122 protein-coding genes and 1 tRNA gene (2 of these 123 only partly in view) are annotated in these 110509 nt (G+C 73.5%); 51 read left to right on the top strand and 72 right to left on the bottom strand.

Features of this window, described 5'->3' with window-relative positions; genetic code table 11:
* Positions 1-451 carry the 3' portion of a glycosyltransferase family 2 protein gene (locus L3X23_RS31890; protein ID WP_237197010.1) on the top strand. The gene continues 734 nt to the left of window position 1, outside the view, so the window shows 451 of its 1185 coding nt (coding positions 735-1185); its start codon lies off the left edge, out of view; it ends in the stop codon at positions 449-451.
* 28 nt (positions 452-479) lie between these two features.
* The gene (locus L3X23_RS31885; protein WP_237198174.1) at positions 480-1133 is read left to right on the top strand and encodes a response regulator transcription factor; all 654 of its coding nucleotides are present in this window, start codon (positions 480-482) and stop codon (positions 1131-1133) included.
* A 21-nt stretch (positions 1134-1154) separates the two neighbouring features.
* On the opposite strand, the gene L3X23_RS31880 is transcribed toward L3X23_RS31885, so the two are convergent.
* From L3X23_RS31880 to L3X23_RS31870, 3 genes are all read right to left on the bottom strand, one after another.
* Entirely contained in the window at positions 1155-1475 is a 321-nt protein-coding gene (locus L3X23_RS31880) for a hypothetical protein (protein WP_237197008.1), read from the bottom strand.
* Entirely contained in the window at positions 1472-2011 is a 540-nt protein-coding gene (locus tag L3X23_RS31875; protein ID WP_237197005.1) for a dihydrofolate reductase family protein, read from the bottom strand. Before L3X23_RS31875 ends, L3X23_RS31880 begins: the two co-directional genes overlap by 4 nt.
* A 156-nt stretch (positions 2012-2167) precedes the next feature.
* Complete coding sequence (locus L3X23_RS31870; protein WP_237197003.1) at positions 2168-3814, bottom strand: serine protease; 1647 nt, start codon at positions 3812-3814, stop codon at positions 2168-2170.
* A gap of 208 nt (positions 3815-4022) precedes the next feature.
* On the opposite strand from L3X23_RS31870, the gene L3X23_RS31865 reads away from it, so the two are divergent.
* Positions 4023-4424 (top strand): response regulator transcription factor, encoded by a 402-nt coding sequence (locus L3X23_RS31865; protein ID WP_237197001.1) that lies wholly within the window; start codon positions 4023-4025, stop codon positions 4422-4424.
* A 50-nt stretch (positions 4425-4474) separates the two neighbouring features.
* On the opposite strand, the gene L3X23_RS31860 is transcribed toward L3X23_RS31865, so the two are convergent.
* From L3X23_RS31860 to L3X23_RS31840, 5 genes are all read right to left on the bottom strand, one after another.
* Positions 4475-6847, bottom strand: coding sequence for an FtsX-like permease family protein (locus tag L3X23_RS31860; RefSeq protein ID WP_237196999.1), 2373 nt, complete (start codon positions 6845-6847; stop codon positions 4475-4477).
* Entirely contained in the window at positions 6844-9198 is a 2355-nt protein-coding gene (locus L3X23_RS31855) for an FtsX-like permease family protein (RefSeq protein WP_237196997.1), read from the bottom strand. The genes L3X23_RS31860 and L3X23_RS31855 overlap by 4 nt, the downstream gene beginning before the upstream one ends.
* Complete coding sequence (locus L3X23_RS31850; protein ID WP_237196995.1) at positions 9195-10850, bottom strand: ATP-binding protein; 1656 nt, start codon at positions 10848-10850, stop codon at positions 9195-9197. The genes L3X23_RS31855 and L3X23_RS31850 overlap by 4 nt, the downstream gene beginning before the upstream one ends.
* On the bottom strand, positions 10847-11602 hold the full coding sequence (locus L3X23_RS31845; RefSeq protein ID WP_093087141.1) for an ABC transporter ATP-binding protein: 756 nt from the start codon (positions 11600-11602) through the stop codon (positions 10847-10849). Before L3X23_RS31845 ends, L3X23_RS31850 begins: the two co-directional genes overlap by 4 nt.
* A gap of 139 nt (positions 11603-11741) precedes the next feature.
* A complete protein-coding gene (locus L3X23_RS31840; RefSeq protein ID WP_237196993.1) occupies positions 11742-11975 on the bottom strand; it encodes a DUF2795 domain-containing protein in 234 nt (77 codons plus the stop codon).
* Positions 11976-12155: 180 nt separating this feature from the next.
* On the opposite strand from L3X23_RS31840, the gene L3X23_RS31835 reads away from it, so the two are divergent.
* Positions 12156-12530, top strand: a complete 375-nt coding sequence (locus tag L3X23_RS31835) for an STAS domain-containing protein (protein WP_093087135.1) — start codon at positions 12156-12158, stop codon at positions 12528-12530.
* A gap of 32 nt (positions 12531-12562) precedes the next feature.
* Here L3X23_RS31835 and L3X23_RS31830 read toward each other — a convergent pair whose 3' ends face one another.
* Entirely contained in the window at positions 12563-13621 is a 1059-nt protein-coding gene (locus tag L3X23_RS31830) for a PLP-dependent cysteine synthase family protein (RefSeq protein WP_237196991.1), read from the bottom strand.
* A 73-nt stretch (positions 13622-13694) separates the two neighbouring features.
* Here L3X23_RS31830 and L3X23_RS31825 point away from each other — a divergent pair, with 73 nt between their 5' ends.
* The 8 genes from L3X23_RS31825 to L3X23_RS31790 all read left to right on the top strand — a co-directional run bounded on the left by L3X23_RS31825 (position 13695) and on the right by L3X23_RS31790 (position 20758).
* Positions 13695-14537 carry a hypothetical protein gene (locus tag L3X23_RS31825; RefSeq protein WP_237196989.1) on the top strand — a complete coding sequence of 281 codons (843 nt, stop codon included), beginning with the start codon at positions 13695-13697 and terminating at the stop codon, positions 14535-14537.
* A gap of 181 nt (positions 14538-14718) precedes the next feature.
* Positions 14719-15972 (top strand): urea ABC transporter substrate-binding protein, encoded by a 1254-nt coding sequence (urtA, locus tag L3X23_RS31820; protein ID WP_237196986.1) that lies wholly within the window; start codon positions 14719-14721, stop codon positions 15970-15972.
* Between the two features lie 104 nt (positions 15973-16076).
* Positions 16077-16961, top strand: coding sequence for an urea ABC transporter permease subunit UrtB (gene urtB / locus L3X23_RS31815; protein ID WP_093087123.1), 885 nt, complete (start codon positions 16077-16079; stop codon positions 16959-16961).
* A 34-nt stretch (positions 16962-16995) separates the two neighbouring features.
* Entirely contained in the window at positions 16996-18114 is a 1119-nt protein-coding gene (urtC, locus tag L3X23_RS31810; RefSeq protein ID WP_237196984.1) for an urea ABC transporter permease subunit UrtC, read from the top strand.
* A gap of 111 nt (positions 18115-18225) precedes the next feature.
* The gene (gene urtD, locus L3X23_RS31805) at positions 18226-19002 is read left to right on the top strand and encodes an urea ABC transporter ATP-binding protein UrtD (RefSeq protein ID WP_237196982.1); all 777 of its coding nucleotides are present in this window, start codon (positions 18226-18228) and stop codon (positions 19000-19002) included.
* A 10-nt stretch (positions 19003-19012) separates the two neighbouring features.
* On the top strand, positions 19013-19696 hold the full coding sequence (gene urtE, locus L3X23_RS31800; RefSeq protein WP_237198173.1) for an urea ABC transporter ATP-binding subunit UrtE: 684 nt from the start codon (positions 19013-19015) through the stop codon (positions 19694-19696).
* A 131-nt stretch (positions 19697-19827) separates the two neighbouring features.
* Positions 19828-20211 carry an STAS domain-containing protein gene (locus tag L3X23_RS31795; RefSeq protein WP_237196980.1) on the top strand — a complete coding sequence of 128 codons (384 nt, stop codon included), beginning with the start codon at positions 19828-19830 and terminating at the stop codon, positions 20209-20211.
* 241 nt (positions 20212-20452) lie between these two features.
* On the top strand, positions 20453-20758 hold the full coding sequence (locus L3X23_RS31790) for a WhiB family transcriptional regulator (protein ID WP_308116964.1): 306 nt from the start codon (positions 20453-20455) through the stop codon (positions 20756-20758).
* A gap of 86 nt (positions 20759-20844) precedes the next feature.
* On the opposite strand, the gene L3X23_RS31785 is transcribed toward L3X23_RS31790, so the two are convergent.
* The gene (locus tag L3X23_RS31785) at positions 20845-21426 is read right to left on the bottom strand and encodes a hypothetical protein (protein ID WP_237196978.1); all 582 of its coding nucleotides are present in this window, start codon (positions 21424-21426) and stop codon (positions 20845-20847) included.
* Positions 21427-21997: 571 nt separating this feature from the next.
* Between L3X23_RS31785 and L3X23_RS31780 the strand changes: the two genes are divergently transcribed.
* The 4 genes from L3X23_RS31780 to L3X23_RS31765 all read left to right on the top strand — a co-directional run bounded on the left by L3X23_RS31780 (position 21998) and on the right by L3X23_RS31765 (position 24903).
* The gene (locus L3X23_RS31780; protein ID WP_237196976.1) at positions 21998-22390 is read left to right on the top strand and encodes an STAS domain-containing protein; all 393 of its coding nucleotides are present in this window, start codon (positions 21998-22000) and stop codon (positions 22388-22390) included.
* Positions 22391-22453: 63 nt separating this feature from the next.
* Positions 22454-22873 carry an ATP-binding protein gene (locus L3X23_RS31775; RefSeq protein WP_237196974.1) on the top strand — a complete coding sequence of 140 codons (420 nt, stop codon included), beginning with the start codon at positions 22454-22456 and terminating at the stop codon, positions 22871-22873.
* Positions 22870-23649, top strand: coding sequence for a SigB/SigF/SigG family RNA polymerase sigma factor (locus L3X23_RS31770; protein ID WP_237196972.1), 780 nt, complete (start codon positions 22870-22872; stop codon positions 23647-23649). The genes L3X23_RS31775 and L3X23_RS31770 overlap by 4 nt, the downstream gene beginning before the upstream one ends.
* Positions 23650-23697: 48 nt before the next feature.
* Positions 23698-24903, top strand: a complete 1206-nt coding sequence (locus tag L3X23_RS31765) for an NAD(P)/FAD-dependent oxidoreductase (protein ID WP_237196969.1) — start codon at positions 23698-23700, stop codon at positions 24901-24903.
* Here L3X23_RS31765 and L3X23_RS31760 read toward each other — a convergent pair.
* Positions 24900-25121 carry a DUF3618 domain-containing protein gene (locus tag L3X23_RS31760; RefSeq protein ID WP_093087094.1) on the bottom strand — a complete coding sequence of 74 codons (222 nt, stop codon included), beginning with the start codon at positions 25119-25121 and terminating at the stop codon, positions 24900-24902. The two genes, L3X23_RS31765 and L3X23_RS31760, sit on opposite strands and share 4 nt — an antisense overlap.
* 111 nt (positions 25122-25232) lie before the next feature.
* Here L3X23_RS31760 and bcp point away from each other — a divergent pair, with 111 nt between their 5' ends.
* On the top strand, positions 25233-25700 hold the full coding sequence (gene bcp / locus L3X23_RS31755) for a thioredoxin-dependent thiol peroxidase (RefSeq protein WP_237196967.1): 468 nt from the start codon (positions 25233-25235) through the stop codon (positions 25698-25700).
* Positions 25701-25897: 197 nt separating this feature from the next.
* Positions 25898-25971 (top strand) — tRNA-Leu (locus L3X23_RS31750).
* A gap of 30 nt (positions 25972-26001) precedes the next feature.
* Here L3X23_RS31750 and L3X23_RS31745 read toward each other — a convergent pair.
* Positions 26002-26676, bottom strand: coding sequence for a TVP38/TMEM64 family protein (locus L3X23_RS31745; RefSeq protein ID WP_237196965.1), 675 nt, complete (start codon positions 26674-26676; stop codon positions 26002-26004).
* Positions 26677-26750: 74 nt separating this feature from the next.
* Here L3X23_RS31745 and pcaC point away from each other — a divergent pair, with 74 nt between their 5' ends.
* On the top strand, positions 26751-27149 hold the full coding sequence (gene pcaC / locus L3X23_RS31740; RefSeq protein WP_093087085.1) for a 4-carboxymuconolactone decarboxylase: 399 nt from the start codon (positions 26751-26753) through the stop codon (positions 27147-27149).
* Between the two features lie 40 nt (positions 27150-27189).
* On the opposite strand, the gene rdgB is transcribed toward pcaC, so the two are convergent.
* From rdgB to L3X23_RS31705, 7 genes are read right to left on the bottom strand one after another with little or no spacing between them, the layout of a single operon-like run.
* Positions 27190-27762 carry an RdgB/HAM1 family non-canonical purine NTP pyrophosphatase gene (rdgB, locus tag L3X23_RS31735; RefSeq protein ID WP_237196963.1) on the bottom strand — a complete coding sequence of 191 codons (573 nt, stop codon included), beginning with the start codon at positions 27760-27762 and terminating at the stop codon, positions 27190-27192.
* Positions 27759-28478 (bottom strand): ribonuclease PH, encoded by a 720-nt coding sequence (gene rph, locus L3X23_RS31730; protein ID WP_093087079.1) that lies wholly within the window; start codon positions 28476-28478, stop codon positions 27759-27761. The genes rdgB and rph overlap by 4 nt, the downstream gene beginning before the upstream one ends.
* Positions 28479-28482: 4 nt before the next feature.
* Positions 28483-29250 carry an MBL fold metallo-hydrolase gene (locus L3X23_RS31725; protein WP_237196962.1) on the bottom strand — a complete coding sequence of 256 codons (768 nt, stop codon included), beginning with the start codon at positions 29248-29250 and terminating at the stop codon, positions 28483-28485.
* A gap of 10 nt (positions 29251-29260) precedes the next feature.
* The gene (locus L3X23_RS31720) at positions 29261-29668 is read right to left on the bottom strand and encodes a hypothetical protein (RefSeq protein ID WP_093087073.1); all 408 of its coding nucleotides are present in this window, start codon (positions 29666-29668) and stop codon (positions 29261-29263) included.
* Entirely contained in the window at positions 29661-30026 is a 366-nt protein-coding gene (locus L3X23_RS31715) for a hypothetical protein (protein WP_237196960.1), read from the bottom strand. The genes L3X23_RS31720 and L3X23_RS31715 overlap by 8 nt, the downstream gene beginning before the upstream one ends.
* Before the next feature lie 9 nt (positions 30027-30035).
* The gene (gene murI / locus L3X23_RS31710) at positions 30036-30848 is read right to left on the bottom strand and encodes a glutamate racemase (RefSeq protein WP_237196957.1); all 813 of its coding nucleotides are present in this window, start codon (positions 30846-30848) and stop codon (positions 30036-30038) included.
* 8 nt (positions 30849-30856) lie between these two features.
* The gene (locus tag L3X23_RS31705) at positions 30857-31477 is read right to left on the bottom strand and encodes a rhomboid family intramembrane serine protease (RefSeq protein ID WP_237196956.1); all 621 of its coding nucleotides are present in this window, start codon (positions 31475-31477) and stop codon (positions 30857-30859) included.
* A gap of 88 nt (positions 31478-31565) precedes the next feature.
* Between L3X23_RS31705 and L3X23_RS31700 the strand changes: the two genes are divergently transcribed.
* On the top strand, positions 31566-33017 hold the full coding sequence (locus L3X23_RS31700; protein WP_237196954.1) for an MFS transporter: 1452 nt from the start codon (positions 31566-31568) through the stop codon (positions 33015-33017).
* 30 nt (positions 33018-33047) lie between these two features.
* Here L3X23_RS31700 and L3X23_RS31695 read toward each other — a convergent pair whose 3' ends face one another.
* The 10 genes from L3X23_RS31695 to clpS form a co-directional block, all read right to left on the bottom strand.
* A complete protein-coding gene (locus tag L3X23_RS31695) occupies positions 33048-33998 on the bottom strand; it encodes a PLP-dependent cysteine synthase family protein (protein ID WP_093087062.1) in 951 nt (316 codons plus the stop codon).
* Positions 33999-34053: 55 nt separating this feature from the next.
* Positions 34054-34332 carry a MoaD/ThiS family protein gene (locus L3X23_RS31690; RefSeq protein ID WP_093087059.1) on the bottom strand — a complete coding sequence of 93 codons (279 nt, stop codon included), beginning with the start codon at positions 34330-34332 and terminating at the stop codon, positions 34054-34056.
* Between the two features lie 50 nt (positions 34333-34382).
* Complete coding sequence (locus tag L3X23_RS31685) at positions 34383-34853, bottom strand: Mov34/MPN/PAD-1 family protein (RefSeq protein ID WP_093087056.1); 471 nt, start codon at positions 34851-34853, stop codon at positions 34383-34385.
* Positions 34854-34904: 51 nt separating this feature from the next.
* Positions 34905-36209 carry a hypothetical protein gene (locus tag L3X23_RS31680; protein ID WP_237196952.1) on the bottom strand — a complete coding sequence of 435 codons (1305 nt, stop codon included), beginning with the start codon at positions 36207-36209 and terminating at the stop codon, positions 34905-34907.
* Positions 36210-36265: 56 nt separating this feature from the next.
* Positions 36266-36763 carry a DUF3558 family protein gene (locus tag L3X23_RS31675; protein ID WP_237196950.1) on the bottom strand — a complete coding sequence of 166 codons (498 nt, stop codon included), beginning with the start codon at positions 36761-36763 and terminating at the stop codon, positions 36266-36268.
* Between the two features lie 20 nt (positions 36764-36783).
* A complete protein-coding gene (locus tag L3X23_RS31670) occupies positions 36784-37146 on the bottom strand; it encodes a hypothetical protein (protein WP_237196948.1) in 363 nt (120 codons plus the stop codon).
* Between the two features lie 159 nt (positions 37147-37305).
* On the bottom strand, positions 37306-37866 hold the full coding sequence (locus tag L3X23_RS36725; RefSeq protein WP_374204953.1) for a DUF3558 family protein: 561 nt from the start codon (positions 37864-37866) through the stop codon (positions 37306-37308).
* The gene (locus L3X23_RS31665) at positions 37863-38225 is read right to left on the bottom strand and encodes a hypothetical protein (RefSeq protein ID WP_237196947.1); all 363 of its coding nucleotides are present in this window, start codon (positions 38223-38225) and stop codon (positions 37863-37865) included. The genes L3X23_RS36725 and L3X23_RS31665 overlap by 4 nt, the downstream gene beginning before the upstream one ends.
* Before the next feature lie 67 nt (positions 38226-38292).
* Positions 38293-38844 (bottom strand): DUF2017 domain-containing protein, encoded by a 552-nt coding sequence (locus L3X23_RS31660; RefSeq protein WP_237196945.1) that lies wholly within the window; start codon positions 38842-38844, stop codon positions 38293-38295.
* Positions 38841-39137, bottom strand: a complete 297-nt coding sequence (clpS, locus tag L3X23_RS31655) for an ATP-dependent Clp protease adapter ClpS (protein WP_093087037.1) — start codon at positions 39135-39137, stop codon at positions 38841-38843. Before clpS ends, L3X23_RS31660 begins: the two co-directional genes overlap by 4 nt.
* Before the next feature lie 55 nt (positions 39138-39192).
* Between clpS and L3X23_RS31650 the strand changes: the two genes are divergently transcribed.
* Entirely contained in the window at positions 39193-40482 is a 1290-nt protein-coding gene (locus tag L3X23_RS31650) for a nicotinate phosphoribosyltransferase (protein ID WP_237196943.1), read from the top strand.
* Positions 40479-41030, top strand: coding sequence for an isochorismatase family protein (locus L3X23_RS31645; RefSeq protein ID WP_305080988.1), 552 nt, complete (start codon positions 40479-40481; stop codon positions 41028-41030). Before L3X23_RS31650 ends, L3X23_RS31645 begins: the two co-directional genes overlap by 4 nt.
* A 46-nt stretch (positions 41031-41076) precedes the next feature.
* Here the strand turns inward: L3X23_RS31645 and ald are convergent, their stop codons facing one another.
* Positions 41077-42195, bottom strand: coding sequence for an alanine dehydrogenase (gene ald / locus L3X23_RS31640; protein WP_237196939.1), 1119 nt, complete (start codon positions 42193-42195; stop codon positions 41077-41079).
* 166 nt (positions 42196-42361) lie between these two features.
* Between ald and L3X23_RS31635 the strand changes: the two genes are divergently transcribed.
* A complete protein-coding gene (locus tag L3X23_RS31635) occupies positions 42362-42820 on the top strand; it encodes an Lrp/AsnC family transcriptional regulator (protein WP_237196937.1) in 459 nt (152 codons plus the stop codon).
* Here L3X23_RS31635 and L3X23_RS31630 read toward each other — a convergent pair.
* A complete protein-coding gene (locus L3X23_RS31630) occupies positions 42774-43697 on the bottom strand; it encodes a cation diffusion facilitator family transporter (RefSeq protein ID WP_237196935.1) in 924 nt (307 codons plus the stop codon). The two genes, L3X23_RS31635 and L3X23_RS31630, sit on opposite strands and share 47 nt — an antisense overlap.
* Positions 43698-43741: 44 nt before the next feature.
* Positions 43742-44890 carry a CdaR family transcriptional regulator gene (locus L3X23_RS36415; protein ID WP_237196933.1) on the bottom strand — a complete coding sequence of 383 codons (1149 nt, stop codon included), beginning with the start codon at positions 44888-44890 and terminating at the stop codon, positions 43742-43744.
* A gap of 120 nt (positions 44891-45010) precedes the next feature.
* On the opposite strand from L3X23_RS36415, the gene L3X23_RS31620 reads away from it, so the two are divergent.
* From L3X23_RS31620 to L3X23_RS31605, 4 genes are read left to right on the top strand one after another with little or no spacing between them, the layout of a single operon-like run.
* Positions 45011-46327 carry an MFS transporter gene (locus tag L3X23_RS31620; protein ID WP_237196931.1) on the top strand — a complete coding sequence of 439 codons (1317 nt, stop codon included), beginning with the start codon at positions 45011-45013 and terminating at the stop codon, positions 46325-46327.
* On the top strand, positions 46324-47886 hold the full coding sequence (locus L3X23_RS31615; protein WP_237196929.1) for a class I adenylate-forming enzyme family protein: 1563 nt from the start codon (positions 46324-46326) through the stop codon (positions 47884-47886). The genes L3X23_RS31620 and L3X23_RS31615 overlap by 4 nt, the downstream gene beginning before the upstream one ends.
* Positions 47886-48218, top strand: coding sequence for a Zn-ribbon domain-containing OB-fold protein (locus tag L3X23_RS31610; protein ID WP_237196927.1), 333 nt, complete (start codon positions 47886-47888; stop codon positions 48216-48218). The genes L3X23_RS31615 and L3X23_RS31610 overlap by 1 nt, the downstream gene beginning before the upstream one ends.
* Complete coding sequence (locus tag L3X23_RS31605) at positions 48209-49342, top strand: thiolase family protein (RefSeq protein ID WP_237196925.1); 1134 nt, start codon at positions 48209-48211, stop codon at positions 49340-49342. Before L3X23_RS31610 ends, L3X23_RS31605 begins: the two co-directional genes overlap by 10 nt.
* Before the next feature lie 40 nt (positions 49343-49382).
* On the opposite strand, the gene manA is transcribed toward L3X23_RS31605, so the two are convergent.
* From manA to L3X23_RS31580, 5 genes are all read right to left on the bottom strand, one after another.
* Positions 49383-50585, bottom strand: a complete 1203-nt coding sequence (manA, locus tag L3X23_RS31600) for a mannose-6-phosphate isomerase, class I (protein ID WP_237196923.1) — start codon at positions 50583-50585, stop codon at positions 49383-49385.
* Positions 50586-50596: 11 nt separating this feature from the next.
* Positions 50597-51682 (bottom strand): SIS domain-containing protein, encoded by a 1086-nt coding sequence (locus L3X23_RS31595; protein WP_237196922.1) that lies wholly within the window; start codon positions 51680-51682, stop codon positions 50597-50599.
* A 5-nt stretch (positions 51683-51687) separates the two neighbouring features.
* Positions 51688-51879 carry a Trm112 family protein gene (locus tag L3X23_RS31590; protein ID WP_237196920.1) on the bottom strand — a complete coding sequence of 64 codons (192 nt, stop codon included), beginning with the start codon at positions 51877-51879 and terminating at the stop codon, positions 51688-51690.
* A 92-nt stretch (positions 51880-51971) separates the two neighbouring features.
* Positions 51972-53333: a phosphomannomutase/phosphoglucomutase gene (locus tag L3X23_RS31585; RefSeq protein WP_237196918.1), complete on the bottom strand. Its 1362-nt coding sequence runs from the start codon at positions 53331-53333 to the stop codon at positions 51972-51974.
* Between the two features lie 39 nt (positions 53334-53372).
* Positions 53373-53750: a DUF3499 domain-containing protein gene (locus L3X23_RS31580; protein ID WP_093087018.1), complete on the bottom strand. Its 378-nt coding sequence runs from the start codon at positions 53748-53750 to the stop codon at positions 53373-53375.
* 90 nt (positions 53751-53840) lie between these two features.
* On the opposite strand from L3X23_RS31580, the gene L3X23_RS31575 reads away from it, so the two are divergent.
* On the top strand, positions 53841-54332 hold the full coding sequence (locus tag L3X23_RS31575) for a metallopeptidase family protein (RefSeq protein ID WP_237196916.1): 492 nt from the start codon (positions 53841-53843) through the stop codon (positions 54330-54332).
* Positions 54333-54400: 68 nt separating this feature from the next.
* Here the strand turns inward: L3X23_RS31575 and L3X23_RS31570 are convergent, their stop codons facing one another.
* Complete coding sequence (locus L3X23_RS31570) at positions 54401-54673, bottom strand: WhiB family transcriptional regulator (protein WP_374205014.1); 273 nt, start codon at positions 54671-54673, stop codon at positions 54401-54403.
* 246 nt (positions 54674-54919) lie between these two features.
* Between L3X23_RS31570 and L3X23_RS31565 the strand changes: the two genes are divergently transcribed.
* Entirely contained in the window at positions 54920-55699 is a 780-nt protein-coding gene (locus tag L3X23_RS31565) for a site-2 protease family protein (protein ID WP_374204952.1), read from the top strand.
* Between the two features lie 43 nt (positions 55700-55742).
* Here L3X23_RS31565 and L3X23_RS31560 read toward each other — a convergent pair whose 3' ends face one another.
* The 8 genes from L3X23_RS31560 to L3X23_RS31525 form a co-directional block, all read right to left on the bottom strand.
* A complete protein-coding gene (locus L3X23_RS31560; protein ID WP_237196913.1) occupies positions 55743-56285 on the bottom strand; it encodes an NUDIX hydrolase in 543 nt (180 codons plus the stop codon).
* Positions 56279-57625, bottom strand: coding sequence for a coenzyme F420-0:L-glutamate ligase (locus tag L3X23_RS31555; protein WP_237196911.1), 1347 nt, complete (start codon positions 57623-57625; stop codon positions 56279-56281). The genes L3X23_RS31560 and L3X23_RS31555 overlap by 7 nt, the downstream gene beginning before the upstream one ends.
* A complete protein-coding gene (gene cofD / locus L3X23_RS31550) occupies positions 57622-58605 on the bottom strand; it encodes a 2-phospho-L-lactate transferase (RefSeq protein ID WP_237196909.1) in 984 nt (327 codons plus the stop codon). Before cofD ends, L3X23_RS31555 begins: the two co-directional genes overlap by 4 nt.
* A 4-nt stretch (positions 58606-58609) precedes the next feature.
* A complete protein-coding gene (locus L3X23_RS31545) occupies positions 58610-59089 on the bottom strand; it encodes a glutathione peroxidase (RefSeq protein WP_237196907.1) in 480 nt (159 codons plus the stop codon).
* 10 nt (positions 59090-59099) lie between these two features.
* Entirely contained in the window at positions 59100-60002 is a 903-nt protein-coding gene (locus L3X23_RS31540) for a DNA-3-methyladenine glycosylase (protein ID WP_237196906.1), read from the bottom strand.
* Positions 60003-60066: 64 nt separating this feature from the next.
* On the bottom strand, positions 60067-61137 hold the full coding sequence (locus L3X23_RS31535) for a sugar phosphate nucleotidyltransferase (protein ID WP_237198171.1): 1071 nt from the start codon (positions 61135-61137) through the stop codon (positions 60067-60069).
* An 18-nt stretch (positions 61138-61155) separates the two neighbouring features.
* Positions 61156-62043: a glycosyltransferase family 2 protein gene (locus L3X23_RS31530; RefSeq protein WP_093086996.1), complete on the bottom strand. Its 888-nt coding sequence runs from the start codon at positions 62041-62043 to the stop codon at positions 61156-61158.
* A gap of 81 nt (positions 62044-62124) precedes the next feature.
* On the bottom strand, positions 62125-63111 hold the full coding sequence (locus L3X23_RS31525; RefSeq protein ID WP_237196904.1) for a lipopolysaccharide assembly protein LapB: 987 nt from the start codon (positions 63109-63111) through the stop codon (positions 62125-62127).
* A gap of 220 nt (positions 63112-63331) precedes the next feature.
* On the opposite strand from L3X23_RS31525, the gene L3X23_RS31520 reads away from it, so the two are divergent.
* The 3 genes from L3X23_RS31520 (at position 63332) to ilvA (ending at position 67134) form a co-directional block, all read left to right on the top strand.
* Positions 63332-65080, top strand: coding sequence for an LCP family protein (locus L3X23_RS31520; RefSeq protein ID WP_237196902.1), 1749 nt, complete (start codon positions 63332-63334; stop codon positions 65078-65080).
* Positions 65081-65104: 24 nt separating this feature from the next.
* Complete coding sequence (locus L3X23_RS31515; protein WP_237196900.1) at positions 65105-65821, top strand: TIGR03089 family protein; 717 nt, start codon at positions 65105-65107, stop codon at positions 65819-65821.
* 77 nt (positions 65822-65898) lie between these two features.
* Positions 65899-67134: a threonine ammonia-lyase IlvA gene (ilvA, locus tag L3X23_RS31510; protein WP_237198170.1), complete on the top strand. Its 1236-nt coding sequence runs from the start codon at positions 65899-65901 to the stop codon at positions 67132-67134.
* A gap of 53 nt (positions 67135-67187) precedes the next feature.
* Here ilvA and L3X23_RS31505 read toward each other — a convergent pair whose 3' ends face one another.
* Positions 67188-68345 (bottom strand): acyl-CoA dehydrogenase, encoded by a 1158-nt coding sequence (locus L3X23_RS31505; protein WP_237196898.1) that lies wholly within the window; start codon positions 68343-68345, stop codon positions 67188-67190.
* 87 nt (positions 68346-68432) lie between these two features.
* Here L3X23_RS31505 and L3X23_RS31500 point away from each other — a divergent pair, with 87 nt between their 5' ends.
* Entirely contained in the window at positions 68433-69149 is a 717-nt protein-coding gene (locus L3X23_RS31500) for a TetR family transcriptional regulator (protein WP_237196896.1), read from the top strand.
* A 295-nt stretch (positions 69150-69444) separates the two neighbouring features.
* Here the strand turns inward: L3X23_RS31500 and purE are convergent, their stop codons facing one another.
* Positions 69445-69960, bottom strand: coding sequence for a 5-(carboxyamino)imidazole ribonucleotide mutase (purE, locus tag L3X23_RS31495; RefSeq protein ID WP_237196894.1), 516 nt, complete (start codon positions 69958-69960; stop codon positions 69445-69447).
* Complete coding sequence (locus L3X23_RS31490; protein WP_237196892.1) at positions 69957-71165, bottom strand: 5-(carboxyamino)imidazole ribonucleotide synthase; 1209 nt, start codon at positions 71163-71165, stop codon at positions 69957-69959. Before L3X23_RS31490 ends, purE begins: the two co-directional genes overlap by 4 nt.
* An 84-nt stretch (positions 71166-71249) precedes the next feature.
* Here L3X23_RS31490 and L3X23_RS31485 point away from each other — a divergent pair, with 84 nt between their 5' ends.
* Complete coding sequence (locus L3X23_RS31485; protein WP_237196890.1) at positions 71250-71762, top strand: GtrA family protein; 513 nt, start codon at positions 71250-71252, stop codon at positions 71760-71762.
* On the opposite strand, the gene L3X23_RS31480 is transcribed toward L3X23_RS31485, so the two are convergent.
* Both L3X23_RS31480 and L3X23_RS31475 read right to left on the bottom strand, forming a co-directional pair.
* Positions 71759-72694 carry an alpha/beta fold hydrolase gene (locus L3X23_RS31480; RefSeq protein WP_237196888.1) on the bottom strand — a complete coding sequence of 312 codons (936 nt, stop codon included), beginning with the start codon at positions 72692-72694 and terminating at the stop codon, positions 71759-71761. The two genes, L3X23_RS31485 and L3X23_RS31480, sit on opposite strands and share 4 nt — an antisense overlap.
* A gap of 31 nt (positions 72695-72725) precedes the next feature.
* Positions 72726-73640 (bottom strand): LysR family transcriptional regulator, encoded by a 915-nt coding sequence (locus L3X23_RS31475; protein WP_237196886.1) that lies wholly within the window; start codon positions 73638-73640, stop codon positions 72726-72728.
* A gap of 139 nt (positions 73641-73779) precedes the next feature.
* Between L3X23_RS31475 and L3X23_RS31470 the strand changes: the two genes are divergently transcribed.
* Together L3X23_RS31470 and L3X23_RS31465 are read left to right on the top strand one after the other, a co-directional pair.
* Entirely contained in the window at positions 73780-74274 is a 495-nt protein-coding gene (locus L3X23_RS31470; protein ID WP_237196884.1) for a flavin reductase family protein, read from the top strand.
* A 29-nt stretch (positions 74275-74303) separates the two neighbouring features.
* Positions 74304-75839, top strand: coding sequence for a 4-hydroxyphenylacetate 3-hydroxylase N-terminal domain-containing protein (locus L3X23_RS31465; protein ID WP_237196881.1), 1536 nt, complete (start codon positions 74304-74306; stop codon positions 75837-75839).
* 312 nt (positions 75840-76151) lie between these two features.
* Here L3X23_RS31465 and L3X23_RS31460 read toward each other — a convergent pair whose 3' ends face one another.
* Together L3X23_RS31460 and L3X23_RS31455 are read right to left on the bottom strand one after the other, a co-directional pair.
* Positions 76152-77423: an ATP-binding protein gene (locus L3X23_RS31460; RefSeq protein ID WP_237196879.1), complete on the bottom strand. Its 1272-nt coding sequence runs from the start codon at positions 77421-77423 to the stop codon at positions 76152-76154.
* The gene (locus L3X23_RS31455; RefSeq protein ID WP_237196877.1) at positions 77420-78076 is read right to left on the bottom strand and encodes a response regulator transcription factor; all 657 of its coding nucleotides are present in this window, start codon (positions 78074-78076) and stop codon (positions 77420-77422) included. Before L3X23_RS31455 ends, L3X23_RS31460 begins: the two co-directional genes overlap by 4 nt.
* A gap of 42 nt (positions 78077-78118) precedes the next feature.
* Here L3X23_RS31455 and hisN point away from each other — a divergent pair, with 42 nt between their 5' ends.
* Together hisN and L3X23_RS31445 are read left to right on the top strand one after the other, a co-directional pair.
* A complete protein-coding gene (gene hisN / locus L3X23_RS31450; protein ID WP_237196874.1) occupies positions 78119-78931 on the top strand; it encodes a histidinol-phosphatase in 813 nt (270 codons plus the stop codon).
* Positions 78928-79389: a MaoC family dehydratase gene (locus L3X23_RS31445; RefSeq protein ID WP_237196872.1), complete on the top strand. Its 462-nt coding sequence runs from the start codon at positions 78928-78930 to the stop codon at positions 79387-79389. Before hisN ends, L3X23_RS31445 begins: the two co-directional genes overlap by 4 nt.
* Here L3X23_RS31445 and L3X23_RS31440 read toward each other — a convergent pair.
* From L3X23_RS31440 to L3X23_RS31430, 3 genes are all read right to left on the bottom strand, one after another.
* Positions 79386-80321: a hydroxymethylglutaryl-CoA lyase gene (locus tag L3X23_RS31440; protein WP_237196870.1), complete on the bottom strand. Its 936-nt coding sequence runs from the start codon at positions 80319-80321 to the stop codon at positions 79386-79388. The two genes, L3X23_RS31445 and L3X23_RS31440, sit on opposite strands and share 4 nt — an antisense overlap.
* Positions 80314-80799, bottom strand: a complete 486-nt coding sequence (locus L3X23_RS31435) for a PH domain-containing protein (protein ID WP_237196868.1) — start codon at positions 80797-80799, stop codon at positions 80314-80316. Before L3X23_RS31435 ends, L3X23_RS31440 begins: the two co-directional genes overlap by 8 nt.
* Positions 80800-80880: 81 nt before the next feature.
* The gene (locus L3X23_RS31430) at positions 80881-81705 is read right to left on the bottom strand and encodes a biotin--[acetyl-CoA-carboxylase] ligase (protein ID WP_237196867.1); all 825 of its coding nucleotides are present in this window, start codon (positions 81703-81705) and stop codon (positions 80881-80883) included.
* 184 nt (positions 81706-81889) lie between these two features.
* Here L3X23_RS31430 and L3X23_RS31425 point away from each other — a divergent pair, with 184 nt between their 5' ends.
* Both L3X23_RS31425 and L3X23_RS31420 read left to right on the top strand, forming a co-directional pair.
* The gene (locus L3X23_RS31425; protein ID WP_237196865.1) at positions 81890-83527 is read left to right on the top strand and encodes an acyl-CoA carboxylase subunit beta; all 1638 of its coding nucleotides are present in this window, start codon (positions 81890-81892) and stop codon (positions 83525-83527) included.
* The gene (locus L3X23_RS31420) at positions 83524-83763 is read left to right on the top strand and encodes an acyl-CoA carboxylase subunit epsilon (protein ID WP_237196863.1); all 240 of its coding nucleotides are present in this window, start codon (positions 83524-83526) and stop codon (positions 83761-83763) included. The genes L3X23_RS31425 and L3X23_RS31420 overlap by 4 nt, the downstream gene beginning before the upstream one ends.
* Positions 83764-83933: 170 nt before the next feature.
* Here the strand turns inward: L3X23_RS31420 and L3X23_RS31415 are convergent, their stop codons facing one another.
* The 10 genes from L3X23_RS31415 to L3X23_RS31370 all read right to left on the bottom strand — a co-directional run bounded on the left by L3X23_RS31415 (position 83934) and on the right by L3X23_RS31370 (position 94686).
* A complete protein-coding gene (locus L3X23_RS31415) occupies positions 83934-84500 on the bottom strand; it encodes an ATP/GTP-binding protein (protein ID WP_237196860.1) in 567 nt (188 codons plus the stop codon).
* Positions 84484-84816, bottom strand: a complete 333-nt coding sequence (locus tag L3X23_RS31410) for a DUF742 domain-containing protein (RefSeq protein WP_237196858.1) — start codon at positions 84814-84816, stop codon at positions 84484-84486. The genes L3X23_RS31415 and L3X23_RS31410 overlap by 17 nt, the downstream gene beginning before the upstream one ends.
* 42 nt (positions 84817-84858) lie before the next feature.
* Positions 84859-85260 carry a roadblock/LC7 domain-containing protein gene (locus L3X23_RS31405; RefSeq protein WP_237196856.1) on the bottom strand — a complete coding sequence of 134 codons (402 nt, stop codon included), beginning with the start codon at positions 85258-85260 and terminating at the stop codon, positions 84859-84861.
* The gene (locus tag L3X23_RS31400; protein WP_237196853.1) at positions 85257-87584 is read right to left on the bottom strand and encodes an ATP-binding protein; all 2328 of its coding nucleotides are present in this window, start codon (positions 87582-87584) and stop codon (positions 85257-85259) included. Before L3X23_RS31400 ends, L3X23_RS31405 begins: the two co-directional genes overlap by 4 nt.
* A 327-nt stretch (positions 87585-87911) precedes the next feature.
* A complete protein-coding gene (locus tag L3X23_RS31395; protein WP_237196851.1) occupies positions 87912-89126 on the bottom strand; it encodes a VWA domain-containing protein in 1215 nt (404 codons plus the stop codon).
* Entirely contained in the window at positions 89119-90015 is an 897-nt protein-coding gene (locus tag L3X23_RS31390; protein WP_374204950.1) for an AAA family ATPase, read from the bottom strand. Before L3X23_RS31390 ends, L3X23_RS31395 begins: the two co-directional genes overlap by 8 nt.
* A complete protein-coding gene (locus tag L3X23_RS31385) occupies positions 90012-90905 on the bottom strand; it encodes an XdhC family protein (protein WP_237196849.1) in 894 nt (297 codons plus the stop codon). Before L3X23_RS31385 ends, L3X23_RS31390 begins: the two co-directional genes overlap by 4 nt.
* A 13-nt stretch (positions 90906-90918) precedes the next feature.
* Positions 90919-93312 carry an aerobic carbon-monoxide dehydrogenase large subunit gene (locus L3X23_RS31380; RefSeq protein WP_237196847.1) on the bottom strand — a complete coding sequence of 798 codons (2394 nt, stop codon included), beginning with the start codon at positions 93310-93312 and terminating at the stop codon, positions 90919-90921.
* The gene (locus tag L3X23_RS31375; RefSeq protein ID WP_237196846.1) at positions 93309-93797 is read right to left on the bottom strand and encodes a (2Fe-2S)-binding protein; all 489 of its coding nucleotides are present in this window, start codon (positions 93795-93797) and stop codon (positions 93309-93311) included. Before L3X23_RS31375 ends, L3X23_RS31380 begins: the two co-directional genes overlap by 4 nt.
* Before the next feature lies 1 nt (position 93798).
* The gene (locus tag L3X23_RS31370) at positions 93799-94686 is read right to left on the bottom strand and encodes a xanthine dehydrogenase family protein subunit M (protein WP_237196844.1); all 888 of its coding nucleotides are present in this window, start codon (positions 94684-94686) and stop codon (positions 93799-93801) included.
* A gap of 139 nt (positions 94687-94825) precedes the next feature.
* Here L3X23_RS31370 and L3X23_RS31365 point away from each other — a divergent pair, with 139 nt between their 5' ends.
* Positions 94826-95770, top strand: a complete 945-nt coding sequence (locus tag L3X23_RS31365) for a LysR family transcriptional regulator (RefSeq protein ID WP_237196843.1) — start codon at positions 94826-94828, stop codon at positions 95768-95770.
* A gap of 14 nt (positions 95771-95784) precedes the next feature.
* Here L3X23_RS31365 and L3X23_RS31360 read toward each other — a convergent pair whose 3' ends face one another.
* Together L3X23_RS31360 and L3X23_RS31355 are read right to left on the bottom strand one after the other, a co-directional pair.
* Positions 95785-96903 (bottom strand): nitric oxide synthase oxygenase, encoded by a 1119-nt coding sequence (locus L3X23_RS31360; RefSeq protein ID WP_308116991.1) that lies wholly within the window; start codon positions 96901-96903, stop codon positions 95785-95787.
* Between the two features lie 247 nt (positions 96904-97150).
* Entirely contained in the window at positions 97151-97648 is a 498-nt protein-coding gene (locus L3X23_RS31355) for a globin domain-containing protein (protein WP_237198167.1), read from the bottom strand.
* A 357-nt stretch (positions 97649-98005) separates the two neighbouring features.
* Between L3X23_RS31355 and L3X23_RS31350 the strand changes: the two genes are divergently transcribed.
* From L3X23_RS31350 to L3X23_RS31315, 8 genes are all read left to right on the top strand, one after another.
* Positions 98006-98623, top strand: coding sequence for a nucleoside triphosphate pyrophosphatase (locus L3X23_RS31350; protein ID WP_237196840.1), 618 nt, complete (start codon positions 98006-98008; stop codon positions 98621-98623).
* Between the two features lie 47 nt (positions 98624-98670).
* Complete coding sequence (locus L3X23_RS31345) at positions 98671-99558, top strand: sulfurtransferase (RefSeq protein WP_237196838.1); 888 nt, start codon at positions 98671-98673, stop codon at positions 99556-99558.
* Positions 99555-99992 (top strand): SufE family protein, encoded by a 438-nt coding sequence (locus L3X23_RS31340; RefSeq protein WP_237196836.1) that lies wholly within the window; start codon positions 99555-99557, stop codon positions 99990-99992. The genes L3X23_RS31345 and L3X23_RS31340 overlap by 4 nt, the downstream gene beginning before the upstream one ends.
* 113 nt (positions 99993-100105) lie before the next feature.
* Positions 100106-101038, top strand: coding sequence for a TIGR04222 domain-containing membrane protein (locus L3X23_RS31335; RefSeq protein ID WP_237196834.1), 933 nt, complete (start codon positions 100106-100108; stop codon positions 101036-101038).
* A gap of 19 nt (positions 101039-101057) precedes the next feature.
* Positions 101058-102119, top strand: a complete 1062-nt coding sequence (locus L3X23_RS31330) for a DUF692 domain-containing protein (RefSeq protein ID WP_308116963.1) — start codon at positions 101058-101060, stop codon at positions 102117-102119.
* On the top strand, positions 102116-102496 hold the full coding sequence (locus L3X23_RS31325; protein ID WP_237196832.1) for a hypothetical protein: 381 nt from the start codon (positions 102116-102118) through the stop codon (positions 102494-102496). The genes L3X23_RS31330 and L3X23_RS31325 overlap by 4 nt, the downstream gene beginning before the upstream one ends.
* A gap of 156 nt (positions 102497-102652) precedes the next feature.
* Positions 102653-104422, top strand: a complete 1770-nt coding sequence (locus L3X23_RS31320) for a biotin carboxylase N-terminal domain-containing protein (protein ID WP_237196830.1) — start codon at positions 102653-102655, stop codon at positions 104420-104422.
* 221 nt (positions 104423-104643) lie between these two features.
* Positions 104644-105105 carry a hypothetical protein gene (locus tag L3X23_RS31315; RefSeq protein ID WP_237196828.1) on the top strand — a complete coding sequence of 154 codons (462 nt, stop codon included), beginning with the start codon at positions 104644-104646 and terminating at the stop codon, positions 105103-105105.
* Between the two features lie 85 nt (positions 105106-105190).
* On the opposite strand, the gene L3X23_RS31310 is transcribed toward L3X23_RS31315, so the two are convergent.
* Both L3X23_RS31310 and L3X23_RS31305 read right to left on the bottom strand, forming a co-directional pair.
* The gene (locus L3X23_RS31310; RefSeq protein WP_237196826.1) at positions 105191-105520 is read right to left on the bottom strand and encodes a hypothetical protein; all 330 of its coding nucleotides are present in this window, start codon (positions 105518-105520) and stop codon (positions 105191-105193) included.
* Positions 105521-105611: 91 nt separating this feature from the next.
* Positions 105612-107015 carry an NAD(P)H-quinone dehydrogenase gene (locus tag L3X23_RS31305; protein ID WP_237196824.1) on the bottom strand — a complete coding sequence of 468 codons (1404 nt, stop codon included), beginning with the start codon at positions 107013-107015 and terminating at the stop codon, positions 105612-105614.
* 86 nt (positions 107016-107101) lie between these two features.
* On the opposite strand from L3X23_RS31305, the gene L3X23_RS31300 reads away from it, so the two are divergent.
* Complete coding sequence (locus L3X23_RS31300) at positions 107102-107551, top strand: gamma-glutamylcyclotransferase (RefSeq protein ID WP_093077510.1); 450 nt, start codon at positions 107102-107104, stop codon at positions 107549-107551.
* Positions 107552-107616: 65 nt separating this feature from the next.
* Here the strand turns inward: L3X23_RS31300 and L3X23_RS31295 are convergent, their stop codons facing one another.
* The gene (locus L3X23_RS31295) at positions 107617-108348 is read right to left on the bottom strand and encodes an endonuclease domain-containing protein (RefSeq protein WP_237196822.1); all 732 of its coding nucleotides are present in this window, start codon (positions 108346-108348) and stop codon (positions 107617-107619) included.
* 133 nt (positions 108349-108481) lie between these two features.
* Positions 108482-109723, bottom strand: a complete 1242-nt coding sequence (locus tag L3X23_RS31290; RefSeq protein ID WP_237196819.1) for an amidohydrolase — start codon at positions 109721-109723, stop codon at positions 108482-108484.
* 330 nt (positions 109724-110053) lie between these two features.
* On the opposite strand from L3X23_RS31290, the gene L3X23_RS31285 reads away from it, so the two are divergent.
* Positions 110054-110509: the beginning of a serine/threonine-protein kinase gene (locus L3X23_RS31285; protein WP_237196817.1), read on the top strand. 1188 nt of this gene lie beyond the right edge of the window; the window shows 456 of its 1644 coding nt (coding positions 1-456); it begins with the start codon at positions 110054-110056; its stop codon lies off the right edge, out of view.

The following is a 110509-nucleotide window of genomic DNA, read 5'->3' as shown; positions in this document are numbered from 1 at the left end:
GCGGGCGGACGTCGCGCGGGCGGTCGGCGGCTTCGACGAGGCGTTGGGCCCCGGCGGGGACGACGCCGAGTTCCTCGTCCGGTTGGTCCTCGGCGGCCACGTCGTGGCGCACGAACCCGCCGCCTGGGTCCGCCACCACCACGCCACCGACGGCGAACAGGTCCGCGCCCTGGCCGAGGCCCGCGCGGCCGGCCTCGCCGGGGTGGTCACGAAGGTGCTGCTCAGCGCCCCCGGGCGGGCCGCGCTGCTGCGCCGGGTGCCCGGAGCGCTGCGCAGCACCCTCCCGCTGGAGATGCCGCGCACCGCGCTGGTGAGCGGGCCGCTGCGCTACCTGTGGGCCCGCGGGCGCGCCCGCCGCTCCGGCGGGCGGGTGCCGCCGCTGGCGGTGCCGGTCGGGGGGCGGCATCCCGAACCCGCAACGGTGTGGCCAGCACACCTCCCCGGCGCGTGATCGCCCACCTACGATCGGCCGCGTGACGATCCGAGTGGTCCTCGCCGAGGACAACGCCCTGCTCCGGCACGGGCTCGTACGGCTGATCGACGGCACCGACGGGCTCTCGCTCGTCGGTTCCGCCGCCGACCTCCCCGCCCTGCACGCGCTGATCACCGAACACGACCCGGACGTCGTCGTCACCGACATCCGGATGCCCCCGACGAACACCGACGAGGGCATCTCGGTGGCCGCGGACCTGCGCACACGGAAGCCGCAGACCGGCGTGATCCTGCTGTCCCAGTACGCGGAGGCGCAGTACGCGCTGACCCTGCTGGCCGACGGCACCGCCCGGCGCGGCTACCTGCTCAAGGAGCGGGTGGCGGACGGTGACGAGCTCGCCGAGGCGGTCCGCCGCGTCGCCGAGGGCGGCTCGGTCATCGACCCGACGGTCATCGAGGGCCTGGTCGCCGCCCAGCGCGCCAAGCCGAGCGAGCTCGACGCCCTCACCCCCCGCGAGCTGGAGGTCCTGGGCGAGATGGCCCAGGGCAAGTCGAACGCGAGCATCGCGGGCGCGCTGGTGCTGAGCGAGCGGGCGATCGAGAAGCACACCAACTCGATCTTCTCCAAGCTCGGGCTCTCCGAGGAGAAGGACCTCAACCGCCGCGTCTCCGCGGTGCTGGTCTACCTGCAGAACGCCTGAGGTCGGGCCGCGGGGGCGCGCCTACCCGAACCGGACGTCGACCCGCACCTGCCGCCCGTCCCGCACCGCCACACCGTGCCCCGGGCGCTCCGCTCCGGCCACGCGGACCCACAGCGGCGCCCCCTCACCGGTGAAGTTGCGCCACCACGTCTTGCGGTCCGGCAGCTCCACCCGGATCACCCCGCCGTCGCCCTCGGGGAGGAACGCGACGGGCAGGCGGACCTCGCGCCCCGAGCGACGCCCGACGTAGCCGATCTCGGTCATCGGCCCGAGCCTGCCCGACCGGGCGAGCGGGGAGACGACGGTGTTGACGAGGCGGGCGGCCCGCTGCAGGAGGTTCATCGACTCCCAGCGTAGGTGGACAGCACGACCCGACCGTCGAGCACGCGGGACTCGCGCAGCGTGAGCCCGAGCCTGCCCGCGCCGGAGAGCACGGCGTGGTCGCCGCCGAGGACGACCGGGTGGACCGCGATCCGGAGCTCGTCGAGCAGCCCGGCGGCCGCCACCGCACCCGCGAGCCCACCGCCGCCCATCAGCAGCAGCCTGCCGTCCAGCGCGGCGATCTCGTCGACCGAGCGCACGAGCTCCGCGCCCTCGGCCTTCTCCAGGGTCCGTGAGGCCACGACCTTCCGCGCGGCCCGCCAGATCGGCGCGTACCGCACGGTGTGCGGGTGGTCGGACTGCTCGTCGGCGGTCGGCCAGTACCCGGCCATCATCTCCCAGACCGCGCGGCCGTAGAGCAGCGTCGTGTCCTCGGTCTGCAGGCTGAAGGACAGCTCCGAGTAGTCCTCCCCGACCTGGGCCCAGTCGAACTCGCCCGCCGGTCCGCAGATGCGGCCGTCGAGCGAGACGTTGACGAAGTGGACGATGTGGCGCATCGGATGCTCCTTCACGAAAGACGGTGTCACCTGCCGGTCGGAGCCCCCGACGCGTTCTCGACATCCGTGCCCGGAAATCTGCCGCAACGACCTCAGCCACGCCGGACCGGGGTCCGGGCGTGGCTGAGGTTCGTCTCGGCGGTCGGGCCGCGGCGGTCAGGCCTGGCGGGTGCCGCAGGTGGAGCAGAACACCGCGCCGGGGGCGACGGTGGTGCCGCAGGTGCCGCACTCGATCGAGGTGGTCGGGACGGAGACCACGGTGGTGGCGCCCTCCTCGGCGGCGGTGGCGGGGACCGACGAGCCGTTCACCGTGGGGGCCGGACGCTGCGCGGCGACGATGTCCGCGGGCGTCACGATCCGGGTCTGCGCCTCGGAGTCCACACCGGACGTGCTCGGCGCGGCGGGGCGGGCGGGCATCGGCTGCGGACCCCACACCGGGGCGGCCGGGCGCTGCGGGAGGTTCGGGCCCTGGGCGCCGGGGGTCCAGGCGGCGTAGCCGTCGGTGGGCCGCGGGGCGGGCAGGGCCGGGGTCACGACCTGCGCGGCGCCACCCTTGCGGCGACGCAGGACCAGCAGCAGCGCGATCCCGCCGACGATCACCGCGGCACCGCCGCCGACGACCGTCCAGAACACCCACGGGGTCATGCCGAGGATCTCGTCACCGGACTGCGGCTGGTCGGCGGGCGCCGCCGTGACCGCGTCGCCGAAGCGCTCCTTGGCCTTCGCGGCCTCGGTCTTGAACTGCTTGGCCTGGGCGTGGTCCGGGTCGACCAGCAGCAGCCGGTCGAAGGCCGCGATCGCGTCGGAGTAGTGGCCGGTGTAGTAGTCGTTGAGGGCCTCGCGGTAGAGGGTGTCGTTGGGGCCCAGCTGGTTCTGCACGCCGTTGCGGGACATGAGCTCGGTGAGCCCGGTCGCCGGGGCGATGAAGTTGAAGGCCTGGTCGCCCTGCACGTAGGCGCTGTTGATGCCGATCACGTCGCCCTCGAGGTCGACGGTCGGGCCGCCGCTCATCCCGGGCGACAGCGACGCGCTGGTCTCGTAGAAGGGCACCGAGCCGATCGTGCGGGTCGTGCTGACCTGACCGTCCTTGTTGGACGGCTCCAGGGTCACGTCGGTGACGGCGTCGGCGCTGGCCGGGTAGCCGATCGACAGGACCGGGGTGCCGATCGCCGCCGAGGTGCCCTTGTCGACGTCCACCGACGGCAGGTCGGTCGACTCGATCTTCAGCAGGGCGACGTCTCCCTGGGAGTTCGGCCGGAAGTCGACCAGGCGGGCCGGGACCGAGGTGCCGTCCGTGGAGCTGCCGGTGCCGGAGCCGATCACCGCGGCGTACTGGACGTCCACGGGCGAGCCCTTGGCCTGTCCCTCGACCGACCAGTTCGCCATGCCGTACTCGATCACGTCGTTCAGCGGGAGGCTCGGGTCGCGGCTCACCAGGTCCTGGGCCACGGTGGTGACGAAGTCCCGCCGGATGCCCTCGGGGGTGGTGGTGTCGACGCAGTGGCCGGCGGTCGCGATGTAGCCGTTGGGGTTCACGCCGAAGCCCGTGCAGGTGCCGGTGAGCGTGATCGGCTGGCCCTGGTTGAAGTAGAGACCGTCGGTGTCGCCCACGTAGGCGGTGTAGGTGGAGGTCAGGTAGACGATCGCCGGGCGGACCTCGGCGGCGGCCTTCTCGGTGGCCGAGGCCTGCTGGGGTGAGCCTGCGGGCGGCGACTCCTGGGCCGACGCGGTGCCCGCGGCGGCGAGCGTGACGGTCGCGGCGGCGGCGAGGGCGGCGGCGGCGCGGGCGAAGGTGCCGGTCATGGCTGATGTCCTCTCTGGTGGGCGATCCGGCCGGATCGGCCCGTCGCTGACAGGGAGAACTCTGCTCCGCCGGGCAGGCCCGGACGAGGTCGTCACCTCCTCGATCGTGGGTGGGGCCAGCACCACCTCCGGGCACGCGGTGGGCCCATCGAGGCGCACGGGGTCGTGTCCTCGGCGGCGCGGGCGCGCAGGCGGCAGACTGTCCGGCATGGAGCGACAGGGAGCATCCGCGACGGGCCCCGGGCCGGTGCGCGTGCTGGTCGTCGACGACCAGCGCCCCTTCCGCACCGCCGCCGCGGCGGTGATCGCGCGGATGCCGGGCTGGGAGGTCGCGGGCGTCGCGGAGACCGGGGAGGACGCCGTCGCGGTGGCCGAGGACCTGCGCCCGGACCTGGTGCTGATGGACTACAACCTCCCCGGCATCGACGGCGCGCAGGCCGCGGCCAGGGTCCGCGAGGTCGCCCCGCGGGCCGCCACGGTCCTGTGCAGCACCTACCGCGCCGAGGACCTGCGGATCGACCCCGCGACGATCGCGGGCTACCTGCACAAGGAGGAGCTCGGGGCGCCGGTCCTGCGCGCCCTCTGGGCGCGGATCCACCCCGCCGCCTGAGCCCCGGCGTCCGACTCGCGTGATCGGGGTGTCCGACTCGCGGTCGGAGGTCAGGCCGTGTGGAGGGATCTCGCGACGGGGGTGCGGGCGAGGCGGAGGGCCGGGAGGGCGCCGAAGATCGCCGCGCCCGCCAGGACGGCGGGGACGATCAGGATGATGGGCCAGACCGGCACGGCGACGTCCGGGGCCACGCCGGTCTCGCTGGCCACCTGCCACCACAGCACCCGGCCCGCCCCGAGCCCGAGCAGCACCCCGCCGACCACGCCGGGCAGCACGGTCGTGCCGGCCAGGACGCCGAGGGCGGCCCGGACCTGACCGGGGGTCGCGCCGAGGACCGCCAGCACGGCCGCGTCCCGGGTGTGTCTGCGCACCGCGCCGACCAGGGTGTGCACCAGCCCCGCGACCGCGACCGCGGCCAGCACCAGGGCCAGGATCTCCGGCAGCCGCAGCAGGCCCGCGAGGGTGTCGATCTCCGGGGGCATGCCGGGCAGGTGCACCTCCAGGCGGTCGGCGATGTCCGCGTAGACCGACGCCGCCTGCCCCGGCTCGGCGACCAGGTGCGCGGACGCGAGCGGCTGCCGGAACAGCTGCCCCAGCTGGTCCGGGGTGACCAGGAGGCCCTCGCCGAGCGGGGCCCCGCGCTCGGGCTGGGGCACCACCACCCCCGTCACGACGAGCCGGGCGGGGACCCCGTCGGAGGACAGGACGTCCACGGTGTCGCCGATCCCCTTCTCCTCGCGCGCCGCCACCCGCGCGCCGAGCGCGACCTGGCCGGGGCCGGTCGGCAGCGTGCCGCTGACCAGCGAGATCGGGACGTCACCCTTGATCGCGACGTGCGCGTAGGCGTCGACCTGGCGCGAGCGGGACGGGTCGAGCGTGACCCGGCCGGTCTCCACCTCGGCCAGCGCCGCGACCCGGCTGTCCGCGGCGAGGGCGCGCATCTCGGAGTCCCGGGCGTCCGCGATGGTGAGATCGGAGGTGAAGCCGTAGCGGGCGGGGGTGTCGACCAGCCGCTGCAGGCTCGCGCCGAGCATCGTCGACGCCACGATCCCCGCCACGGTCACCGCGATGCCCGCGCCCGCCGCGAGGGTCGGCAGGCCGGAGGCGCCGCCCGGCAGCGCCCGCCCGCGCAGCGCCAACCGCAGCCCGACGAACAGCGCGGGCCAGCGCACCGCCCACCGGACCGACCGGTGTCGGGTCAACACCGGGAGCGTCGCGACCCCGCGGCCCGCCCACGCCGCGGTGGCCGCCGCGGCGGCGAGGAACACCAGCACGACGGCGGGCACGCCGAGCAGCACGACCGGCCAGTCCGCCCGGAACCCGCCCTCCGGCTCGAACCGGGCCTGGCTGCCGATCGGTTCCAGCAGGCCCGCGGCGAGCGTGATCCCGCCCGCGACGGCGGCCGCGGGCAGGGCGCCCGCCAGCGCCGCGAGCACGCGCGCCCCGGCCCGCTCCGCGGCGGTGAGCCCCAGCGCGTTCTCCACCCGCTGGTCCGCGCCGCCGCGCAGGTGGTGGCGCATCAGCCCCTGGCCGAGGACCACCGTCCCGCCGAGCGCCACGACCAGGGCGAACCCCCACAGGCCCAGGCGCAGCACCCGTTCCGAGGCGGCGACCGCCGGGTCGGTCTCGGTGGTCGGGAACACCGGCACCTCGGGCACGTAGTTGCCGACGAGCAGCGGCCGCGGGTGCCCCACGTAGGACGCGGCGAGCGCCGCGACGAAGTCGTCACGCAGCTGCGCGTCCGCGACGGGGTCCCCGGTGTAGGCGAGCCGGGCGAACCCGGACCGACCGCCCGCCGCCCCCGCGTTCTGCGCGGCGAAGGCCGGCGTGGACATGCTGTCCCCCAGCGGCCCCGTCCAGCTCGGCATCCGGCCGATGCCGACGACCGTCATCCGCCGGGTGGCGCCCTCCGGCGTGCCGAAGCCGACGTCGAACCGGGCGACCTGGCGCAGCGTCAGCATGCGCAGGGTGATCCGGTCGCCGACGCGCAGGCCCGCGGCCGCGGCCAGCGGCTCGCCGACCAGCAGCTCGTCGGCCGCCTCCACCCGCGGCGCCCGCCCGGCGACGATCACCGGGTCGACCAGGTCGTCCGGCCGCTCGGGGCCCGCGACGACGGCCGTGTACTGCAGGGTGGGGCCCTCGATCTGGGCGATCCAGGCGTACGCCGTCCAGCTCTCCTCGACGCCGGGCAGCCCGGCGAACCCGGCCGTGACCTCGGGCAGGTCCGCCGGCAGGTAGGCGCGGGCGTCGTCGAGCCCGGTGTCCTGGACGAGCCGCGAGTAGGCGCTGGCGGTCCGGTCGCCGACGACGGTCGCCCCAAGCAGCAGTCCGCCGACGACCCCGGCGAGCAGGCCCAGCACCAGCAGCGCCCGCCCGCCCGCGCGCAGCTCGGCCCGGGCGACGGCCAGGATCCCCGGGTTCACCACGCCCCCAGCGACGCGGTGGCGGGCAGCCTGCGCAATCGCAGGGCCGGGATCGTGGTCACCAGCACCGCCCCGAGCGGGACGGCGGCCACGACCACCGCGAGGGCCCCGACCGGCACCGCGATGTCGCCGCCCACCCCGACCGCCGTGGCGACCTCCCACCAGAACAGCCGCGCGACCCCGACGCCCAGCGGCACCCCGAGCAGCACCGCGGGCACGGCCGTGGCCACCGCGAGCACGGCCAGCGTGGTGCGGACCTGGCCGGGCGTCGCCCCGAGGACGGTGAACACGGCCATCTCGCGGGCCAGCCTGCGCGCCCCGACGAGCAGCGAGTGCACCATCCCGGTGCCCGCCACGACGACGAGGACCAGGGTGAGGATGCCGGGCAGCCGGGTGAGGTCGGCGAGGTTGCGGACGGCGTCGGGCGTCGCGGTGGGGCTCAGCTCGAGCTCCGCGGCCAGCTCGGCGGCCAGCCCCGCACCCGCGCCGGGCACCGCGAAGACGTGCGCGGTGAGCAGCGGGAGCGCGCGCGGCACGGCCACGGCCGCGAGCCCGTCGGGGGTCGCGAGCAGGTCCTGGCCCAGCTCGCCGTAGTCCTCGCGCGCGACCACCACCGCCCCGACGACGGTCATCGCCCGCGGCGTGCCGTCGGGCGCGACGAGCGGCAGGACGTCGCCGACGGCGAGCTGGCGCTGGGCGGCGAGCCGCGGGTTGACCGCGATCTCGTCCGGCGCGGTGGGCAGCCTGCCGGACACCAGCTCGACCGGCGGTGTCCCCTTGCGCACCGTCTGGGCGGCGATCCCGAGCATCCCGCCGTCCGGCTCCCTCGCGTAGCTGGTCTCCGCGAGCGCGAGGGACTGCACCCGCGGATCGTCGACGAGCCGGGCGACGTCCGGTTCCCGGGCGTCGACCAGCACGGCGTCCGCGCCGCCCGCCCACCGCCGCGGCTCCTCGACGAGCCGGTCCAGGCTCGCCCCGACGGTGACCGTCGCGACGATCCCGGCGACGGCGGCCGTCGCGGCGAGGACCGTCACCGCGGGGGGCAGCCCGCGCCGCCCGCCGGAGCCCGCCAGCCTGCTGCCCAGCAGCAGCGCGGGCCAGCGCCGCACCAGCGACCGCCGCGGCGCCGGGCCCGGTTCCTCCGCGGCGGACGCCCGCCACGTGAGCGCCGCGGTCAGCACCGCGACCAGCACGAACGTCGCCGTCAGCGCGGGCCCGCCCACCGCCGCGAGCGCCCACTGCGGGCGGAACCCGGGCGCGGGCTCGAACCGGGCCTGGCTGCCCAGCGGTTCGAGGGTGCCCGCGGCGATCACCACGCCCGCGGCGAGCACCCCGGAGACGACGGCGGCGGGGAGCGCCGCCAGGGCGCGCGCACCCAGGCTCTGCCCCAGCGTCATGCCCAGGGCGGCCTCCACCGACCGGGCCGGGCGCGCCGCGGCGCCGGTGCGCAACAGCCCGAGCCCGAGCACCTGGACCGCGCCCAGGCCGACGACCAGCGCGAACAGCCCGATCCCGACGAGGAGGGCCCGCTCGGCGGCGACGACCGCGTGGTCGGGGGTGGCCCGGGGGGTCTCGAGCGCGGGGGCGAGATAGTCGGACACGACCGAGGGGTGGCGGGCCACGGCCGCGGTGAAGGCCTCGGTGAACCGGGCGGCGGCGTCGGGGGTGTCGTCGAAGCGGACGTAGACGGCGTGCCCGATGCCGGTCCCGGCGTGCGCGGCGGCGAAGCCCGGCCCGCCGACGACGTCCGGCAGCGCGTTGCCCCAGCTCGGCATCCGCGCCACCCCGACCACCCGCAGGGTGGTCCGCGGCCCGGCCGCGGTGAACCCCACGGCGAAGTCCGCCACGTTGTCCAGGGTCAGCATCGTCACCGGCAGCACCGCCCCGAGCGAGACGCCCGTCTCGGCCGAGCGCTCGCTCACGACGACCTCGTCCGGCGCCGCGGGGTCCGGCTCCCGACCGGCCACGAGCACCGGGGCGACCAGGTCCCCGGGGGGCGTCCCGGCGATCACCGAGGAGAACCGGACGGGCGAGCCGTCGACCTGCACGATCCACGCCTCGGGCGTCCACGCCGCGGCGGCGCCCGGCATCGTCGGGACCTCCGCCACGACCTCGGGCACATCGGCGGGGACGATCGTCCGGGCGTCGTCGAGGTGGACGGCCTCGACGAGCCGGGTGTACGCCGTCGCGGTGCGCTCGGCGACCGCGCCCGCCGCCGGGACCAGACCGCCGACCAGGCCGAACACCACGCCGAGGGCCAGCAGGGCCCACCAGCGCTCGCGCAGTACGGCGCGCGCGACGAGGATCGGGCCGCCCGAGGAGAGGCGCCCCCGGCCCTCGCGGGTCCTCATCCCGCCGCGGCGGGGGCGGGGGCGGGTGCCGGGACGCGCCCGGTCAACACGGTGCCCTCGCCCGGCGTCGAGGTGAGGTCGATGGTGCCGCCGATCGCGCCGAGGCGGTCCGCCATGTTCTGCAGCCCGCCGCCGCCCGCGACCCGGGCCGGGTCGAAGCCGGGGCCGTCGTCGGCGACCCGGACGACCAGCCGGTCGGCCTCCGTGCGCAGGGTGATCGTGACGGTGGAGCCGGGGGCGTGCTTCGCCGCGTTCTGCAGGGCCTCGAGGCAGCAGAAGTAGACCGCCGCCTCGGCCTGCTCGGGCAGCCTGCCCACGTCCCCCGCGTCGACGTGCACCGTCAGCGGGCTGCGCTTGGCCGCGGCGCGCAGGGCGTCGCCGAGCCCGGCGTCCCGCAGCAGCGGCGGGTAGATGCCGTGGGCGAGGTCGCGCAGCGCCTGGATGGAGTCCCGGACGCCGCGGTCCAGCTCGTCGAGCAGCTCGGTCGTGCCGGCTCCCGCCCCGCCCCCGTCCGGTCCGTCGAGCCCGTCCCGGACCAGCCGCAGCCCCACCGCGAGGGCCACGAGGTGCTGTTGGGCCCCGTCGTGCAGGTCCCGCTCGATCCGCCGCCGGGTGGCGTCCGACGCCGCGACCAGCCGCGTGCGGGAGGCCTGCAGGTCGGCGTTGGTGCGGCGCAGGTCGGCCAGGGTGGCCTGCAGCGCCTCGTCGAGCGCGCGGTTGCGCAGCACGATCGCCAGCCTGCGCACGACCTCGGCCAGGGCCCGCTCGTCCGCCTCGCCGAAGGGGTCCGCGTCCGCGTCCCGCTCGATCACGACGAGCGCGAGGACCTCCCCGCCGTGCACGGCGGGGGCGAGCCGCAGCTGGCCTCGGCGCGCGGGCCCGTCCTCCTCGATCAGGTGCGGCAGCCACAGCTCCAGCCAGCCCGGCCCGGCGACGCCGGTGCGTTGCAGCGTGGCCAGCTCGCCCGCGTCCAGCGGCGCGGGGTCGGGGCCCTCGTCCGCCGTCGCCGGCACCACCAGCGTGCGGGCGAGCGTGCCGTCCGCGCGGTCCGCCCAGATCTGCACGCGGGCGAGCCGCCAGTCCCGGCGCATGGTCTCGGCGAGCTGGCGGAGCAGGTCGTCGACCGGGGTGCCGCGGCCCGCGCGCTCGGCGAAGTCCGCCAGCAGCTCGTCCGGCGACCGGCGCACGCCCTGCAGCGCCGACCGGGTGGCCCGCGCGGCGCGCCTGCCCAGCGGGCCGGCCAGCACCGCGACCACCAGCATCGCGACGAGGGCGGGGTCCAGCAGCGCCCGTTCCGCGCCCAGCGGCAGCCTGCCGAAGACCAGCAGCAGGACCAGCAGACCGGTGCAGACCGCGACCGACAGGCCACCGAACTCCGAGGCCCCGACCAGCACCGCCGTGCTCGCCCGCCGCGCCGCGGCGCTGAAGGTCAGCACCACGCCGACCGCGAACACCACGCCCGCGATCGCGGCCGTGACCCACCAGGCGGGGCCGCCGCCGAGGAGCCCGACGACCACGCCGGGCGCGATCACGCCCGCCGCGCCGATCAGGCCCGACAGCAGCAGGGACAGCCGGGCGCGGCGGCCGGTGCCGGGGCCGACCCGGCGGTGGGTGCGAAAGCCCGCGCCCGCGGGGAGCGGCGGCTCGGTCACGGCCGCGCCCACGGACCGCTCGCGGCCCGCAGCTCCGCCGGGACCTCGATGGAGCCCGAGGTCACCTCGCCGTCGAGCAGGATCCGGCCGTCCCGCATCCGGACCAGCCGCTGGGCGCCGTCCGCGACCTCGCGGCTGTGGGTGACCATGAGGATCGTCTGGCCGAGGGCGTGCAGGCGGCGGAACAGGTCCAGCACCTCCGCGGCGCCGTCGGAGTCCAGGGCGCCGGTGGGCTCGTCCGCCAGCAGCAGCGTGGGCCGGTTGGCCAGCGCCCGGGCGATCGCGACCCGCTGGCGCTGTCCGCCGGACAGGGCCGCAGGCAGCTCCCGGGCCTTGTCCAGCAGCCCCAGCTGGTCCAGCAGGTCTCGCGCCCGGGCCGTCGCCTCCTGCGGCCTGGCCCCGGCCACGAGCGCGGCCAGCGCCACGTTCTCCAGCGCGGACATGTGCTCGATCAGGTGGAAGAACTGGAACACCAGCCCCACGCTGCGGCGGCGCAGCCGGGCGAGCCGCTGCGGGGCGAGGTCCTCGATCCGGGTGCCGTCCAGCGCGATCGTGCCCTCGTCCGGCCGGTCGAGGCCCGCGAGCAGGTGCAGCAGCGTGGACTTCCCGCACCCCGAGGGCCCCATGAGCGCCACGAACTCACCCGCGCGCACGGTCAGGTCGACACCGCGCAGCGCACGCACCGGGGCGGTGCCCGCCTCGTAGGTCTTCCGCAGACCCCGGACGACGAGTGCGGGATCTCGCACCGACATCGGCTCTGTCACCGGCTCACCCTAGGGAGTCAGGCCGGTGCGCCGGGAGGCTTGCGTGCTGTTCAGCGCGAAGACACCGGCTGGTACACCGGTCGAGGTGGTACTGGCACCACCCTCCTCGCGAGCACGCCGCCCGGTGTTACCGCGCCTGGGGCACCGGCCTGCGAGCGGGGAGCAGCCCCAGGGCCTGGCACACCGCGGCCAGGTCGCCGTACGTGCCCGGTGGCAGCGACCACAGCTGCGCCCGGGAGACGGCGTCCGCGCCGTAGTGGTCGGCGTGGGCGACGAGCTGCCACTTGGCGGCCGGATAGGTCAGGCCCGCGAGCACGTGGCCGAGCCGAAGGACGTCGGTGCGCTGAGTCCGTCGGTACACGGGATCCTCCTGACGACCCCGTCTCCGTCGACGGGAATGCGACGGGGTGCCCCAGGTCACACGCACCCAAACCTGCCGTGTTGTGTGGTCGCAGCGGCCACCCGTAGGGTTGCCGTGCGGTTGAGGCGACAGTCCGCACGGCAGGCGAAGAGCGGAAGATGTCGAGGAGCACGGTGCAGCATGAGTGAGACACCCGCCGACGAGGGTGGCGTCGAGATCAGCGATGTCGTCCGGTTCGAGCAGGCGGGGGACGGTTCCTCGCTGGTCGCCCACGTGCGGGGCGAGATCGACACCCTGACCGCTCCCCTGCTGCGCACGGAGCTGGACGCGCGGCTGCCCGCGGCCCCGCTGGTCGTCCTGGACCTGTCGGGCGTCACGTTCCTCGGGTCCGCCGGGCTGGCCGTGCTGGTCGCCGCCAAGGACCAGGTGGACCGCAGCGGCCACAGCCTGAAGCTGGTGTGCGGCTCCCGGATCGTCACCCGCGCCCTGCAGGCCACCGGCCTGCTCGGCCTGTTCGACGTGGCGGACGGGGTCACCGAGGCCCTCAGCAGCTAGTTCCCCGTCCCCCGACGTTCCTGGACGGGGCGCTAGAACACGCCGTCGGCGTAGAAGCGCTCGATCCTCTCCGTGTGCGGGGCGAGGTCGAGGCCCTGGGCGGCGACCCAGCCGTCGTCGTAGTAGCTGTGGCGGTACCGCTCGCCGCCGTCGCACAGCAGGGTGACGACGCTCCCCCGGACCCCCTCGGCCCGCATCCGCGCGACCAGGGTGTAGACGCCCCAGAGGTTCGTGCCCGTCGAGCCGCCCGCGAACCGGCCGGTGCGGGCGTGCAGGTGGCGGACGGCGGCGATGCTCGCCGCGTCCGGCACGGGCAGCATCAGGTCGATGACACCGGGGACGAAGCTGGGCTCGATCCGCGGCCGTCCGATCCCCTCGATCCGGCCCGGCAGGCCCGTGACGTGGTCCGGGTCGCGGCTCGCCCACCCGGGGAGGAACGCCGAGTTCTCCGGGTCGACGACGGCGAGCCGGGTGGGCAGCCGCCGGTACCGCAGGTACCGCCCGATCGTGGCCGAGGTGCCGCCGGTGCCCGCCCCGACCACGATCCACTCGGGCACCGGGTGCCGCTCCTGCGCCAGCTGCGCGATGATCGACTCGGCGATGTTGTTGTTGCCCCGCCAGTCCGTGGCCCGCTCGGCGTGGGTGAACTGGTCCAGGTAGTGCCCGCCGGTCTCCGCCGCGAGCCGTTCGGCCTGGGCGTAGACCTCACCGCCGTGCTCCACGAAGTGGCACCGACCGCCGTAGCGCTCGATCAGCGCGACCTTGTTCGGGCTCGTCGAGCGGGGCATCACGGCGACGAACGGCACGCCGATCAGTTGGGCGAAGTAGGCCTCGGACACCGCCGTCGAGCCCGAGCTGGCCTCGACGACCGTCGTGTCCGGCCCGATCCAGCCGCTGACGAGGGCGTGCAGGAACAGCGACCGGGCCAGCCGGTGCTTGAGGCTGCCGGTCGGGTGTACCGACTCGTCCTTGAGATAGACGTCGATCCCCCAGTCGGCGGGCATCGGCAGCACGTGGAGATGGGTGTCCGCCGAGCGGTTCGCATCCGCCTCGACCCGCCGTACGGCCTCGTCCACCCACTCGCGGTCCACTCGCCGACGATACGGGGTGCGCTGACGCACCCCGGGTGGTGTTCGCGCAACCGGCCCGTCACACTCGGGAGTCGTGGCCACCGATCCCCCCGCCGAGCAGTCCGGCGCCTTCGAGGTCGTCCGGCGCGGCTACGCCCGCGACCAGGTCGACGCGCTGGTCCGTGAGCTGGAGCGGCGCGCCCAGGTGGCGGAGAACGGCCGTCGGATGGCCGAGCAGCACGCCGCCGCCATGGCCGAGGACCTCCGGGTCCTGCGCGCGGGCACCGCCGCCGAGGGCCTGCCCGTGGCCCCGCAGAGCTTCGGGTTCCGCGCCGAGAAGGTCGTCCGGCTCGCCGAGCGGGAGGCCGCCGAGCTGCGGGCCGCCGCGCAGCGAGACGTCGACGCGATCCTCGAGGCGGGCATGCGCGAGGTCGCCGAGCTCCGGGCCGCCGCCACCCGCGAGGCCGCCGACCTGATGGAACGCGCGCACGCGGACGCCGCCGCCGCCCGTGCGGACGCGGACGCCGAGCGCGCCGCCGCGGCCGCGGGCCGGGCCGAGCACGCCGCGGTCCGGGCCCAGGTCGAGCGCAGCGGCGCCGAGCTGCGCGCCCTGCGGGCGGCCGTCCGCACCGAGCTCGCCCGCGTGCACGACCTTCTCGGCGCGCAGCTGAAGGGGCTCGCGGAGCCCCTCGCCGGGCCGTCCGGGGCGCCGACCGACGCCCCGCGCGACGAGGCGGCCGCCGACGCGCCGGACGAGCAGGCCGAGACCGGCGTCCTCCCCGTCGCGCCCCGCGCGGAGGGCGAGACCACGCGCCCCGTCTGGACCGCCACCCCCGGCACCGCCGACCTCTTCGACACCCCGCCCCGCCCCGCCCCGCGGGTCCCGGAGCCCCGCGCCGAGTCGAGTGACAACCGCCACTCCCTGCGGTCCGGATGATCCGATAACGCGTTGACGTCCCGGAGTAGTGCACTAGGCCGTATGGGCGTTTCGTTCACTTCATCGTCATTCGCGTGACACGCATCAGTCGATCTTCACCCGTGCGGCCCAGCGCTGGGCAACGGCGAGGCAACCGCGGCGCTACGCCGTCCGAAACACCCCATTCGTAGCGTCCCGCCCCATGAGCTCACAGCGCGCGCGGCGGTCCCTGCTGACCGCCGCGTTCCTCTCCCTCGGCCTCGCCTTGACAGCCTGCGGATCCCGGGTCGACGACGCGGGGGGCGGGGCCGCCGCCGAGTCCTGCGTGGACACCAGCGGCGACAGCGTGAAGATCGGCTTCCTGAACTCCCGTTCGGGGACGATGGCGATCAGCGAGAACACGGTCTACGACAGCCTGAAGATGGCCGCCGACCAGATCAACGCGAGCGGTGGCGTGCTGGGCAAGCAGCTGAGCGTGGTCGCCGAGGACGGTGCCTCGGAGCCCACGATCTTCGCCGAGAAGGCCACGAAGCTGATCCAGAGCGACTGCGTGGCGGCGGTCTTCGGCGGGTGGACCTCGTCCAGCCGCAAGGCGATGCTGCCGGTGTTCGAGTCGAACGACGCGCTGCTGTTCTACCCGGTCCAGTACGAGGGCCTGGAGTCGTCGAAGAACATCTTCTACACCGGCGCCACGACCAACCAGCAGATCGTCCCGGCCCTGGACTACCTCAAGGAGCAGGGCGTGACCAGCCTGTTCCTGGTGGGCTCGGACTACGTCTTCCCGCAGACCGCCAACAAGATCATCAAGGCGTACGCGGCGGCCAACGGCATCGAGATCAAGGGTGAGGAGTACGCCCCGCTCGGCCACACCGACTTCTCGACGATCGTCGCGAAGGTCCGGGACGCCGGTGCCGGCGCGGTCTTCAACACGCTCAACGGCGACTCGAACGTCGCGTTCTTCAAGGAGTACCGCAACCTCGGCCTGACCCCGCAGACCATGCCGGTGCTGTCGGTGTCGATCGCCGAGGAGGAGGTCGGCGGCATCGGCGTCGACAACATCGTCGGCCAGCCCGTGGCGTGGAACTACTACCAGACCATCGACTCCCCCGAGAACAAGAAGTTCGTGGAGGAGTTCAAGACCACCTACGGCGCCACGAAGGTCACCTCGGACCCGATGGAGGCGGCGTACACCTCGCTGTTCCTCTGGAAGGGCATGGTGGAGAAGGCCAACTCCTTCGCGGTGCCGGACGTGCAGGCCGCGGCGGGCGGCGTCAGCTTCGACGCCCCCGAGGGCAAGGTCACGGTGAACGGCGACAACCACCACATCGCCAAGACCGCGCTCATCGGCAAGATCGGCCCCGACGGCCTGATCTACACCGAGTGGTCCAGCGGCGCCCCGATCGAGCCGGACCCCTACCTCAAGACGTACCCCTGGGCGAGCTCGCTCTCCGGCTGATCGCACCCCCGAAAGCGCATTGTGGCTCCACACTGCGCTTTCGGGGCCTCTCCCGGGTGCATTGTGGCTCCACGATGCGGGCCCCGGGCGGAAGGACCTCCCCTGTGGACATCCTCGTCACCCAGGTCTTCAACGGGCTCTCCGTCGGCTCGATCCTGCTGCTCGCCGCGCTCGGCCTCGCCCTGACCTTCGGGCAGATGGGCGTGATCAACATGGCGCACGGCGAGTTCATGATGGCCGGCGCCTACACCGCCTACGTGTGCCAGCAGGTGCTCGGCGACGCCGGGTTGTCCCTGCTGGTCTCGCTCCCCGTCAGCTTCGTCGTCGGCGGCCTGCTCGGGGTGCTCCTCGAGGTCACGCTGCTGCGCCGGATGTACCACCGGCCGCTGGACACGCTGCTGGTCACCTGGGGTGTCTCGCTGATCCTGCAGCAGCTCGCCCGCGACCTGTTCGGCACCGCGGGCGTCGACGTCCCGGCGCCGGGGTGGCTGTCCGGGCCGGTGGAGATCCTCGGGTTCTCCTTCCCGCGCTCGCGGCTGTTCATCCTGGTCCTGGCCATCGTCGCGGTCGTGGCCGTGACCCTGCTGCTGAAGCTGACCCCGCTGGGCCGCCGGATCCGCGCCACCGTGCAGAACCGCCAGCTCGCCGAGTCCGCGGGCATCTCCACCCGCCGCACGGACATGCTGACCTTCTTCCTCGGCTCCGGGCTGGCGGGCGTCGCCGGGGTGGCGCTCACGCTGATGGGCTCCATCTCGTCCAACCTCGGGACGAGCTACATCGTGGACGCCTTCCTCGTCGTGATCATCGGCGGCATCGGGCAGATCAAGGGCGCCGTGATCGCGGCCTTCGTGCTCGGCGTCGCGCAGTCCTGGATCGAGTACTCCACGTCCGCGTCCATCGCCAAGGTCATCGTGTTCGCCCTGGTCGTGGCGTTCCTCCAGTTCCGCCCGCAGGGGATCTTCCAGGTCCGGACGAGGAGCCTCGTGTGACCGCCGACGTCCTTCTTCCCGCGGAGGCGGCATCATGACAGCGCTGCTGCGCAGCCGGTACGCCGTCGGGATCGGGTTCCTGGTCGCGGCCGTCCTGCTGTTCGCCGTCGCCCCCGCCCTGCTCACCACGTTCCGGCTGGGTCTGCTCGGCAAGTACCTCTGCTACGCGATGGTCGCGGTCGGGATCGGGCTCGCCTGGGGCCGCGGCGGCATGCTGACCCTGGGCCAGGGCGTGTTCTTCGGCATCGGCGCCTACCTCATGGCGATGCACCTCAAGCTCGCCGACGCGGGGCCCGGCGGCGTCCCGGACTTCATGGCGCTGATCTCGTCGGACGGCGTGCCGGGCTGGTGGGAGCCCTTCCGCTCCGGCGCGGTCACGATCGTCGCGATCCTCGTGCTGCCGACGCTGCTCGCCACGCTGCTCGGTCTCGCCACCTTCCGGCGGCGGGTCCGGGGGGCCTACTTCGCGATCCTGTCCCAGGCCCTCGCGGCGGCCTTCGCGATCCTGCTCATCGGCAACCCGACCGCGACCGGCGGCTCCACCGGCCTCAACAACTTCAAGGGCTTCTTCGGGTTCTCGCTGCGGGACCCGGCGAACCGGCAGATGCTCTACTTCATCGCCGCGGGCGTGCTGCTGCTCATGGTGTTCGTGGCGTGGCGGCTCATGGTCAGCCGCTTCGGGGAGCTGCTCGTCGCCTGTCGGGACGCCGAGGAGCGGGTCCGATTCCTCGGCTACGACCCGGCGACGATCAAGACCGTCGCGTTCGCCGTGGCGGGGATGATGGCGGGCATCGGCGGGGCGCTGTTCGTGCCCATCGTCGGGATCGTCTCGCCCAACGACGTGGGCGTCGTCCCGTCCATCGGCCTGCTGATCGGCGTCGCCATCGGCGGGCGGACCACGCTCGCCGGGCCGGTGCTCGGCGCCGTCGCCGTGGCCTGGGCCGAGACCACCCTCTCCGAGCAGTTCCCCTCCGGCTGGACCTACGCCCAGGGGCTGCTGTTCATGCTGGTCGTCGCGTTCCTGCCGGGCGGTCTGGCCTCGCTGGTCTCGTGGCGGCGCCGCCGCTCGGACAGCGCCGACCCGCCTGCCGGGGAGGATCCGGAGCCTGCGCCCGCCGAGGTCCTCACTCCCGCGGAAGGGCGGACGACGTGAAACCCCGCCGACCCACTCACTCCCGCGGAGGCGGCGTGAACCCCGCCGACGCACTCGGTCCCGCGGAGGCGGCGTGAACCCCGCCGACGCACTCGGTCCCGCGGAGGCGGCGTGAACAAGGACTACCTGGAGCTGTCCGGGCTGACGGTGAGCTTCGACGGGTTCGTGGCCGTCGACGGCGTGGACCTCACCGTGCTGCAGGGCGACCTCCGCTTCCTGATCGGCCCCAACGGCGCGGGCAAGACCACCCTGATCGACGCCGTGTCCGGGCTGGTCTCGGCCACCGGGCGCGCCGAGTTCGCGGGCGAGGACCTGCTCGGCCGCAAGGTGCACCAGATCGCCCGCAGGGGCGTGGGACGCACGTTCCAGACCGCGACGGTGTTCGAGGAGCTCAGCGTGCTGCAGAACCTCGACATCGCGGCGGGGGCGGGCCGCTCGCCGTGGACGTTGCTGCGGAAACGGTCGGGGGTCCCGGAGGCCGTCACCGAGGCGATGGAGACCGTGGGGCTGGCGGACCTGCGGGACACCAAGGCGGGCATCCTCGCGCACGGCCAGAAGCAGTGGCTGGAGATCGGCATGCTGCTGGTGCAGGACGCCCGGCTGCTCATGCTCGACGAGCCGGTCGCCGGGATGAGCGCCGAGGAGAAGGACGAGACCGGCAGGCTGCTGCAGCGGATCTGTGTGGACCGCACGGTGGTCGTCGTCGAGCACGACATGGACTTCATGCGGTCCTTCGCCAAGTCGGTGACGGTGCTGCACGCCGGGAAGGTGCTCTCCGAGGGCACGGTCGCCGAGGTGCAGGCCGACCCGAAGGTGCAGGAGGTGTACCTCGGCCCCGGCCACCACTCCGCCGAGGAGGCCGCGATCGTGCTCGGGGAAGGGGTCTGACGTGCTCGTCATGGAGGAGGTCGACGTCGCCTACGGGCGGACCGTCGTCTGTCACGGGGTGTCCCTGGAGGTCCCGGCCGACGGCGTCGCCGCGGTCATGGGGCACAACGGGGCGGGCAAGACCACGCTGCTGCGCGCCGCGGTGGGGCTGTTGCCGGTCAAGCGCGGCCGGATCCTGCTCGACGGCGAGGACGTGACCGGGCTGCCCCCCAACCAGCGGGTGAAGCGGGGCCTGGCCTACGTGCCCCAGGGCCAGCAGTCCTTCGGCCAGATGACGACCGCCGAGAACCTGCAGGTGGTCGCGGACGGCCGCCGGCGCGGCGCGGCACTGATCGACGAGGCGCTCGACCTGTTCCCGGCGTTGAAGGAGCTGTCGGGTCGCCGGGCGGGCCTGCTGTCCGGGGGGCAGCGCCAGCAGCTCGCCATCGCCAGGGCGCTGATCACCGAGCCGCGGCTGCTGATCCTCGACGAGCCCACCGAGGGGATCCAGCCCTCCGTCGTCGCCGAGATCGAACGGACGATCCTGGAGCTGACCCGGCGCGGCGGGCTGTCGGTGCTGCTCGTGGAGCAGCACGTGGGCTTCGCCCTGGACGCCGCGGGCCGCTACTACGTGCTGGCCTCCGGCCGGGTCAGCGCCGAGGGATCCGGCGGGGCGACGGCGGCGGTGGACGTGCGATCGGCCATGGCCATCTGACGGGCCATCTGACGGGCCATCTGACGGGCCATCTGACGGGGCGAGCCGAGGCGCGAGCCGACGGGGCGAGCCGGGCGGGCCCTCCGCGCCAGGAGTGGCAGTGTCCGCCTGCTGCCCTTACCGTTCCGGCAATGCAGCACACGCACGACACCACCCCGGTGCAGCCCTCCGAGTCCGACGATCAGATCACCGTCGCGACCCGGGACGCGGGTGCGGGGCGGGTGGTGCTCGAGATCGGCGGCGAGGTCGACATGCTCACCTCGCCGCAGCTGCGCACGGCCGCGTTGGCGGCGTTGGCGGACGACCCCCGGGTCGTGGTGCTCGCGCTCGACTCGGTGTCGTTTCTCGGCACGAGCGGGCTGGCGGTCCTCATCGAGGTGCGCGAGGCGGCCCAGCAGGCCGGTGTCGACCTGCGGCTGGCGTGCACGGGCCGACGGGTGCTGCGGCCCTTGTCGATCGCGGGGCTGATCCCGATGTTCGACGTCCGGGACACCGTCGAGGACGCCCTCGCCTGATGTGATGTAGCTCACTATCCCACTGTTTCGACATGCGATCCCAGCGGGTTCGCGAGACTCTGACTGTGGGTCCTGACCTGCGACGATGGAGAATCGTCACCCGTCTGCACGGTCCGTCCGCTCCCGTCGACCCCACCGCTCCCCCGCGCCGCCGCGTTTGATCGCGAAAGCCTCGGGGAAAGCCGCGGCAGATCGCCCGACTCCCCGTCGGGCCTGCCGAGTGGAAGCGAAGGTGAGTCGAGTGAGCGATGTGTCCCGCCTCCCTGGCCCCATGGATCACGCCTGGCAGTGGCAGCGGCTCGGGGCCTGCCGGGGGATGGACAGCGCCGTGTTCTTCCACCCGGACGGTGAGCGCAACCCCTCCCGAGCCCGCCGCACCGCCCAGGCGAAGGCCGTGTGCGGGCGCTGTCCGGTGATGGACATGTGCCGCGAGTTCGCCCTGGAGACCCGCGAGCCGTTCGGCGTGTGGGGCGGCCTGGGCGAGTCCGAGCGCCGCGCCCTGCTGGAGCGCCGCGACCACCACCGGCAGGCGCCGGTCGCCATCTGACCTGCTCCCGTGGCGTCGGGGGCCAGGGGAGACGAGACGAAGGGGCGACGCCGCATCGCGGCGTCGCCCCTTCGGTCTGTCCAGAGTCAGTCGACGACGCTGAGCTCCAGGCTCTTGTAGCGCAGCATGGGCACCCCGTACGCCCGGCCGATCCGCTGCGCCGCGGCCACCACGGCGGACCGCTCGGGGTCGCCGGGCGCGGGCGCCGGGGAGACGCAGTAGACGCCCGGCTCGGGATCGAAGCCGACCAGCTCGGACAGGGCCGCGACCAACACGTCCGCCGCGTCGGCGCCGAGCCGGCCGGGCAGCCCCAGCCGGTGCACGCGCAGGTCCGGCAGGTCGAGCGCCGCGACGGCCGCGGCCACCCCGTCGTCCTCGTCGTCCTCGTCGAAGCCGGGGTAGTCCTCGTCCTCGTCGAGATCGTCCGGATCCACCCAGACGGCCTCCGGGGACACGAGCGGACCGGGCACCTCCGCGGGCGAGGGCGCGTCGTCCCGGGCGATCAGCAGGTCGACCCGCCCGCTCTCGCCGATGATCCGGGCCAGGTCGGACTCGGGGCGCAGCAGCTCCATCGGGCTCACGGCGACCGCCACCAGCCTGCGCCGGGGCGCGGGCACGGGCTCGGCCCGCCGTTGCACGAGCCGGCCGAGTCCTTCGACCTCCGGCACCGCGACCATCCCGCCCCCACTCCGGCACGGCCTCGTTGCCGCCCCGTCTCACAACCCGACCACTTCCTGGTCGGTGACAACGTCATCGTTTCCTGTCCGCGTCCACGTATGCGCGATTCCACGACGAATGGCCCCCGACCGTCCGTGAACGGGCCGCGCCGACGGCCGGCCGGTTCCCCCGTTCGGGCGCAGAGGTAGTCCGGGGAGGACGAACGGCGAACCGGACGTCCCGGACGTCGCCGTCGAACCCTCCCGGACGCCCGGTGCCCCGGACGAGTGATCGGCGTCGCAGACCTGTCGGGCCCACACGGGCCCGCGACCCCGCGCCACGACCGGCCGGCGCATCCGGACTGCCGTCCGACGGCGGACGGCCCAACCGGTACCCGCCGTCCGGACGCGTGGCCCCGGGAGGCGAACGCGCCGGGCACACCGGTAGCGTGCCCCGCGATCGGTTGAGACCTCAGCCGACCGGCTACTCGCGCGTCTCGAGAACCACTCGACCTCCGGTCCGTCCGGCCGCGGCAGCGCTTTCGACGAGCTGGCTTTCGACGAGCTGGAGGTGAGGTCCGCCGTGTCCGTTCCGCAGGATTCGACCCGCCCCGGCACGCTCGTCACCCGGCAGGAGCGCCACTCCTCCGGCGCCGCCGTGGTGTGGGTGAGCGGTGAGATCGACACGCTCACCGCGCCCGCGCTGGACGAGGCGCTCACCGCGCTCCTGGCCGCGGACCCCACGGACGGGGTCGTCGGGGTGGAGCTGAGCGGCGTCGGGTTCCTCGCCTCCAGCGGGCTGGCCGTGCTGATCCGCGCCGCGCACCAGGCCCGGGCCCAGGGGCGCGACCTGCACCTCGTGGCCGGGGGACGCGCCGTCGCCCGCCCGCTGCAGGTGACCGGGTCGGACCGGCTCTTCACCCTGCACGACGACCTGTCGACGCTGCCGGGCGGCGCGTCGTCACAGGTGGATTGATTTCGACGACGCTCGGGTAGCACGATGACGACGAGGGCCCCCGACAGCAGGGAGAGAGAGCGAGTGTCCGCAGTGGAGCCCACTGGCACCCCGGGCGGTGGTGGGTCGGTGGTCGAGGTCCGCACGAGCGCCACGGCCGCCCTGATCCCGACCATCCGCGCCGTCGCGTCCGACCTGGCCGCGCGCGCGGACTTCGACCTCGACGCCATCTCGGACCTCCGCATGGCCGTGGACGAGGCCTGCGCCACCCTGGTGGACGTCGCGTCGCCCGGCTCCGCGCTGCAGTGTTCGTTCACCGTGCACGGCAACGTGATCGAGGTCGAGGCCCGGGTCGACACCGCCGGACCGGAGTCCACGGTCTCCACGGACACGTTCGGCTGGCGCGTGCTCCAGACGTTGGCGGACGAGGTCGAGCTGCGCACGGACGGCGGGCGCTCGGTCGGCATCCTCCTCAACAAGCGCGCCGACCCGACGCCCCGGTGAGTGCGGCCGACTCCGAGTACGGGCACCTCACTCCGCTCCTGTCGGAGTACTCGGGGCTCGCGGCGGAGGACCCGCGCCGCGAACGGCTGCGGGACCAGCTCGTCACCGGGTTCCTGCCCATCGCGCAGCACATCGCGCGGCGCTTCGCCCACCGCGGCGAGCCGCTCGACGATCTCGTCCAGGTGGCCACGGTCGGGCTGATCAACGCCGTCGACCGGTTCTCCCCGGACAAGGGCTCGGACTTCTTCTCCTTCGCCGTGCCGACGATCTCCGGCGAGGTGCGCAGGCACTTCCGCGACCAGGGCTGGTCGATGCGGGTCCCGCGGCGGCTCAAGGACATGCACGTGTCGATCAACTCGGCCGTGTCGGAGCTGTCCCAGCAGCTGGGCCGCGCCCCCAAGCCCACCGAGATCGCCGAGCGGCTCGACGTGCCCGTGGCCGACGTCCTGGAGGGCCTGGAGGCCTCGGAGGCCTACCGCAGCTCGTCGCTGGACGAGATGCTGTCGTCCGAACAGGGCAGCGCCACGGTGGGCGAGCTCGTCGGCGAGGCGGACGCCGAGCTGGACCGGGTGGACTACCGGCAGGCGCTGCGGCCGGTGCTGGCCGAGCTCGCCGAACGCGAGCGCACGATCGTCATGCTGCGGTTCTTCGGCAACATGACCCAGACGCAGATCGCGGAGCAGGTCGGCATCTCCCAGATGCACGTCTCCCGGCTCCTCACGCAGACGCTGGGCAGGCTGCGGTCCAGGCTTGATCCGGACACCCGCACCGGGTAGTCCTGTGGCGTCGGTGAGAATGCACCCGCCGACGAAGAGGAGTGGACGTTGAGCGGTGGACCTCAGCACGTGCTGGTCGTGGGAGCGGGGCTCGGCGGGATCCGCACCGTCGAGCAGCTCCGCCAGGCCGGCTACGAGGGTCGGATCAGCCTGGTCGGCGCCGAGCCGCACCCGCCGTACGACCGCCCGCCGCTGTCCAAGCAGCTGCTGGCGGGCGAGTGGGAACCCGAGCGGGTCTCCCTCAAGGACGACGCCGCGCTCGAGGACCTCGGCGTCCGGCTCTACCTGGGCCTGCCCGCCGTGGCGCTGCGGCCCGGCGAGGTCGAGCTCGCCGACGGGTCGGTGCTCGCGGCCGAGGCGATCGTGCTGGCCACCGGGGTGGTGGCGCGCCGGCTGCCGGGTCAGCCCGACTCCGTGCACACCCTGCGCACCCTGGACGACGCGCTGGCACTGCGCGCCGAGCTCGAGACGGCGCAGTCGCTCGTCGTGGTCGGCGCCGGGTTCATCGGCGCCGAGGTGGCCAGCACCGCGGCGGCCAAGGGCGTCGCCGTCACGGTGCTCGAGGCGGCCCCGGTCCCGCTGGCGCGCGGCCTCGGCGAGGAGGTCGGCGGGCTCGCCGGCCGGTTGATCACCGAGGGTGGGGTCGAGCTGCGGCTCGGGGCGCGGATCACCGGCTTCGCCGACGGCGGCGTGGAGCTCGCGGACGGGACCCGGGTGGCCGCGGACGTCGTGGTCGTCGGGATCGGCGGGGTGCCGGACCTGGAGTGGCTGGCCGACACCGGCCTCGACCTGTCCGACGGCGTGCCGTGCGACGCCCGGGGCCGGGTCGTCGGGCTCGACGGCGTGTGGGCGCTCGGCGACGCCGCCGCCTGGGAGGGCCCCGACGGCGCCCGGCACCGCCACGAGCACTGGACGTCCACGTCGGACCAGGCGACGGTCGTCGCACGGTCCATCACCGGGACCGAGGCGCCGCCCGAGACCGTGCCCTACGTCTGGTCCGACCAGTTCGGGCTCAAGATCCAGGTCATCGGGGAGCCCGCGGCCGCCGACGCGGTGGAGCAGCTGCTCGGCGAAGGTCTGGACGGCGGCCCGATCAAGGGCACCGTCATCGGCTACTTCGCCGACGACCGGCTCGTGGCGGTGGCGGGGTTCGGCGCGGCCCGGTACGTGGTGCGCTACCGGGCGCTGCTGCAGGAGAAGGCCTCCCGCGAGGCGGCCCGGGACCTGGCCGCCTCGTTCGCGAAGAAGTCCTAGGAGAACAGCTTCTTGAGCACGGCGGCGGCGAGGATGACGCCGACGCCGATCAGCGCGTAGCGGATCTTCGGGTCGTCGAGCTTGGCCTGGACCTGCTGCTTCCCGGAGTCCACGAACCGCTTCGGGTTCGCCCGGTCGGTGAGCGCGTCCAGGCTGGCGGCGAGCGCGTCCCGGGTCTTCTCGATCTCCTGCTGGATGTTCTCGGGGTCGCGGGCCACGACTCGCTCCTGTTCCCTCGGCGAACTGCTTGGGGCACACCGTAGACGAGGCCGGTCTCCCGGGCGCGGCGGGTGCGGCGGGTCCGACGGCGGATCTGACAGGATCGGGTGATGAGCACACGCCTCGCCGTGGGCGACCCGGCCCCGGACCTCACCCTGCCCGACGCCGACGGGAAGCCGGTCTCGCTCGCCGACTACCGCGGCCGCAAGGTGATCGTCTACTTCTACCCGGCCGCCTCCACCCCGGGCTGCACCAAGCAGGCCTGCGACTTCCGGGACAACCTCGCGGAGCTCAACGGCGAGGGTGTCGAGGTCCTGGGCGTCTCCCCCGACAAGCCCGCCAAGCTCGCGAAGTTCCGGGACGCCGAGGGGCTCACCTTCCCCCTGCTCTCCGACCCGGAGAAGACGACCCTGCAGGCCTGGGGCGCCTTCGGCGAGAAGACGATGTACGGCAAGACCGTCACCGGCGTCCTGCGCTCGACCTTCCTCGTCGACGAGGACGGGAAGATCGCCGCCGCGATGTACAACGTCCGCGCCACCGGCCACGTCGCCAAGCTCCGCAAGGACCTCAAGCTCTGAGGGCCCGGGGTGGGCACGTTTCGTGCGCTCAGTGCTGCATGATCACCGTTTCCGTGCACTCAGCGCGCTCCGGACGACGGTGACGGCACACTTTCGCGGATCTTGAGTGCCTCACGGCCGCCGTACCCGGGTGCCGGACCGCTCCGTATGCTGAGTGCGCCGTCGACGACGGGGGCCGCTTCCCCCCGTACGGCGCAGCCGGCGTAGCCCAATTGGCCGAGGCACACGGTTTAGGTCCGTGACAGTGCGGGTTCGAATCCCGCCGCCGGCACTCGGCCCGTCGTGACGGCGGGCCCGCAGGTCACTGCGGGGTCGCCGCCTCCGCAGACTCCTCCTCCGGGACGGGTCTGCGGGCGGCGACGACGATCCCCGTCAGGCCGATCAGCCCGCACACCACGGACGCGACGATCGTGGCCGTGGAGGGCCGGCCCGTCACCGCGTCGCCGAGCACCACGATCGCCACGGTGCCCGGCACGATCCCGACCACCGTGCCGACGAGGTAGGGCCAGAAGCGCACCGAGGACAGCCCGCACACGTAGTTCAGGGCGAAGAACGGCACGGCCGGGACCAGCCGCATCGAGGTCACCGCCAGCACGCCGTGGTGGTCCAGCCTGCGCCGCGCCCAGCGGACCGCCGACCCCCGCACGTACCGCTCGACCAACCCCCGACCCGTCACCCGCACCAGGCCGTAGGCCAGCACGGCGGCGAGGGTCGTCGCGACGATCGTCACGGTCAGGCCGAGGGCGGAGCCGAACAGGGCGCCCGCCGCGATGGTGAACACCGTGCGCGGGACGGGGGTGACGCAGACGAGCGTCTGGAGCCCGAGGAAGAGCAGCGGCGCCCACATCCCGGCCTCGCCGGTGATGCGGCGCAGGTCCGAGACCTTCGGGACGCCGTAGACGTGCACGACCAGCAGCCCCGCCCCGACGAGGACGACGAGTCCGCCGAGGGCCGCCGCGACCCGCCACCACCTCACGTGGAACCACGGTACCGACCCGGGGCGCGCACCCGTCCCCCGGGAGCAGGCCCTGCGGCGTCTAGGGTGCCGCCGTGAGTACCGACAAGCGCGATCTCGACCTGGACCCCGCAGGCCTGGCTGTCCGCCGCGAGGTGTTGGGCGCCGCCCACGTCGACGCCTCCCTGGAACGGGCCGACGAGATCACCGGCGAGTTCCAGGAGATGATCACCCGGTACGCGTGGGGCGGGATCTGGACCCGACCCGGCCTCGACCGGCGGATGCGCAGCGCGGTCACCCTGACCGCACTCGTCGCGCACGGCCACCTCGCCGAGCTGGAGCTGCACCTGCGCGCCGCGCTGCGCAACGGGCTGTCCCGCGAGGAGATCGTCGAGGTGCTGCTGCAGAGCGCGATCTACTGCGGGGTCCCCGCGGCCAACAGCGCCTTCGCCGTGGCCAAGCGCGTGCTCGCCGAGCCCGACCCCACCGACTGACCTCGTGAGCGGCGATCGTCGCCATGGCGACGATCGCCGCTCACAGGTACGGGAGCAGGGCGCGGAAGGCGAGGCCGCGGTGGCTGGCCGCGTCCTTCTCGGCCGGGCTGAGCTCGGCGCTGGTGCGGGTCTCCCCGTCCGGGACGAAGATCGGGTCGTAGCCGAAGCCGTTGGTCCCGCGCGGTTCCCGGATGATCCGGCCGCGCCACTCGCCGTGCACGACCGTCTCCCGCCCGCCGGGCAGGACGAGGGCCGCGGCGCAGATGAACGCGCCGCCCCGGCGTTCGTCGGGCACGTCGCCGAGCTGGCCCAGCAGCAGGTTCAGGTTCGCGAGGTCGTCTCCGTGCTTGCCCGACCATCGGGCCGACAGGACACCCGGCATGCCGTTGAGGGCGTCCACCGCCAGGCCGGAGTCGTCCGCGACGGACGGCAGCCCGGTCGCCGCGGCGGCGTCCCGGGCCTTGGCCAGGGCGTTCTCCGCGAAGGTCGCGCCGGTCTCGGGGGCCTCGGGGAACTCGGGGACGTCGGCCAGGCCGACGACCTCCAGCCCGGTGAGCAGCCTGCGGAACTCGACGAGCTTGCCCGCGTTCCGGGTGGCCAGCAGGATCGTCACGCCAGCGCCTCCCGCTGCAGCCGGGTCAGCTCCTCGATGCCCGCCAGCGCGGAGTCGAGCATCGCGTCGAGGGTGGCGCGGGTGTAGGTCGCGCCCTCCCCGGTCCCCTGCACCTCGACGAGCGTGCCGGTGTCCGTCGCGACGACGTTCATGTCGACCTCGGCCCGCGAGTCCTCCTCGTAGGGCAGGTCGAGGCGCACCCGCCCGTCGACGACCCCGACGCTGACCGCCGCGATCTGGCAGGACAGCGGCTTCGGGTCCGCCAGCGCGTTGCGGGCGCCCAGCCAGCTCACCGCGTCGGCGAGGGCCACGTAGGCCCCGGTGATCGCGGCGGTGCGGGTGCCGCCGTCCGCCTGCAGGACGTCGCAGTCCAGGGCGATCGTGTTCTCGCCCAACGCCTTCAGGTCGATGCACGCCCGCAGCGACCGGCCGATGAGCCGGGAGATCTCGTGGGTGCGGCCACCGACCCGGCCCTTGACCGACTCCCGGTCGGAGCGGGTGTTCGTGGCGCTGGGGAGCATCGCGTACTCGGCGGTGAGCCAGCCGAGCCCGGAACCCTTGCGCCAGCGGGGCACGCCCTCGGTCACGCTGGCGGCGCACAGCACCTTCGTGTCCCCGAACTCGACCAGCACGGACCCTGCCGGGTGCTTCTGGAAACCACGGGTGAGGCGCACGGGGCGCAGCTGGTCGTCGGTCCTGCCGTCGGCTCGCGTCACCCGGTCAGTTTCGCAGGACGGCGTACTCGCCGTCCGCGCGGACCAGTTCCACCGGTCCGTCGAACGCGCCCTTGGCCTCGGCGAGCACCGCCTGCGCGTCGATCCACGCCGGGACGTGGGTGATCAGGAGCGTGCCGACGCCGGCGGCCGAGGCGTGCTCCCCCGCCTGCCTGCCGGAGAGGTGGACCCCGCTCGGCATGTCGGGCGTGTGCGGCCAGGAGGCCTCGCACAGGAAGACGTCCGCGCCCCGGGCCAGCTCGACGAGCCCCTCGCACGGCCCGGTGTCGCCGCTGTAGACCAGGCTCCGCCCCCCGTGCTCGACGCGCAGGGCGTACGCCTCGCACGGATGGTCGACCGCGGCGGTGCGCAGCACCACGTCGCCGACGGCGGTCCGTGGCACGTGGGTGTGGAACGTGTAGACCCCCGCGAACTCGCCGGACCCGCGCTGCGCGGCGCCGGGGGCGTACTGGGCCGCGAACCGGTCCTCCGCCTCGGCCGGGCCGTAGACCGGCAGCGGGACCGCGGGCGGGGCCGCGGGGTGGTAGCGCCGCCACACCGACAGGGCCGAGAAGTCCGCGCAGTGGTCCGGGTGCAGGTGGCTGAACACCACGGCGTCGAGCGCGAAGGGGTCGACGAACCGTTGCAGCGCACCGAACGTGCCGTTGCCGAGGTCGAGCACGAGGCGGGTGTCCCCCGCCTCGACGAGGTAGCCGGAGGCGGGCGAGGCCGGCCCCGGCCCGCTGCCGGAGCACCCCAGCACCACGAGCTTCATGGTCAGGAGGCTAACCCGGGCGTCCGGTCCGCCGCAGCCACCACAGTCCGATGAACGGAAGCACCAGCGGGATGAACCCGTAGCCGCGGCCGTAGACCGACCACACGGTGTCGTCGGGGAAGTCCCCGGCGTCGAACACCGTCAGCGTGCCCACCACGAGCACTCCGACCAGCTCGAACGCCACCGCCGCCCAGGCCAGCCGCCGGTGCCACGGCCTGCGGCCTGCGAGCCCGATCGTCGCGAGGATGTAGACGACGCCCGCGGCCAGCGACAGCACGTACGCCAGCGGCGCCTCGGAGAACCGGCCGACGATCTGCACCAGGGCGCGGGCCGTGGCGGACAGCGCGAAGATCGCGTAGACGGCGACGAGGACCCGGCCGGGTCCACTCGACGTCGGGCGGGGTCCGGGCTCAGACACCGGCCACCCACAGCCCGTGGAGCCGCCACACCGCGACGGCGGTGCCGACCGCCCCGACCGCGATCACCGTGCCGCCCCACCTCGTGGGCTCGGCCGTGGCGAACTGCAGCGCGATCGGCATGACGCACACGCTGACCAGCAGGTAGATCAGGAACGTGGTCTGCTCCGGCAGCGTGACCCCGCCGAAGAACACCCGGCCCGCGGCGATCAGCGCCTGGACCACCAGGACCGCCTCGAACGCCCCGACCGCCCAGCGGTGGGTCTTGTCCGGCGCCCTGCCCCGCACCGTGGCGACGATCCCGTGGACCGCCACCACCGCCGCCGCGACGTACGCGACGATCTCCAGCCAGCCGAACACGCTGCGACGCTACCGGAGCACCCGCTCGCCCAGCGCCTCGACCCGGCCGATCTCGGGGCCGAGGAACCGGCGGCCCAGCCTGCGGAAAGGTTCCGGGTCCCCGGTCGCGAGGAACTCGTGCGGCCCCAGGACGGGGTCGGTGGGTTCGCGGGCGAGATCCTCGGCCATCAGGGTGCGGACGACGTCCTTCGCCGTCTCGTCCGCGCTGGAGACCAGGGTGACGTCCGGGCCCAGCACGATCTGCAGCACGCCCGCGAGCAGCGGGTAGTGCGTGCAGCCGAGCACCACGGTGTCCACCTCGGCCTGCTGCAGCGGCGCGAGGTAGCTCTGGGCCAGGCCCAGCACCTGCCTGCCGCTGGTCATGCCGCGTTCCACGAAGTCCACGAACCGCGGACAGGCCACCGCGGTGATCTCGACGTCCCGCGCCGCGGCGAAGGCGTCCTGGTAGGCCCCCGACGCGATGGTGGCGCTCGTGCCGATCACCCCGATGCGGCCGGTGCGGGTGGCGGCCACCGCGCGCCGGACGGCGGGGCGGAGGACCTCGATGACGGGCACCGGGTAGCGCTCCCGGGCATCCGCCAGACAGGCCGCCGCCGCCGTGTTGCAGGCGATGACCAGCAGCTTCACCCCGCGCTCGACGAGATCGTCCCCGACCGCGAGGGCGTGCCTGCGGATGTCGGCGATCTTCAGCGGGCCGTACGGGCCGTTCGCGGTGTCGCCGACGTAGACGATCCGCTCGGTGGGGAGCTGGTCGATCACCGCGCGCGCGACGGTGAGCCCGCCGACGCCGGAGTCGAAGATGCCGATCGGCGCGTCCTTCACGGCCCTCCTCAGATCGCGGTTCTCCGGTCCGCCTTGGCCACCAGCCAGGCGGCGAGGATCCCGAACACGGCACCGAACAGGTGCGCCTGCCACGAGATCCCCGGGGTGCCGGGGAGCACGCCGAACAGCATGCCACCCTCGAGCACCAGCAGGACGAGCCCCAGCAGGATCTGCTTGCCCGACCGGGCGAAGAAGCCGCGGACCAGCAGGAACAGCAGCCAGCCGAAGATCACCCCCGACATGCCGATGGTGGAGACGAAGCTCGGTGCCGTCAGCCAGACCATGACCCCGCTGCCGATCCAGATCAGCGCCGTGACGCCGACCCACTGCCGCAGCCCGCCCGCCATCGCGAGCCATCCGAAGACCAGGAAGGGCAGCGTGTTCGCGATGAGGTGCGGCCACCCGCCGTGCAGGAGCGGGGCCCAGACGATGCCCCACAGCCCGTCGAGGTTGCGGGCGATGATGCCGTCGTTGTCGAGGCCCTCGCCCGTGGCCTGGTCGAACAGCTCCAGGGCGTAGAGCGCGCCCGTGAACACCAGCATGATCACCGCGGCGCGCAGCGGGTGCGGCGGGATGATCCGCGAGAGGCTGCGGGGCGGGGTGGGCGCGGGGACCTGCGGCAAGGTCATGCCTTCGAATGTAGCGGGATCCGGTGTCACCCAGCCGTGAAAGCCCTGAGAACCGAAACCGTCGGACCGCGTCGGCAGAATGATCCGTATGTCCACCCCCGCCCCGCACCCCGGCCGCTGGGCCGCGCTGTTCGTGATCGCGCTCGCCCAGCTGATGGTGGTGCTGGACGCGACGATCGTGAACATCGCGCTCCCCCAGGCCCAGGCCCACCTCGGTATCTCCGACGCCGACCGCCAGTGGGTGGTCACCGCCTACACGCTGGCGTTCGGCGGGTTGCTGCTGCTCGGCGGGCGGATCGCGGACTTCTGGGGGCGCAAGCGCACCTTCGTGGTGGGGGCGCTGGGGTTCGCCCTCGCCTCCGGTCTCGGCGGGCTCGCGCAGGACGCGCTCACCCTGTTCGCCGCCCGCGGCCTCCAGGGTGTCTTCGGCGCGCTCCTGGCCCCGGCCGGGCTGGCGCTGCTCACAGTGCTGTTCACCGAGCCCGGCGAGCGGGCGAAGGCGTTCAGCGTGTTCGGCGCGGTCGCGGGCGGCGGGTCGGCGGTCGGACTGGTGCTCGGCGGGGTGCTCACCGAGTACGCCGACTGGCGGTGGTGCCTGCTGGTCAACATCCCGATCTCGGTGGTCGCGGTGGCGCTGGCGCTGGTGTTCGTGCCGGAGAGCCGCGCGCAGGGGGACACCCGGTACGACGTGCCGGGTGCGGTCACGGTGACCCTCGGCCTGGTCGCGCTGGTCTACGGCTTCACCCGGGCGTCGGAGGACGGTTGGTCCGCGCCGTGGGCGCTGGGCAGCTTCGGCGCGGCCGTGGTGCTGCTGGTGGCGTTCGTGGTGATCGAGCAGCGGTCCTCGCACCCGCTGGTACCGCTGGCGCTGCTCGTGCAGCGCGACCGCGGCGGGGCCTACCTCTTCTCGACGCTCGTGGGGGCCGGCCTGCTCGGCGCGTTCCTGTTCCTGACCTTCTACTTCCAGATCGTGCTGGGGTACACGCCGCTGCAGGCGGGGCTGGCGTCCCTGCCGGTCACCGGGGGTGTGCTCGTCGCGGCGGGCGTCGCCTCCCAGCTGATGCCGCGGATCGGGCCGAAGCCGCTGATGGTCACGGGCGGGCTCGTCGCGGCGGCGGGGATGATCCTGCTGACCCTGATCACGCCGGACAGCTCGTTCCTGACGTTGCTCCTGCCCGCCCAGCTGGTGCTCGGCCTCGGGCTCGGGCTCTCGTTCGTCCCGCTGGCGAGCCTCGCGCTGGTCGGGGTCGGCAACCAGGACGCCGGGGCGGCCTCCGCGGTGCTCAACGCCACCCAGCAGGTCGGCGCCTCGCTCGGCACGGCCCTGTTGAACACGATCGCGACCACCGCCGCGGCGAGCCGGCTCGCGGAGCACCCGATCACCGACCCGTCGCAGATGGCCGAGGTGGCGGTGTACAGCTACGTCGTCGCCTTCGCCTGGGCCGCCGCCCTGCTCCTGATCGGCACCGCGCTGATCATGGTCCTGGTCCGCGCGGGCACGCGGGAGGTCACCACCCCGCAGGTCGCCCACCTGGGCTGACCGCCGCGGTGATCACCAGGCGCTGAGGGCTCAGGCCCAGAGGTGGCCCTCGATGCCTTCGGCCGCGTCGTCCAGCGCGCCGCTGTAGGCGCCGGTGGAGAGGTACTTCCAGCCGCCGTCGCACACCACGATCACGATGTCCGCGGACTCGTGGGAGCCTGCGGCCTTCTCAGCGACGGCGAGGGCGGCGTGCAGGATCCCGCCGGTGGAGATGCCGGCGAAGATCCCCTCCTTCTCCACCAGCTCACGGGTGCGACGCAGCGCGTCGTAGCTGCCGACGGAGTAGCGGCCGGTCAGCACGCTGGGGTCGTAGAGCTCCGGGACGAAGCCCTCGTCGAGGTTCCGCAGGCCGTACACCAGCTCGCCGTAGCGCGGCTCGGCGGCGATGATCTGCACGTCCGGCTTCTGTTCGCGCAGGTAGCGGCCGGTGCCGACCAGCGTGCCGGTGGTGCCCAGGCCCGCCACGAAGTGCGTGATCTCGGGGCAGTCCCGCAGGATCTCGGGCCCGGTGGTGCGGTAGTGCGCGTCCGCGTTCGCCGGGTTGCCGTACTGGTAGAGCATCACCCAGTCGGGGTGCTCGGCGGCCAGCTCCTTGGCCATGGCGACGGCCTGGTTGGAGCCGCCGGCCGCAGGCGAGGAGATGATCTGCGCGCCGTACATGGACAGCAGCTGGCGACGCTCCTCGGAGGTGTTCTCCGGCATCACACAGACGATCCGGTAGCCCTTGAGCTTCGCGGCCATGGCGAGCGAGATGCCGGTGTTGCCCGAGGTCGGCTCCAGGATGGTGCAGCCCGGTGTGAGCAGCCCGTCCGCCTCGGCCTTCTCGATCATGGCCAGGGCGGGCCGGTCCTTGATCGAGCCGGTCGGGTTGCGGTCCTCGAGCTTCGCCCACAGGCGGACGTTCTCCGCCGGGGACAGCGACGGGAGCCCGACGAGTGGGGTGTCCCCCACCGCCTGCAGCAGGGAGTCGTAGCGCGCCATCGCTCCTCCAGGGCGGCCTGGGCGGCGGGGATCACCCGCCGCCGGTGCCGTCAGCTCAGCGCATGCCGCCGGCGACGGCCGGCAGGATGGTCAGGGTCGAGGTCTCCTTGACCGGAGCCTCCAGGCCGCCGGCGAAGCGCACGTCCTCGTCGTCCACGTAGATGTTGACGAAGCGGTGGAGCTTGCCGTCCTTGAGCAGCCGGTCCTTCAGGCCGCTGTGGCGCGACTCGAGGTCCTCGATCACCTCGGCGACGGTGCTGCCCTTCGCCTCGACGGCCTTCTCGCCCCCGGTGTGGGTGCGGAGGATGGTCGGGATGGAGACGGTGACGGCCATGGTTCTTCGGTACTCCTGATCGTGTCGAGACGTGCGGTGGCGAGGGCGGGTCAGCCGAGGTCGGGGACGTCGTCCGCGCCCGTGTGCGCGAACATATAAGTCTCCACGACCTGAACTTCTTCCTCGGTCACCACACCGTCGACGATCCGGAACGACCGGAACTCGTGGCCCGTGTGGTTCGTCTCCGCCGAGTCGCGGGTGGAGACCAGCACGTAGTGCGCCTCGGGCTCGGAGGCGTAGGAGATGTCGGTGCGCGACGGGTACGCCTCGGTCGCGGTGTGCGAGTGGTAGATCACCACGGGCACCTCGTCGTTGGCGTTCATCTGCTTGTACAGCTGGAACAGGTCACCCGAGTCGAACTCGTAGAAGGTGGGCGACCGCGCCGCATTCAGCATCGGGATGAAGCGCTCCGGCCGGTCCGACCCCTCCGGGCCCGCGACGACGCCGCACGCCTCGTCCGGGTGGTCCCGGCGGGCATGCGCGACGATCTCGTCGAGGAGATCCCTCCGGATGACCAGCACGCGTCCAGCCTACGTAACACCCCCGACAAGAGCACACACCCCCGGCGAGACTCACACGTCCCGGCGGCCGAGCACCGGCGGACAGTGGTCCGGCACGTCCGCCGCCCACGCCCCCTCCGGGTCCTCCTCGACCAACCAGCCGGGCCGCCCCCGGCTCTCCCCCGGCCGCGCCCCGGCCCCCGCACCGGGGACCAACGGCAGGTGGGACGACGACGTCGACCGCGGGGTCGGCCGCGCCTCCTCCGCCCCGAGCACCCCGGCCCGCTCCCCGACCGCACCCCGCGGGGCCGGTTCGAGCACGCCGCGCCCCGGGATGCCGCGACCCGCGCCCTCCGCGACCCCGCCGCCCGCCCGGCCGACCCCCACCCCGTTCGTCCCACGCCCCCCGACGGTTCCCGCCCCGCGCCCGCCCGGCTCGCCGCCGGTCCCCGGCCGACCTCGTCCGGTCCACCCGGTGGCCCCGGCTCCCGACGGGCCGCGCCCGAGGCCTGTGGATCCGATCGGGCCGGGACCCGAGGCCGAGCCGGCCCGCCCTCCGGGGCCGGCGGCGCCGGGAGCACCGGGACCGCGTCCCGCCTGCGCCCCCGACGGGGCCGTACCGAGCCCCGTCGATCCGAGCCCGTCGACGCGCGGGCCGCCGGACGATCCCCCCGATCCGCCGCCGGAAGCGCCGGGCTGCGCGCCCCCGACGGCACCGGCCTGCGACGGAGCGACCTCGGGAGCCCGTGCCCCGCTGTCGACCGGGGTGACCGGCACGCCCGTCACCTGGGCGGGGGCGAGCGGCACCGACCCCGCCCCGACCGACCCGGCCTGCGGGAACTGCGGCGCCGGGCCGAGATCCACCGGTTCCCCGTTCGGGGGCTGGATGCCGACCGGGGTGAAGGGCTCGAAGGCCTGCACCAGGTTCTGGTTCGACGCGTTCTCGTAGCGTCGCGCCACCGACGCCGCCTGGTCACGGTGTCGCCGACCGAGTTCCGCGGCGGTGCGGGCCGTCGACGGGGTGGCGGCAGGCTCGACGGCCTCCATGCCGGTGCGGGCGAGTTCGTAGTGCTCGGCCTGCTCCCGCAGGGCCCGCACGGCGCTCGGGAAGGTGAGCGCGCCGAGGCGGCCCGGTTCGCCGAGCACGCGCAGGAAGCTGCGGGTCCGCTCGGCGGTGTCGCCCTGGTGGGCCTCGGCATAGGCCCGCTCGATGCTCGCCATCTCGCCGTTGAGCGCGTCGAGCCTGCGCCCGACGTCCTCCAGCGCGTCCGCCGCGACCCGGATCGATCCGGCCCCCGCCCCCGCGACGACGGGCTCACGAATGTCCTTCAACGACATCGACTCGAACGGCGTACTGGTCCCCTCATACCTGGCCATACGCGGACGATCCCCCACCCGACGACGAGCCGGGCGCGAACCCGCGAAGTCGTTCGCTATCGCGAACGCGCCGCGAGCGCGTCGATCACGGCCCCCGCGAAAGCACCCGCCCTCTCGCACGGGCGCGGCGACTCGGGCGACCGCGAGCCCGACTGGGCCGAGATCACCTGGTCCTCGCCGACGGCGACATAGACCGTGCAAATAGTTGCGTCGACGCCTCCTTCGCGGACGGCCCTGTAGCCGTCGATTTCAAACCTTTCAGATCCGCCTATCGAGTCTGCAGCAGCATAGATTCGCTCTATGTTGTAGTCGACGTTGATAAGCAGACTTAAGGAATCGGCACCGTCAGCTGACTGCCAGTCGCATCGCGACGCCAGCTCGTTCGATGCATCAGTGGCCGTACCAGGCTCAACTCTGGCCGCCTTGAGTGCACTCGGGTCGACAACGTTGCACGCCACAAGACCCCGAGCGTCAAGGGGTGGCGCGACCGACTTGTCCACGACAGGTTCGGGCGAACCGCCGGAGCAAGCACTCAGCCAGAAGAGTCCGAACACCAGAAGCAGGCCACGCGCGCTCACAAACGTGCCGCGTTCCGTCGGTCAGCCTCGACGAAATCTGCGATTTGCTGCCGCAAGGCATCTATTCCCGCCACAACATCGTCGTGCCACGATCGCAGGTAGGCGCGGCTAGCGAAAATCATTCGGTCCGACTGCGCTGCAGCGTTGCGACTTACCGGGTCATGCCCGGGGGGAACCACCTGAATCATCGCGAGCCGCTCGACCTCGCTTCGCAACTCGTCCGCGACAGCCTCCAACCTCCCCACCACCTCCCGCGCCCGCTCCACGTCGATCGCGAGAGCACGACCCGTGAGCACCGGGGCATACCCCTCCTGCGCGTGGTCCAGCAGGCGGGCATAGCCCACGTTCGGCGCGGTCATACGCCCGATGATCTCAGCGGCCCACCCAACGGGGAAGCAAAATCCCCACACCGTTCACGATCGCGAATCAGAGCAGGGGCAGCCGAGCCCGGACCTGCAGGCACCCCGTGCCTGGCCAGGCATGCCTCATCACCTGCCGACAGCGAAAGAAGGCGTCCGCTACCGCGAACGCGCCGCAAGGGCGTCGAGCGCTGCGAGGGCAGCCAGCTCGGCGCGATCACACGCTGCGAGAGCTGGGCTTTCGGCACGCGAACTGACTTCCGTGGAGAAGACTTGAGTCGATGCGATAGCGACGTATGTAGTACAGATGGATGAGTCGATCGCACCCTCACGAACCGACGGAAATCCGCGGAGCTCTCCCGCCACGTAGTCGGGAACAACACCGACCGACGCATCCATGACCTCTACCGGCATGCCCAGGTTCAGCACGAACTCCAGAGTCTCCGCGTGATCACTTGAGCGCCATAGACATCCCGTTGCAGATGCACTCGAGGTGTCGGTTGCCGAGCCCGGCTCCATGCCTGCGTGCTGAAGTGCCGCAGGAGCAAGGAGATCACAGGCGGCCACGCCGTGAGCGTCGAGCGGATCGGAGACCTGTCGCGACGGAGCCGGAGTCGTGTCAGCCGGCGAGGCGCTTCTCTGCTCACCCACTGGGGAACATGCAGTGATTGTGGCGAGGAGAACAGCGAACAACAGAAGACGTCTGACCAGCACGATCATGGTCGAGCGGCGTTTCCGCGGTCCGCGGCGGCATAGTCGTCGACCTGCTGCTTGAGCGCCCGTATCGATGTCACGATGTCCTGGTGCCACGCGCTCAGATAAGAGCGGCCTGCCGTGACCATTCGAGCGCTCTGCATAGCAGCATTGCGGCTGACGTCGTCGTTGGCCGGTGGTTCGATTCGCACCGCCGAGAGCTGACGGTGCAGCTCCCCGACCTCGTCCGCCACCGCCTCCAACCTCCCCACCACCTCCCGCGCCCGCTCCACGTCGATCGCCAGAGCACGGCCGGTCAGGACCGGGGCATACCCCTCCTGCGCGTGGTCCAGCAGGCGGGCGTAGCCGACGTTCGGCGCGGTCATGCAGCCGATGATCTCAGCGGCTCACCGAACGGGGAAGGAAAAGGCCCACACCGTTCGCGATCGCGAATCAGAGCAGGGACAGCCGGGCCTGGACCAGTGAGTCCTGCACGAAGGTGAGCCAGTGGTAGACGCCCAGGTGCGGGCCACGGGGGTCGTCGTCCGGGAAGGAGTCGGGGGTCTCCTCGGAGACGTCGAGGGCCGTGCCCAACGCCAGCCGGACGTCGTTGAGGGCGGCGAGCCAGACGTCCGCCTCCTCGACCGACAGCTCCACCCGCCCGCCCCGCGGCGGCAGCCCGCGCAGCACGGTGGTGGCCGCGTCCCGCTTGGCCTCGATCAACGACGGCTCGTGCAGCGAGCGCAGGCCGGCGGCGAGGTCCGCGTCCTCCATCGTGAAGTCCGGCAGCAGGCGGGCGAGGACCCGGTCCTCGGGGCGCTTCGACGGCCCGGTGCGCATGCCGGTGAGCTCGGCCAGCTCGTCCGCGGGGGACTCGGCCTCGCGCCCGTCGAGCATCTGGACGACCTCGCCGACCAGTCCGCGCAGGACGGACGCCTCCTGCTCCTCCATGGTGGCGACGAGCCGCACGCGCGCGCCCCGCCCGGCCTTCTTCCAGCCGTTCACGTGCGCTGCATGGTCGCCCAGAGCCCCGCGGCGTGGAGCTTGGCGACGTCGGTCTCGATCTTGTCCTTGTCCCCGGCGGAGACGGCGGCCTTGCCCTTGTGATGCACGTCGAGCATCAGCGCGGTGGCCTTGGGCTCCGGGTACCCGAACACCTTCTGCAGCACGTAGGTGACGTACGACATGAGGTTCACCGGGTCGTTCCACACGACCGCCTGCCACGGCGTGTCACCGGCGACGTCCTCGTCCAGGTCGGGGTCCACCTGGGTGGTGGGCGAGCTCAGCGGCGCGGACATGTCTCCATGGTGACACGCTGCCCCATCCGCCCAGAACGCCGCATAGGCTCGCGACATGAGCGGCAACGGGAGCACCGCGCTCCTCACCGACATGTACGAGCTGACCATGGTCGCGGCAGCGCTCGCGGACGGCACCGCGGACCGCCGGTGCACCTTCGAGCTCTTCGCCCGCAGGCTGCCCGACGGGCGTCGGTACGGCGTCGTCGCCGGGACCGGCCGGGTACTGGAGTCTTTGCAGGACTTCCGCTTCGGGGACGCGGAGCTGGCCAGTCTCGAGGGCAGGCTCGACGAGCGCATGCTGAAGTGGCTCTCCGGCTACCGGTTCTCCGGAGACATCGACGGCTACCCCGAGGGCGAGCTCTACTTCCCCGGCTCCCCGATCCTGACCGTCACCGGCACGTTCGCCGACGCGTGCGTCCTGGAGACGCTCTTCCTGAGCATCCTCAACCACGACAGCGCCATCGCGAGCGCGGCCGCGCGGATGGTCACCGCCGCGGGTGGCCGACCCATCATCGAGATGGGCAGCCGCCGCACCCACGAGGAGGCGGCCGTCGCGAGCGCCCGCGCGGCCTACCTGGCGGGCTTCGCGACGACGTCGAACCTCGAGGCCGCCCGCCGCTACGGCGTCCCGGCCGCGGGCACCGCCGCGCACGCGTGGGTCCTCCTGCACGACGACGAGCTGGGCGCCTTCCGGGCCCAGGTCGAGGCCCTGGGCACGGACACGACGCTGCTCGTCGACACCTACGACATCCACCGCGGCATCGAGCTGGCCGTCGAGGCGGCGGGCCCGGAGCTGGGCGCGATCCGGATCGACTCCGGCGACCTGGGGGTGATGGCCCACCAGGCCCGCGAGCAGCTGGACTCCCTCGGTGCGACGAACACGCGGATCGTCCTGTCCGGCGACCTGGACGAGTACGCGATCGCGAGCCTGCGGGCCGAGCCGGTGGACTCCTACGGCGTGGGCACGAGCGTGGTCACCGGGTCCGGCGCCCCGACGGCGGGGATGGTCTACAAGCTCGTCGAGGTGGACGGGCGCCCGGTCGCGAAGCGGTCGTCGAGCAAGGAGTCCCGCGGCGGGCGCAAGTCGGCGCTGCGCAGGCACAAGCCCACCGGGACCGCCGTCGAGGAGGTCGTGCACCCGGTGACGATCGCGCCGCAGGTCGGCCCGCACGACCGGGTGCTCCCGATCCCGCTGGTCCGCAGCGGTGACGTCGTCCCGGACGTCCCGACGCTGGCCCAGGGTCGCGAGCGGCTGCGCCAGGCGCTGGTGTCGGTGCCGTGGGAGGGACTCAAGCTCTCCCGTGGGGAGCCTGCGATCCCGACCGTCTTCCCGACGGAGGCCTGATGCGCGCGTTGATCGTCGTCGACGTGCAGAACGACTTCTGCGAGGGCGGCTCGCTCGCCGTCGCGGGCGGCGCCGCGGTGGCCGCCGCCGTGTCGGAGCAGGCACGCAGCGGCGAGTACGCCGCCGTCGTCGCGACCCGGGACTTCCACATCGACCCGGGCGACCACTTCAGCGAGACCCCGGACTTCGTCCACAGCTGGCCGGTGCACTGCGTCGCGGACACGCCGGGGGCGAGCTTCCACCCGGCGCTGGACGTCGCGCGCATCGAGGCGGTGTTCGACAAGGGGCAGTTCACCGCGGCGTACTCCGGGTTCCAGGGCGCCGAGCCCGGGCACGTCGCGCTGCGGGAGTGGCTGCACCACAAGGGGATCGACGCCGTGGACGTCGTCGGCATCGCCACGGACTACTGCGTGCGCGCCACCGCGCTCGACGCCCTCGGCGCAGGCCTGCGCACCCGGCTCCTGCCGGACCTGTGCGCGGGAGTGGCCCCCGAGTCCACCGCACGCACGCTCAAGGAGATGCGCGAGGTCGGCGTCATCCTGGCCTGACCCGTGCGCGGCGATCGTCGCCATGGCGACGATCGCCGCGCACGGGTCAGGCGGTCAGGACGGACTCGACGGTCCGGGACTCCAGGCCGTGCGCGGCGGCGACCTCGGCGTTCGTCAGCACGCCCGCCCAGGTGTTGAGCCCGCCCGCCAGGGCCGGGTCGTCCCGCAGGGCCTGCTTCCACCCCTTGTCCGCCAACGCGATCGCGTACGGGAGCGTGACCGCGGCCAGCGCGTGGGTGGAGGTGTGCGGGACGGCGCCGGGCATGTTCGCGACGCAGTAGAAGACCGTCTCGTGCACCCGGAACGTGGGCTCGGCGTGCGTGGTGGGGCGGGTGTCGGCGAAGCAGCCGCCCTGGTCCACCGCGATGTCGACGAGCACCGCGCCGGGCTTCATCCGCGCGACGAGCTCGTTCGACACCAGGGTCGGGGCCTTCGCCCCGGGCACGAGCACGGCGCCGATGACGAGGTCCGCGTCGAGCACCGCCTTCTCGATGGCGTACGCGGTGGAGTGCACGGTCTCGACGCGGCCCTGGTACTGCGCGTCGATCCGGCGCAGGGCGTCGACGTTGAGGTCCAGCACGGTGACCCGGGCGCCCATCCCGACGGCGATCTGCACGGCGTGCGAGCCGGAGACCCCGGCCCCGAGGACGACGACGTGCGCGCGCGGCGCCCCGGGGACGCCGCCCATCAGCACGCCGCGGCCGCCCTGCGCGCTCATCAGGTGGTAGGCGCCGACCTGCGGGGCGAGCCGCCCGGCGACCTCGCTCATCGGGGCGAGCAGCGGGAGGCGGCCGTCGGCGGTGCGCACGGTCTCGTAGGCGACCGCGGTGGTGCCCGCGGCCAGCAGCGCATCGGTGCAGGCGCGGGAGGCGGCCAGGTGCAGGTAGGTGAACAGGGTCAGGTCGGGGCGCAGGCGGTGATACTCGGACTCGACCGGCTCCTTGACCTTGAGCAGCAGCTCGGCGGCGTCCCAGACCTCGTCCGCACTCGCGCGCAGCTCCGCGCCCGCGGCCTTGAACTCGTCGTCGGTGATCGAGGAACCCAGGCCCGCGCCCTGCTCGACGACGACCTCGTGACCGCGTCGGGTCAGCTCGTGCACGCCCGCGGGGGTCAGGGCCACCCGGAACTCGTTGTCCTTGACCTCTGCCGGTACGCCGATCCGCATGCCCAGTCCTTCCCGATCCGCCGGTGTCGGACACCAGTATCGAAGAAACGTCGCCAGAGCGGGAACTGAACGGTGGAAGATTCTGTAACCTCGTGGCATGTCGGAAGAATCGTCAGCGAGTGCGGCTCGGCGGGGTGCCTCACCGAACGATGTGCGGCTCGACCCGGTGGACCGCGCGATCCTGCGCGAGCTGGAGCTCGACGCACGCATCCCCAACAACGCGCTGGCCGAGCGGGTCGGGGTGGCCCCCTCGACGTGCCTGACCCGGGTCCGGTCGCTGCGCGAGCGCGGCGTGATCCGCGGCTTCCACGCGGACGTCGACCCGGCCGCGACCGGACGGCCGTTGCAGGCCATGGTGTCGGTCCGACTGCAGGCCGCGGCCCGACGGCGGATGCGCGAGTTCGAGGACGTCCTGACCCGGCTGCCCGAGGTGCGCGCCTGCTGGTTCCTCGCAGGCGTCGACGACTACCTGCTGAACGTGGCCGCGGCGGACTCGGCGGCGCTGCGGGACTTCGTGGTGGCGCTGAACTCCCGTGAGGAGGTCGCCAACACCCAGACGAGCCTGATCTTCGAGCAGGTCAGGAGGCGACCCGCGAACGATCCAGGTCCGGCTCGAGGTAGATGACCCGGGCCTCGGGCACGGCACCGCGGACCCGGGCCTCGGCCTCGTCGATCGCCGCGGCGACGGCGTCGACCGGCAGGCCCGACGTGAACCCGAGCTTCGCCGCCACCATCAGCTCCTCGGGGCCCAGGTAGAGGGTCTTGATGTGGATGACCCGCTCCACCGCGACGCCCGCCTCGAGCTCCCGGACGATCGTCGAGAGCAGCGGGGCGGCGGCGCCCTCGCCGATCAGCAGGCTCTTCATCTCGACGATCAGGATGATCGCGATGACACCGAGCAGGGTGCCGATGCAGAGCGTGCCGACGGCGTCCCAGACCGGGTCGCCCGTCAGCACGGTCAGGCCGACGCCCGCCAGCGCGAACACCAGACCGACCAGGGCGCCGGTGTCCTCCAGCAGCACCACGGGCAGCTCGGGCACCTTCGCCTGCCGGATGAACTGCCACCACGTCAGATCGCCCTTGAGCGGCGTCGACTCGCGCATCGCCGTGCGGAACGAGTAGCCCTCCAGGCACACCGCGACCAGCAGGATGATCACGGCGACCAGCGGCGAGGTCAGCGGCTCGGGCTCCTCCAGCTTGTGGATGCCCTCGTAGATCGCGAAGACCGAGCCGAGGGTGAAGAGCAACAACGCGACGACGAACGAGTAGAAGTACCGGTCCCGGCCGTAGCCGAAGGGGTGCTCCGGGTTGGCCCGGCGCCGGGCGGTCCGCCCGCCGAGCAGCAGCAGCCCCTGGTTGGCGGTGTCCGCCACCGAGTGCACCGCCTCCGCGAGCATGGACGACGACCCGGTGACCAGGTACCCGATGAACTTCGCCAGCGCGATGCCCGCGTTCGCCCCCAGAGCCGCGAGAATCGCGCGGGTCCCACCACCAGCCGACACGGCTCCCCCGTTCCGCCACGCACCGTTTCGTGATCGAACGCAGCCTAGCCCGGGTTGTCGAACTCCAACGCCCACCACACCTCGGCGAGCGTCTCGGTGTCGGTCAGGTCCGCCCCGGTGATCTCGACGAACCGCTCGACCCGGTACCGCACGGTGTTGGGGTGGACCGTCAGCACGCGGGCCGTCTCCGCGACGGACCGCCGGTGGGCGAGATGGACCCGCAGCGTGCGGAGCACGTCCCGTCCCATCCGGGTGCGCTGCAGCGGCCGGATGTAGCGCGCGCAGAGATGCTCACCTACATCCCGACGGTCGTACACGGCCAGCCGCAGACCCAGGGACGCGCGATCGACGATCCCGCGCCTGCCGGCCCGCAGTCCTCCGGCGAGCAGCTCCCCGGCGGCGCCGTAGACGTCGTGCAAGTCGGCGGGCACCCCGGGGCCGTCGACGGCGACGAGCCCGCCGCAGGGGAGGTCCGCGGGCGGCGGCGCACTCAGCACACCGACCACCTCGTCGTCCACCGGACCGAGCAGTGGGTCCGGGACGCCCGCCGTGCGAGCTGCCGCGAGCAGTTGCCGGGACAGCGGTCCACCCTCCTCGGGCCCGACACGCGCCCGCACCACCCAGTACCGGCCCGACCGCCGCAGCCCGTAGCCGAGCACGTCGTCGTCCGCCGAGGCGGGCGGCGGGAGCGTCCCCAGCAGGAGCGCCGTCAGGAAGGACACCCGCCTGCTCTCCTCGGCTCGAACCTGGTCCAGCTCGGCGCTGTGGTAGCCGGTCAGCATCGTCGTCGCAGTCTCGTCGGCGGACTGCCAGAGCCACTGCAGGCCGGTCACCAGGGCCTCGACGCCGACGCCCTCGGCCCGCCCCGTCTCGACGACGGCGTCCCGCAGCACCCCGTAGACCTCCCGGAACAGCGTGGTCATCGCCTCGGCGGGGATGCCCTGCCGGGCCCGCCTGCGACCGGTGGCGAACTCGTCCTCGGTCACCCGCTCCTGCGGTCGCGGATCACCACGCAGGACGGCGACCGCCCGCGAGACGTTGCGCCGCCCGGACGCCCGCAGGTCCTCCTCGTCGATCACGGCGTACGACGGGTGCTCCTGAGCCCGCGCCCATTGCCGGGACACGATCTCCTCGGCGCGGGCCGCCATGGCGGCCGCGATGGCTTGCAGCTCGGCGGCGACCTCGGCAGGCACACCTTTTGGCTCCAGCTCCAAACGAAGCGCCTCCTTGTTAGTCCGATCACCATACATTTCGTAGCCGAGCGCGAATACCGTCCGGACCACTACCGAACCAATGAAGGTGGGGAGTCCCGGATGTCAGTGACCTCGGATCCGTCGCCCGGTGCGGCGGCGACACCGCGCCGCGCCATCGTGGCCTCGGCGATCGGCAACGCCGTGGAGTGGTACGACTTCGCCGTCTACGGCTTCGTCGCCGTCTACCTCGGTTCGCTGTTCTTCCCGACCGGCGATCCCGCCACCGAGCTGCTGGCGGGTTTCGCGGTGTTCGGCCTGACGTTCTTCGTCCGACCGCTCGGCGGGCTGGTGCTCGGCCCGATCGCGGACCGACTCGGCCGCCGCGGCGTGCTGATCTTCGCCCTCACCATGATGGCGGCCGCGACGACCCTGATCGGTGTCCTGCCCACGTACGCCACCATCGGCATCGCGGCGCCGATCCTGCTGGTGTTGCTCCGCTCGTTGCAGGGCTTCTCGGCCGGCGGCGAGTACGGCAGCGTGACCAGCTACGTACTCGAACACGCCGGTCCGGCCCGCCGCGGGTATGCGATGTCTTGGATCATGTTCGCCTGCGTGGTCGGGTTCGTGCTCGGCGCGGTCGTCGCGACCGGGCTGGGCGCGGTCCTCGGCACCGAGGCGATGGCCGCCTGGGGCTGGCGGGTCCCGTTCCTGATCGCCGGGCCGCTCGGCCTGATCGGGCTCTACATCCGGCTCCGGCTGCAGGAGTCGCCGGAGTTCGCCGCGATCGCCGAGCGCGCCGAGACCACCCGCGCGCCGCTGAAGGACGTCTTCCGGTACCGCCGCAGCCTGGCCGCCGCGCTCCTGATCGGCGCCTTCCACTCGGCGGCCTTCTACACCGTGATGACGTTCCTGCCCTCCTTCGTCGGCAGGACGGTCGGCCGGGGTGCCACGGTCGCGTTCTGGGCCTCGCTGGCCGTGGGCGCCGCGACGATGGCGGTGATGCCGTACCTGGGCGGGCTCAGTGACCGGATCGGGCGCAGACCGATCCTGGTGGGCGCGGCCATCGGGTTCGCGGTGCTGTCGGTCCCGCTGCTGATCGCCGTCCGAGACGCCCCGACCGGCCTGGCCGTGGCCGCCCAAGCGGTGTTCGGCCTGCTCCTGGGGGTGTTGATCTCCACGACGCTGGTCGCGATGACCGAGATCTTCCCGACGGCGGTCCGCTCGACGGCTGCAGCCGTGGGCTACAACGTCTCCGCCGCGGTGTTCGGCGGGACCGCCCCGTTCATCGCCACCCTGCTCGTCGGGCTCACCGGGACCGTCATCGCGCCCGGCTACTATCTCATCGCGACGGCGCTGCTCGGGCTCGTCGGAGCCCTGATCCTGCCTGCCCCGGCGGCGGCCGTCGTCCTCGGGCAGGACCGGGTGGCGAGCCGATGAGCGCGATCTCGGCCGCAGCCGAGGCGGGCGCGGTGGAGACCCTGTGGCCTGCCCTGCGCCGGAGTCTGTGGCTGCACCGGACGAGCCCCGCGCTGCGCTGGGCGGACGCGACCTGGACCTACGACGACCTCGCCGCCGCCGTCGCGGACCGAGCCCGCGCGCTGACGGCGGCCGGGGTCGGGCGCGGCGACCGGGTCGTGCTGGTCGTCGCCAACGGCCCCGGCTATCTCGTCACCGATCTCGCGCTGCTCGCCGTCGGCGCGGTGAAGGTGCCGGTCAGCGCGATGCTGTCGGCCCCCGAGGTCGCCGCGATCGCCGACCGGGTCCGCCCGGCGGCCGCCGCGGTGTCCGGGGACACGGCGCCCCTGCTCGCGGACCTGCCCGACCTGCCTCGGCTCGTCGTCGACCACGAGCGGGCGCCGGCCGCACCGGACGCACACGCAGCGCTGGCCCGTCATCCCGGAGCGACGCCGGACGAGCCCGCGGCGATCTACTTCTCCAGTGGGACGACGGGTGCGCCGAAGGGCATCGTGCATTCCGGCCGCGGGCTGCTGGCCAACCTGTGGTCCCACGTCGTCGAGGCCGGGATCGGGGCGACCGACGTCCTGCTGCTGACCTCCCCGATGGCCCATGCCGCCGGTCTGTTCGCGCAGGTGGGGCTGCTGCGCGGGGCATGCGTGCGGATCGAGGCCGGGTTCGACCCGGCCCGCTTCCGCGATCGGGTCGAGGGCGATGGCGTCACCTGGACCTTCGCCGTCCCCACCATGATCAACCGGTTGTTGGACCTGGCCGAGGAGCAGGACTGGACTCCCACGACGCTGCGCACGGTGCAGTACGGGGCCGCCCCGATCTCCCCCACACTGCTGCGTCGAGCGCTCGGCCGTTTCGGCCCGGTGCTGCAGCAGCTCTACGCCCAGACCGAGTGCCCGAACTACGCGACCGTGCTGTCCAAGGCCGACCACGTCGCCGCCCTGGCGGACGAGACCCTGCTCGGGTCCGCGGGCAGGCCGGCACTGATGTGCGAGGTGACCGTCCGCGGGGACGACGGCGCGGCACTGCCGCCGGGCGTGACCGGCGAGGTCTGCCTGCGCTCCCCGTACACGATGACCGGCTACTGGGAGGACCCGCAGGGCTATCGGGACCGCTTCCACGGGCGGTGGTTGCGCACCGGGGACGTCGGCTACCTCAGCGCCGCCGGCTATCTGTACCTCGTCGACCGGAGGAACGACATGATCGTGAGTGGCGGGATGAACGTGCACTCCATCGAGGTGGAGCAGGCCGTGCAGGCGGTACCGGGGGTGCGGGCCGCGGCCGTGATCGGGACGCCGCACCCGGACTGGGGCGAGGCGGTGCACGCCGTCGTCGTACCCGATGCGGACACCGACCCGGAGGCGTTGCCCGCACGGGTGCTCGCCGAGGTCCGGCAGCGGCTGGCGGGTTACAAGCGGCCGAAGACCGTGGAGCTCGTGGCGGATCTGCCCGTGACCCGTTACGGCAAGGTCGACAAGAAGGCGCTGCGCGCCCCCCACTGGGCCGGCTCCACGCGGGCGATCCACTGATGGCCGCCGCCTACGGGGTGCGCCTCATCGAGGACGCCGTCGAGGGGTCCTCCTGCCCGCGCTGCGGATACGCGTGCGCACCGGCGATCCCGCGGTGTCCGGCCTGCGGCGGCACCGCCGTGGCCGCCCGCTTCGACCCCACCGGCCGAGTCTGGTCGGCGACCGACGTCGCGCTCAGCGTCGCCGCATTCGGTCCCGGGACGCTGAGCTACGTGGACCTGGACGGCGGCCCGCGGGTGCTCGTCCGCGGCACCCGCCCACCCGCGGCGCCGGGCACCCGGGTGCGGCTCGTCGCGTCCGAGTCCGGGATGGAGGTCGAACCGTGCAGGTAGCGCTCCAGGGGGCGGGCATGGCCCGCTTCGGCAAACAGCCCGAACGCCGCGCGGAGGACCTCGCAGCCGAGGCCGTCATGCAGGCGTTGGAGCGAGCGGGCGTCGAGCCCGCCGACGTCGGCGCGGTCTACGTCGGGACCGCCCTCGGCGCCGTCGGCGTCGGCCCGCGGATCGCGCGGGCGAGCGGTCTCACCGGCGGGCCTGCCCTCTCCCTCGAGGCCGCCTGCGCGAGCGGGACGGTCGCCGCGCACCACGCGCTCGGCGCGGTGGCCCGCGGCGAGCATCGCTACACCGTCGCGCTGGGTATCGAGATGCTGTCGTCGCGGTTCCGCGGAGCGCTCGTTCCCGAGCCCACGGACGCGGACGGGGCCGTCGGGCTGCCGCTTCCGGGCCTGTACGCCTTGCAGGCGCACTGGTACGCCGCACGGTACGAGGTCGACCTCGACCGTCTCGCACTGGTCTCGGTGAAGAACCGGGCCGCGGGAGCGCTCAACCCGCGCGCCGTGCAGCGCACCACCACGACCGTCGAGGAGGTGCTGGCCAGCAGGCCGATCGCCGACCCGCTGACGTTCCTGCAGTGCTGCCCGATGGTGGACGGCGCGGCGGCCGCCGTGTTCGGCCCCGCCTCCGGACGCCCGGACGAGGTCGTGGTCGCCGCCTCCGTCGTCGAGGGTGGGCGGGCCTGGCCGGACCCGCGCGAGGACCGGCCGTGGGGGTGGGCCTGCGTCCGCCGGGCGGCCCAGGCGGCCGAGCGGATGCTCGGCGAGCCGCTTTCGACGGGATCGCTGTTCGAGGTGCACGACGCGTTCACGGTCGGCGAGGTGCTCACCGTCGAGGCACTCGGGCTGGTCGGGGAGGGCACGGCGCTCGACGCCCTCGCCGACGGTGTCTTCGACCGGGACGGCGCGATCCCGGTGAACCCGAGCGGTGGGCTGCTGGCCCGCGGACACCCACTCGGCGCCACCGGGGTCGCCCAGCTCACCGAGAGCTGGCTGCAGCTGCGCGGCGAAGCGGAGGCGATCCAGGTCCCGAATGCCCGGCGCGCGGTCGTCGAGACAATGGGCGGCGGGGCGAGCGGCCTGGACGGCAACTGCGCGGCTGTGATCGTCCTGGATCGCGTGTGATCGGTGCCCGGGTGGCGCTCCGCCACCCGGGCCGCACGCGTCAGAGCGCGTCGCCCGCCAGGTAGAGCTGCGTGCCCGGCTCCGCGCTCTCGATCTCCACGCCGTGCTCGGCCGCGCCGAGGAACAGGGCACGCCCCTTGGTGAGCCCCAGCACCGCGTCCCCCGAGCGCACGCAGGCCTTGCCCGCCGTGCAGAGGAGGATCCGCGGGCCGCCCGCGGGGACCGGCAGCCGCGCCGTCAGTCCGTCGGCGCCGTGCCAGGCGCGCAGCAGGAACTCCTCGGCCGGGGTGTCGTAGCGCAGCCACTCCCCGTCCGGGGTGCCGGCGTGGATGGGCGGCGGGCCCGCGGTGAAGTCCAGGACCCGCAACAGCTCCGGGACGTCGACGTGTTTGCTGGTCAGCCCGCCGCGCAGCACGTTGTCGGAGTTCGCCATCAGCTCGACGCCCGCGCCCTGCAGGTAGGCGTGCAGGTTCCCGGCGGGCAGGTAGGCGGCCTGCCCCGGCTGCAGCACGACCCGGTTGAGCAGCAGGGCGGCGAGCACACCGGCGTCGCCGGGGTAGCGCTCGGAGAGCTCCAGGGCGGTGCGGGCTTCGAGCGCCCAGCCGTCCGCCGCCCCGGCGAGGCGGACCGCGGCCTTCTGCAGGGCGGGGACCAGCTCGTCGAGCATCCCCTGCGGCAGGGTGATCCAGGTGGTGAAGAGCGCGCGCAGCCCGTCGGCGTCCGGCTGGGCGGCGAGCAGGTCGACGTGGGCGGCGAGCTCGGGCACGTCGAGCGCCCGTAGCAGGCCGAGCGTCTCCACCGGGTCCCGGAAGCCGACGAGGGCGTGGAACTCGGTGAGCGCGCAGATCAGCTCGGGCTTGTGGTTGGGGTCCTTGTAGTTGCGGTGCGACGCGTCGAGCGGGATGCCCGCGGCGTTCTCCCGCGCGAAGCCCTCCTTCGCCTGGCCGAGGCTCGGGTGGGCCTGCAGGCTCAGCGGCTCGTCGGCCGCGAGGACCTTGAGCAGGAACGGCAGGGTGCCCGACCAGCGCGCCGCGCGCTCGGTCCCGAGGTGGGTCTCGGGGTCGGCGGCGAGCAGCTCGAGCAGGCTGGCGCCGTGGGCGAGCCGCGACGGATCGCCCGGGTGGGCCCCCAGCCACATCTCGGCCTGCGGGTGCGGGCTCGGGACGGGTTCGCCCAGCAGCTCGGCGATGACCGTGCGCGAGCCCCACGCGTACGGCCGCACCGGGTTCTCCAGAGACTCCAACGGACTTCCCCTCAGGCGGGCTCGATCGTGCGGGTCGCCAGACCCAGGTAGACAGCGGCCGCGTCGAGTCGCGAGGCGAGCACGGCGGCGCGCAGCAGCCCCGCGTCCCGGGTGCCCCGGGCGATCTCGTCGACGGGATGGTGCAGGTCGGCGGGCCAGCCGCGGCCGGTGCGGCGCACGGCGACCTGGCCCGGGTCGTCCTCGCCGGTGGCGAGCAGGACCAGGCGTACCGGCGGCGCGTCCGGGCCCGGGTCGTCGAACGGGTCCCGGAAGACGTCCGTGCCCTGCTCGGCGAGGTCGACGGCCCGGCGCAGCCCGGTCGCGGTCGCGGCCTGGGCGATGTCGGCGGAGTAGGCGACGACACCGGCGTGCGTGGCCAGCGCGGTGGCCCCGTGTCCGGCGACGGCGGTCGCGGCGGGGTCGGTCCCCCACAGCAGCGGGGTGTGCTCGGCGATCCGCAGGGCCAGGGACTTCGCCGGGTTCATGAACGGCTCGTGGCCGGGTTGGTTGCGCTCGGCCTCGGCGTCGAGCGCGTCGGCCAGGGAGTCGAGGTGTGCGTCCAGGCCGCCCGGCCACAGCTGCAGCGCGGACGCCACGGACAGCCCGACGGCGAGGGCGCGCGGCAGGTCCAGACCCGGGGGCACCGGGATCCGCGGCTCGACGAACCGCGCGCGGCCCGCCCCCGCGCTGGCGACCGGGCCCTCGGCGGGCGCGGAGAGGACGACCTCGGCGCCGCGCGACACGGCGCGGGCCACGGACTCGGCGAGCTCGGTGTCGGTGGGGTCGGCCGACTGGGCCAGCACGACGTCGAGCGGGCCGACCCAGGACGGCACCACGTCGGTGAGTACGAAGGGCACCGGGCTCTGCGCGCCGAGCAGGGCCCCCAGCAGCTCCCCCGCCGCACCCGAGGCGCCCGGCCTGCGCAGCACCACCAGGGCGCGCGGTCGGTGCCCCGCCAGGTCCGCCAGCCCCGCGTCGGCGGCGGACTGCGCCGCCGAGCGGACCTGCGCGCCGGCCGTGGCGACCGCGCGCAGCACGCCCGCTCCGTCGGCGGTGGCCAGCGCGGCGGGGTCGGCGAGGAGGGTGTCGTCGAGCACCGGGATCACCCGGTGGATTCGTCGGCCGTGCCTGCAGGCTGCGCCTCCGACAGCAGCAGCACCGGGATGCCGTCCACGATCGGATAGCGACGCGCGCACACCGTACACACCAGCTCGGCCGCCTCCTGGCGGAGCGGAGCGTGATCCTCTGCGGGGCAGGCCAGGATCTCCATCAGCCGGTCGTCGAGCGCGTGCATGCTTCTCCTCACGTGACCTGTCCACAATGCTGCCAGGGCAGGCGGCAGAGCGCCGGGTCCGTACGGGTACTGAGCGGGCGGGTCGAGTGTCCTCAGGCGCGGACGATCGCCAGGACCTCGTCCCGCAGGGCCGCGACGGCGGCGGGGTCGGCCGCCTCCACGTTCAGCCGCAGCAGCGGCTCGGTGTTCGAGGCACGCAGGTTGAACCAGGCCCCGTCCGGCTGGAAGACGGTCAGCCCGTCGAGCCCGTCGAACGTGACGCCGGGGCGCGCGCCCCAGACCTCCTTGACCGCCGCGACCCGGTCCGCCTGGTCCGCGACCGTCGAGTTGATCTCGCCGCTGGCCGAGTAGCGCTCGTAGACGCCCATCAGCTCCGACAGCGGGCCCGCCTGCTCCCCCAGCGCCGCCAGCACGTGCAGCGCCGCGAGCATGCCGGAGTCGGCCTTCCAGAAGTCCTTGAAGTAGTAGTGCGCGGAGTGCTCGCCGCCGAACACCGCGCCGGTCTCGGCCATCGTCTGCTTGATGAACGAGTGGCCGACGCGGGTGCGCACCGGCTGCCCGCCGTGCTCGCGCACGAGCTCCGGCACGGCCTTGGAGGTGATCAGGTTGTGGATGATCGCGGCACCGGGGGCCTTGGCCAGCTCGCGCACGGCGACCAGGCCGGTGATGGCGCTGGGGCTGACCGGCTCCCCGCGCTCGTCGACGACGAAGCAGCGGTCCGCGTCGCCGTCGAACGCCAGGCCCAGGTCGGCGCCCGCGGCGACGACCGCCTTCTGCAGGTCGACGAGGTTCGCCGGGTCGAGCGGGTTGGCCTCGTGGTTCGGGAAGGAGCCGTCCAGCTCGAAGTACAGGGGCACGACGTCGCACGGCAGCCCGCCGAGCACCTCGGGCACGGTGAACCCGCCCATGCCGTTCCCCGCGTCCACCACGACCTTCAGCGGCCGGATGCCGGTGAGGTCGACCAGGCCGCGCAGGTACTCCGCGTAGCCCTCGACCATCGCCTGGCGCCGCACCGACCCGCCGCCGGGGCCCGCGGGGACACCCTGCTCGACGGCCTCGCGGATCGCGCTCAGGCCGGTGTCCTGCCCGATCGGGGTGGCCCCGGCGCGACAGAGCTTGATGCCGTTGTACTTGGCCGGGTTGTGGCTCGCGGTGAACATCGCACCCGGGACGTCCAGCGTGCCCGCCGCGAAGTAGAGCATGTCCGTGCTGGCCAGGCCGATGTCCACCACGTCGAGCCCCTGGCCGGTGACCCCCTCGGCGAAGGCCTCGGCGAGCCCGGGACTGGAGTCCCGCATGTCGTAGCCGACCGCGACGGTGCGCGCCCCCTCGCCCCCGACCAGTCGGGCGAGCGCCGCACCGATCTCGCGCACCGTGGAGGCGTGCAGCTGCTCGCCCACGACACCGCGGATGTCGTACGCCTTGACGATCTGGCTCAGGTCCACCTCGGGCACGATGAGCAACCCTAGGGCATGTCACCCCGGGTGATCGCCTCAGTCCTCCGGCGGAGTGGGCAGCACCCGCAGGTGGCCGCGGCGGCCGGTGGGGCCACCCGGCCCGGCCGTGACGTCCACGCTCGCGATCTCGATCGGGCGATCCATCCGCCCCGCCTCGCGGACCGCCTCGGCCAGCGCGGTGAGGTCGTCTCCGGTGTGCTGCGGGGGCGCGAACTCGCCCTCGAACCGCACGACCTCCCAGCCGCGGGGGGCGGTGAGCCGGTGGGCGTGCGCGGTGCACAGGTCGTAGGTGTGCGGCTCGGCCTGCGTCGCCAGCGGCCCGACGACGGCGGTCGAGTCGGCGTAGACGTAGGTGAGAGTGGCCACCGCGAGCTCGGTGCAGCCGCTCCGCGAACACCTCCGGACACTCAGCACGTCCGAGACGATAACCCGCGGGACCCGCCGCACCCCGCTGCGACGCGCGGGTGCATGTCCCCCGCACCGGGGCGCCGTACCATTCCGTCCGTGCCCGACCCCAGTCCGCGTTCGACCCACCGGTCGCGTCGCTCCCCCCGCCGCCGCGACCGGCGGGGCCGGAGCCTGCGCGGTCTGCTCTACCCGGTGACCACGCCCTCGTTCAAGACGCGGGCGGAGCGGTTCGACGCGCGGGTGCTCGAGGCCCTGGAGCCGATCGAGCTGCGCTGGGGGCCGGAACTGGTGGATCTGGACCTCGCCGTGGACGAGGTGCCCGAGGTGCGGCAGACCTCGCCCGAGGAGGTCGTCTGGGGGGCGGGTGTGCTGGCCGACGCGGGGGTGCCGCTCGCGCAGCTGGTGCCCGCGGGCGTGGACCCGGCGGGGCTGCCGTCCCGGGCCCGGATCGTGCTCTACCGGCGGCCGCTGGAGGCGCGGGCACGCGGGGGCGCGGATCTGGGCGAGCTGCTCCACGAGGTGCTGGTGGAGCAGGTCGCCGAGTACCTCAACATCGAGCCCGACGCCGTCGAGGGCGGCGCGGACTAGCGGCACGGACCGGCGGCACGGACCGGGGAACGTCCCGAGGGGCCTGCAGCCCCCCGGGAAGGACGGTCCTAGACCGCCGCGCGGCGCAGCCGACGCCGCTCGCGCTCCGAGAGCCCACCCCAGATGCCGAACCGCTCGTCCTGGGCCAGGGCGTACTCGAGGCACTCGGCGCGGACCTCGCAGCCCGCGCAGATGCGCTTGGCCTCGCGGGTGGAGCCGCCCTTCTCGGGGAAGAACGCCTCCGGGTCCGTCTGCGCGCACAGCGCGCGCTCCTGCCAGTCCTCGAGCTCGCCGTCCTCCTGGCCGTCCAGGAGGGTCCCCCGCTCGACCAGTGTGTCGATGAGCCGCAGCCCCTCGTGGGGGCCACTCCGCTCGCCGATCTCCGCTGCGCCGCCGAACGGCTCCGCGTCCTCGATCGCGCCCGTCCCTGCGACGAACACGGTGTCCGTGAAAACGTCCACTCGCCCACCTCCCCGCGCCCCGGCGAATGACACCGACGTAAGTACAGCGGTGAAGGCACCCTTCACGCAACCCGGCGCTGCCGACCGGGTGACGGGCTCCACCCCTTCGGTCCCCCGTTCGGCACAATGGGTCAAGTGCGTGCTGCTCCGACCCGAATAAGTCCGTGGTTCCTGCTGCTGGTGGCGGTGACCGCCGTCGGCGCGGTGCTCTGCGTACTGGGCACGGCGCAGGCGCGCGAGGGGTCGTTGGCCCTGCTCACGGCGGGTGTCGTGCTCCTCGTCCTGGGCGGCTGGTGTGTGTCGCTGTGCCTGCACGAGTGGGGCCACGCCTACACCGCCCACCGCGGCGGGGACGACGGGATCGAGAACCGCGGGTACCTCACGCTGGATATCCGGCGCTACGCGAACGTCGGCCTGTCGTTCGTGCTGCCCGTGGTGTTCCTGCTGCTCGGGGGCATCCCGCTGCCCGGCGGCGCGGTGTGGATCAACCAGTGGGCCCTGCGCAGCAAGCGGATCCGCTCGCTCGTCTCGCTGGCCGGACCGGCGATGAACCTGGTCATCGGGGTGCTGCTGAGCCTCGCGGTGATCTTCGTCCCGATGTCGCTGGGGCTCGCCGTGGGGCTGTCCTGTCTGGCCCTGATCCAGATCCTGGCCTTCGTGCTGAACATCCTGCCGGTGCCCGGACTGGACGGGTACGGGGTCGTCGAGCCGTGGCTCTCACCCTCGGCCCAGCGGCTCGGCGCCAAGGTCCGGCCGTGGGCCCCGCTCGTGCTGTTCGTGCTGGTCATCGGCGTGCCGGGAGTCGCTCAGGCGCTCTTCGGGGTGGGCCAGATCCTGTTCTCGGCGATCGGTGGGGACGCCGACTACGCCGCCACCGGCTACTCCCTGCTGCTGTTCTGGCGCTGACTCTCCCCAACGGTCGACCCGTTGCGCCGAATGGGGGATACGGTCATCCAGCGCTGAGACGGGCCGACTCGACCATCGTCGAAACGGTGTCACTGTCGGCCGGAAGGCCGTCGAGCGGCCACCAGGCGAGATCGGTGGACTCGTCCGAGATCACCGGGACGGCGCCGGCGGGTGCGCGCACCAGGTACCGGACGTCCAGGTGCCGGGTCGGGAGGCCCAGCGAGCACGTGACGGGATGGACGTCGAGGTGCAGCGGGTGCGCGGCGATCTCCAGCCCGGGGATCCCGGACTCCTCGGTCGCCTCGCGCAGCGCGGCCTCCCGCAGGCTCGCGTCCCCGGGCTCGCAGTGACCGCCGAGCTGGATCCACCGCCCGACGCGCGGGTGCAGGGTCAGCAGCGTCCGCTCCCCGGTGTGGTCCAGGACCAGCGCCGAGGCCGTCAGGTGCCCGGGCTCGCACTCGCGCAGGCAGGCGTCGTCCGGCCGGGCGAGGCAGAAGGCGACCAGCGCCTCGCGCAGCGCCGCCTGCGCCTCGTTCGGCGGCGACCAGGCGCGCAGCTCCTCGATCGCGACGGCGGGCTTCACCACTCGAGGAGCCCGTCCGCCGGGTCCTTCGGTGCGCGCGGGGCCAGCGGCTCCACCGGAGCGCCCACCGCGACGGCGCCCAACGGCTGCCAGTCCGCGGGCAGGTCCAGCACCTCGCGCACCGTGTCCGGGGCGAAGATCGTGGAGCCCACCCAGCAGGACGCCAGGCCCTCGGCGGCCAGCGCCACCAGCAGGGACTGCACGGCGGCCCCGCCCGCGACCGTGAACATGTCCCGCTCCGCGGCGTTGCGGGCCGCGTCCGGGTAGGTGTGCGCGCCGTCGCCGGTCAGGAACGCCAGCACCAGCTCGGGGGCCCGGCGCAGCAGGTCGCCGCGGGCGAGGCGCCGCGCGATCTCCTCGGCCGGACGGCCGTCCCGCGCCAGGTCCGCCTCCCAGCGGACCCGCATCGCGTCGAGCAGCGCGTCCCGGGAGCGCACCCACACGAACCGGAACGGGGTGCTGTGGTGCGGCGCGGGAGCGGTCAGCGCGACCCCGACCGCCCGGCGCAGCGCGGCCGGGTCGACCGGCTCCGGCCCGAACTCGCGGGTGCTGCGGCGCAACAGGACCGCCTCGGACCGGCCCTGCGCGATCGCCTCGTCCGCGCCGAGCCGGAACAGGTCGTCCTCGACCGGGCGGACGAGGTCGCGGGCGGTCGAGCCGTCGTCCCGGCTGCCGAGCCCGCGGACCACCGCGACCGGCAGCGCGCCGAGCTTGCCCTTCACCAGGTCCGCCGCCCCGGCCACCTCGTCCGCCACGGCGACCTCGGTGACCAGCAGCTCGTTGCCCTCGGCGTCGTGCGCGCCGGCGTAGCGGTGGATCACGGTGAGCCCGGCGGAGCCGATCGCGACGTCCGTCTGCCCGACCCGCCAGGAGCGGCCCATCGTGTCGGTGACCACCACGGCGACGTCCACGCCCAGCGCGTCCCGCAGGCCGGTGCGCAGCCGGGCCGCGCTGCCGTCCGGATCGACCGGCAGCAGGGCGAGCTCGTCGGTGCGCACGTTCGAGCCGTCGACGCCCGCCGCGGCCTGCACGATCCCGAGCTTCGACGCGACGATCAGCGTCCGGCCCTTGCGGGCCAGCACCCGCTCGGTCTCCCCGTCGATCAGCCTGCGCCGCAGCGCGTCCCGCTCCTCGGGGTCGGTGGGTGCGGGCACGAGCCGGCCCTCGGCCTTGGAGAAGATCTTGCTGGTCACCACGACGACGTCGCCGTCCGCCAGCCACGGGGCGGCCGCGGCGATCGCGGCGGTCACGTCGTCCCCGGGGCGGAACTCGGGCAGGCCGTGGACCGGCAGGATCTCGAGCCCCTCCGCCGCGCGGTGGTCCGCGAACCCGGGCGAGCTCACGGCGTCACCCCGGCCAGGTCGAACGCCGCTCGCACCATGTCCGCGGTGACCTCGGGCGAGCTCATCAGCAGCGGCACGGCCCGGACCTCCGCGCCGTCGATCTCGGCGGAGTCCCCGGTGTGGACCAGCCAGCCGTCGAGCAGGCCGCCCTTGGACCGGGCCCCGTAGTGCCGTCCGACGCCCTCGGCGCTGGTCTCGACGCCGATCGCGGACAGGCACTGGTCCGCCATGCCGCGCAGCGGGGCGCCGTCGATGATCGGCGACACCCCGACGATCCGGCCGCGCGCGCCGACCAGGGCCTGGGGCATGCCCGGGATCTGGATCATGGTGCCGATGCTCACGACGGGGTTCGACGGGGCGACCAGCACGACGTCCGCGTCCCGGATCGCCTCGGCGGCGGCGGGCAGCACCGTGGCCTCCTCCGCACCCACCGACGCGAAGCGGTGCGCCGGGTACTTGGCCTGGTAGCGCACCCACCACTCCTGGAAGTGGATCGCGATCTGCGGCGGGCCGTCCTCGGTCCGCGCCGGGTTGTCGATCACCACGTGGGTCTCGACCCGGTCGTCGGACGCGGGGAGCAGCCGCACGCCGGGCCGCCACCGGTCACACAGCGCCTCGGTCACCTGGGACAGCGGGTAGCCGGCACGCAGCATCCGCGAGCGGACCAGGTGGGTGGCGATGTCCTTGTCCCCCAGCCCGAACCAGCTCGGCTCGGCGCCGTACGCGGCGAGCTCCTCCTTGACCGTCCAGGTCTCGCCCGCGTGCCCCCACCCGCGTTCGGTGTCGATGCCGCCACCGAGGGTGTACATGCAGGTGTCCAGGTCCGGGCAGATCCGCAGCCCGTGCATCCAGATGTCGTCCCCGACGTTGACCACCGCGGTGATCTCGTGGTCGTCTCCGCGCGCCGCCTGCAACGCCGCCTTGACACCGAGCAGGAACCGCGCGCCGCCGACGCCTCCGACCAGGACCGTGACCTTCACGGTGTCAGGCTACGACCCGGTCGATCGCGGCCACGATCTCGTCCGACTCCGGCTCGGTGCGCGGCCGGAAGCGGGTGACGGCACCGTCCGGGGCCACGAGGAACTTCTCGAAGTTCCACTGCACGTCGCCCGCGGCGCCCGTGGCGTCCGCGGTCTCGGTGAGCTCGGCGTAGAGCGGGTGCCGGTCCGGGCCGTTGACGTCGATCTTCTCGGTGAGCGGGAAGCTCACCCCGTAGGTCGCCGAGCAGAACGTGGCGATCTCCTCGGGCGAGCCGGGCTCCTGCCCGCCGAACTGGTTGCAGGGCACCCCGAGCACGGTGAAGCCACCGCCCCCGAAGCGTTCCTGCAGCCGCTCCAGGCCGGAGTACTGCGGGGTCAGGCCGCACTTGCTGGCGACGTTGACGACGAGCACGGCCTTCCCGGAGAGGTCCGGGAGGGCGGAGCCGTCGAGAGCACGGAGAGCGGTGAGGGAGCCGAGGTCCACGCGATCGAAACTACATCGCGCGGTAGTCGCGCGGGCTGAAACGTGGCCCGAACCGGGGACGTTGGAAGCCGGACACCTCCACCAGCCGCACCGCCCGCTGGCGTTGCGGCCGGTAGGGCTCGAGGACCTCGAGCATCCCGGCGTCGTCCAGCGGGCGACCGACCAGTGCCCAGCCGACGACCGTCGGGATGTGGAAGTCGCCGAAGCTGACGGCGTCGGGGTCGCCCCACGCCCGCTGCGCCACCTCGGCCGCGGTCCACACGCCGATCCCGGGGACCTTGCGGAGCAGGATCCGCCCGTCTTCGCCGCCGAGCTCCACGGCGGCCTCCAACCGGTGCGCGACGGCGGCGGCGGCCAGGATCGCGCGGCGGCGCGCGGAGTCGACGCCCGCCTTGTGCCACTCCCAGTCCGGCACCGACCGGAGCTGCGCGGGGGTGGGCGGGACCCGCATCCCCTGCGGAGCCGGGCCCGGAGCGGGGTCCGCGAACCGCCAGGCGAGCTCGCGCCACGACCGGCGGGCCTCGGTGCCGGTGACCTTCTGCTCCAGGATCGCCGGGACGAGCTGGTCCCAGACCCGACGCGTGGCGCCGAACCGCAGGCCGGGGCGGCGGCGGGCGGAGTCCTCGATCAGCGGGTGGTGGGCGGTGAACGTCTCGGGGGTGTCGTTCGCGCCGAGCAGCGCGGGCAGCCCGTCGAGCTCCCAGGTCGCCCCCGGCCCCCACCCCTGCGCGACGACCGTGCCGTCGGTGCGTCGGGCGATCCGGACGGTCGCGGGCCCGTCCGGGGTGGTGGAGGTGCGCCAGATCCCACCCTCGTCCTGCCGCCACGAGGGATCGCCCCGGCCCCGCCGCAGCGGGACCAGCACTGCGTGCACGTCGAGCGCGAAGCCCGGCGTCCACTCCCGTTCGATCATGGTTGTCGCGCCTCCGGCGCTCGTGCGTGGTAAGTGGTGCCAGAGCACCACTTACCACGCACGGCTAGACGTCGGCGGAGAAGCGGATGCCGTGCGGGGGCAGCTGCACGTCGGGCCAGATGCGCATGCCGCCCTTGATCTCGCAGTGCGCGCCGACGACCGCGCGGTCCCCGATCACCGCGTCCCGCACGTGGGCGCCCGCCTCGATCCGCGCCCCCGCACCGACCACCGAGGACTCGACGATCGCCCCGGCGGCGATGACGGCGCCGTCGAAGAGCATGGAACCCTCGACCTTGGCGCCCTCCCCGACGACCACGTCCCGCCCCACGGCGGTGCCGCCGAACACGAACGCGTCCTTCGCCACGTCCGCGCCCTCGAGCACGATCGACTCGCCGACCGGACCGGGCAGCGCCGCGGAGGGCGCCACGCCGCGGACCAGGTCCGCCGAGCCGTGCACGAGGTCGCCGGGGGTGCCCATGTCGCGCCAGTAGGCGTTGTCGACGTGCCCGCTCACCCGGGCGCCGCGCTCCAGCAGCCCGGGGAACGTCTCGCGCTCCACGGACACGACCCGCCCGCGCGGGATCTCCTCGAGGATCGAGCGCTTGAAGACGTAGCAGCCCGCGTTGATCTGGTCGGTCGGCGGGTCCTCGGTCTTCTCCAGGAAGGCGAGCACGCGGCCGTCGTCGTCGGTGGGGACGCAGCCGTAGGCGCGCGGGTCCTGCACGCGCACCAGGTGCAGCGTGACGTCCGCGTCGGTGTGCCGGTGCGTGTTCACCACCGCGCCGAGATCCGTGCCGCACAGCACGTCCCCGTTGAACACCATCACGTTCTCGCTGGTCAGGTGCTGGGCGACGTTCGCGATGCCGCCGCCGGTGCCCAGCGGGGCCTCCTCGACGACGTAGGTCAGCTCGAGCCCCAGGGACTCCCCGTCCCCGAAGTGCTCCTCGAACGTGGAGGCGAGGTAGGACGTGCCGAGCACGACCCGCCGCACCCCCGCGGCCCGGATCCGGGACAGCAGGTGCGCGAGGAACGGCACCCCGGCCGTCGGCAGCATGGGCTTGGGCGCGGACAGGGTCAGGGGTCGCAGGCGGGTTCCCTTGCCCCCCACCAGCACCACGGCCTCGACGTCGTCCAGCACAGTTTCGGTCTCCTCTTAACGGCTCGACACTCGCGACCGCACCGCGAGGCCCGCCCTGACGGCGGCCCGCAGCGGGGCGTTGACCGGTCCCGGATGGCGGTCGGCGAGATAGCGGTAGGCACTGCGGTGGTGCTCGGCGAGCATCCGGGCCGACACGTCGGCCTTGCTGGTGGACACCCCGCCGGTGTGCACGACCTCGGCGGTCGGCACGTACACGTTCAGCCAGCCCGCCCGACCGAGCCGGTCCCCGAGGTCGACGTCCTCGAAGTACATGAAGTAGCGCGGGTCGAAGCCGTCGACGGAGTCGAACGCGCTGCGCCGCACCAGGAGGCAGGAGCCGGAGAGCCAGCCCGCGGGCCGCTCCTCGATGGCCGCGGACTCCTGCCGGTAGGTCGTGGACCAGGGGTTCTGCGGCCAGATCCGGCCGAGCACCGCGTGCCCCGCGCCGGTCGCGAGATCCGGCACCCGCCGCGCGCTCGGGTAGACGTGCCCCTCGGGGTCGCGGATCAGCGGGCCGAGCGAGCCCGCCCGCGGGTGCCGCCGCGCCGCCTCGAGCAGGACGTCGATCGAGCCGGGCCCGAAGACCAGGTCCGGGTTCGCGACGACGACCCAGCCCACCTCGGGCCCCAGGCCCGCGACGGCGCGGTTGGCGGCGGTGCCGTAGCCGACGTTCTCCCCGATCCGCAGCAGCTCCACGCCCGGGCGCTCGGCGGCCGCCTCGGGGGCGCCGTCCACGGAGCCGTTGTCCGCCAGCACGACCCGCAGCGGGCGGGTGGTGGCGGCGGGGATCGAGTCGAGGAACGCGGCCAACGTCTCGCCCGGCGAGTAGGTCACGGTCACGACGGCGAGCTCGTCGCCGTACGTCCGCACCGCGGTCCCGCCGGTCGGTCCCTCCGGTTCCATGGGGCCCGAGGGTATCGGGGACGCGGCGGCGGCTCGCGCCCGCGTCAGCGTAGCGGCGTCCGGACACACTCCGGCCCCGGTTCAGTCGTCCGAGGGATCCTCGCCGTTCAGCTCGCCCAGCAGGGCCGCGGCCTCGCGGTCCCCCTGGCCCGACCCGATCTCGAGGTACCAGCGGGCGACCTCGGGGCGGCCGACGTCCAGCAGGAAGCGGCCGATCGTGACCGCCCACCGGGGTTCGTTGTGCCGCTCCGCCTCCCGGAACTCGTGCTCGGCGGCGGTGACGTCCCCCTGGGCGACCAGGAACCCGCCGTACGCGGTGTGGGCGCGGACGGCGCCGAGCCCGCCCGCGCGGCGGTAGAGGGCGTCCGCCTCGTCGTCCCGGCCCTGCGCGGCCCGCACGTCCGCCAGGGCGACGAGGGTGTCCGGGCGGTCCTCGGCCGCGTACCGCTCGGCGACGACGGCGGCGCCCGCCAGGTCCCCGTCCTCCAGGTGCAGGGCGACCAGGTTGTCCGGCGCGCTCGGGTCGCCGCGGTCGGCGGCGTGCGTGAGGACCTGCACCGCCTCGCGCAGCCTGCGGTCGGCCACCAGCAGCAGCGCCAGGTCGTTCGCGGCGGCGGTCTCGCCCGCCGCGACCGCGGTGCGCAGCATCTCCTCGGCGCGGACGTGGTCGCCGAACTCCGCGAGCGCCACCCCCAACCTGCCCGCGAACGCGACGTGCCCGTCCGCGACCAGCGGCGTCAACCAGTCGATCACCGCGGACCAGGCGCCCGTGTCGAGGTAGGCGCCGACCAGCAGGTCCGCCGCCCCGGGTTCGGCGGAGGCGACCGCGCGGCGCAGGACCTCGACGGCCTCGCCCGCGCGGCCCCGGTCGAGGAGCGAGCGCCCCTCGTCGGACAGCGGGGTCGCCTGCTCCGCCGCGCCGGTCTCCACCGCCTCGGCGACGGCCTCGCTGACCGCCTCGGCGATCGTGGCGGGCCGGTCCGGCTCGGGGAGGATCGGGCTCCGGGGATCGGGCAGGGTCACGGGCAGGGTCGGCCCGGGGGTCTCGGGCTCCAGCTGCGCGGTCATCGCCGTCCCCTCGTCCGGAAGGTGTCCAGGGTCTCACCCGATCGGGGATCCGGCAGCGCGACACCATGATCACCCGCGGCCACCGACCGCTCACCCTCCGGGGTGGACCCGGGGTGCCCGCGCACACGAGCCGCCGACACGCCGGGCGACGCGGCGCGATGATCGCCCCGGATGATGCACCCTCTCTCCGACGGTTGTGTCCTGAACGAGTGGAGACGGCATGGACGCGGCAGACCCGCCCGCAGGTGCCCGCGCCGCGCGGGACCGCCGGGCAGGCGCGTCCGCGCTGTTCGGTGAGGGTGGGGCGCTGTCCTCCGCGTCGGCGCGCACCTCCACCGCCCGCACCTCCACCGCCCGCACCTCCACCGCCCGCACCGCCACCGCACGCACCTCCTCCGCGCGGGCCTCGGGGCCCCCGCCCAGCGCCCGCCGCACCCCGGCCGCCGGCAGCGCCTCCGCCCGCGACCTCGGCCGCGGCACCCCGGCCCGCCCGCCGTCCCGACCGCGGCCGTCCACCCGCCCCCGTCCGGCCGCTCCCGCCGCGCCGCCCACCGGCCGCGCCACGCTGGTCCGGCGCACCCGGCTCACCGTCTGTGTGCTGTCCGCGCTGGTCCTGATCCTGACGGGCACGGCGTGGACCTTCTACCGGGACGTCACCGGCGGGATCACCACCACGAACGTCATCACCGGCGGCTCGTCCGGCGGCGAGCAGAACATCCTGCTGGTGGGCGTCGACAGCCGCACGGACGCGCAGGGCAACCCGCTGCCGGACGACGTCCTGGCGACCCTGCGCTCCGGCGCCGAGTCCGGCGTGCTCAACTCCGACACGATCATCGTGCTGCACCTCCCGGCCGACGGCGGCGGCGCGACGGCCTTCTCCATCCCCCGCGACAGCTACGTCGACATCCCCGGCTACCGCAAGGACAAGATCAACGCGGCGTACCCGGCGACGAAGGCGCTCAAGGCCGACGAGCTCGTCGCGGGCGGGATGAGCCAGAAGGAGGCCGACACCCAGTCGTCGGCCACCGGGCGGTCCACGCTGATCGAGACCGTGCAGAACCTGACCGGGCTGCAGATCGACCACTACGCCGAGATCAACCTGCTCGGCTTCTACAACCTCACCCAGGCGGTCGGCGGCGTGGACGTCTGCCTCAAGAACCCGGTGAACGACGAGTTCTCCGGCGCCGACTTCCCCGCGGGCCCGCAGACGATCTCCGGCGCGGACGCGCTGGCGTTCGTCCGACAGCGGCACGGGCTCCCCGAGGGCGACCTGTCCCGGATCCGCCGCCAGCAGGTCTTCCTCGCCGCCGTCGCGGACAAGATCCTCTCGACGGGGACCCTGACGAACCCCTCCACCCTCTCCGCCCTGATCGACTCGGCGGAGCAGTCCCTGGTCATCGACCAGGGCTGGGACCTGCTCGGGTTCGCCCGGCAGGCGAGCGACATCGCGGCGGGCAACATCGACTTCATGACCATCCCCACGCAGGGTGGCGCGCACAACGAGCGCGGGGACGTCGTGCTGGTCGACCCGACCCAGGTGCAGGCCTTCGTCGAGGAGAAGACCACCCCCGTCGAGGAGAGCACGGCGCCGGCCCCGCCGCCCGCACCGGCCTTCGACGCGAAGGCCTACACCCTGGACGTCGGGAACGGCTCCGGCGGCACCGGCCTCGCCGCCCAGGTAGCGGACCAGCTCGGCGCGGCCGGGTTCCGACGCGGGGTCGTCGAGAACGCCGCGAGCCGCACCACCAGCGTCGTCCGCTACTCCGGCGACGGGCAGGCCGCGGCCCAGAACGTCGCCGCGCAGCTCGGCGGGCTCGGCGTGGAGCAGTCCGGCGACGTGCAGCCGAACCACCTGCAGGTCCTGCTCGGCACGGACTACGCGGGCGCGGCCCCGGCCACCCCGGAGGCCGCGGCGGCGCCGACGCAGCCGCCCGCGGTGAACGCAGCCCGCGTCCCCTGCATCGACTGACCGGCACTCGGGTAGAACCACCTGGTGTCCCTGACCTCCGCGCTGCTCGACCCGATCCTGCGCGCCGCCCCCGCCCGGCCCCTGATCACCTTCTACGACGACGCCACCGGCGAGCGGATCGAGCTCTCCGCCGTCACCACCGCGAACTGGGTGGCCAAGGCGGCGAACCTGCTGCGTGACGAGTGCGACGTCGAGCCGGGCGGGCGGGTCGCCGTGCTGCTGCCCGCGCACTGGCAGACCGCGTCGGTGCTGCTGGCGGCGTGGTCCTGCGGCGCGGAGGTGGTGGGCGAGCCCGCCGAGGCCGACTGGGTCCTGTGCGACCGCGACCGCCTGGACCTGGCACTGGCCGCCGCACCCTCGGGCGGGGTGCTCGCGCTCTCGCTCGACGCCTTCGGCCGCGGGATCGACGGCCTGCCCGACGGAGTGATCGACTTCGCCACCGAGGTGCGGCTGCACGGCGACGAGTTCGTGCCGTGGTCGCCGGTCCCGCTGTCCGACCCCGCGCTCGGCGGGCTCTCCGCGGACGACCTGCTCGCCCGGGCCCGGGCCCGCGCCGCGGACCTGGGCCTCGACGCGGGCTCCCGGGTGCTCTCGGTGAAGGACTGGTCCGCCCGGGAGGACCTCGTCGACGGCCTGCTGGCGGTCCTCGCCGCGGGCGGCTCGCTGGTGCAGGTCGCGCATCCCGACGAGACGCGGCTGGAGCGGAAGTACGAGTCCGAGAGGTGCACCACGCGCCTGTAGCGCCGCGCATGACCTGCGCGACTCCGGCCGGGACCGCCGATTACGGTGTCACCGTGAGCAGCGCCCCCTCCGTGACCGTGACCGCCGCCGACGTCGACGATGCCGCCGGGCGACTGCGCGCGGTGATCGGGCCGAGCCCGCTGCAGATCTCGGCGCGGCTGTCGGACTCCGTCGGCGGCGAGGTCTGGCTCAAGCGCGAGGACCTGCAGCCGGTCCGGTCCTACAAGATCCGCGGCGCCTACAACCTGATCGCCCAGCTCAGCGACGAGGAACGGGCGCGCGGCGTGGTGTGCGCCAGCGCGGGCAACCACGCCCAGGGCGTGGCGTTCGCGTGCGCGCGGCTCGGTGTCACGGCCCGCATCTACCTGCCCCGCACCACCCCGCGCCAGAAGCGGGACCGGGTGGCCCGGCTGGGCGGGAAGGTGGTCAGCACGATCGTCGTCGGCAACACCTACGACGACGCCGCGTCCGCGGCCGCCAAGGACGCGACCGACACCGGCGCCACCCTCGTCCCGGCGTTCGACGACCCGCGCACGGTCGCGGGCCAGGGCACGGTCGTGCGCGAGGTCCTCAGCCAGCTCGCCGACCCGCCGGACCAGATCGTGGTCCCGGTCGGCGGGGGCGGCCTGCTCGGCGGCACCCTCACCTACCTGCGCGAACGCCACCCGGACGTGCGTGTGATCGCCGTCGAGCCCGCGGGGGCGGCGAGTCTCGCCGCGGCGCTGGCGGCCGGCGCGCCGACCACGCTGGACACCATCGAGCCCTTCGTCGACGGCGCGGCGGTCCGCCGCGTCGGCGACGTGACGTTCCCGATCGCGCAGGACGCCGGCGTCGAGCTGCACCAGGTCGACGAGGGTCGCATCTGCGTCGAGATGCTGGCGCTCTACCAGACCGACGGGATCATCGCCGAGCCCGCGGGCGCGCTCGCCTCCGCCGCGCTCGGCATGCTCGACATCCCCCGCGACTCCACCACGGTGTGCCTGCTCTCCGGCGGCAACAACGACGTGAGCCGGTACGCGGACATCGTCGAGCGCGCCCTGGTCTGGGAGGGCCGCAAGCACTACTTCCTCGTCGAGTTCCCGCAGGAGCCCGGTGCGCTGCGCCGCTTCCTCGACGAGACCCTCGGCCCGGACGACGACATCACGCTCTTCGAGTACACGAAGCGCAGCAACCGCGAGACCGGCCCCGCGCTCGTCGGCATCGAGCTCGGCGACCCCGACGACCTGCCCGCCCTGCTGGAGCGGATGGCGGCCGCGCCGCCGCAGATCGAGCGGATCCCGCCGGACTCGCCGCTCTTCCGCTTCCTGCTCTGAGACCACGCCGGGATCGGGTCCGCGGTGACACCGACCCCGGCGGGAGGCTCAGCTCACTTCAGCAGCGCCCGCGCCATCACCATGCGCTGGACCTGGTTGGTGCCCTCGTAGATCTGGGTGATCTTCGCGTCCCGCATCATGCGCTCGACCGGGAAGTCCTTGGTGAAGCCCGCGCCACCGAACAGCTGGACGGCGTCGGTGGTCACCGACATCGCGGTGTCGGAGGCGAAGCACTTGGCGGCCGCGGAGATGAAGCCGAGGTTCTTCTCGCCCCGCTCCGCGCGCGAGGTCGCGACGTACACGAGCTGGCGCGCCGCCTCCACCTTCATCGCCATGTCGGCGAGCATGAACTGCACGCCCTGGAAGTCCCCGATGGCCTTGCCGAACTGCTTGCGCTCCTTGACGTAGGCGACGGCCTGGTCGAGCGCCCCCTGCGCGACGCCGACCGCCTGCGCCCCGATCGTCGGGCGGGTGTGGTCCAGCGTGGCCAGGGCCGTCTTGAAGCCGGTGCCCTCCGCGCCGATGATCCGGTCGCCGGGGATGCGGCAGTCGGTGAAGTGGATCTCGCGGGTGGGCGAGCCGGTGATGCCGAGCTTGCGCTCCTTGGTGCCGACCTCGAAGCCGGGGTCGTCCTTGTGCACCACGAACGCGGAGATGCCGTTGGCCTTCTTCTCCGGGTCGGTCACCGCCATGACCGTGTACCAGCTGGAGACGCCGGCGTTCGTGATCCAGCACTTGGTGCCGTTGAGCACCCAGTCGTCCCCGTCGCGGCGGGCCCGGGTCCGCATCGACGCGGCATCCGAACCGGCCTCGCGCTCCGACAGCGCGTAGCTGATCATGGCGTCGCCCGCGGCGATCGAGGGCAGAACCTGCTTCTTGAGCTCCTCGGACCCCGAGAGCAGGATCGGCACCGAGCCCAGGCCGTTCACGGCGGGGATCAGCGACGACGACACGCAGGCCCGCGCGACCTCCTCGATGACGATGCAGGCGGCCAGCTCGTCCGCGCCCTGCCCGCCGTACTCCTCGGGGATGTGCACGGCGTGGAACCCGGCCCTGGTCAGCGCGTCCTGCGCCTCCACCGGGTAGCGGGCCTGCTCGTCGACGTCCGCGGCGTGCGGCGCGATCTCCTTCTCCACCAGGGCGCGCACCGCGTCGCGCAGGGCCTCGTGCTCCTCGCTGAGCCGGTAGGCCTCGAAGTCGCCGTCAAGCATCTGTTCTCCACACGTCGATGTCCGGGGGTGCGCCCAGCCTAACGGCACTGCGTGCCATGAGACAACGACGTTGCTACCCTCCGTGCCATGACGGAGGGCACAGTCTCGCGCCGGGGGGTGGACGGCGGCGGAGCCGTCGGGGTGGGTAGACGCAGCGGCCGGTCCGCCGAGGGCCGGGCCGAGGTACGCCGGGACCTGGTGCGCGCCGCCGTCGAGCTCTTCACCGCGCAGGGCTACGACGACACGACGGTGGACGACATCGCCGCCGCGGCGGGCGTCGGGCGCCGGACGTTCTTCCGCTACTTCGCGGGCAAGGAGGACGCGGTCTCCCCCGACCACGAGCTGGGCCTCGCCCGGATCGCCGAGGTCTTCGCGTCAGCCCACCCCGACGAGCCCCTGCTGTCGCTGACCCTGCGCGCGGGCGAGACCGTCTTCGACCTGTACCTGACCGACCAGGACACCGCGCGCAAGCGGTTCGCCCTGGTCCACGCGGTCCCGGCGCTGCGGGACCGGGAGGCGGCGATGGTCCACCGCTACCGGCGGCTGTTCACCCGCGAGCTCACGGCGCGCCTGCAGGGCGTCGAGGACGGCGACCTGCGGGCCGCCGTCACCGCGGCGGCGGTGGTCGCCGCGCACAACCAGGCGCTGCGCCGCTGGCTCGCCGAGAGCGGCACGGTGGAGGGCTGCCTCGCCCACTTCCGCAAGGTGGCCGACATGATCCCGCTCGGCGCGGGCGCGGGTCCGGACCTGGAACAGGTCACCCGTCGCCTCGAGCACGTCGCGGCGGCGCTCGAAGGGCGGTGATCCACCGCGCGGGAGCGGGGAGGTCGAATCCCGACCGCCGCGCTCCCCGAGCGTGGATCACCCGGGGCGAGACGTGGTCTGGACATGGGTGATCCCCGGGCCGTCTCGGGTGAGACGCGAACCGAGCTGGACTGGGCTCGGGCCCGGGGATCATCGGTGACTGCCGGGGATTCGCCGAGGCTCTCGGCTTCCACGACCGTCAGGAGTTCGTCCTGTGGTGCCTCAGCGGGCAGCCACCTCACAAGTCCTCGTGGAAATCAACGTCGGACCACCTCCCTTCTTGTGTACGACCAGCCTACGTATCGGCGGGAGGGCGCGCCACGAGTTTTTCGCGCAGCAGCCGATCCTTCTCGAGGACCATGTCCGACAACGACTCCTGGAACTCGACCATGCGCGCCCGCAGGCCCGGGTCCGAGGCCGCGAGGATCCGCACGGCCAGCAGGCCCGCGTTGCGGGCGTTGCCGACCGCGACCGTGGCCACCGGCACCCCGGCGGGCATCTGGACGATCGACAGCAGCGAGTCGAGGCCGTCGAGCACCTTCAGCGGGACGGGCACGCCGATGACCGGCAGCGGGGTCGCCGCGGCGACCATCCCCGGCAGGTGCGCCGCGCCGCCCGCGCCCGCGATGATCACGCCGATGCCGCGGTCCGCCGCGGACGTCGCGTAGTCGAGCATCCGCTGCGGGGTGCGGTGGGCGGAGTAGACGCCGACCTCGTACGCCACGTCGAACTCGGCGAGCGCGGCCCCGGCGGCCTCCATGACCGGCCAGTCCGAGTCGCTGCCCATGATCACGCCGACCTGCACGCTCATGCCCGGTCCCCCAGTCCCTGCGTCCCGGTGTGGACGGACCACCCGTCCTCCCACTCCGCGGTGGCCAGCCAGTGCGCCGCCAGCACCGCGGTCCGGCGGACCTCGCCGAGGTCCGACCCGAGCACGTTCACGTGCCCGACCTTGCGCAGGGGCCGCTCGCCCTTGCCGTACAGGTGCACCTTGACCTGCGGGAACCGCGCGAAGAGATGATGGATGCGCTCGTCCACCGTCATCTCCGGGGTCTTCTCGGCGCCCAGGACGTTGGCCATGACGACGACCGGCGCCGTCATCGTCGTGGTCCCCAGCGGGTAGTCGAGCACCGCCCGCAGGTGCTGCTCGAACTGCGAGGTCCGGGCGCCCTCGATCGTCCAGTGCCCGGAGTTGTGCGGCCGCATCGCGAGCTCGTTGATCACCAGCCCGTCGGCGGTCTCGAACAGCTCGACGGCGAGCAACCCCGTCACGTCGAGCTCGTGCGCGATCCGCAGCGCGATGCCCTGCGCCTCCAGCGCGCGCTCCTCGGACAGTCCCGGGGCGGGCGCGAGGACCTCCACGCACTGCCCCTCCTCCTGCACCGTCTCGACGACCGGCCACGCCGCGGCCTGCCCGAACGGCGACCGGGCGACCTGCGCGGCCAGCTCGCGGAACATCTCGACGGCCTCCTCCACCAGCAGCGGGGTCCCGGCGTCGAGCAGCTCCCGGACGAGCTCGGGGTCGGCCGCGCGCAGGAACCAGACCCCGCGGCCGTCGTACCCGCCGCGGGCGGCCTTGAGCACCACCGGCCAGCCGTGCTCGGCGGCGAAGTCGGCGACCTGGTCGGGGGCGGTGATCTCGGCGAACGCCGGGACGGGGAGGCCCATCTCCGCGAGGCGCCGCCGCATGACGAGCTTGTCCTGCGCGTGGAGCAGCGCGTCCGGGTGCGGCCGCACGGCGACCCCGTCGGCGACGAGCGCGCGCAGGTGCTCCTGCGGCACGCCCTCGTGGTCGAAGGTCACCGCGTCGCAGCCGACGGCGAGCGCGCGCAGCGACGCGAGGTCCGGCCCGCCCGCCACCACGTCCGGAGTGACGAGCGGGGCGGGCTCGTCCGGCGAGACGGCGAGCACCCGCAGGGACTGCCCGAGGCCGATGGCGGCCTGGTGGGTCATCCGCGCGAGCTGGCCGCCGCCGACCATCCCGACGACCGGGAAGTCACGTGAGGGGGTCTCCACGGAGAGGGAACACTACCTGCGCCCTCGGTGTGACCTGCGGCCCCGATCGGGTGTCCGGTTCCTCCCTCTGGGACGATCGAGAGCGTGTCCCTGGTCGAAGCGACGCTCGCGCGCATCCCGCAGCCGTACCGCGACATGGCCTTCCGGCACCGTGAGCTGCTGAAGTTCGCCATGGTCGGCGGGTCGACCTGGGTCATCGACACCGCCGTGTTCCTCATCCTCAAGGGCACGGTGCTGGCCGAGAAGCCGCTCACGGCGAAGATCATCGCGGTGCTGGTGGCGACCATCGTGTCCTACGTGCTCAACCGCGAGTGGTCCTTCCGGACCCGCGGCGGGCGCGAACGCCACCACGAGGCGCTGCTGTTCTTCCTGATCAGCGGGATCGGGGTGGCCGTGTACTCGGCGCCGCTCGCCGCCTCGCGCTACCTGTTCCACCTGCAGGTCCCCGAGGTCTCGCTGCTCACCCAGGAGGTCGCGGACTTCGTCAGCGGGCAGATCCTGGGCACCCTGGTCGGCATGGCGTTCCGCTGGTGGGCCTTCCGCCGGTTCGTCTTCCCGGAGAAGGACGTCCGCCGCCAGGTGGCCGAGCAGGTCTAGAGGCTCCCCAGGAACGTCAGCAGGGCCGCGTTCACCTCGTCCGGCCGCTCCTGCTGCACCCAGTGGGCCGCGCCCTCGATGACCACCTCCCCGCGCAGGTCGTCCAGGTAGGCGGCCTGGCGGTCCGACGGCATCATCCGCTGCACCGGGTCCTCCGACCCCGTCACGAACAGGCTGGGCATCGTGACGTGGGCCTCCGCGAGCTGCGGGGTCGTCTCCCAGTTGCGGTCGAAGTTGCGGTACCAGTTGATCGCGCCGGTGAAGCCGGTCCGGGCGAACTCGGCGACGTAGTGGTCCAGCTCCGCCTGGGTCAGCCAGTCCGGGAGGGCGTCCGGCTGCGGCAGGCGCTCGACGAAGCCGCGGCCGTCGTCCGGCCCGACCAACTCCGTGCCGTCGCCCGCCCTGGCCCCGCACAGCATGCCGCGCATGGTCCGCGCGGGGTCCGCGGCCATGTTCGCGTCCGCGGTCCCGGGCTCCTGGAAGTGCAGGATGTAGTAGAAGCGACCGGCGAGCGCCGCGCGCCAGATCTCGGTCGGCGGGCGCTTGGCCCGCGGGGTGAACGGCACGCTCATCCCGCAGACCGCCGCCACCCGCTCCGGGTGCAGCAGCGCCGTCTGCCAGGCCACGATCGCGCCCCAGTCGTGTCCCACGACGACGGCCTGCTCCTCGCCCAACGCGTCGAGCAGACCGACGACGTCCCCGCTCAGGTGGTGGATGTCGTAGTCCTCGACGGCCGCCGGACGCGACGAGCCGCCGTAGCCCCGCATGTCCGGCACGATCACCCGATGGCCCGCGGCCGCCAGCGCGGGCACCTGGTGGCGCCAGGAGTAGCCGAGCTCGGGGAACCCGTGGACCAGGACCACCGCCGGGCCGGAGCCCTCCTCAGTGACCTGCAACTCGACCCCGTCGGGGAGGGTGACCGTCCGCTGCATGCCCGCACCCTACTGAACGGACGTTCAGGTGTCAGCCCGCCGCCCGAACGGGTGCGGACACCTCGGCGGCGACCTCGCTGATCTGCTCGCGCAGGAAGGTGTGGCCCGGATCGCCGTCGAAGCGCGCGTCCCAGTACATCGCCTGGTGGATGTCCGGGAGCGGGACCGGGGGCGGGAGCAGGCGCACGGCCGGGCCCACCCGGGTCGCCCACGCGCCGCGTTCCAGCAGCAGGCTCACCGCCGAGGTGCCCTCGAGCAGCACCGGCACCATGAGGAAGCTCTCGACGCTCGCGGCGACCGTCCGGTCCGGCGCCATCCGCGCCAGGTGGGCGTCCGCGATGCTGGGACCGGCGCGCCCCAGGCTGTAGACGACCTGGGGTAGCCCCCGGAACTCGGCGAGGGTGAGACGGTCGCCGACCGTCGGGTGGTCCGCCCAGACCGCGCACAGCCAGCGGTCGACGAAGAGATCGCGCGAGGGCATCGTCACGTGCTCGAGCTCGCGCGGTTGCACGATCACGTCGATGCCCTCGTCCACCAGCGCCGCCGCGGTCCGGCTGAGCGGGCGGGCGTCGATGCGCACCTCGGGGGCTCGCCTGCGCAGCCGCTCCAACAACGAGGGCAGCAGCACCAGCATGGTGTAGTCCGATCCCGCCACCGTGAAGACGCGGCGGCCCGGCTCGCCGGGCCCGACCTCGAAGAGCCCGCGCACACCGACGAGGAGCTCCGCCACCTCGCCGCGCAGGCGGACCGCGAGCGGGGTCAGCCGCAGGTCGTTGCCGGTCCGCACCAACAACGGGTCGCCGAACAGCTTGCGCAGCCGCGCGAGCGCGCCGCTCATCGCCGACTGGGACAGGTCCAGCCGCCGCCCCGCGCGCGTGACGTTGGCCTCCTGCAGCAGCGCGTCGAGCGCGACCAGGAGGTTGAGGTCCAGCGAGCTGAGCTTCATGGCGTCCGGAGTGTGCGGGCTCCACCGTCTCGTCTCGGTTTCGCGTCCGTTACCGCCCTGGCACATCGCTCACGGCGATGCCCGCCAGCGCGCAGAACTGTTTCCCACCTGCGCGGATCCGGTCCTAGCGTCGTCCGGCATGGAGAACCCGACCGACACGTTCCGCGCCGCGATGCGACGCCACGTCACCGGCGTCACCGTGGTCACGACCCGGCTGGACGGGCGGGCGTGGGGCATGACGGTGAGCGCCTTCACCTCGGTCTGCCTCGAACCGCCGACCGTCCTCGCCTGCCTGCGCCGCACGACGGCGGCCGCCGAGGAGATCCTGCGCACGGGCCGGTTCGGCGTGAGCCTGCTCGCCGAGGACCAGGACGAGATCTCCCGGCGCTGCGCCGCCCCCGGCGCGCCGAAGTTCCTCGACGACGTCTGCGGTGCGGCACCGACGCACAGCCCGGTCGTCGACGGCGCGGTGGTGGGGTTCGACTGCGTCCTGGTCCGCTCCGCCGAGCTCGGCGACCACGTCGCGCTGTTCGGCGAGGTCGCCGCCGTCGTCTCAGGTCCGACCCCCGGAGCCCACCCGCTGCTCTACACCGACGGCGACTACCTGTCGCTGCCCCCGCGCACCGCCGCGTGACCCCGACCCCCCGCAAGAGAGGCCTGTCCATGAAGACCGGAGCCGAGTACCTCGAGTCCCTGCGCGACGGCCGCGTCGTCTACTGCGGCGGCGAGCGCATCGACGACCTCACCACCCACCCGGCGACGGCGGGCTACGCCCGCGTGATCGCCGAGTACTACGACCTCCACCACGACCCGCGTCTGCGCGACGAGCTCACGTTCGTCGACGAGGACGGCGAGCGGCGCGCGCTGCACTGGATGATCCCGCGGGACAAGCAGGACGTACAGCGTCGCCGCCGGTACCACGAGTTCTGGTGGCGCCACTTCGCGGGCGGGATGTTCTGCAGGCCGCCCGCCTCCACCAACTGCGTGCTGTTCGGGGTCGTGGACGACCCGCAGCCGTGGGAGGACAACTCGGTCGGCCACGGCGGTCGCCCGCTCGCGCAGCACATCCGGGACCTCTGGGCGCGGGTGCGGGCCGAGGACTCCTTCCTCACGCCCATGTTCGTCGACGTCCAGTACGACCGATCCCGGCCGGACTCGGTCGCCGAGTCGCCCGCCCTGGAGATCGTCGACCGCACCGAGGAGGGGATCGTCGTCCACGGGTGGAAGTCCGTCGGGACCCCGCCGGTGTTCGGCAACGAGGTGGTCTTCGGCGTGTTCTGGCGACCGGGCACCACCGAGGAGCAGACCGTGTACGGCGTGATCCCCGCCAACACGCCCGGACTGGTGCACGTGGCGCGGCCGTCCACCGCCGCCGAGGGCGCCTCGAGCGTCGACCGGCCGTTCGCGGGGATCGGCGACGAGCTGGACTCGATGGCCTTCTTCGACCACGTCCTCGTCCCCTGGGAGCGGGTGCTGCACGTGGGGAACCCGGACCACGCCAAGCACTTCCCGCAGCGGCAGTTCGACTGGATCCACGTGGAGACCCAGATCCGGCAGACCGTGAACGCCGAGCTCCTCGCGGGCCTCGCGCTGCTGGTCACCGAGGCCCTGGGCACCGCGGCGGCGCCGGTCGTCGCCTCCCAGCTGGCCGACCTCGTGCGGTTCCGGGAGACCTGCCACGCCCTGACGCTCGCCGCCGAGGAGACCGGGTTCCACACCGAGCACGGGATGTACAAGCCCAACCCGCTCTACGTGAACTTCGGCCGCGCGCACTACCTGGAGAAGGCCTCCGCCATGATCGACCTGCTCCTGGAGCTGTGCGGTCGCGGGGTCGTGCTGTTCCCCACCGAGGCCGAGCTGGCCGACCCGTACCTCGGGCCGCGCCTGGAGGAGGCCCTGCGCGGTCGAGACATCGGGGCCCGCGAGCGGCTGCGGATCTTCAAGGTGATCCACGAGCGGTTCCTCACCGAGTGGGGCACGCGGCACACGATGTTCGAGAAGTTCAACGGGACACCGCTGCACGTGATCAAGATGCTGACGATGCAGCGGGCGGACTACCGCCCGGACGGCCCCCTCGCCCGTCTGGCCCGGGACGTCGTCGCCGGTCGGGACCCGGCCCTCCCGACCGCCGAGGCGGCCGAGGGCAACGACGGACCGGGGGCGCCGGGGACACCCGGGGCGGTCGAGCGGGCGGCCTGAGAGTCCGCCCGCAGGTGCCGCGCCCCCGCCCGCGGACCACGCGCCCAGCCGGCCGGACAGGGCTCGATCCCCGGCCCGCGCCGCTCGCCGCGGACCACGCGCCCGGCCGTCCGGGCCCATGATCCATGGTGCGGGCGCGGAGCGGTCGAATCCCGACCGCCCCGCGCCCGAAACGTGGATCACGGGAGGGCGGGCGAGCGGGCGGGTCGGCCGACCCACCCGGCCGTCGAGTGGGCTGATCCACAGCCTGGGAGCGAGGCGGTCGGATTCCGACCGTCTCCCGCCCGAAGTGTGGATCAGGCGGCGGCGTGGTCAGCGGGGGGTGGTGGCGGGCCTCGGCGTGGTGACGACGTCGTCGGCGCGGGCGGGCGGGAGGAACAGGGCGAAGGTGGGTGGGCGGGCCCGGGAGAGCTCCAGCCGTCCCCCGTCCGCCTCGACCAGCGCCCGGGCCAGTGCCAGCCCCAGGCCGGTCGAGGACTGCACGGACACCCCGCGGTCGAACACGTGCGGCACGAGCTCCTCGGGGACCCCGGGTCCGGTGTCGGACACCTCGACGACCAGCGCGTTCGCCCCCTCGCGGGCGGAGATCGTGACGGTGCCGTCGCCGTGCTGGATGGCGTTGTCCACCAGCGCGCCCACGGCCTCGCGGATCCGGGCGGGGGTGACGCGGGCGAGCAGCCCGTCGGGCACCCGCAGCTTGAGCCGCCGCCCGACCGACTCCAGGGCGGGCCGCCACTCGTCGGCCACCTCGGTGAGGCCCGTGCGCAGGTCCACGGGTTCCGCGCCCGCGGCCCGGGCGGCGCGGGCCGCCTCCAGGAGCTCGTCGAGCACCTCGGAGAGCCGTTCGGTCTGCTCCAGTGCGGCGAGGGCCTCGCGACGGGCACCGGGGTCCGGGTGGGTGGAGAGCTCGTCGAGCCGCAGGACGAGCGCGGTGATCCGGCTGCGCAGCTGGTGGGAGACGTCCCCGACCAGGGCGCGTTCGCGTTGGACGAGGTCGGCGAGCGCGGTCGCCGAGGTGTCGAGGACGTCGGACACCCGGTCCAGCTCGGGGATGCCGTGGCGGTGCGGGGCGCGGCGGAAGTCCCCCGCGCCGAGGCGGGCGGCGCGGTCGGCGACGTCGAGCAGGGGTTCGGCGAGCCGGCGCGCGGTGACCGTGGCGACCACCGCGCCGGTGCCGACCGACAGCACCACCAGCAGGATGACGACGACCGTGACCTGCACCTGTTGGGTCCGCATGACCGAGATCGGCTCGGACAGCGTGATGGACCCGCCCTGCCCGAACGGCAGCGACTCCGCGATCGTGCCGTCCTCCGGCGGGTCGCCGACGGTCTGCACCGAGACTCCCGGCACGCTCACCACGAGCTGTCCCTCCGCGGGGACGGCGAGCGCGATCTCGGCCCGGTCGATCGGGGTGCCCGGCGGCTCGTCGTCGAGCCGGTCGGCGATCCGCTCGAGCCGCTGGATCAGCTCGGCGCGGGTGAAGTCCTCGACCAGGCGCCAGGTGGTGAACGCCAGCGGCCCGCCCAGGACGAGCGCCGTCACCGCGACGACGAACAGCGTCGAGAGCAGGATGCGGCGCCTCATGTGTGGTTGAAGCGGAACCCGACCCCGCGGACCGTCGCGATCCGGCGCTCGCCGCCGATCTTGCGGCGCAGCCAGGACATGTGCATGTCCAGCGTCTTCGAGGTCTTCATGTCCGGGTCGTTCCAGACCTCGCGGAGGATCTCCTCGCGAGTCACGACCTGCCCGGCCCGCAGCAGGAGCACGCGCAGCAGCTCGAACTCCTTGTTCGCGAGCCCGACCTCCTCACCGTCGACCAGGACGCGGCGGCCGGAGAGCTCCATCCGCACGCCGCCCACCTCGACCGTCTCCGGGGTGAGCCTGCGCAGCAGCGCCCGGACCCGGGCCAGCAGCTCGGCGAGGCGGAAGGGCTTGCCGACGTAGTCGTCCGCGCCCGCGTCCAGCCCCACGACGAAGTCGACCTCGTCGGTGCGGGCCGTCAGCATCAGGACGGGGAGGTCGGGGAAGTCGGGGCGCAGCCGCCTGCAGACCTCCAGCCCGTCCATCCCCGGCAGGCCGAGGTCGAGCACGAGGAGGTCGACGTGGCCCTGGCGGACGACGTCGAGCGCCGTGCTGCCGTCGGACGCGACGTCGACCTCGTAGCCCTCGCGTTGCAGGGCCCGGGAGAGCGGCTCCGCGATCGCGGCGTCGTCCTCCGCCAACAGGACGGTGGTCACGGGTCGAGAGTATGCCCGCCCGGGATGGCATGCTGACCCGCCGTGAGCAGCGCCGTTACCGAACCGGACACCCGTGCCGATCTCGCCCTCGCCCTCGAGCTCGCCGACCTGGCGGACGCGATCACCCTGCCGCGCTTCCGGGCCGCCGACCTGCGGGTCACGCGCAAGCCGGACCGCACGCCGGTGACCGACGCGGACACCGCCGCCGAGGAGGCGCTGCGGGCGGCGATCGGCGGGCGGCGGCCGGGGGACGCGATCCTCGGCGAGGAGGGCGGGGGGTCCGTCGGGGAGGGCCGCGGCCGCGGCTGGGTGCTCGACCCGATCGACGGCACCAAGAACTTCTCGCGCGGCATGCCGGTGTGGGCGTCGCTGATCGCGCTGTGCTCGGGCGGCGTCCCCGTGGTCGGGGTGGTGTCCGCGCCCGCGCTGGGCAGGCGGTGGTGGGCCGCGGCCCGGCACGGGGCCTGGACCTCCGAGCGGGGTGGGGAGGCGCGGCGGATCTCGGTGACCGGGGTGACGGCGCTCGAGGACGCCTACCTGTCCACCACCAACCAGGAGACCTTCCGGGAGTTCGACGGCATGGACCGCTGGCTGGCCTTGTCCCAGGCCTGCTGGGAGACGAGGGCCTTCGGCGACTTCTGGCAGCACTGCCTGGTCGCGGAGGGGGCGATCGACCTGGCCGTGGAGCCCGCGGCGAACCCCTGGGACCTCGCCGCGGTGCAGGTCCTGCTCGAGGAGGCGGGCGGGCGGCTCACCGACCTGCGCGGCGTCCCCGGCTTCGCGGGCGGCGACGGCCTGGCGTCCAACGGCCACCTGCACGAGGCCGCGCTGCGCGTCCTACAGTCGGCGGAATGATCGCCTTCGAGGACCTGACGCCCGGACGGGTGTTCGACCTGGGGTCCGTCACCGTGGACCGCGACGAGATGATCGCCTTCGCGCGCCGGTTCGACCCGCAGCCCTTCCACCTGGACGAGGAGGCGGGCCGGGCGTCGGTGTTCGGCGGGCTGGCGGCGTCGGGCTGGTTCACGGCGGGGCTGTGGATGCGGCTCTACATCGACGAGCTGGTCTCGAAGGCCGAGGGGCTGGGCTCGCCGGGCGGGGACGAGATCGCCTGGCCCGCACCGGTCTTCGCGGGCGACCGACTCTTCGCGTCCATGGAGATCGTGACGGCGCGGCGCTCGTCGTCGAAGCCGTGGATGGGGCTGGTGACGCTGCGGGCCTGGATGCGCCGCGGCGCCGCGGACTCCGACGACGTGGTCTACCGCGCCCGCTTCACCGGCATGTTCGGCTCGCGGGAGCACCCCCGGCCCTAATCGGCCCCGGCCAGCGCCTTGACCACGCGGGAGGGTGACGGGCGGCCGAGCTTGTCCGCCATCCACACACTCGTCTCAACGAGGTCGGCGAGCCGGGCGCCGTGGCTGACACCCAGGCCGTCGAGCATCCAGACGAGGTCCTCGGTGGCGAGGTTGCCCGTCGCGGACTTGGCGTAGGGGCAGCCGCCGAGGCCGCCCGTCGACGCGTCGACCGTGGTGACCCCGCGGCGCAGCGCGGCGAGGGTGTTGGCGAGGGCCTGCCCGTAGGTGTCGTGGAAGTGCACGGCGATCTGGTCGATCGGGACCCCGCCCGCCACGCAGGCGTCGATCACGGCCTCGGCGTGCCCGGGGGTGCCGGTGCCGATGGTGTCGCCCAGGGACAGCTGCCTGCAGCCCATCTCGACCAGCCGACGTCCGACGGCGGCGACCTGCGCGGGGTCGACGGCCCCCTCCCACGGGTCCCCGAACGCCATGGAGACGTACGCCCGGACCCGCAGCCCCTCGGCGAGGGCGCGCTTCACCGTGGGCTCGAACATCGCGAACTGGGAGTCCAGCGTGCGGTTGAGGTTCTTCTCCGCGAAGGTCTCGGTGGCGCTCGCGAAGACCGCGATGTGGTCCACGCCCGCCTCGACGGCCCGGTCGAGCCCGCGCTCGTTGGGCACCAGCACGGGGTAGTCGACGCCGGGGCGCCGCTCGAGCATCGCCAGCAGCTCCGCGGCGTCGGCGAGCTGGGGAACCCACTTCGGGTGCACGAAGCTGGTCGCTTCGAGGGTGGTGAGGCCCGCGTCGGCGAGGCGGTTCAGGAACTCGGCCTTCACCTCGACCGGCACGATCGCCTTCTCGTTCTGCAGCCCGTCCCGCGCACCGACCTCGTAGATCGTGACGTGGGCGGGCAGCCCCTCGCTCGGCAGCGTCATGGGCAAGTCAGGCATCGTCGGCGACCTCCTGGTAGAGCAGCGCGTGGACCCGCTCGACGGCCGGGATGTCCGTGAACTCCAACGGATCGTCCGACGCGGACTCCACCACGAGTGTGCCGCAGCCGAGCACCCGTTCGAGCACGGTGTGACGGAACTGCACCGTGTTGATCCGCGACATCGGGATGTCCATGCCGCTGCGGGAGAACACGCCCTCACGAACCAGCACCCGCCGGGTCGTCACCACGAAGTGGGTGGTGCGCCACCGCACGAACAGCAGCACCGTGAACCGGCCGACGAGCCCCACCGCCACCACAGCGAGCGCGATCCACGCGACGAGGGCCCAGCTCTGCGCGCTCACCAGCGCCGCGAGGAACGCCGCCGCCCCGACGGTCACCAGGAACACCAGCACCGGGCCGATCAGCATCTTCCAGTGCGGGTGGGTGTGGAGCACGACCCGCTCCCCGGCAACCAACAACTCATCGGGGTAGGCCACCCCACGACCCTAGGCATTGTGGAGCCACAACTGTCGTTCCGACGCCCCGAAGCGACAGTTGTGGCTCCGCAATGCGCTCGGTCAGGGCTGGGCCGGGCGGAGGTGGACGATGTCGCCGGCTGCGATGGGGCGTCTGGTGCCGTCGGGCTCCAGGACCAGCAGGTGGCCGCTGGTGTCCACGTCCTCGGCGATCCCGACGATCGCGGAGCCGCCGGGCATCTCCACGCGCACCTCGGAGCCCAGGGACAGACAGCCCGAGCGGTAGTCGCCGCGCAGGCCCGACTCGTCGGCGTCCCCGCCCGCGGCGCGCCACGCGGCCTCGCGCTCCCCCAGGTTGTGCAGCAGGGTGACCAACAGCTCGGTGCGGTCGACGGCGGCGCCCTGGTCGGCCAGCGAGGTCCCGGTCTCGGGGGCCCACGCCACGTTGACCCCCATGCCGAGCACCACGCCGGGCCCGCCGCCGGACACCGCCGTCATCTCGGCGAGGATGCCCGCGCCCTTGCGCCCGTCGAGCAGCAGGTCGTTGGGCCACTTCAGCCCCGCGGGCACGCCGGGGGCCAGCGCGCGGACCGCGTCGAGCAGGGCGACGCCCGCCAGCATCGGGATCCAGCCCAGCTTCTCGGCGGGGATGCCCTCGGGCCGCCACAGCACGCTGACCGCGATCCCGGAACCGCGCGGCGCCTCCCAGGTGCGGTCCAGCCTGCCGCGCCCGCGGACCTGGTGCTCGGTGACCAGCACGGACCCGTCGGGCGCGCCCGCGGCCGCGGCGGCGACCAGGTCGGCGTTGGTGGAACCGGTCTCGTCGACGACGTCGACGCGCGTCCAGCGACCCGCCGGGCCGAGCAGGCGGTGCCGCAGGTCGTGGACGTCGAACGGGACCGCGTCGACCGGGTCGGTGGAGCTCACGGCCGGCAACCTATCCTCCGCCGGTCCGGCTGTTCGGACGTTTCCGACGGTGAAGGCGCCCGACGGTGCGGCGCACGCGACCGGTGCACCCTGGGTTGCGCCGAACGAGCGACGGACGGTACGTGATGCAGACCGCTCCGACGAACCGGTCACGGGTGACTGTCTCAGGTTAAGGTCCGTGGTCATGAGCGCTGCAACGGAGCCGATGGGGGACCCGTCGAACGCCCCGGACGTCGAGCCGGACGTGCACACCACGGCGGGCAAGCTCGCCGACCTGTACCAGCGGTTCGCCGAGGCGCTGCCCTCGGAGGCGGCCGCCGAGCGCCAGCACGCCAAGGGCCGCAAGACCGCCCGCGAGCGGATCGACATGCTGCTGGACCCGGGCTCGTTCGTCGAGCTGGACGCGTTGGTGCGGCACCGCTCCACGAACTTCGGCATGGAGGCCAAGCGGCCCTTCGGCGACGGCGTGGTGACCGGCACGGGCACGATCGACGGCCGTCCGGTCGCGGTGTTCTCCCAGGACGCGACGGTCTTCGGCGGCTCGCTCGGCGAGGTCTACGGCGAGAAGATCGTCAAGGTCATGGACGTCGCGGCCAAGATCGGCTGCCCCGTGGTCGGGATCAACGACGGTGGCGGCGCGCGCATCCAGGAGGGTGTCGTCGCGCTGGGGCTCTACGGCGAGATCTTCGTACGGAACGTCCGGGCCTCCGGCGTGGTCCCGCAGATCTCGCTGATCATGGGCCCGTCGGCGGGCGGCGCGGTGTACTCCCCCGCGCTCACCGACTTCACCGTCATGGTCGACGAGACCTCGCACATGTTCATCACCGGGCCGGACGTCATCAAGACGGTCACCGGTGAGGACGTCGGCATGGAGGAGCTCGGCGGCGGCCGCGCCCACAACTCCAAGTCCGGGGTGGCGCACTACCTCGGCTCCGACGAGCAGGACGCGATCGACTACGTGAAGGAGCTGCTCTCCTTCCTCCCGTCGAACAACCTGTCCGAGCCGCCGACCTACCCGGCGCCGGAGCCCGTCGCGGGGTCCATCGAGGACGGGATCACCGACACCGACCGCGAGCTGGACACGCTCATCCCGGACTCGGTCAACACCCCGTACGACATCCGCGAGGTCATCACCCGCGTGGTCGACGAGGGTGAGTTCCTCGAGGTCCAGGAGCTGTGGGCGGCCAACATGGTCACCGGCTACGCCCGCGTGGAGGGCCGCTCGGTCGGGATCGTCGCGAACCAGCCGACGCAGCTCGCGGGCTGCCTGGACATCGACGCCTCCGAGAAGGCCGCGCGCTTCGTCCGCACCTGCGACGCGTTCAACATCCCGATCCTCACCTTCGTCGACGTCCCGGGCTTCCTGCCGGGCACCGACCAGGAGTGGAACGGCATCATCCGCCGCGGCGCCAAGCTGATCTACGCCTACGCGGAGGCCACCGTCCCGAAGGTCACCGTGATCACCCGCAAGGCCTACGGCGGCGCGTACGACGTCATGGGCTCCAAGCACCTCGGCGCCGACGTCAACATCGCCTGGCCGACCGCCCAGATCGCCGTCACCGGCGCGCAGGGCGCGGTGAACATCCTGTACCGCAAGGAGCTCAAGGGACTGGAGGGGGACGAGCTCGCCGCCAAGCGCGCCGAGCTGCAGCAGGACTACGAGGACACCCTCTGCAACCCCTACATCGCCGCGGACCGCGGGTACATCGACGCGGTCGTGCCGCCGTCGCACACCCGCGGGTACGTCGGGCGGTCGCTGCGGCTGCTCGCCACGAAGCAAGAGCAGGGCCCGGCGCGCAAGCACGGGAACATCCCGCTGTGAGCGAGTCCGTGGAGGAACAGACCCCGGAGGAGCGCCGCGCGTTGTTCCGGGTGGTCTCGGGCGATCCGTCGCCCGAGGAGCTGGCCGCGCTCACCGTCGTCCTCGCGGCGGCGACGAGTGGGGGCGAGGACCCCGCCCCGACGCCCCACAGCCTTTGGGGCCATCCGGCCGCGGGTGTCCGCAGGCCCCTCACGGTGGGCCCAGGCGCCTGGCGCGCCCAGGCCCTCCCCCGCTGAGCCGAAGGGCCACTTGGGCGGCCCAAGTGTCATTCCCTGGCACTTGGGCGGCCCGAGAGTCAGCGCCCGTCGACACTTGGGCGGCCCAAGTGTCATTCACTGACACTTGGGCCGCCCAAGTGGCTGCGGCGAGGGCGGACGACCAGGCCCACGTCGGGGGTCCCGGCGCGTCAGCCCGCGACGGCCGTGCGCGACAGCGCGTGGTCGACCAGCGCCACCAGCGACCTCAGGCTCGAGCCTGCCTCGCGGGCGTCCATCCAGACGACCGGTGTCTCGGGGGCGACCGCGAGTGCGTCCCGGACGTCGTCCTCGGTGTGGGCCTCAGAGCCAGGGAACCGGTTGACCCCGATGACGTACGGGATCCGCCGGTCCTCGAAGTAGTCGATCGCCGGGAAGCACTCGTCCACCCGACGCAGGTCGACCAGCACCACCGCCCCGACGGAGCCGCGGGCCAGCTCGTCCCACATGAACCAGAAGCGGGACTGCCCGGGCGTGCCGAAGAGGTACAGGATCAGCGAGTCGTCGACCGTGATCCGGCCGAAGTCCATGGCCACCGTCGTGGTGACCTTGTCCGGCACCGCGGCCGTCTCGTCCACCCCGATCGACGCCGAGGTCATCGGCTGCTCGGTGAGCAGCGGTGGGATCTCAGACAGCGATCGGACGAACGTCGTCTTGCCGACGCCGAAGCCGCCTGCCACGAGGATCTTGAGCGGGTACAGCTCACGCCGATCGCGCACGGAGTCCCTCCAACAGTCGCTCCAGGACTTCGGGCCCGGGTGTGCCGTCCCGATCGACCATCGGCCGGTGGACCGCGACATGGCCCGCATCGGCGAGGTCGCCCACCAGGACCCGGGCCACGCCCACCGGGACGTTCAGCACCGCGCCGATCTCGACCAGCGAGACGGGCGCCGTCGCCAGGCCGAGGATCGTCCGGTACTCGAGCTGGAGATCGGCGGCGTGGCGCCCTGACACGGTCACCGTGACGATCGACTCGAGGGGCAGCTCCTCCCCCGCGGACCGAGTCCGTCCCCCGGTGACTGCGAAGACCGGCACCACCCGCCCCGCAGACCCTCCCGAACCCCCGACGGCCACCGCTCAGCCACCGACGGGGTTGCGCGGCGCGGGGGTGAGCACATGACCCACCCGGGCGGCGAGCATCGTCATCTCGTAGCCGATCATGCCGATGTCGCAGGTCTTCGTCGCGTGCACGGCGAGCGTCGCACCCCGGCTGACGGCGGTGACGAACAGGTAGCCGGTCTCCATCTCCAGGATGGTCTGGTTGACCGCTCCCGCCTCGAGCAGGCGCGCCGTGCCCGTGGCCAGGCTGACCAGACCCGACGCCGCGGCCGAGAGCTGGTCGGCGAGGACGACGTCGACTCCGGGGGACACCGCGAGCCGCAGCCCGTCGCCCGAGACCACGATGGCGTTGAGCACTCCCGGAACGTCACGGGAGAACTCGACGAGCAGCCAGTCCAGCTGGCCGGTGGAGGTTCTCACGGGGCAGCACTCCTGTCGTTGTCGGCGTCGGCGGGTAGGGGCGTGCCGTTGCGGAGCTCCCCGTCCTGATGCTTCTCGGCGTCGGCCTGGGCCGCCTGTCTGCTGGACTGGTAGCGCGACAGCGCCCGGGCCGCCTCCGCGCCCGCGACGGGGTCGGTTGCGGGCGAGCTCCCCGAACGCGCGGCGGAGCGCAGCTCCGGCGCCAGCGAGGCCTGCGGCACGCGGCGGCGCAGCCCGCTGGAGCCGGTGGTCGCAGGCTCCGCCGAGCTCTCCCGGCGGGGGTGGGGGATGGTCGGGTCGGGCCCGGTCCGACCGTCGTCGTGAGTCCGGTCGTCGTGAGTCCGGTCGTCGTGAGTCCGGTCGTCGTGAGTCCGGTCGTCGTGAGTCCGGTCGTCGTGAGTCCGGTCGTCGCGGGCGGAACGGGGCGGCCCGGAAGCGTCCGGGACCGGGGTGGTGGCCGGGGCCTCCGGCACGACGCCGTCGCCGGTCCTGCCGGTGGTGTGCGGCCCGCGCGGGTGGTCGACCGCCGGCAGACCACCCATCGCTGCCGCGGGCTCCGGTCCTCCGGGGGCGAGGGCGGGCCGTTCACCGGACTCCTGCGGTGCCGGGCCACGGACACCCGGGTCCTGCCCGTTCCGGCCCCGGTCGGTGGCGACCGGGCTCGGGCGGTGGTGTCCGTTCACGCCCCGGGAGCCGGCGGGTGGTGACGCGGTGCTCCAGACGGGGGCCGGGGCGGCGCTGGGCGCCGCCTGACGATCCACCGGCGCCGGGTCCCACCAGCCGGACCAGTTCGCGCCGGGGGCCGCGGGCCGAGACGCGGGCTGCTGCGACGGTGGAGCCGTCCGCGGCCGGTCCGCCGGCGGCGGCGTCCACACCGCCGCAGCGGCCGCCGGCCGGTCCGTCGGCGGCGTCCACGCGGCCGCGGCGGCGATGCCGGGCAGCTCCACGCCGAGTGCACCGCGCTCGGCCTCGGCGCGGACCTCGTGGACCGCGTCGGCCCGGCGGGTCCGTTCCGGCCCGCTGCCGATGCCGCCGTGCGGCCCGGACTGTGGGTCGGAGACGAACAGCGCGGCGGGCAGCAGGACGACGGCGGTGAGCCCGGACCCCGGGGTGGCGCTCAGCGAGACCTCGATGCCGTGCCGCGCGGCCAGCCGGGCCACGACGTGGAACCCGAGGCGCTGCGCGACCGACAGGTCGACGTCCTGGGGACGCAGCAACAGCTCGTTGGCCGCGACCAGCTCGATCTCCGGCATGCTGACGCCCCAGTCCTCGACGGTCAGCACCTGACCACCCCCGTCGACCCGGTTGGGCCTGCTGTGGATCGTCACCGGGGTGTCGGGCGGGGAGAACCGGACCGCGTTCTCGGTGAGCTCGGCGAGCAGGTGGGTGAGGTCGGCGACGCAGTGGCCTGCGACGGCCACCCGGGCGTCCACGGAGAACTCGACGCGCTCGAGGTCCTCGGTCTCGGCGATCGCCGCGCGGACGACGTCCCGGATCGAGACCGGGGCGGCCCAGATCCGCGGGGGCTGCTCGCCGGAGAGGACCAGCAGGCTCTCCGCGTTGCGGCGGACCCGCGTGGCGAGGTGGTCGAGGGTGAACAGCTCGGCGAGGGCGTCCGGGTCCTCCTCCTTCTCCTCGAGCTGGTTGATGATGTCCAGCTGCCGGTAGAGCATCGCCTGGTTGCGACGGGCCAGGTTCACCAGCAGGTCCGAGGTGAACTGCCTGCGACCGTTCTCCACGTCGACCTCGGCGAGCTCACGCCCGAGTCGCTGCCTGGCGACCTGCTCGTCCTCGGTGACCCTGGCGAACACGATCCCGCCCACACTCGCGACGAGCAGGGCGCCACCGTGGATGAGGGCCCAGGTCCAGGGGCTCGCCTGCGCGGCGGGGTGGCTGAAGATCTGGTTCGGGTAGAACGTGGCCCCGATGCCGTGGCTGAGCACGGTGAACACCACGTTCCACAGCAACGGCACCCAGTCCTGGTAGAGCGCCAGCAACCCGACGATGACGAAGAAGTGGAAGTGCGCCTCGATGGAGCCGCCGGTCAGCCAGACCAACGCGATGGAGCAGTAGGACAGCCCCGCCGCGACGAGCGAGGACGCCACCCGCCGGGTCGGCACGACCCGCTCCACGAGCAGCAGCAGCGCGGGCGGCAGTGTGGCGAGCAGGATCTCCAGGGGCGCCCGGCCCAGCACCACCCCGAGGACCACGAACGCCGGCACGTGCAGCGCGAGCACCACCTCGATCAACCGGTGGCGCCGCCTCCAGGCCGCGTCGTCGAGCGTGGCGCCCGTCGGCAGCATCGCGGTCAGCTTCGTGAGCACTCGCGCACCCTTTCCTCGCTCCCGCTCCGAGGTGAGCGACGGCAGTCGTCCCGTGCGACCACCCGTCCGGGTGGACCTGTACACCACCGTCGGTGACGGCGACCCGCAAAGTACACCTCTCACTGCCCGAGACATTCCCACGTTCGCGTGACAGTCGGATGGGATCGGTACGCAAGCCCGATGGCCGCAGGCGGCCTACCGTTCGTCGCCCTCCGTGCTCGGTCGATCGCACACGCGCACCGCGACACCCGTGGCGGGCGCCGGTCAGAGGCGGATCCGGCGCGGAGCCGACCGTTCGGCGCCCTCGACTCCCCGCTGGGCTCTCGATCAGAGGTCTCCGCCCCGACGCGGCGCGACACGACGCTGTCCCGAGCGGTCCTCGCCCAACGCATCGACGAGGTCCGCCAAGGCGCGGAGGTCATGGGCACTCACCACGACGTCGCAGTACGGCCAGGCAGCCGCCATCCCGCCCGCCAACGGGCGGTAGCGCGGGTCGGCCGTTCGCGGATTCGCCCAGACGACCCGATGGGCCCGCCTGCGGAGCAGCGCCATCCGGAGGCCGAGCGCGGCCGGGTCCCCGGTCTCCCAGCCGTCGCTGACGATGAGGACGACCGCCCCGCGTACCGCGGCGCCTCCCCGGAAGCGCTGCAGCTCCGCGAGCGCGGGGGCGATCCGGGTCCCGCCCGACCAGTCCGGGACCAGCGCCGCCGCGCGACGCAACGCCACACCGGGGGTGCCACGGCGCAGCGCGGCGGTCAACCGGGTCAGCCGGGTCGCGAACGTGAACACCTCCGCGCGCTCGGTACCCGCCGCGCTGGAGAGCAGCAGCAGGACCGCCCGCGCGTAGGGCGCCATCGACCCCGAGATGTCGCAGAGGACGACCAGCCTGCGGGGCCGCACCCGCGGGCTGCGCCGGGCCAGGATGACCGGGTGGCCCGCGGTCCGACGGGCGTCGGCGAGGGTCCGGCGCATGTCGACGCGATCACCGTGCGCGGCCCGCCGGGTCCGCCGCGACCGACGTACCGGGAGCACGATCCGCAGCCTGCTCATCAGGTCCGCCAGCTGAGCGAGCTCGTCGGGATCCAGATCGGCGAAGTCCCTGGTCGCGAGCTGCTCGGCCGCAGATCCCCACACCGGCACCGCCGTCTCCCTGAGGTCCGAGGCGCCCGCGCGGGTGAGGTCCCCCGGGCCGCCGCCCGCGGAGGGCGCCGCGGCTCCGCGCTCCGGCTGCCGGGCGGCGGCGTCGGGCGGGTCCCGCGAGGGATCGCCACCCGGGTCGCCGCGCCGCACGTCGGGGGAGACGTCGTCGAGCGGGTCGCCGAAGACCGACGCGAAGACCCGGTCGAGGACCTCGAGCTGGTCGGGGCCGGACACCAGCGTCGCCCGGGCGCAGGCGTGCAGCCGAGGCATCGTGGCGGGCCCGACCGCGAGGACGGCGCGGGTGAACCGCTCGGCCCGATCGGCTCCGCCGGGCAGGCCCGCCGCGCGGCAGGCCGTCACGAACCGGGCCGCGAGCGCAGGCAGGTCGGGCGGGTCAGGCACGGTCGAGCAGCCCCGCGAACCCCACCGCGCGAACCGTGTCCAGGTCTTCAGGGTACTTCAGCACCGCGCCCGCGGTCCGGTCGGCCGCTGCCGCGTCGAGGTCGTCGAGGCCCAGGGCGGCGAGCGCCCGCGCCCAGTTCACCGCCTCGGCGACCCCCGGCGGCTTCAGCAGCTCGAGGCCCCGCAGCCGGTGTACCGCCCGCGACACCCGGGCGGCCAGCCAGGGACCGGTGTCGGGGACCCGGAGCCGGACGATCTCCTCCACCCGAGCGGTCTCCGGATAGCCGATCCAGTGGTAGAGGCAGCGGCGCTTGAGCGCGTCGTGCAGGTCCCGGGTGCGGTTCGAGGTCAGGACCGTCACCGGGGGAACGACCGCGCGCCGGGTGCCGAGCTCCGGCACGGTCACCGCGCCCTCCCCCAGCATCTCGAACAGGAACGCCTCGAACTCGTCGTCGGCGCGGTCGATCTCGTCGATCAGCAGCACCGCGGGCCGAGGCCCGGGATGGTCGACCGCGGCGAGCAGCGGCCGGGCCAGCAGGTAGTCGGGGGTGAACAGGTCGTCCTCGACCAGCCGGTCGCCGCGCCCCTCGGCGAGCCGGACCGCCAGCAGCTGTCGGGCATGGTTCCACTCGTAGAGCGCCTCGGCCGCGCCGATCCCCTCGTAGCACTGCAGCCGCAGCAGCGGGGTGTCGAGCACCGCCGCGACGGCGACGGCCGCCTGGGTCTTCCCGACCCCGGGCTCCCCCTCGAGCAGCAGAGGAAGCCTCAACCGGATGGCGAGGAACACCGCCGTCGCCAGGCCGTCCTCGGCCAGGTAGCCCGCGCCCGCCAGCCCGGCGGTGAGCGACTCGACGTCCGACGGCAGACCCGGTGCCACGCCGCCGGTCACCCGGTGTACCCCACCGGATCGGCGAGGAAGGCGTCCCGGCAGCCGGGACCGCAGAAGTAGACCGTCTGCGATCCGTGCACCACCGACTCGCTACCCGAGACCGCGGCGACCGTCATGCCGCACACCGGGTCGACCGCCCGGCTCGGCGGCCCGTCCGACGACGGGAGGGGGGCCCGCGCCCTCGGCCGCACCCCGAGCAGCTCTGCGTAGATCGACAGGGCGATCTCCGCGGGCGAGCGGGCACCGAGGTCCAGGCCCGCCGGTGCGTGCACGCGGGCCCGTTCCTCCTCGGTCACGTCCAGCCCGGCCAGCACCGCGACCGCACGGCGCCCGCTCGCGACGAGCGCGACGTACGGCACCCCCGCTCGCAGCGCCGCGGTGAGGACCACGGGCTCGTCCCTGCCGTGCGACGCGACGATCACCGCGTCGACGTCCGCGGGCAGGTCGGTGCCCACGCCGCGCACCTCGTGCTCGAGCGCCGCCCCCACCCGCACCAGCGCCTGCGCCACCGGGTCCGCACCGACCACGCCGACCAGCAGCGGCGGGAGCACCGACTCCAGGAAGATGTCCAGCGTCCCGCCCGACAGGCAGGGATTGGCCACGGTGCGCAGCCCCGGCACGGCCTGGTCCGCGCCGTCCGCGCCGTCCGGGGTGATCCGGAGCAGCCCGGACTCCCCGGCGGCCAGCAGCCGCAGGCCCTCGGCCCGCATGGTCGACTCCGCGCAGACTCCCCCGACGAAGCCCTCCAGGGTGCCGTCGGGCAACAGCAGCGCCGAGTCGCCCGGCCGCGCGCTGGTCGGGCGCTCGGCGCGGACGACCGTGGCCAGCACGTACGGCGTCCGCCGCCCGCGCAGCTCGTCCGCCCGGGTCAGCAGCCGACCGTCGGTCATCTCGGCCCCGCCCTCACGAGATGGCCAGGTCCGTGCGCAGCGGGTCGCCGCGCAAGGCCCGCCACACGGCGGCGGGGGTGAGGGGCATGTCCGCGTGCCGCACCCCGATGGCGTCGAGCACCGCGTTGACCACGGCGGGCGGTGACCCGACGGTCGCCGACTCACCGACGCCCTTCGCGCCGATCGGGTGGTGCGGCGACGGGGTGACGGTCTCACCCAGCTCCCACGAGGGGCACTCCATCGAGGTGGGCAGCAGATAGTCCATGAACGACGCCCCGAGGTGGTTGCCGTCCGGGTCGAAGGCCATGACCTCCATCAGGGCCATCCCGATGCCGTCGGCGAGCCCGCCGTGCACCTGTCCCTCGACGATCATCGGGTTGATCCGGACGCCACAGTCGTCCACGGCGACGAACCGCCGGACCGCCACCTGTCCGGTCCCCGGGTCGACGTCGACCACGCACACGTAGGCGCCACACGGGTAGGTCAGGTTCGGCGGGTTGTAGACGCACGTGGCGTCCAAGTGACCCTCGACCCCCTCGGGCAGCTCCAGGTCGGAATGCGCCGCCATGGCGATCTCGTTCATCGTCCGGACCGCCGCCGGATCGCCCTTGACGTGGAAGGCGCCCTTCTCCCACTCCAGGTCGTCGGCGGAGACCTCCAGCATGGCCGCGGCGACGATCTTGGCCCGTTCCCGGACCTTGCGGGCGACCATCGCGGTCGCCGCCCCGGAGACCGGTGTGGACCGCGAACCGTAGGTGCCCAGCCCGAACGGGGTCTGGTCGGTGTCGCCCTGGACGACCTCGATGTCGTCGGGTGAGATGCCGAGCTCCTCGGCGACGATCTGGGCGAAGGTCGTCTGGTGGCCCTGTCCCTGCGTCATGCAGGACAGCCGTAGCACGGCCTTGCCGGTCGGGTGCACCCGCAGCTCGGCCCCGTCGGCCATGCCGAGCCCGAGGATGTCCATCGTCCGCCGGGGGCCGGCGCCGACCGCCTCGGTGAAGAAGCTGAGCCCGATGCCCATCAGGGTGCCCGTGCCGTCGCGCTCGTAGGCGGCGCGCCGCTCGGCCTGCTCGCGGCGCAGCTGCGGGTACCCGGCCTTCTCCAGGGCCAGGGTCAGGGTCCTCGGGTAGTCGCCGGAGTCGTACTCCCAGCCCAGCGGGGTGGTGTACGGGAACTGCTCGGATCGCAACAGGTTGTTCATCCGCAGCTCGGCCGGGTCCCAGCCCTGGTCCTTCGCGAGCACGTCGACCAGGCGTTCCACCAGGTAGACCGCCTCGGTGATGCGGAACGAGCAGGCGTAGGCCACCCCACCCGGGGCCTTGTTCGTGTAGACGCCGGTCACCGAGCAGTGAGCGGCGGGCATGTCGTAGGAACCGGAGAAGACGTGGAACAGACCCGCGGGCATCTTCGAGGGCTGAGCGGTGCCGTTGAAGGCCCCGTGGTCGGCCAGCACCTTCACCCGGACCCCGAGGATCCTGCCGTCCGCGGTGGCCGCGATCTCGCCGTGCATGTGGTAGTCGCGGGCGAACGAGGTGCTCATCAGGTTCTCGGAGCGGTCCTCGACCCACTTCACCGGAGCACCCGCGACGATCGACCCGACGACCGCGCACACGTAACCGGGATAGATCCCGACCTTGTTGCCGAAACCGCCACCGATGTCGGGGGAGATGATCTGGATCTTGTGTTCGGGCAGCCCCGCCACCAGTGCGTATACCGTGCGATGCGCGTGCGGGGCCTGGGTGGTGGTGTAGACGGTGAGCTTCCCCGACACCGGGTCCATGCTCGCGATCGAGCCACAGGTCTCCATCGGAGCCGGGTGCGAGCGCGGGTAGAGCATGTCGCAGGTGGACACGACGTCGGCGCGGGCGAACACCTCGTCGGTGGCGGCGGCGTCGCCCGCCTCCCAGTCGAAGATGTGGTTGTCCGTGCGTCCGTCGAGATCGTCGCGGATGACCGGGGCCCCCGGGTCGAGCGCGGTGCGGGCGTCGACGACCGCGGGCAGCGGCTCGTACTCGACCTCGATCAGGCTGAGCGCGTCCCGGGCGGCGTAGCGGTCCTCCGCCACGACGAAGGCCACCTCCTGGCCCTGGAAGCGCACCTTGTCGGTGGCCAGGACCGCCTGCACGTCGTGGGAGAGGGTCGGCATCCAGGCCAGGCCGAGACCCGTCAGCGTCTCCCCGGTGACGACCGCGCGCACCTTGGGGTGTGCCTCGGCGGCGGAGGTGTCGATGGAGACGATCCGGGCATGGGCGTAGGGGCTGCGCAGGATCGCCGAGTGCAGCATCCCCGGCAGGGTGATGTCGTCGAGGTAGCGGCCCTTGCCCCGGATGAACCGGGCGTCCTCCTTGCGCCGCATGGACCCGTAGCCCATGGGCGTGGTGGCGGCGGCGTCGGTGGAGGCGGTCATGCCTGTGCTCCCTCGGTGCGGGCGGCCCGCTGCAGCTCGGCGGCGGCCCGGACGGAACGGACGATGTTCTCGTAGCCGGTGCAGCGGCAGATCTGGCCGGAGATGGCTTCGCGGACCGTCTCCTCGGACGGGTCCGGGTCGTGGTCGAGCAGCCACCTGCTCGTCATGAGCATCCCCGGGGTGCAGAAGCCACACTGCAGGCCGTGCTTGTCGGAGAAGCCCTGCTGGACGGGGTCGAGGCCCTCGGCGGTGGCCAGCCCCTCCACGGTGCGGACCTCGTGCCCGTCCGCCATCGCGGCGAGCACGGTGCAGGACTTGACGGGGACATCGTCGAGCCAGGTCACGCACGTGCCGCAGTTGGAGGTGTCGCAACCCCAGTGGGTGCCCGTCAGCCCGAGGGTGTCGCGCAGGAAGTGCACGAGCAGCAGCCGTGGCTCGATCTCGCGGACGTACTCGGTGCCGTTGACGACGACGGTGACCTGCATGTCAGCGCACCTCTCCGTGGGCAAGCCCGCGTGCCCGGGCCGCGGCGGTGCGAAGCGCCCTGGTCGTCAGCTCGCCCGCGAGGTGACGTTTGTAGTCCGCCGGCCCGCGCTGGTCGGCCGAGGGACGGCAGTGCTCCGCGGCCACCCGGCCCGCCGCGACGAACGACTCCTCGGTCGCGGGCCTGCCGCGGAGGAACTCCTCGGCCTCCGGGGCGGCGAAGTGCGCGGCGCCCACGGCGGTCAGCCCGATCCCGACGTCGGCGACCAGGTCACCGTCGGTCCACAGCGCCGCTCCGGCCGCGGCGACCGCCCAGTCCCCCACCCGGCGCTCGACCTTGGTGTAGGCGCTGCCCCCGCCGGGGCGGACCGGCACCTGGATCTCGAGCAGGATCTCGGCGTCGCCGACCGCCGTCTCGTACGGGCCGTCGTGGAAGTCGCGGACGTCCACCGTGCGCTCGCCGTCGAGCCCGCCGATGAGGACGGTCGCCCGCAGCGCGCTGAACGCGGCGGAGAGGTCCTCGGACGGGTCGGCCTGGCAGAGCGAACCGCCGACGGTGCCCCGGTTGCGCACGACCGGGTCGGCGATCACGCGCTCGGCGTCGCGCAGGATCGCGGCGTGCTCGGCAACCACCGCCGAGTCCAGCAGCTCCGCATGTCGGACCATCGCGCCGATCCGGAGCCGATCCCCCTCCAGCCGGATCCCGCCCAGCTCGGTGAGGCCGTTGATGTCGATCAAGGTCTCGGGGGCCGCGATGCGCAGCTTCATCATCGGCAGCAGGCTGTGCCCGCCTGCGACGAGGCGAGACTCCGGTCCGTAGCGGGTCAGCAGATCGAGGGCGTGTCGCACGCTCGTCGCTCGCTCGTACTCGAACTGGGCAGGCACCTGCACTGGCGCTCCCGAAGGTCGGACGCGGAGCCGTCCGGCCCGCGTCGGCGTGGTGGTGGACGAGATCCTGGCCGCGCGAGACACCCTCGGCAAGGGATCGATAACCCTTCACTTAAGAGCCTGCACGGGCCACTCTGACTGGATGACCTTAACCCAGTTGAGCGCGTTCGTGCTGGTCGCACGCTTGGGCTCCGTCCGGGCGGCGGCCACGACGCTCGGGGTCAGCGAGCCTGCCGTGTCACAGGCGATCTCCGCACTTCGGCGGCATTTCGGCGACCAGCTCCTCATCCGAGGAGAAAACGGCATGGTGCTCACCGCAGGTGGCCAACGGCTCGTGGGGATCGCGGCGCAGATGGTGGGACTGGGTGCCGAGGCGGAGTCCGCCGTCCGTTCGGCGCACGGCGCGCCCGAGCGACTGCGGCTCATCGCGCCGAGCGACGTCGTCGAGTTCGTGTCCGGGCCGCTCGCCGAGGCGTTCGGCGAACGGGCGGGCGGCCGGGTCGAGACGACCTCCGGGGTCGCCGGGGTCGCCGAGATGGCGGCGCTGCTGTCGCAGCGGCTGGCCGACGTGGCGCTCGGTCCGCAGCTGACCGACCGCAGCCTCGGGCTCGTCAGCGAACCGATCTTCCGCTGCAGGCTCGTCGTGCTCACCGGCCCCGGGGCCCCACCGAGTGGCGCCCCCACCCGGTGGCCCTGGCTCGTCGATCCCTCCGGCGCGGATCGAGACGGCGAGGTCGGCAGGCTGCTGAACCGGCTCGGGGTGCCGGAGACGCGGCTGCGCGTCTTCCCGAACCAGACGGCGGCCTGGGAGGCCGCGGCCCGGGGGGACGGGGTCGCCCCCGGCATCGCACACCTGGCCGCCCACCAGCTGCGACGAGGAGAGTTGCAGGTCGTCGAGCTCGCCGGCACCCCCACCGAGACCTGCTGGTACGCGACGACGTTGCCCCCGGAACGGCGCTCGGCCGCCGCGGGCTCGCTGCGCCGGTTCCTCGACACCCCCGACGCGATGCGCCTGCTGCGCGCGCCCGGCGCAGGCGTGCCGCCGTCGCGGTTCACGCCGCCGGTCTACGTGACGATCTGGAGCTGACCACGCCCGCAGGCTCAGCGGCGCCCGAACGGCGGCAGGAACGCGGGCCGGGCGTCGGGGTCCGGCGCGTCGTAGTACCGGTGGAAGACCGAGGTCGTGCCGCCGGAGATCGGCGGCACGATCCAGGACCAGTCGGCGGGGCATCGCCTGCCCGCCCGTTCCTCGCGACGAACGTGCATCAGGAACCGCTCGGACTCGGTGTGGTGGTCGGTCAGCGACACGCCGGCCGAGTCGAACGAGTGGTGCACGGCCCGGACCAGCTCGACCAGCGCACGATCCCGCCACAGCGTGCGGACCGACCGCGTGTCGAGGCCGAGCCCGGCGGCGATCGCGGGGAGCATGTCGTACCGGTCGGTGTCGGCGAGGTTGCGCGCACCGATCTCCGAACCCATGTAGTACCCGTTGAACGGCGCGGCCGGATACCGAACCCCGCCGATCTCCAGCGCCATGTCGCTGATCACCGGCACCGCGTGCCAGCGCAGCCCCAGCTCGTCGAACCACGGGTGCTCCGGGTGGCTGATCGGCACCTCGAGCACCACGTCGTCGGGGATCTCGTGGACGCCCGTGACACGGTCGGCACCGGTGACCACGAGCGGCAGGACGTCGAACCGACCCGGGGTCGCGGGTCGCCGCCACCCGGCCGCCTCGGCCTCGGCGGTGAGGTCGACCGTCCGAGGATCCCCGAGCACGGTGCCGTCCGGCTGTCGGTACCCGGCGTACCGGATGAGCTGCTCGTTGTGGATCCGGGGGCCGAGCCGCACCGGGCTGTCCGGCGCGAAGATCGTGATGCTCGAGCGGATGCTGCCGTCGCGCGTGCTCTCCGCGAGGTGGCGGACACACTCGAGCGCGACGTCAGGCCCCGCCGACACCGACCTGCGGTCGCGGACGTGCAGGCTGTTCCAGTAGAGCCTGCCGATGCACCGCGCCGAGTTGCGCCAGGCGACGCGGGCGCCGAAGAGCAGCTCGTCCGCCGAATGCTCGTAGGTCCCGGTCGCGTCGATCTCGGCACGGACCGCGGCGAGCCGGACCTCGTAGGGCACCGACGGGCTGACCTCCGCGTAGAACAGCCGGAGGAAGTCCTCGGCCGCGGCCAGGTCCACGGGCTCCACGGCCGGACGGACCGCACGGTCCACCTCCCGGACCGCGGTTCCTCGGCCCGAGTACGGGCACGAGCCCGTGAGCGCCGACCGGGACGTCGGCTGGGGGACGCGAGCCCCGTCGGCTGCGAGATCGGGCGCGTCGACGTGGGCACCGGCGAGAGCGGTCACGGGTTCCTCCGGCGGTCGCGGCGCGCGGGAGCGGTCCGTCCGCACGCCGAGGAGCCGTCGGCGTGCCTGACACGCCGACAGGGTGATGGAGCTGGCAGTGGGTCCGGGACCCTCAGGTCAGGGTCGTCCGCCCCACCCGGTGGCCGCCGCGGGACGGCGCCGCGCGCTGCGCGGGCACGGGGGTCTCGACCCGACCCGCATCCGCGATGGCGGCCCTGGCCCCCGCACACATGTGCCCGGTCACCCACTGGCAGACCGCGATCCACGACGAACTCAGGTAGCTGCTGTACTCCCAGCCCGCGACCTCCCGGACCGCCCGCGTGAGCGCGTGCGCCACGTAGAGGTAGTGCTTGGGCTCCACCTCGTAGCGGGTGTAGTGGTCCTGGCCCATCTGGTACAGCAGGACCTCGAGGTCGGCCGTGTCGACCGTCGTGAGCTGGGTGATGGCCGCCAGCAGTGTGTCGGACATCTTCTGCATCTGCTCGGTCATGTCCGGGGCGAACATCGGCCGCAGCCAGGGCGCCATCGCGAAGAGATGGCTGTAGAAGACCTCGGCGAGCCGGACCGGCCGGTCTGCGACCGCCTGGCACGAGGCGACGACGACGTCCATCACGTCCTGCGAGGGTCGACCACCCTGCCCCGCCCGCGAGCGGTTCCCGTCCTGCAGCGGATTCGAGCCTGAGCGCGCGACCAACGTGACTTCCCTTCGACCCGACACCACCAGCGGCCGGGACCGAGGGCCCGACGACTCGTCCATCGAACCCCGGTTGCGGAACGTTTCACAACCGTCGCGGTCCGTTGTCTCACCTCTCACGTCCGAAGAGGGGTCATCCGCCTCAGGATCGTGTGGGCCATTCGGCGTAACTACAAGGGAAGCATTCGTCTTCCGGCGCGGCGCCGCTCGGCGAGGACCCCTCAGCCGCGGGCACCGCCACCGGACGAGAGCGGCGGTTCCTACGCTGACCACGTGCGCCTCGTCCTCGCCTCCGCCTCCCCCGCCCGCCTGGCCGTCCTGCGGTCCGCAGGCCTCGATCCCGCGGTCCGGGTCTCGGACGTCGACGAGGACGCCCTGCTCGCCGCCATCCCGTCGGCCACGGCCGCGGAGAAGGTGACGCAGCTGGCCGCGGCCAAGGCGACCACCGTCGCGCGCACGCTGGGCGACGCCCTGGTGATCGGCTGCGACTCGATGCTGCACATCGACGGCGAGCTGGTCGGCAAGCCGCACAGCGCCGACGTGGCGCGCTCGCGGTGGCGGGCGATGGCGAGCCGCACCGGCGAGCTGGTGACCGGGCACGCGGTGCTCGAGGTCGTCGAGGGCGAGATCGAACGGGTGGCCGAGGGGCACGCCGTGACCACCGTGCGGTTCGGTAGCCCCACCGAGGCCGAGATCGAGGCCTACCTCGCGACCGGGGAGCCGCTCGCCGTCGCCGGGGCGTTCACGCTCGACGGGCTGGGCGGCTGGTTCGTCGACGGGATCGACGGCGATCCGTCCAACGTCATCGGCATCAGCCTGCCGCTCGTACGCAGGCTGCTGGGGTCGTTGGGGATCTCTCCCGTGGACCTGTGGACAACTCGCTCCGCTTGACGGTTCCCGGCGGCACCGAGAGGGCCGCCGGGACTATCGTCGCGAGCATGGCTGACAGTGATCCGGACCCCAAGCTCGCCGAGTACGCGCACCCCGAGCGGCTCGTCACCACCGGCTGGCTCGCCGAGCACCTCGGCGACCCGGACCTCGTGGTCGTCGAGTCGGACGAGGACGTGCTGCTCTACGACACCGGGCACATCCCAGGCGCCGTGAAGGTGGACTGGCACACCGAGCTCAACCACCCGGTGACCAGGGACTACGTCGATCCCGAGCAGTTCGCGCAGCTCTGCGGCGAGCGCGGCATCGCCCGCGAGACCACCGTGGTGTTCTACGGGGACCGCAACAACTGGTGGGCCACCTACGCGCTGTGGGTGTTCCGGCTCTTCGGCCACGAGGACGTCCGGATCCTCGACGGCGGGCGGGCCAAGTGGATCGCCGAGGGCCGCGAGACCACCACCGAGCAGCCCAAGCCGAACCCGGTCGAGTACCCGATCGTGGAGCGGGACGACATCGCCATCCGCGCCTTCAAGGAGGACGTGCTGGGCCACCTCGGCGGCCAGCTCGTGGACGTGCGGTCCCCCGGTGAGTACTCCGGCGAGCTGCTGCACATGCCGGACTATCCTCAGGAGGGTGCGGTCCGCGGTGGGCACGTGCCCGGGGCCGCGAGCGTGCCGTGGGCGCGGGCGGCGAACGAGGACGGCACCTTCAAGTCCCGCAAGGAGCTCTCCGAGATCTACGAGGACGAGCAGGGCCTGTCGAAGGACGCGCCGACCATCGCCTACTGCCGCATCGGCGAGCGCTCCAGCCACACCTGGTTCGTGCTGTCGTACCTGCTGGGCTTCGAGGGCGTCCGCAACTACGACGGCAGCTGGACCGAGTGGGGCAACTCGGTGCGGGTGCCGATCGCGCAGGGCCCCGAGCGAGGGTCTGCGTGAGCCTGACCCCGGCGCTGGAGGAGCTGGTCGAGGACTTCGGGTCGGTCGGCACCAAGGACAAGCTGCAGCTGCTGCTGGAGCTCAGCCAGGAGCTGCCCGCGCTCCCCGAGCGGTACGCGGACGCGGCGGACTCGATGGAACAGGTGCACGAGTGCCAGTCCCCGCTGTTCCTCGCCGTCGAGGTCGACTCCGACGCCGAGCAGCGCGTGCACCTGTTCTTCTCCGCCCCGCCGGAGGCGCCCACGACCCGGGGCTTCGCGTCGATCATGCACACCGGCCTGGACGGCGAGCCCGCCCGGACGGTGCTCGACGTGCCGGACGACTTCTACACCGCCCTCGGCCTCACCCAGGCCGTGAGCCCGCTGCGGATCCGGGGCATGGCCGCGATGCTCGCGCGGATCAAGCGGCAGGTCAGAGCGGCGGTCGGCGAGTAGGCGCCGAACCCTAAGGCTTCGTCAAAAACGTTCCGTCGTGGCCTGGGCCACCCCCATCCTGAGCGCGTCACCGAAGTCCCCCGAGGACGGGCGACGACACGGGGGTGGTTCAGATGAGACATGCACTCTCCGCTCCGGGCGACACCTGGGGCATCAGCGGCCCGACCTTCCTGCTGGTCTACACCGCGCTGGGCGTGGCCGTGCTGGTCGCCGGGACGCGTGAGCGCCGCAGGCTCGCGCGGGCCGACCGCACGGCGGCGCAGGGTCGGGACTGGGCGAACCTGCCCCAGGAGATCGCCTACCTCAACGGCGGCGCCGACCTGGCCGTCTACTCGGCGGTCAGCGCGCTGCACCTCGCCGGGGTCCTGCACCCGGCGGGCAAGGGACAGGTGCAGGCCGCCGGGCGGCTCGGCGCCGACGCGACACCGCTCGAGCGGGCCGTGCACTCCGCCGCGGTCACGCCGATCGCGCTGCGGCGGCTGCCGTTCCACAGCGCCGTCGCGGGGGCGCTGACCGCGACCCGGGAGCGGCTCGTCGCCGACGGGTTGCTGCTCACCCGCGAGCGCCGGGAGGCGATCCGCCGGGTCGGGCTGTGGATGCTGCTGGTGGCGGGGTTCGGGCTGGCCCGGATCGTCGCGGGCGTGGCGAACGCCCGCGCCGTCGGGTTCCTGGTGGTGCTGGTGATCGGCGCGGCCGTGATCAGCGTGATCTGGTTCGCGCGGGCCCCGGAGCGCACCTCGGCCGCAGGCCCGCTGCTGGCGGAGCTGCGCGGTCGGTTCGACGCCCTGCACCCCACGATGCGCCCGGACTGGGTCGCGAACGGCGCCCGCGCCGCCGCCGTGGCGGTGGCGGTGTTCGGGGTCGGGGCCCTCTGGGCCTCCGCCCCCGCCTTCGCGGACGAGCTGGAGCTGCAGAAGGCCGCGGCCCTCGGCGGGAGCAGCGGCGGATCCGCAGGCGGCTACGTCGACGGCGGGGGTGGCGGCAGCAGCTGCGGCGGGGGTGGCGGCGGCTGCGGAGGAGGGGGCGGCGGTGGCTGCGGCGGCTGACCCCGGTTCCGTGCGTCCGGTGGCCCCCGCCAGCCCGGTGGTGGCGGGGGTGGCGACGGGCTCCGGGTCACTGGGTCCGGCGGCGCCCGCCGGCCCGGCGGGCGGTGTGGTGGCGGGGGTCGGGATCGGGTGGCGAGCCGAGATCGCGCAGGTCGTGGCCGGGATGGAGGGCCTCGGCTTCTGTGAGGTGATCGCCGAGGCGATCACACCCGCAGCTCCGCCTCGAGGGGTGGCGGAGCTGCGGGCGCGCGGGGTGGCGGTGATCCCGCACGGGGTCCGCCTCGGGCTGGGCGACGCCGAGGGCGTCGCCCCGGCTCGCGTCGCGCATCTCGCGGCCTGCGCGGAGGCGGTGGGCGCGCCGCTGGTGAGCGAGCACGTCGCGTTCGTGCGGGCCGGGGGTCGGGAGGCCGGTCATCTGCTCCCGGTCCCGCGGACGCGGGAGGCGCTCGCGGTGCTGGTCGAGTCCGTGCGGCGCACCCGGGCCGAGCTCGCGGTGCCGCTCGCGGTGGAGCCGATCGCGGCGTTGTTCGACTGGCCGGAGGACGAGTTCGAGGAAGGTGACTTCCTCACCGAGCTGCTCGACCGGACCGGGGCGTTGCTCCTCCTGGACGTCGCGAACGTCTACGCGAACGCCCGGAACCGGGGGCAGGACCCGTCGGCCGTGCTGGACCGCTTCCCTCTCGACCGGGTGGCGTACGTGCACGTGGCGGGCGGGGCCGTGCACCCCGACGACCCCACCGGGCTCTACCACGACACCCACGTCGACCCGGTCCCCGGCGAGGTCCTCGTCCTGCTCGACGAGGTGCGCGAACGGGGCGCCGGCCCGGCCGTCATGCTGGAGCGCGACGGCCGCTACCCACCCGCCGAGGACCTGCGCGACGAACTGGCCGCGATCGCCGGAGCCCAGCACCCCCACCCCACCACCCGCGAGTCCCCCACCAGACCGCGCGAGTCCCACACCCCGCCCCGCGAGTCCCACACCACGTTGCGCGAGCCGCACCCCACCGGCCGCGAGTCCGACACCGGACTGCGCGAGTCGCACGATCCGGCGGGCCTCGGGGCCACCGAGGTTCCGCGATGAGCCCGCCCGGCGGGCTCGCCGCTCGTCAGGCCGCGTTGGTGGAGTCGCTGGTCGCCGGGGGTTCGGATCCCGCGGGGCTCGATCCCGTTCGGCTGGCGGCCACCCGCCGCGCGTTGTTGCGGAAGCGGGCGGGTGAGGCCGCGAAGTACTGGCCCCTGCTCGCGGCGGGGTTCGGTGCCGAGTGGACCGCCTTCGCGACCCGGGTCCTCGCCGACCGTCCGGTCGCCGGCGGTCTCCAGGACGGCTGGGACGTCGCCCGTGCCGCCGAGGGCCGCCTGACCGAGGGCGCCCGCCGCGAGCTGCGCGCCCGGGAACGTTCCCACCGCTACACCGGGGACGGCCCACCGCGCCCCCGACGGCACCGGCTGCCCTGGTGACGCGTCCGCGCCGGCGTCGCGGCAGTCAGCCGTGACCGGTTGATGACGGATCCCACACCTGATCTCGTTCTGTGTTCGCCAGGTGAACTCCTAGACTCCCCGGGTGACCAAGGCGTCGGCGCAACGGGGGCCGGCGAGGACCACGAGGAGCCGAAGGTGCCTGCACTGCGCAAAGTTCTCGTCGCCAACCGCGGGGAGATCGCCGTCAGGGTGATCCGGGCCGCCAAGGACGCGGGCCTTGCCAGTGTCGCGGTCTACGCGGAGCCGGACCGGGACGCGTTGTTCGTCCGGCTGGCGGACGAGGCGTACGCCCTCGGCGGCACCACCGCCGCCGAGTCGTACCTGGACTTCGACAAGGTCATCGGCGCGGCCAAGCAGGCGGGCGCGGACGGCATCCACCCCGGCTACGGCTTCCTGAGCGAGAACGCCGACTTCGCCCAGGCCGTGATCGACGCCGACATCACCTGGATCGGGCCGTCGCCGCAGTCCATCAGGGATCTCGGCGACAAGGTCACGGCCCGGCACATCGCCACCCGCGCGGGCGCCCCGCTCGTCCCCGGCACCAACGACCCGGTGTCCGGCGCGGACGAGGTGATCGAGTTCGCCAAGGAGTACGGGCTGCCGGTCGCCATCAAGGCGGCGTTCGGCGGCGGCGGGCGCGGCATGAAGGTCGCGCGCGAGGAGAAGGACATCGCCGAGCTCTACGAGTCGGCCGTCCGCGAGGCCACCGCGGCGTTCGGTCGCGGCGAGTGCTTCGTCGAGCGTTACCTGGACAAGCCGCGGCACGTCGAGACCCAGGTGCTGGCCGACCAGCACGGCAACGTCATCGTCGTCGGGACCCGGGACTGCTCGCTGCAGCGCCGCTTCCAGAAGCTGGTCGAGGAGGCCCCCGCGCCGTTCCTCACCGACGAGCAGCGCAAGACGCTTTACACGGCGTCGAAGGACATCGTGAAAGAGGCGGGCTACTACGGGGCGGGCACCGTCGAGTTCCTGATCGGCCAGGACGGGCTGATCACGTTCCTCGAGGTCAACACCCGGCTGCAGGTGGAGCACCCGGTCTCCGAGGAGACCTCCGGGCTGGACTTGGTGCGCGAGCAGTTCCGCATCGCCGAGGGCCTCGAGCTCAACCTGCTCGACGACCCGGAGCCCCGCGGGCACTCCATCGAGTTCCGGATCAACGGCGAGGACGCGGGCCGCAACTTCCTGCCCGCCCCCGGCACCGTCGGGAGCATCGCGTACCCGGCGGGCCCGGGTGTGCGGGTCGACGCCGGCGTCGAGGCCGGTTCGGTGGTCGGCGGGCAGTTCGACTCGCTGCTGGCCAAGCTGATCGTCAGCGGCTCGGACCGCAGCCAGGCCCTGGAGCGCTCGCGGCGCGCGCTGGCGGAGTTCCAGGTCACCGGCATGGCGACGGTGCTGGAGTTCCACCGGCTCGTCACCGCCGACCCCGCGTTCACCGCCGAGCGCGAGGAGGACTTCACCGTCCACACGCGCTGGATCGAGACCGAGTGGAACAACACGGTCGAGCCGTTCACCAACCCGGCCGAGGCCGACGAGGAGGCCGCGCCGCGGCAGAACGTCGTGGTCGAGGTCGGCGGCAAGCGCCTCGAGGTCTCGCTTCCCGGCGACATCTCCTTCGGCGGCGGTGGTGGCGCGGCGGCGAAGGCCAAGCCGCGCAAGCGCGCCGGTGGGGGCGGCGGGGCGAAGGTCTCCGGCGACGCGGTGACCGCGCCGATGCAGGGCACGATCATCAAGGTCGCGGTCAACGACGGCGACACCGTCTCCGCAGGCGACCTCATCGTCGTCCTCGAGGCCATGAAGATGGAGAACCCGGTCACCGCGCACAAGGACGGCACCGTCTCCGGGCTGTCCGCCGAAGCGGGCTCCACGATCTCCCAGGGCGCCGTCGTCTGTGAGATCAAGGACTGATTGACGCGTCCCCGCCGGGGCGGTTGAATCCTGGACTGCCAGGTTCGACCGTCCCGGTCGTCGTCACTGCACAAGTACACAGCGAACGAGACGCACCCGTGTGAGTCACCCACGGGGCCCGGTTCTCCGCCACGCGGACACGGACCGCGCCGCGGATCCGTCCGACCCGAGTCGCCTCGGCGCGGACACGTCCTCGTCGGTTTTCGAGCACAGGATCCGTCATGCCCCCCGAGTTGCACGTCACGACACACATCCACACCGACGGGCCCATCCCGGGTCCGCACTCCCTGCTCACCCTGACGGCCGCGGCACACACCGCCGCGGGCGTCCCGATCGGCACGTTCACCGTGAACCTGCGGGAACTGCCCGGCGCCACCCTGCATCCCGCGTCGTTGCAGGACTGGCGCACGAAGGCCGAGGAATGGCTCTCCACCCGGCGAGCCTCCAAGCCCCCGGCCCTCGCGACGATCGCGTTCACCCGCTGGGTCAGCCGTCTGCCCGGCAGGCCGGTGTTCGTCGCCGAACCCGAGGCCTACCTGTTCGTCTACTGGTACGCCCAGCGGTTCACCGACGGCTGGCCCTTCGTGGGGACCCTCCCCCCGGAGGCGGTCGCCGACCGCTCCGCCGCCGCCCGTTCCTGCACGTTGGCCTCCTGCCGCGCGCAGTTGGCCACGGCGGGCTGAGCACCCGTCGCACACCCGATGCCCCCGGGGACACCGTCCGCCGGGGGTATCGGCATGCCGCGAGTCCCGTCCTCGCCGCCACCGCTCAGCGGCCCGGGCGCACCTCGGGTCGACCGAGTACCGCACCGCCGACGCCCGCGACCACGGTGATCCCCGCCAGCAGGATCGTGACCAGGCCGAACCCCGAGAGCAGCAGCCCGACCCCCGCGGACACCGCCCCGATCGCGAGCCCGGCGCGCGGCACGGCGGCGCCGTCGAGCCGCCTGGTGGCGATCTTCGCCGCGAGCGCGAGGACGGCGCCCACGCCGGGAACGGCGGGGAGGACGGCGAGGAGGAGAGCACCGGCGACCTGCGCGCCGACGCCGGCCGCGGCCACCGGCAGGACCGGCACGCGGGTGGGGACAGGAGTGGCCATGGCGTCCACCGTCCGCCACGTCCGGGTGCGGCGGATCCGGGGAACCCCGAGTCGACCCCGGGATCAGCAGTACGGGCACTCCCCGTCGGTCTCAATCCAGGTCGGAGTGCTGCATGAGCTGGCGGCCCGCCTCGGTGATGGAGCCCGACAGCGACGGGTAGACGGAGAAGGTGTGCGCCAGGTCGTCCACGCCGAGCCCGTTCTGCACGGCCAGCGCGATGGGCAGGACGAGCTCGCTCGCCACCGGCGCGACGACGACGCCGCCGATCACCACACCGGTCGCCGGACGGCAGAACAGCTTGACGAACCCGCGGCGCAGCCCCCGCATCTTCGCGCGCGGGTTGGTGGCCAGCGGCAGCATCACGGTGCGGGCCGGGACCTCGCCCGCGTCGATCGCGCGCTGACTGATGCCGACGGTCGCGATCTCCGGGCGGGTGAAGACGTTCGAGGCGACGGTCCGCAGCCGGATCGGCGCCACGCCCTCGCCCAGGGCGTGCCACATCGCGATGCGCCCCTGCATGGACCCGACGGACGCCAGCATGAGTAGGCCGGTGCAGTCGCCTGCGGCGTAGATGCCGGGCACGGACGTCCGAGACACGCGGTCGACCGGGATGAACCCGCCGCGGTCGGTCTCGATGCCGATCTTCTCCAGGCCGATGTCTCGGGTGTTCGGCACCGAGCCGACGGTCATCAACGCGTGGGAGCCCCGCACGACCTGCCCGTCGGCGAGGGTGACGACGACCTCGTCCCCGTCTCGCAGCACGGACTCGGCCCGGGCGTTCGGCAGGATCGTGACCCCGCGCTCGGCGAAGACGTCCTCCAGCACGGCGGCGGCGTCCGCGTCCTCGCTCGGCAGCACGCGGTCCCGGCTCGAGATCAGCGTGACCTTGCAGCCCAGCTCCACGTACGCCGACACGAACTCGGCCCCGGTCACCCCGGACCCGACGACGACCAGGTGCTCGGGCAGCGCGGGCAGGTCGTAGAGCTGTCGCCAGGTGAGGATGCGCTCGCCGTCCGGTCGGGCGGAGTCGAGCACGCGGGGCGTGGCGCCCGTCGCGATCAGGACGGTGTCCGCGTGCAGCTTCTCGACGGTGCCGTCCGCGTGGCGGGCCTCGACGGTGTGCGGCAACCGCCCGGACGTCTCGTCCAGGAAGGACGCGTGGCCGTGGATGATCCGCACGCCCTCGGACTCGACGCGCGCCCGGATGTCCGCCGACTGGGCCTGGGCCAGCCCCTTCACCCGGCTGTTGACCTTGAGCAGGTCGACGCCCTCGGTGTCGCGGTCCAGCAGCACCCCGAGGTCCTCGGCGCGGTGCAGGTCCACGCGCACGGCGGCGGAGGAGATGAAGGTCTTCGACGGCACGCAGTCGTGGATCACGCACGCGCCGCCCATGCCGTCCGCCTCCACGACGGTGACGTCACTGCCGTGCTGTGCGGCGACCAGCGCGGCCTCGTACCCGGCGGGTCCGCCGCCCATGATGACGATGCGGGTCACGTCGTCCCCTCGATGTGGTGGTGTCGGCTCAACCCTAGGCCGTGCCGGCGGTCACCCGCCTGGTGGTCGCCGTTACCCTGTCCCCCGTGCCGCTCTACGCCGCCTACGGGTCGAACATGGACCCCGCCCAGATGAAGGAGCGCGCTCCGCACTCGCCGATGGCGGGCACGGGGTGGCTGATGGGGTGGCGGCTGACCTTCGGCGGGGAGGACTACGCCTGGGAGGGCGCACTGTCCACGGTGGTCGAGGACCCCGACTCCCAGGTCTTCGTCGTGCTCTACGACGTCCCGGACCACGACGCCGCCCAGCTCGACCGCTGGGAGGGTGGCGAGCTGGGTCTGCACAAGAAGCTCCGCCTGCGCGTCCAGACCCTCGAGGGCAGCGCCCTGGCCTGGATCTACGTGCTCGACGCGTACGAGGGCGGCACCCCGAGCGCCCGCTACCTCGGCGTGATCGCGGACGCCGCGGAGCAGGCGGGCGCCCCTGACGACTACGTCACCGAGCTGCGCAACCGCCCCAGCCAGAAGAGCTCCTGACCCGCGAGTCCCCCATCCCGGACACGCGAGTCCCCCGGTCGAGACACGCGAGTCCGACACGTCGGTCACCGCGGCGTCCACACCCGCTCCCGATGTCGACGCGCCTGGAGCGCTCCCCCCGCGCCGGCGTCTCGACGGAGCGGGAACCCGCGTGCCCGGAACGCCGCCGCCAGGTCCTGCTGGACCCTGGTGATGTCCGTCATGTCGTCTGTTGTGACCCGGATGACGAGGTAGCCGCGGCGTTCGAGTTCTCGTTGGCGCTCCGCATCGGCGAGCTCGCGTCCGCTGTGCGTCTCGTGACCGTCGTACTCCAGGGCGATCCGCAGCCCCGGCCAGGCGAGGTCGACCAGGAAGACCACGCGGCCGTTCCCGTCGTGGATCGGGTGGTTCAGCACGGGGTTCGGGAAACCGAGATCCACGATCCGGAACTGCAGTCTGCTCTCCGCAGGCGAGCGAGGGCGCCCGCCCGCCAGCTCGACGAGGATCGCGGCACGTCTCGTTCCGCGTCGATCGCTCCGTGTCGCGATGCGGTGCCGCACCTCTGCGCGGAGGGCCTCGACGTCCTCGGCGATGCTGAGCGCCTCGTCGAAGCCGGCGAACCCGGTCGGACCGTGGTCGCGGCACAGCAGGTCGCCGAGGACACGGTCGAGCGCGAGGACGGGCAGACCCGCACGCTCCACCGTGTCCGCTCCGAACCCGCGGCCGTTGTGGACGGCCGCGCGAACGGCCCGCTCGCCGAGGATGTCGACCAGATCGCTCCGCCGGATCGCGCTGTGGAGGTTCGTGAGGGTGTCCATGGCCGGAGACCATGCCGGAGATCGACGGCCCGTCGCCGAGATTGTCCACAGGGCCGAAAACCTGTGGACAACCCCGTCCGACTCGCGTGTCCGAACTCGGAGACTCGCGTGTCCGAAGTGCGGGACTCGCGGGTCAGTAGGACAGGGCGGCCAGGGCGCTGTTGACCAGGACGCGGACGCCGAAGGGCAGAGCGCGCTCGTCGAGGTCGAAGGTCGGCTGGTGGATGTCCTTCATCGGACCCACCCCCGACCAGACGCCCAGCCGGGCCATGGCCCCCGGCACCTTCTCCAGGTACCAGGCGAAGTCCTCGCCGCCGGAGGACTGCTCGGTGTCCGCCGCGGCCTCCATGCCACCGGTGAGGATGGCGGCGTCCCGGAGGATGCCCGAGCTGTCCGCCTCGTTGACCACGGGCGGGACGCCGCGGACGTAGTCGATCACGTACCCGACACCCAGCGGTGCGAGCACGGCCGCGACCAGCGACCGGAACTTCTCCTCGACGACCGTCCACGTGGCGTGGTCCGCGGTGCGCAGCGTGCCGCGCAGCACGCCGTGCTGCGGGATCGCGTTCGCCGCGGCGCCGGACTGCACCGCACCCCAGACCAGGACCGTGCCGGAGCGCGGGTCGACCTGCCGGGTGAGCAGCAGCGGCAGCTGGGTGATGAGCAGCCCCAACGCCTCGACGAGGTCCGCGGTCAGGTGCGGGCGGGCGGTGTGGCCGCCGGGCGAGGTCAGCCGGATCTCCACGACGTCGCACGCCGAGGTGATCGGTCCGACGCGGGTGCCCAGCCTGCCGACCTCCAGGCGCGGGTCGCAGTGCAGCGCGAAGATGCGCTCCACGTCCCCCATCGCCCCGTCGGCGACGACGTCCAGGGCCCCACCGGGCTGGACCTCCTCGGCGGGCTGGAACACCAGCCGCACGCGCCCGGGCAGGGACGGCGCCGACGCCAGCGCGAGACCCGCGCCCAGCACCATGGCGGTGTGCGCGTCGTGTCCGCAGGCGTGCATCACGTTGGGCACGGTGGACGCGAACGGCAGCCCGGTCTCCTCGGGCAGCGGGAGCGCGTCGAGGTCGGCGCGCAGCGCCACGCAGCGGTCGCCGCGGCCCACGTCGCAGACCAGGCCGGTGCCGCCGGGCAGCGTGCGCGGCTCGAGACCGGCGGCCAGGAGGCGGCGGGCGATCAGGGCCGTCGTACGATGTTCGTCGCGGCCGAGCTCGGGTACGGAGTGCAGCGACCGGCGCACGGCGACGACGTCACCGCGGTGGGCCTGGAGCCACTGGTCGAGCCAGGCCGGGCCGGTGCCCGCGCCGAGGTCGGCGACCACGTCGTCGTCACCCCCGGCCGCGAGCTCGGGGTGCGCCTCGAGAAGGGTCATCGAGCACCGCCCGGGACCGCCTCCGAAGAGCTCTTCGCTCTGTCCTGCATGCACCCATGGTGCTCACCCGGACAGCGGTGTACCAACCCGAAACCGGGAGTTCACCGGGTATCCGCGCCGAGGGGTCGGTGCTCTGCTGCGGGCGGACGACCACCCCGTGACGAGCGGTTGCCGGCGGCTGCGACGAACGGGCGGACCCGCCGTTCGGCGTGCCCAACGGGGCTGCACAGCGTTGTCACCCGGTCACGTGAAGCGACCGTTTCTGCAGGTCAATGCCCCCGACGACGGACCCCGAGTCACCGCCCGCACCGGCATCGGGAGAATGGGCGCGTGTCCACCCAGGAAGACGAGCAGCCGGGCCGCGTCGTCGGCGACCGGTACCGCCTCTCCGGGCAGCTCGGCGCAGGCGCGATGGGCACGGTCTGGTCGGGTTTCGACGAGGTGCTCCGCCGCCGCGTCGCGATCAAGGAGCTGAAGGTCCCGCGCGGCATCCCGGAGCGCGAGGCGCTCGGCATGCGCGAGCGGATGCTGCGCGAGGCGCGCGCGCTCGGCGGCCTGTCGCACCCGAACGTCATCACCGTGTTCGACGTCGTCGACGCGGAGGGCGAGCCCCTCGTCGTCCTCGAGATGGTCCCCAGCCGCAACCTCGCGACGCTGATCCAGGAGAACGGCAGGCTCTCGGCGGGCCAGTCGGCCGTGATCGGCTACGCCGTGGCCGCGGCGCTGCGGGCCGCCCACCGCGCGGGGATCACGCACCGGGACGTCAAGCCCGGGAACGTGCTCGTG

This window comes from Pseudonocardia sp. WMMC193 (assembly GCF_021728735.1).
In the GTDB taxonomy this organism is placed as follows: domain Bacteria; phylum Actinomycetota; class Actinomycetes; order Mycobacteriales; family Pseudonocardiaceae; genus Pseudonocardia; species Pseudonocardia oroxyli.
Note: the sequence above shows the minus strand (reverse complement) of the source record. Positions and strands in the feature narration are given on the sequence as shown.

What these genes read in the sequence shown, in the direction of transcription:
- L3X23_RS31865 (WP_237197001.1), top strand. Translation starts at nt 4,023, where the DNA reads ATGGAGCGACAGGGAGCATCCGCGACGGGCCCCGGGCCGGTGCGCGTG.
- L3X23_RS31445 (WP_237196872.1), top strand. Translation starts at nt 78,928, where the DNA reads ATGATCGCCTTCGAGGACCTGACGCCCGGACGGGTGTTCGACCTGGGG.
- L3X23_RS31795 (WP_237196980.1), top strand. Translation starts at nt 19,828, where the DNA reads ATGCAGCACACGCACGACACCACCCCGGTGCAGCCCTCCGAGTCCGAC.
- L3X23_RS31695 (WP_093087062.1), bottom strand. Translation starts at nt 33,998, where the DNA reads ATGGCGCGCTACGACTCCCTGCTGCAGGCGGTGGGGGACACCCCACTC.
- purE (WP_237196894.1), bottom strand. Translation starts at nt 69,960, where the DNA reads ATGAGCGTGCAGGTCGGCGTGATCATGGGCAGCGACTCGGACTGGCCG.
- L3X23_RS31615 (WP_237196929.1), top strand. Translation starts at nt 46,324, where the DNA reads ATGAGCGCGATCTCGGCCGCAGCCGAGGCGGGCGCGGTGGAGACCCTG.
- urtA (WP_237196986.1), top strand. Translation starts at nt 14,719, where the DNA reads ATGAGCTCACAGCGCGCGCGGCGGTCCCTGCTGACCGCCGCGTTCCTC.
- L3X23_RS31620 (WP_237196931.1), top strand. Translation starts at nt 45,011, where the DNA reads ATGTCAGTGACCTCGGATCCGTCGCCCGGTGCGGCGGCGACACCGCGC.
- L3X23_RS31315 (WP_237196828.1), top strand. Translation starts at nt 104,644, where the DNA reads ATGCCCCCCGAGTTGCACGTCACGACACACATCCACACCGACGGGCCC.
- L3X23_RS31385 (WP_237196849.1), bottom strand. Translation starts at nt 90,905, where the DNA reads ATGACCGACGGTCGGCTGCTGACCCGGGCGGACGAGCTGCGCGGGCGG.
- L3X23_RS31835 (WP_093087135.1), top strand. Translation starts at nt 12,156, where the DNA reads ATGAGTGAGACACCCGCCGACGAGGGTGGCGTCGAGATCAGCGATGTC.
- urtC (WP_237196984.1), top strand. Translation starts at nt 16,996, where the DNA reads ATGACAGCGCTGCTGCGCAGCCGGTACGCCGTCGGGATCGGGTTCCTG.
- L3X23_RS31295 (WP_237196822.1), bottom strand. Translation starts at nt 108,348, where the DNA reads ATGGACACCCTCACGAACCTCCACAGCGCGATCCGGCGGAGCGATCTG.
- L3X23_RS31870 (WP_237197003.1), bottom strand. Translation starts at nt 3,814, where the DNA reads ATGACCGGCACCTTCGCCCGCGCCGCCGCCGCCCTCGCCGCCGCCGCG.
- L3X23_RS31705 (WP_237196956.1), bottom strand. Translation starts at nt 31,477, where the DNA reads ATGACCTTGCCGCAGGTCCCCGCGCCCACCCCGCCCCGCAGCCTCTCG.
- L3X23_RS31480 (WP_237196888.1), bottom strand. Translation starts at nt 72,694, where the DNA reads ATGCAGCGGACGGTCACCCTCCCCGACGGGGTCGAGTTGCAGGTCACT.
- L3X23_RS31380 (WP_237196847.1), bottom strand. Translation starts at nt 93,312, where the DNA reads ATGACCGCCTCCACCGACGCCGCCGCCACCACGCCCATGGGCTACGGG.
- L3X23_RS31540 (WP_237196906.1), bottom strand. Translation starts at nt 60,002, where the DNA reads ATGATCGAACGGGAGTGGACGCCGGGCTTCGCGCTCGACGTGCACGCA.
- L3X23_RS31665 (WP_237196947.1), bottom strand. Translation starts at nt 38,225, where the DNA reads ATGACCGCGCCGAACGTCGGCTACGCCCGCCTGCTGGACCACGCGCAG.
- L3X23_RS31700 (WP_237196954.1), top strand. Translation starts at nt 31,566, where the DNA reads ATGTCCACCCCCGCCCCGCACCCCGGCCGCTGGGCCGCGCTGTTCGTG.
- L3X23_RS31365 (WP_237196843.1), top strand. Translation starts at nt 94,826, where the DNA reads ATGACCTTAACCCAGTTGAGCGCGTTCGTGCTGGTCGCACGCTTGGGC.
- L3X23_RS31460 (WP_237196879.1), bottom strand. Translation starts at nt 77,423, where the DNA reads ATGAGGCGCCGCATCCTGCTCTCGACGCTGTTCGTCGTCGCGGTGACG.
- L3X23_RS31505 (WP_237196898.1), bottom strand. Translation starts at nt 68,345, where the DNA reads ATGCTTGACGGCGACTTCGAGGCCTACCGGCTCAGCGAGGAGCACGAG.
- L3X23_RS31690 (WP_093087059.1), bottom strand. Translation starts at nt 34,332, where the DNA reads ATGGCCGTCACCGTCTCCATCCCGACCATCCTCCGCACCCACACCGGG.
- bcp (WP_237196967.1), top strand. Translation starts at nt 25,233, where the DNA reads ATGAGCACACGCCTCGCCGTGGGCGACCCGGCCCCGGACCTCACCCTG.
- L3X23_RS31855 (WP_237196997.1), bottom strand. Translation starts at nt 9,198, where the DNA reads ATGAGGACCCGCGAGGGCCGGGGGCGCCTCTCCTCGGGCGGCCCGATC.
- L3X23_RS31375 (WP_237196846.1), bottom strand. Translation starts at nt 93,797, where the DNA reads ATGCAGGTCACCGTCGTCGTCAACGGCACCGAGTACGTCCGCGAGATC.
- L3X23_RS31425 (WP_237196865.1), top strand. Translation starts at nt 81,890, where the DNA reads ATGAGCGCTGCAACGGAGCCGATGGGGGACCCGTCGAACGCCCCGGAC.
- L3X23_RS31310 (WP_237196826.1), bottom strand. Translation starts at nt 105,520, where the DNA reads ATGGCCACTCCTGTCCCCACCCGCGTGCCGGTCCTGCCGGTGGCCGCG.
- L3X23_RS31355 (WP_237198167.1), bottom strand. Translation starts at nt 97,648, where the DNA reads ATGGACGTCGTCGTCGCCTCGTGCCAGGCGGTCGCAGACCGGCCGGTC.
- ald (WP_237196939.1), bottom strand. Translation starts at nt 42,195, where the DNA reads ATGCGGATCGGCGTACCGGCAGAGGTCAAGGACAACGAGTTCCGGGTG.
- L3X23_RS31325 (WP_237196832.1), top strand. Translation starts at nt 102,116, where the DNA reads ATGAGCCCGCCCGGCGGGCTCGCCGCTCGTCAGGCCGCGTTGGTGGAG.
- L3X23_RS31725 (WP_237196962.1), bottom strand. Translation starts at nt 29,250, where the DNA reads ATGAAGCTCGTGGTGCTGGGGTGCTCCGGCAGCGGGCCGGGGCCGGCC.
- L3X23_RS31880 (WP_237197008.1), bottom strand. Translation starts at nt 1,475, where the DNA reads ATGAACCTCCTGCAGCGGGCCGCCCGCCTCGTCAACACCGTCGTCTCC.
- L3X23_RS31680 (WP_237196952.1), bottom strand. Translation starts at nt 36,209, where the DNA reads ATGGCCAGGTATGAGGGGACCAGTACGCCGTTCGAGTCGATGTCGTTG.
- L3X23_RS31470 (WP_237196884.1), top strand. Translation starts at nt 73,780, where the DNA reads ATGGAGAACCCGACCGACACGTTCCGCGCCGCGATGCGACGCCACGTC.
- L3X23_RS31335 (WP_237196834.1), top strand. Translation starts at nt 100,106, where the DNA reads ATGAGACATGCACTCTCCGCTCCGGGCGACACCTGGGGCATCAGCGGC.
- L3X23_RS31465 (WP_237196881.1), top strand. Translation starts at nt 74,304, where the DNA reads ATGAAGACCGGAGCCGAGTACCTCGAGTCCCTGCGCGACGGCCGCGTC.
- L3X23_RS31875 (WP_237197005.1), bottom strand. Translation starts at nt 2,011, where the DNA reads ATGCGCCACATCGTCCACTTCGTCAACGTCTCGCTCGACGGCCGCATC.
- clpS (WP_093087037.1), bottom strand. Translation starts at nt 39,137, where the DNA reads ATGTCCGCGCCGCTGAGCTCGCCCACCACCCAGGTGGACCCCGACCTG.
- L3X23_RS31650 (WP_237196943.1), top strand. Translation starts at nt 39,193, where the DNA reads ATGAGCGGCAACGGGAGCACCGCGCTCCTCACCGACATGTACGAGCTG.
- L3X23_RS31590 (WP_237196920.1), bottom strand. Translation starts at nt 51,879, where the DNA reads ATGCACGCGCTCGACGACCGGCTGATGGAGATCCTGGCCTGCCCCGCA.
- L3X23_RS31525 (WP_237196904.1), bottom strand. Translation starts at nt 63,111, where the DNA reads ATGACCGCGCAGCTGGAGCCCGAGACCCCCGGGCCGACCCTGCCCGTG.
- L3X23_RS36725 (WP_374204953.1), bottom strand. Translation starts at nt 37,866, where the DNA reads ATGATCGTGCTGGTCAGACGTCTTCTGTTGTTCGCTGTTCTCCTCGCC.
- L3X23_RS31845 (WP_093087141.1), bottom strand. Translation starts at nt 11,602, where the DNA reads ATGTCGGTGCGAGATCCCGCACTCGTCGTCCGGGGTCTGCGGAAGACC.
- L3X23_RS31565 (WP_374204952.1), top strand. Translation starts at nt 54,920, where the DNA reads ATGGGTCAAGTGCGTGCTGCTCCGACCCGAATAAGTCCGTGGTTCCTG.
- L3X23_RS31610 (WP_237196927.1), top strand. Translation starts at nt 47,886, where the DNA reads ATGGCCGCCGCCTACGGGGTGCGCCTCATCGAGGACGCCGTCGAGGGG.
- L3X23_RS31290 (WP_237196819.1), bottom strand. Translation starts at nt 109,723, where the DNA reads ATGACCCTTCTCGAGGCGCACCCCGAGCTCGCGGCCGGGGGTGACGAC.
- L3X23_RS31500 (WP_237196896.1), top strand. Translation starts at nt 68,433, where the DNA reads ATGACGGAGGGCACAGTCTCGCGCCGGGGGGTGGACGGCGGCGGAGCC.
- L3X23_RS31475 (WP_237196886.1), bottom strand. Translation starts at nt 73,640, where the DNA reads ATGAAGCTCAGCTCGCTGGACCTCAACCTCCTGGTCGCGCTCGACGCG.
- urtE (WP_237198173.1), top strand. Translation starts at nt 19,013, where the DNA reads ATGGAGGAGGTCGACGTCGCCTACGGGCGGACCGTCGTCTGTCACGGG.
- L3X23_RS31520 (WP_237196902.1), top strand. Translation starts at nt 63,332, where the DNA reads ATGGACGCGGCAGACCCGCCCGCAGGTGCCCGCGCCGCGCGGGACCGC.
- L3X23_RS31345 (WP_237196838.1), top strand. Translation starts at nt 98,671, where the DNA reads ATGGCTGACAGTGATCCGGACCCCAAGCTCGCCGAGTACGCGCACCCC.
- L3X23_RS31530 (WP_093086996.1), bottom strand. Translation starts at nt 62,043, where the DNA reads ATGGAACCGGAGGGACCGACCGGCGGGACCGCGGTGCGGACGTACGGC.
- L3X23_RS31670 (WP_237196948.1), bottom strand. Translation starts at nt 37,146, where the DNA reads ATGACCGCGCCGAACGTGGGCTATGCCCGCCTGCTGGACCACGCGCAG.
- L3X23_RS31440 (WP_237196870.1), bottom strand. Translation starts at nt 80,321, where the DNA reads ATGCCTGACTTGCCCATGACGCTGCCGAGCGAGGGGCTGCCCGCCCAC.